The organism is Sphingopyxis sp. H050 (assembly GCF_001468265.1).
GTDB lineage: Bacteria > Pseudomonadota > Alphaproteobacteria > Sphingomonadales > Sphingomonadaceae > Sphingopyxis.
The window spans coordinates 221,748-334,316 of the sequence record NZ_LNRZ01000004.1; the positions used below are offsets into that span (position 1 = coordinate 221,748).

Below are 112,569 nucleotides of genomic sequence, written 5' to 3' on the forward strand. Positions count from 1 at the left end.
GCGAGGACCGCCGGTGCACACAACATCCTCTGCATATCGAAATCCCACCCTTGTCGCTGCCGGAACGGCCAGCTGCGCGACCCCTCTAAGGTCCATTCATGCCACTCGCTGTGATTTTCATCAACAACGCTGCATAATCTCGGCCAGATAGGTTGAATTAGGACTGAATATGTAACACTAACCGGATCATGCTGTCGCAAAAGACCCGCTACACGATCCGTGCCTTTCAGCATCTTGCCGATCATTGGGGCAAGGGGCAGGTCCAGCTCGCGGATATTGCCGATGCGCAGAATATTCCGCCCAAGTTCCTGACGGTCATCCTCTCGGAAATGGCGCGCGAAGGCCTGCTGATCTCGCAGCGCGGCCGCGATGGCGGATACCAGCTGGCGCTGCCGCCGATCGACATCAGCTATGGCGACCTCGTCCGCCTGACTCGCGGATCGCTGGCGCTGGTGCCTTGCGCCGCGCGCAACGCACATGAGCATTGCAAGAATTGCCTGCCCGAGGCCGAATGCCGGCTGCGCAGCCTGATGCTGAAGGTCCGCGACGAGACCGCGTCGATCCTCGACCGCATCACCCTCGCCGACCCGATCGAGCTGGAACCCCTGTTCGAGAAGGACGAGGCGGCCGAATAGCCGGTCGCCATCGGCGCAACAAAAAAAGGCCCGCTTTCGCGGGCCTTTTTTTTGCAAATGGTGGAGCCTAGCGGGATCGAACCGCTGACCTCTACAATGCCATTGTAGCGCTCTCCCAGCTGAGCTAAGGCCCCGTGCCATTTTGCGGGTCGCCCTGGGTGGTGCGACCGGGACGCCGCCTTTACCAGCGCACGTCCGTTATGCAAGGGGCCAAATGCATCGGGCGATGCTTTTTTGGGCCCCGACCAGAATAATCAGACTTCGTCTTCGTTGTCGTCGCCGGTGTCGACGCCCAGATCGTCGTCGCCGCCGAGATCGACGTCGTTATCGGGCGAATCGCTGTCCTCGTCGACATCGACGTCCAGATCCAGATCCTCGTCGACGCCTTCTTCCTTGACGACCTTGCCAGGCTTCTCGACCTGCTCGAACGGCATCGGCTGCTTCGACTTCAGCACCGATTCCGGAATCCAGCTATAGCCGCAATTGATGCAGCTGACCGGATCATCCTTGGTCAAATCATAGAATCGGGTCGCACATTTTGGGCAGCTACGCTTCGTGCCCCATTCAGCCTTGATCATATTGCCTCGTAACCTTCTGGAAACAGGATAGAAATATCGGAAAAGCGACGGCACCTGAATAGCTACCCGTCAAATCGGCGTGCGCCTTGCCAGATTGTCGGGCCGCTGTCAAAAGCCGCACGCCATGACCGACCAGACCGCAACACCGCGCAGCTTTGCCGCCTCCGCTCCGCTTAAAGGTAGGATCGCGATTCCGGGTGACAAGAGCATCTCGCACCGATCGCTGATGCTGTCGGCGCTCGCGGTCGGAACGAGCCGCGTGACCGGGCTGCTCGAAGGGCATGACGTCCTCGCCACCGCCGCCGCCCTGCACGCCATGGGCGTGCAAATCGAGAAAAGGCCCGCCGCCGATGGCGGCGGTGGGCGCGCGATGGGCGCAACCATCGAACATATGGACAGTGGCGAGTGGGTCATCGACGGTGTCGGCGTCGGCGGGCTGCTTCAGCCGCGCGAGGCGCTCGACATGGGCAACAGCGGCACCTCGACGCGCCTGCTCATGGGCCTTGTCGCGAGCCACCCGATCACCGCGACGTTCGTGGGCGACGCCAGCCTGTCGGGGCGTCCGATGGGCCGCGTGATCGATCCGCTGTCGCAGATGGGCGCCGACATCAACGCGTCGCCGGGAGGCCGCCTGCCGCTGATGGTGCGCGGCCTCGCTCCGGCCATTCCCCTTTCCTATCGCCTGCCGATGGCCTCGGCGCAGGTGAAGAGCGCGGTGCTGCTTGCGGGCCTTAATACGCCCGGCATCACCGAAGTCATCGAGCCTGTCCCGACGCGCGACCATAGCGAACGCATGCTCAAGGGTTTCGGCGCAGACCTCACCGTCGAGACCGATAGCGAAGGCACGCGCCATATCCGCATCCGCGGCGAGGTCGAGCTGAAGCCGCAAACCATCGTCATTCCCGGCGATCCGTCGTCCGCCGCCTTCTTCATCGTCGCTGCGCTGATCGTGCCCGGCAGTGATGTCACCATCGCCAACGTAGGCCTCAACCCGACGCGCGCCGGCCTTATCGAGGTCCTCAGGCAGATGGGCGGCGACATCGAACTGATTGACCCCCGCGAGGTCGGCGGCGAGCCGGTGGCCGACCTCCGCGTCCGTCACAGCGCGCTGAAAGGCATCGACGTCGATCCCGCGGTCGCGCCGAGCATGATCGACGAATTCCCGATCCTCTTTGTCGCCGCGGCGCTCGCCGAGGGCCGCACGACGACGACGGGCCTCGACGAACTGCGCGTCAAGGAGAGCGACCGTCTGTCGGTGATGGCGACCGGACTCAAGGCGATCGGCGCGCGCGTCGAGGAAGGCGGGGACGGCCTGATCATCGACGGCACCGGCGGCGACGCGCTGCCCGGCGGCGCGACGATCGCGGGCCACCTAGATCACCGCATCTGCATGAGCTTTGCGGTTGCCGGCCTCGTCAGCACGGCGCCGGTGACGGTGGACGATATCGCGCCCGTTGCGACGAGCTTTCCCAATTTCGAGGCGCTGCTCACGGGCCTGCAAGAATGATCGTCGCTGTCGATGGCCCCACGGCATCGGGCAAGGGCACCATCGCCCGCGCCATCGCCGCGCATTTCGGGCTGCCCGTACTCGACACCGGCTTGCTCTATCGCGCGGTCGGCTATCAGACGCAGCTCAATCATGGCGATGCCGACGATGCCAACGATGCGCTCGCGGCGTGCGACTTTCCGAAGGCCCTGCTGGACGATCCTGCGCTTCGCTACGAAAGCACGGGCGGCCTCGCGAGCCGCGTGTCGGTCCATCCCGCCGTCCGCAGGGCCCTCTTCCAGCGCCAGGTCGATTTCGCGAACCAGCCTGGCGGCGCGGTGCTCGACGGGCGCGACATCGGCACCGTCATTGCGCCGCACGCTAACGCCAAGCTGTTCGTGACCGCCTCGCCCGAGGAGCGCGCGCGACGCCGCCACGTCGAGATGCTCTCACGCGGCGTCGCCGTCACCTATGACGCGGTGCTCGCCGACATTCACGCACGCGATGCGCGCGATACCGGCCGCGCCGACGCACCGCTGCGGCAGGCGGACGACGCGCTTCTGCTCGACAACAGCGCGATGGATGCAAAGGAAGCGATTGCCGCGGCGATCGCCTTCGTCGAAACGAAGATCAGGCGACCCAGCTGATCTCGGGCAGCGTCCGGCGCTTGGGCGCCGGGCCGGCGTGATAGACGCAGGTCTCACCCACGCCCTTCAGCATCTCGGTATGTGGCGGGCCGAAGGCGGCGCGATCCTTCGCGCGGAGCCAGGTGCTCTCCGAAATGGCCATGCCGTTGACCGGCGCTGTGCTTTCGAGGCGCGCCGCCATGTTCACCGTCTCGCCCCAATAATCATAGGCCATGCGCGTCGCCCCGATCACGCCGCCGACCACCGGGCCGCTGTGGATGCCGACACGAAGGCCGACGTCGGTGCCCGCGACTGCCCGTAACTCCGCGACGCCTGCGAGAACGTCGCGCGCGAAGGCGATCGCGGCGTCCGCGCTGTTGCCGCTTGTCACATTGCCGCCTGCAATGGCGAGATAGGCATCGCCGATGGTCTTGACCTTCTCGACCCCATGCTTCGCCGCGCAGGCGTCCGCATGGTTGAAGAAGGCGTTGAGCACCTCGACCAGATGCCCCGGCGACACCCGCTTGGTCAGCCCCGTGAAGCCGACCATGTCGATGAAGATGACGCTCGCGTCGGCATAGGCGTCGGCAACCACCCGCCCGTCGCGGATGCGCTCGACCGCCGCTTGGGGCAGCATATTGTAAACCAGCGCCTCATTCTTCGCACGCTCGGCCTCGAGGGCCTCGGCGAGCGCAAAGGCGCCGCGGCTTGACCGGTCGATCGCGACGTTGATCGCGACCATGATCACCGCCCCGCTCAAATAGCTGAGCAAGGCGTATGACAGTCCCGCGCTGTGGCTCTGCACCGGCATCACCGTCGCCAGGAAAACAGTGAAGTCGAGGGCCAGCCAGAGCAGGAAAAGCCGCGGCCGGCCGGCGAGCGCAACCGCCGCGAAGGCGCTGACCGACAGGCGGTTGATGACGCCGACGGCATGCATTTTTTCCTGCATGTCGATCAGCTCGTCGAACAGGATCAGGTTGATATGCCCGACGAGGAAGACGATGCCCAGCAACGCCGCGAAATCGATGGCAGGCTGCTCGACATAGCGCGGCCAGAAGGTCGAGCCGATGTAGGTGCCCGCGAGCAGCAGCGTACAGCCGAGCAGCAGCGCGAGCCGCGCCGTATCGTGCGGATGGACAAAGATCGGGTTCGCGATCGTGTAGGCCAGCGCGACGAGCATGAAGAGCACGCCATAGATGCGCACGAAGGGCAGCCGCAGCGTGCGCGCCGTTTCCTGGAAACGCGCCTCGACCGCCGGGTCGGCGAACCTGCCGTGCGACACCATCTGCATAGGAGACCCCTCTCGATTGGGCGAATCTACAAGCCCAGGTCTTACGATGGCGTTTACCGGCCTTTCGCCTTGCTTTTCGGGACATTCCGCCATATAGGCCCGCTCGTCCGACGGGCTTTCAGCCGGTCGAGGCAGGACAAGCCGCCGCTCAATATAAGAGCGTCGGGCGTGACGGGGCTTCCCTGCCGCGCCCTTTTTGCTTTGCCCCTGCCCCGACCCAAGCAGGCCCCGACGACGTTCTGCATCGCATCCGGCGGGCAGGACAGATCGGCCAAAAGACCAGCGGAACCAACCGCTTGGCCGGAACAAATGAAGTAAGGAAACCCAATATGGCCTCTACGGCTTTTCCGTCGCGCGACGATTTCGCCGCGATGCTCGACGAATCGCTAGGTGGTGCTGATGGCGGCTTTGAAGGCCGCGTCGTCAAGGGCACCGTGACCGCGATCGAAAACGACCTGGCAGTGATCGACATCGGCCTGAAGAGCGAAGGCCGCGTGCCGCTTCGCGAATTCGCCATGCCGGGCCAGAAGGCCGACATCAATGTCGGTGACGAAGTCGAAGTCTATGTCGACCGCGTCGAAAACGCCAATGGCGAAACCATGCTGTCGCGCGACCGTGCTCGCCGCGAAGCCGCCTGGGACCGCCTGGAAGAAGAATTCAACAAGGAAGCCCGCGTCGAAGGTGTCATCTTCGGCCGCGTCAAGGGCGGCTTCACCGTCGACCTCGGCGGCGCCGTGGCGTTCCTTCCGGGTTCGCAGGTCGACATCCGCCCCGTGCGCGACGTCGGCCCGCTCATGGACCTGCCGCAGCCCTTCCAGATCCTCAAGATGGATCGCCGCCGCGGCAACATCGTCGTGTCGCGCCGCGCCATCCTCGAGGAAACGCGCGCCGAACAGCGTTCGGGCCTGATCCAGAACCTGGAAGAAGGTCAGATCATCGAAGGCGCGGTCAAGAACATCACCGATTATGGTGCGTTCGTCGACCTCGGCGGCATCGACGGCCTGCTCCATGTCACCGACATGAGCTACAAGCGCGTCAACCACCCGAGCGAAGTCATCAACATCGGTGACACCGTCCGCGTCCAGATCATCCGCATCAACCGCGACACGCAGCGCATCAGCCTGGGCATGAAGCAGCTCGAAAGCGATCCGTGGGAAGGCGTCGCCGCCAAGTACCCCGTGGGCGCGAAGCTGTCGGGCACGGTCACGAACATCACCGATTATGGTGCGTTCGTCGAACTGGAAGCCGGCATCGAAGGCCTGGTCCACGTCAGCGAGATGTCGTGGGTCAAGAAGAACGTCCACCCCGGCAAGATCGTCTCGACCAGCCAGGAAGTCGACGTCATCGTCCTCGAAGTCGACAGCGACAAGCGCCGCATCTCGCTCGGCCTCAAGCAGGCCCAGTCGAACCCCTGGGGCGCTTTTGCCGAAGCTCACCCGGTCGGCTCGGTCGTCGAAGGCGAAGTCAAGAACGCGACCGAGTTCGGCCTGTTCATCGGCCTTCCCGGCGACGTCGACGGCATGGTTCACATGTCGGACATCGCATGGGGCATCTCGGGCGAAGAAGCACTGCACCTCCACCGCAAGGGCGAGGCCGTGCAGGTCGTCGTTCTCGACGTCGACGTCGAGAAGGAACGCATCAGCCTTGGCATCAAGCAGCTTGAAAAGGGTGCTCCGGCCGTCGGCGGCGGCGCCGCAGCTGTCGGCTCCGGTTCGCTGAAGAAGAACGACGTGGTCACCGTGTCGGTCCTCGAAGTCCGCGACAACGGCCTCGAAGTCCAGGCGGGCGAAGATGGCGCCACCGGCTTCATCAAGCGCGCCGACCTTGGCCGCGACCGCGACGAACAGCGCGCCGAACGCTATCAGGTCGGCCAGAAGTTCGACGCGATGGTCATCGGTTTCGACCGTTCGAAGAAGCCCAGCTTCTCGGTCAAGGCGATGCAGATCGCCGAAGAAAAGGAAGCCGTCGCGCAGTACGGTTCGTCGGATTCGGGTGCGTCGCTCGGCGACATCCTCGGCGAAGCGCTGAAGGCCGGCAAGAAGGACTGATAATTTCAGCCTTCCGCCGTCAGGCAAAAGAAAAGGCCCGCAGAGTGTCTCTCTGCGGGCCTTTTTATTTCAGTGATATATTTTGACCGAACAGTGATTCATGATAATCTGCGGTACGCGTTGGGAGGGGTCCTCACGCAAATCGCAACCGGCAACGACCGGATGGAAGCATCCGTTGGATGCGCGTGACTATAATAGGGGAAGCCCATGATCCGGTCGGAACTGGTGCAGAAAATCGCAAGCGAAAACAGTGATTTGCGCCTCGAAGAGGTGGAACGAATTGTCGACGCCTTCTTCGATTCGATCGTGGACCAGCTCGCCTCCGGCGGGCGTGTCGAATTGCGCGGATTCGGAGCCTTCTCCACCCGCAGCCGCGAGTCGCGCACCGGCCGCAATCCGCGCACCGGCGACCCGGTCGCGGTGAACGCCAAGAACGTTCCCTATTTCAAGCCGGGTAAGGAAATGCGCGAGCGACTGAACGGTTGATCCGCACTGCCCCTTGTCCCTGAAGCGGGGAACGACCCCGCTTCGCCATAACCTGGATCAAGAACCCGTCAGTTTTTGAGCCGGTAGCCCGTGCGGAACATCCAGAAGATCACCGCCAGGCACAGCGCCAGAAACAGCGCCACCGCGCCCATGCTGACGCCGATGCCGACATCGCCCTGTCCGAAGAAGGTCCAGCGAAAGCCGCTGATCAGATAGACGACGGGGTTGAACAGCGTCAGCGTGCGCCACGCCGCAGGCAGCATGTCGAGCGAATAAAAGGCGCCGCCGAGGAAGGTCAGCGGATAGACGACGAGCAGCGGGATAACCTGCAACTGCTCGAAGCTTTGCGCCCAGATGCCGATAATGAAGCCGAACAGGCAGAAGGTTACCGCCATCAGAATCATGAAGGCGACCATCAGCAAGGGATGCGCGACCTGCACATCGACGAACAGGTGCGCGGTCGCAAAGATGATGGCGCCGATGATCACCGACTTCGTCGCGGCGGCGCCTACATAGGCGATGAGCAATTCCAGCGGCGACATCGGCGACGACAGCATCTCGTAGATCGTCCCCGTCCATTTCGGCATGTAGATGCCGAAGCTCGCGTTGCTGATGCTTTCGGTGAACATCGTCAGCATCATCAGCCCCGGCACGATGAAGGCGCCATAGGGCACCGTGCTGACGTCGCTCATCCGGCTGCCGATCGCTGATCCGAAGACGACGAAATAAAGCGTTGTCGTGATCACGGGCAGCATCAGGCTGGTCCAGAAGGTGCGCCCGAAGCGCGCCATTTCGAAGAGGTAGATCGAGCGGATACCGCGGACATTCTGGATCATGCGGGTTGCCCCAATTCTTGTTCGCCGGCCTTGGTTTGGTGCACCAGCCCGACGAAAATATCCTCCAGCGAGCTTTGCCGGGTGTTGAGATCCTTGAATGCGATCCCGATGTCGCTCATCCGCCGCAGCAGCGATGGGACGCCCGTCGCTTCGGCCTGGCTGTCGAATTCATAGACGAGCTCGTGGCCCTCGTCTGCCAGCTGAAGATTCCACTGCGCCAGTTCCGCGGGCACCACCTCCAGCGGCTCGGCGAGGTTCAGCGTCAGCGTCTTGCGCCCCAGCTTCTTGATCAGCTCGTCCTTCTCCTCGACCAGGATCAGCTTGCCCTTGCTGATCACGCCAACGCGGTCGGCCATTTCCTCGGCCTCCTCGATATAGTGGGTGGTCAGGATGATCGTGACCCCGCGCTCGCGCAGGCCGCGGACCATGTTCCACATGTCGCGGCGCAGCTCGACATCGACGCCCGCGGTCGGCTCGTCGAGGAAGAGAATCTCGGGCTCGTGGCTGAGCGCCTTCGCGATCATCACGCGGCGCTTCATACCGCCCGACAGCTCCATGATCTTTGCGTTACGCTTGTCCCAGAGCGACAGATCCTTGAGCAACTGCTCGATGAAGCGCGGATCCTTGGGCTTGCCGAACAGCCCGCGCGAAAAGGTGACCGTCGTGATCACCTTCTCGAACGCGTCGGTATGCAGTTCCTGCGGCACCAGCCCGATCATCGAGCGCGCGGCGCGATAGTCGCGGGCATGGTCGTGGCCGCCGACGGTCACCGTCCCGGCGCTCGCCGTCACGATGCCGCAGACGATACTGATCATCGTCGTCTTACCCGCGCCATTGGGCCCGAGCAGCGCGAAGATTTCGCCCTTGTTGATGGTCAGGTCGACGCCCGAAAGCGCTTGATGCCCGCTTTTGTAAGTCTTTCCGAGGCCGGAAATTTCGAGGACTGGAGTCATGCGCTGCGGTCTAGCCGAGCGATCCGCCGGGGAGAAGCGCCAAACATCACTTGACCTCCTCCCGGCCATCGGCTTGACCGGGCACCCGTGCGGACGTGGCGAAATCGGTAGACGCAGCAGACTTAAAATCTGCCGGCCTAGTGTCATGCGGGTTCAAGTCCCGCCGTCCGCACCATCATTCCGCCTTGGTGCGATAATCGCCGAACTTGCCGTCGCGATCGCTGAGCGCCGTCGTCAACCGGCCCTCCCGGACCGATGCGTAAAAGGCGCGCGCGCTGTCGGTCATCGCGCTCATCGCCTGCAGTTCGGTGCCCGCGCGGATGCCGGCGCGAATGCCCATCGCCTCCATCTGGCGATGCACCGCGCGTTTGTTGATCTGCTGCACGTCGGTCGGCACCATCGCGACGCGCGCCGCCATGTCGAGCACCGTCGCCTCCAGATCCCCGAGTGGGACCGCGCGGTTGGCAAAGCCATAGTTCGCCGCCTCGATCCCGCTGATCGTGTCGCCGGTCAGCATCATCTCCATCGCGCGGCGCATGCCGATGAACCAGGGATAGAATTGATTGTCCGGCGGGCTGATCGAGCGCACGACCGGATAGCCGATCATCGCATCCTCGGCGACATAGAGCAGATCGCAGGCCGCGGCGAGCTCGGTGCCACCGGCGAGGCAATAGCCATGGACCTGCCCGATCACGGGCTTTGCCATGTCCCAGATGCGGAAGCAGCCGTCGGTCACATGGCGTGGCCAGTTGCCAATGCCGCCCGCAGTGTACCAAGGCTGCTCTTCACCGACCTCCGACGACAGGTCGTAGCCAGCGCTGAAACAACTTCCCGCGCCGCGCAGCACGATCACCGATATGTCGGGGTCGCGATCTGCCACCTCCAGCGCCGCGAACAGCTGCGTCCGCAACGCGTTCGACATGGCGTTGCGCTTGTCCGGCCGATTGAGCGTCAGCCTTGCGACACGCTCTCGGGGCCGATCGACCAGCATGAGCGCGGGTAGCGTAGTGTCCATGACCGCCATCTCCTCTCCCGCCGTGGCTAAAGCAAAAGCCGCCCGGCGCGCCACTATCCAAAGCGCCCGCGGCGGATAAGGCATGGCCATGCCCGCGCCGCCGTCCTAAGGGTGCTTCGCAATGCCGCCCGTTCGCGCCTTCGCAGCCTTCACCTTCACCGCCACCCTTGCGCTCGCGCTGACCGGCTGCGGCCTGTTCAGCGTGCGCGGCCCGGTGAAGATCGCCGCGGTCGGTCCACTCAACGCAGCCGCGACCCCGCTTTCGGGCGAGCTTTCGGCCGCCAACGCCGCGCTGCTCGATACGACATCGCAGGGTCTCGTCAGCTTCGACGGCGAAGGCCAAATCGAACCGGGGCTCGCCGAGCGCTGGACGGTCACCGCCGACGGGCGCAGCTATATCTTCCGCCTGCGCGAGGCAAAGTGGACGAACGGCCGCAAGGTCACGGCGAACGATGTCGCCGCGGTGCTGCGCACCTATCTGGCGCCGGCGAGCCGCCATATACTCCGCGACGATTTTCCCGAGGTCGAGACGATCAAGGCGATGACCGACAGCGTCATCGAGATCCGCCTGTCCGTGCCGCAGCCGGGAATGCTCGAATTGCTCGCACAGCCATCGATGGCGGTCGTCAACAAGGGGATGCGCTGGGGCCCGATGCGCGCCAAGAAGATCGGCCGGGCGATGTTGTTGTCCCCCGTTCCCGACCCGCTTGCAGAGGATCAGGAGGCGGCCGAGGCGGCAGCGGCCGACCCTGCCGCCTCGGTCGAACTGGTAGGCACGTCCCCCCAAGGGGCCCTCGCCCGGTTCAAGAATGGCTATGCTGACGGCGTGATCGGCGGGCGCTTTTCCACCCTGCCCTATTTCGCGGCATCGAACATCGGCCGCCCGCTGCTGGTCGTCGATCCGGCGCCGGGGCTGTTCGGCCTGTCCTTCACCCACGCAGACGGCTTTCTCGCCACCGACATCAATCGCGATGCGTTGTCGCGCGCGATCCGCCGGGAGCGGCTGGTCGATGCGTTCGGCCTCACCGAGTGGCAGCCGCAGGTTGCGCTGCGCCCGACCGTCTATCGCCGCGATGCCGGCCCTCAGCCGCTGCTCCCCCCGTGGGCCGACTATGACGACGATTCGCGCCTGGTGCAGGCGAAGCGCGTCGTCGATGCGTGGCGCGCGGCGGGGCGCGAGATCGGGCCGCTGCGCATCGCGGTTCCGGACTCGCCCGGCGGCCGGATCCTGTTCGCCTACGTCGCTGCCGATTTCGCGCGGCTGGGGATCGAAAGCCGGCGCGTGAACATGGGCTCAACAGCCGACCTTCGCCTGATCGACGAGGTCGCGCCGAACGACGATCCGCTGTGGGCGCTTCGCCGCCTGTCGTGCCAGCGCGACACGCTGTGCAACCGCGAAGCGCAGGAATTGATCGAGCGGACGATGATGAATATCGACCTCGGCCAGCGCCTTGTCCAAGTGGGCGAGACCGAGGCGGTCCTCGCGCGCTACACGCCGTTCATCTCCTTGGCATCGCCGCTCCGCTGGTCCGTGGCCTCGCAGCGGCTGACGGGACTGCGCCCGAACGCCCGGGCGGCCCACCCATTGAATCGCCTGATCGCTTTACCTAAGTAATACAGTGGCGCCGATTATGGTGCCGCTTGAAAGGACCCCGATGGCCCCTTCGTCCCCGAATCCCGATGCGATCTTCGAAGCCCTGATTCCGAACCCCCGCGATCCCGCGGCGCTCCGCAAGCGCGTCGAGACGCTGGAGCTGCTGCTCGAACGCAGTTTCGTCATTCCCGGCATCAACCGCCCGATCGGTCTCGATGCCATTGTGGGGCTGGTGCCGGTGGTCGGCGACGTGATCACCGCGACGATGGGCGCCTATATCATCTGGGAGGCGCGCAATCTGGGCATGTCGAAATGGCACATCTGGCGCATGGTCGGAAATCTTGGCGTCGATACCGCGCTGGGCGCAATCCCGCTCGTCGGCGACGCGTTCGACTTCCTGTTCCGATCGAACACGCGCAATCTGAAGATCATCAAAAAGCACCTCGACAAGCATCATCCGGGGACGATCATCATCGAGCAATAGGGCCGCCGCCCCCTTCCCTTGCGGTGTCTGATGGTGCTAGCACAGCGCCTCCACACCCCAGGGAGATGTCCGAATGATCCGCGCCAGCCTTGCCGCGTTAGCCCTTACCTGTTCGATCGCCGCCGTTGCGGCGGCCGCACAGGACGCCAAGGACCCGTACCTCTGGCTCGAAGATATCGAAGGCGGGAAGGCGCTCGAATGGGTCAAAACGGAAAATGCCGCGACCGACAAACTGATCGTCGGCCGCCCCGGTTTCGAGCGCGACCGCCAGCGCGCCAAGGCGATCCTCGACGACGACCGCCAGATCGCCGAGCCCGGCGAAGTGATGGGCGATATCATCACCAACCTGTGGCGCGATGCGAAAAACCCGCGCGGCGTATGGCGGCAGAGCCCGCTCGACGCCTATCTGGCAGGCAAGCCCGAATGGACGGTGCTGATCGACGTCGACGCGCTGGGCAAGGCGGAGAAGCAGAGCTGGGTATGGCACGGCGCCGATTGCCTCGCGCCCGAATACAAGCGCTGCCTCGTCTCGCTGAGCCCCGGTGGCACCGATGCCGACATCGTTCGCGAATGGGACCGCACGACGAAGAGCTTCGTCGATGGCGGTTTCACTTTGCCGCAGGCGAAGAGCAGCGTCACATGGGAAAATGCCGACACGCTGCTGGTCGCAACGGACTATGGCAAGGACAGCATGACCGCATCGGGCTATCCGCGCATCGTCAAGCGCTGGAAGCGCGGCACGCCGCTGACTTCCGCCGAGACGGTCGCCGAGGGTGAGCCTGAAGATGTCGGAATGAACGTTTTCGCGCTGGTTGACGGCGACAAGCGCTGGCCGATGATCAGCCGCGGCAAGACTTTCTACACTACCGACTATCTGCTGCCGAACAGTGATGCGTCGCGCTACATCTCGACGACCATCCCCGATACCGCCAGCGTTCGCGACGTCATCGACGGACAGGCGATCATCTTCCTCAACAAGGAATGGGCCGGCGTCCCCGCGGGCTCGCTCGTGTCGCTGTCGCTCGCCGATATGTCCGCCGCCCGCCAAGTGCCGATCGTCACGGCGATGACGCCGACGCAGGCGCAGGCGATCGAGAATGTCGCCGCCACCGAGAATATCCTGTGGGTGAAGGCACTCGACGATGTCGAGGGCAAGCTGTTCGCGCTGCGCCGCGATGCCAAGAGCGGCAAGTGGAGCCAGAAAGAAGTGCCGCTCGCCGACAATGCCACGGTCACCATCGCAGGCACGATCGGCAAGCGCGATGCCATCTTTGTGACCGCCGAAACGATGCTGATGCCGCCGACGCTCTATGCGGTGTCCGAGCGGAAGGCGCCGCAGACCGTCCAGAGCCTGCCCGCCACCTTTGATGCCAAAGACATGAGCGTCGAGAAGCGTTTCGCGACATCCAAGGACGGAACCAAAGTCCCTTATTTCCTCGTCCGCAAGAAGGGCGCGACCGGCCCCGTCCCCGCGCTCGTCCACGCTTATGGCGGGTTTCGCTCGGCACAGACGCCGGGCTATCTGACCGGCCAACCCTATCGCGCCGGACCGCTCGGCCTGTTCTGGGTCGAGGACGGCAACGCCTATGTTCTCGCCAATATTCGCGGCGGCGGCGAATATGGACCAGCCTGGCATCAGGCGGCGCTGCGCGAGAAACGCCAAAACAGCTTCGACGACCTGCACGCCGTCGCCGAGGATTTGGTGAAAACCGGCGTCAGCGCGAAAGGCAAGATCGCGATCTCCGGCCGCTCGAACGGCGGCGTCCTTGTCGGTGCTGCGATGACGCAGCGGCCGGACCTCTATGGCGCGGTCATCTCAGGTTCGCCGATCAAGGATATGTGGCGCTATGACAAGATGCTCGCCGGCGCGTCATGGGTCGCCGAATATGGCGATCCCGACGTGCCCGAGGACTGGGCCTTCCTGTCGAAATACTCGCCCTACCAGAATGTGAAGAAAGGCGTGAAATATCCGCCGATTTTCCTCTATCTCTCGACCAAGGACGACCGTGTCCACCCCGGCCACGCCCGCAAATATGCGGCGCGGCTGCAGGAATATGGCAACGACGTCTATTATCACGAATATCTGGAGGGCGGCCATTCGGTCGGCGCCGATCATGCCGAAGACGCGGTGCGCGCGGCGATGCTGCACGCCTTCCTGCTGCGCGAACTCGTCGAGAAGAAATAGCGGCGCGGCGGCCGTACGCTACGGCTGGGTCAACCGAGGCAGCGTCCGGCGAACGCCCAGAACAGCGCTTTCTCCGCAGATTCGCTTTTGAGGTCAGCGCTGCCCTGATGCCCGCTGTCCATGTCGGTGCGCACGCCCGAGACGAGCTTCGTCATCCCGCCACTCCGCGCGGTGTGGCGCCAGCAGATCCGCCTGATGGAGGCGCTGTCGCTGGTCGCCGCGGGCGCGTCGATCACAGGTGACCTATGACGTCGGCTACGACAGCCCCAGCGGCTTCGCGGCGATGTTCCGCCGCGCCTTCGGCGTGCCGCCGAGTATCTGAAACCCTGACCGCTGCCCCGGCAGCGGCGCTAGAAATCGACCCGCGCGCCGACGGTGACGTAGCGGCCGACGACGTCGTACAAAGTGCTGTTTACGGTGATCAGCGGCGGATCGCGGTCGAACACATTGTTCACGTTGCCGAACAGCACGAAGCGATCGTCTACTTTGAAGCGCACGCCGAGGTCGACATAGGTTCGCGACGAGATTCTGTTGTTGATCAACGTCGTGCGCGTCCGGTCGAAATTGCCGCCGTCGATATAGCGCGCGCGGATGTCGAAGCCGACATTGGCGTCGTCGTAGGTCGCACTGAGCGTCCCGCGCCATTTCGGCGTCGCACGCAGCACCGAATCGCCGACATCGCCCGCGGTCTCGACGCGGGTGAGGCCAGTATCGAACACCAGCTTGTCGACATAGGTCGCCAGCGCGCGGAGCCGGATGCTGCCCCCCGCCGCCAGCCTGGCGACATAAGATGCCTCCATGTCGAGGCCGCTCGTTTCGAAGCTGGCTATGTTCTGCTGGTTTGCGGCGACCTGAATGACCGTCCCCGTCGAATCGCGGGTAATGCGGTCGCAGGCCGCGGTGCTGCCGCGGAAGCAGGCAAGGGTCAGGCTCGTTCCGTTCAGCGCGGTGATCGCGCCGCTGATCTTGATCCTGTAATAATCGACCGATGCGCTGAACCCGCGGAGATAGGACGGCGAATAAGTCGCACCGATCGAGGTCGTGTAGCTCACCTCGGGCACCAGGTCGGGGTTGCCGCCGGTGAAGGTCGTGACCGTTGACGGCGTCGGGTTATAGGCGGCGTTGGCTGCCTTGCGCGCCACCGGATTGTCCTGGTCGTTGAGCGGACCGATGTTGATCGAGCGGACGGCGAACAATTCGCCGATGCCCGGCGACCGGATATCGCGCGACCGGGTTGCGCGTAGCAGCAGGTCGTTGAACAGGCGGGCGGTGCCGCCGGCCTTCCACGTCCAGATACCGCCGCTGGTGCTGTAATCCGAATAGCGCGCCGCCCCGCTCAGGTCGATCTCGACCGCATTTTCAAGCTTGAGCAGCGGCAACAGCACTTCGCCGAAGGCTTCCTTGACGTTGAATCCGCCCGACGTCGGCGTCGAAAAGACGAGGATCCCGAAGTTGCTGGCGTTCGCGATCGTGAAAGCATCGCGCGACGATATTTGCTCTTCCCAGCGCGCTTCCGCGCCGAGCGCGACGGTCACCGGCCCGGCCCACAGGGAGAAGAGATCGCCTTGGATTTCGGCGCCCGCCGAATCGAGTTTAGAAGTGCTGAACGCACGCTGGGTTCCGGTGACATAGGCGCGCGCTTCGGCCGATGCATTCAGGGCGCCGAACGGATTCAAGGGCCGGCAAGCAGGATCGTCATTGGCGGGGTTTGCGTCGGCGTTGATGCCGCAGACGATCTGTCCGCCGCTCGACACCGCGTTGATCGCATTGTTGAACTGCCGAACGAGGCGTGAGTTGCTCATCGCCTGGTCGCTTTCGACCTCGCCATGGCTGTACCAGGCCTTGTAGCGGAAGCCGTTGCCGAACGTGCCATCGACGCCGATCGCGCCTTCCTTGCTGGTCCGCTCGCCGCGGAATTGCAGTTGCAGAATGTCGTTGAAATAGCGGCCGAGGGTAAAGCTCGTCTCGCCGGCGGCGGCCAGACGATCACGGACCGCGGTCGACAGATAAGGGTTGGTCGCCTGGATCGTGAGATAAGGCAGGCCCAGCGCTCCGCCGACCGTATAGTCGCCGAAGAAGGGCGCGTTCGACAGCGAGCGAGCATAGCTGCCCTCGACCCAGAAGGTCGCGTCGCCGACCTCATAGCTCAGCCGGGCAAAGGTGCTCAGCCGCTCGAACGGCGAGGAAACGGGGATCGTGTCGTACAGATTGATGCCGTCGGCGCCGCCGACCATTCGCAGCGGGAAGGCGCCGGCCCCGACGTTCGTACCGCGCGCGAAAGGCCGCAGCGTGCCGTCGGAGTTGAAGGTCTGTCCGGCGAGCACCCCGCTGGTGATCAGGCCGCCGAGCGTCACATTGCCGAAATTCACATCGCGGACGAGCTCGGACCCCGTGCCCGAGGGAATGAAATCGGGACTGTTGAGCTGTGGGCGGGTGCTCCGCTGGATCACGCCGTCGTCTTTTACATATTCGCCGCCGATGATGAAATGGCCGCGCCCGTCGGCGAAGCCGGTGCCGAATTTCGCGTTGAAGCCATAGCGGAAGCCATCGCCGCGCGACGAAGTGCCGACATTGCCGCCGATCGACACGCCCTCATAATCCTTGTCGAGCAGGATGTTCACGACGCCGGCGACTGCCCCCGAGCCCCACGCGGCCGAGGCGCCGCCGGTTACAACCTCAACCCGCTCGACCAGGTTCGTCGGAATGAAATTCAGATTGCCCTCGCCGACGAAACGGCGGCCGTCGAGCAGCACGAGCGTGCGGTTCGAACCAAGGCCGCGCATGTCGACGGGCGCGGTGCCGGTCGATGTGTTGCCGTTGGATACGGTCGGCGTTGTCGTCGGGCGTATTTGCGGAAGATCGTTCAGCACCTGCTGGATGTTCGGCCGCGCACCGAGGCGCAAATCCTCTTCGCCGACCACCGTCGTAGGCGTGGGCTGATCGAAGCCGGCGCGCGCGATGCGCGATCCTGTTACGAGAATCTCCTCATCGCCTGCGATGTCCGTGCCGGACGCAGTTTCTGTATCGGGCGCGGTCTGGGCCGCGGCCGGCACCGCGAGCAATAATCCAGCGGCCAAGGCGGCAATGCTGCTGCCGCGCGCGATCCGATCGAGTTTCCCGCTATCCTGACGCATATCTTTGCCCCCTTTTGTGCTGCGCCGCTCGATGGCGGCCTTTTTGCTTCCTCATCCATCAAGCTGCCATAATGTCCTGTTTCGGACAATATATTTCTTTTAAGAGAAATTTGACCCGTAATTGACATCGGGTATGGGTTCAGGTCTGTTGCGTCAGGGGTCGAATCGGTCCCGGAGCCTGGGAAGACGACTTTGCCGATTTTGCGCTTTTGCTCGCCACCGACTGGATCATCGGAGACACGATTTTCCGCGCGCGCTATCGCGATGGCTTCGACAAGTCCGCGATGATGCGCCCAGGCGACGTGTACATGATCAAGCCATCGCCGATCGCTGCGAGCATCCGCTTCGGCGCCGGCCATCGCATCCGCATCGAGGTCACGTCGTCGAACTTTCCGAAATTCGTCCGCAACCTCAACACCGGCGGCCCGAACGAGCGCGAAAGCAAGGGCGTCGTCGCGACCAACATGATCCATCACGCGCCGGGGCAGCTCTCCTATGTCGAGCTGCCGATGGTGCGGTAAAGGCCGTCAGCGCCAGGGACTCGAAACTACGGATTGACCACGCCCTACTGGGATAATAATGTCCTGATTAGAAAATTATTGGATGGGGATGACGATGCTATTTTCTCGACGCCAAGCGATCTGCGCCGCGGGCGCGGCGCTCGCTGCTCCTCTCGCCGCGCCCTATGTGGCGCGCGCCAATGTCCAGATCAGCCCGTTCACCAACCGCGCCTATTCGAAGCGCGCGATCGAGCTGGTCCAGCGCGCGGTGGTCGTCGACATGCTCGCCCCGATCAAGATCGACTTCGAGCCGAGCTATTATGCCAAAGCGCTCAGCGAAAAGGAAACCGCGGACTTCCGCGCCAGCGGCATCAACGCCATCCATCATGCGGTCGGCATCGGCGGCCCAACGGCGAAGGAACAAGCGCTCAGCTTCTTCGCGATCTGGGGTAATTTCGTCGCGCGCAACAGCCATGTGTTCACCGGCGTCGACAAATTCGCCGACATCCTGCGCGCCAAGCAGGACGGCAAGGTCGCGGTGATCATGGGCTTGCAGAACGCCGACCATTTCCTGCGTCCGGCCGACGTCAAGACCTTCTACGAGATCGGCCAGCGCTGCGCGCAGCTGACCTATAATTCGCAGAACCGCATCGGATCGGGATCGACCGACCGCGTCGACGGCGGCATCAGCGATTTTGGCGTCGAGATCATCAAGGCGATGAACGAGGTCGGGATGCTCGTTGACGTGTCGCACTCCGGCGACCGCACGATGCTGGACGCCATCGAGATTTCGCCGAAACCGATCGCGATCACGCACAGCAATTGCCGCGCGCTGATCGACCACCCGCGCGTGAAGACCGACGAAGCGATCAAGGCGCTCGCCGCCAAGGGCGGGGTGATGGGCATCACCGGGGTGCGCAATTTCGTCAGCAAGACCGACCCGACGACGATCGTGAACTATGTCGATCATATCGACCATGTCGTGAAGCTGGTCGGGATCGACCATGTCGGCGTCGGCACCGATTCCGACCTCTATGGCTATGACGACACTTCGCCCGAGATGAACAAGATGCTGCGCGGCGCCTATAAGGACAGCTACGCCTTTCGCGAGAAAATCGACATCGACGGGTTCGACCATCCGCGGAAGATGTTCGACCTGACCGAAGAATTGCTGCGCCGCAATTATTCCGATGCAAACATCCTCGCGATACTCGGCGGCAATTTCCAGCGGCTGCTGACCGCGACCTGGGGCGGCTGATGAACGCCCTCGCCGATCGCCTCTCCGGCGCGCTGGGGCTGCCGCAACCTTATGTGCTGTTCCTCGGCGACACCACGATCGCGGGTTATGCGAAAACCGCCTTTGGGCTGAAGGACTGGGCGCCCGAGAAGTGCGTCGGGGAGTTGCGGCTGCCCGGCGCCACGGTGACCACCGGGCTCGACGCGCTCACCGCCGCCGAGGCGCATGCGCGCGGTGCACGGGCGCTGGTGATCGGCGTCGCCAATGCGGGCGGCGTGATCCCGGCCAGCTGGCGCGCGTCGCTGGTCGAAGCGCTGGAGGCTGGGCTCGACCTGATCGCCGGCATGCATATGCGCCTGGCCGACATCCCCGAACTCGCCGAAGCTGCGCGCCGGCTCGGTCGCCAGTTGATCGACGTGCGCGTACCGCCGCCGCAGATCCCGATCGGCACAGGCCGCAAGCGCAGCGGCAAGCGGCTGCTGACTGTCGGCACCGATTGCGCGCTCGGCAAAAAATATACCGCGCTGGCGCTCGCCCGCGCGTTCGAGCAGCGCGGCATCGACGCCGATTTCCGCGCGAGCGGCCAGACCGGCATCATGATCGCTGGCGGCGGCATCGCTATGGACGCGGTCGTCTCGGATTTCGAGGCCGGCGCGGCCGAACTCCTCTCGCCCGACGCGCCAGCCGATCACTGGGACGTGATCGAGGGCCAAGGCGCGCTGACGCACCCCGCCTATGCCGCGGTGTCGCTGGGACTGCTCCATGGCAGCCAGCCCGACGTTTTCGTCGTCTGCCACGAGCCCGGCCGCACCGAGATGCTAGGCACCGCGGGCTATAAGCTGACCAGCGTCGAGGAAATCGTCGAGCTCACCCTGTTGCTCGGCCGGCGGACCAATCCCGCGATCCGTTGCGGCGGCTTTGCCTTCAACACTTCGTCGCTCGATGAAGCGACGGCGCACGAGCTGATGGTGCGCGAGAGCGCCCGCCTCGGCTTGCCGGTCGCCGATCCGATCCGCGGCGGGCCCGCATTCGACGCGCTCGTCGACAGTTGCCTCGCATGAACCCCCTGGCTTTCGGAGACCTTGCATGACCCGACTCCCGGCCCTGCGCCGCACCGCCTTCGCCGCCGCGCTGCTGGCCTCGATCGCCCTGTCCTCCGTCGCCACCGCGCAGTCCGCCGCCGAACCCAGCTATAGCATCCCGGCGGACCGGATCGGCGGGCTTGCCGATTTCGTCGACGGCGTGATGGCGCAGCAGATCGCGACGCGCGAGGTCGCGGGCGCGCTCGTCACCGTCGTCTACCGCGACAAAGTGCTTTTCTCGCGCGGCTACGGCTTTGCCGATATCGACAAGGGCATCGAGGTCGACGGCCAGCAGACCCTGTTCCGGCCGGGCTCGGTGTCGAAGATGTTCACCTGGAGCGCGCTGCTGCAACAGGTCGAGGCGGGGCGCGTCGACCTCGACGCCGACGTGAATACATATCTCGATTTCAAAATTCCTGAATTCGAGGGCAAGCCGATCCGCGTGCGCGACCTCTTGTCACACACCCCGGGAATGAGCGACGTCGGCGGCCTGACCGCGCCGACGCCCGACAAGATCACCCCCTATGTCGAGTGGACGAAGACGCATATTCCGGTGCGCCACTGGGCCCCGGCAACCGAAACCTCCTATTCCAACTATGGCTCGGTGCTTGCGGGCTATATCGTCGAGCGCGTGTCGGGCGAGGCGTTTCCCGACTATGTCGAAAAGCATATCTTCACGCCGCTCGGCATGACCTCCACCACCTTTCGCGAACCGCTGCCCGCCGCGCTCGCGCCGCGCATGGCGTCGGGTTATCAGGTCAAGGACGGGCGGCTGGTCGCCGAGCCGTTCGAACTGTTCAGCCCGGTGATGCCCGCGGGATCGGGAACGAGCAGCGGCCCCGACATGGCGCGCTTCATGATGGCGATGATGAACGGAGGCGCGCTGGGCAAGGCGCGCATCCTGAAACCCGCGACGGTCAAGCTGCTGATGACCGACTCGGTCGCGAACGCGCCCGGCCTGCCCGGCATGGCGCACGGCTTCTTCGTCGTCCGCGAAAAAGGCCCGCGCATGGTCGGCCACGGCGGCAACACCGGCGATTTCCATTCGAACATGATCCTCGCGCCCGAGGCCGGGCTCGGCTTCTTCGTTTCGGAAACCGGCGGCCAAGGCAGCTATGGCGGACGCACCGAACTGACCGAGGCGCTGATCGGCCGGCTCTTCCCGGTCGCCCCGGCCCCACGCGTCGCCGCGCCTGCCGGCGAGACACTGCCGCTCGGCGCCTATCGCGTAAACCGGCGCGACTATACGCGCGCCGCCAATCCCGAGCGCGACCTGAAGATCGCAGCGGCGGGCCCGAACGCGGTCACCGTCACCACCGACGGCAAAACCACCTACTGGGAACGCGTCGGCCCGATGCGCTTCGAACAGGCCACCGGCGCCCGCGCCGGCGGCCCTTATGAGCAATTGCTGTTCCACGGCGCCGAGGGCCGCTGGCGCCTGTCCTTCACGTCGCAGCCGCATGTGCTTTATCATTTCGTCCAGCCCTGAGGAGAAGCCATCATGAAGCTGTTGATCGCCCTCGCGCTCTCCTGCGCGCCCGTCGCCGCCCTTGCGCAGACCGTCCCGGCCGACACGCCCGGCACCCTCGCCAGCGGCGTGCAATATGTGCAGCCGAAGGACTGGACCGCATCGAAGCAAGGCCCCGCGCTCGTCTTCACCTCGCCCGAGGGGGATCTGCGTATCGTCGTCGCCGAAATCGGCACCGCCACCGATGCCGCCGACGCCGCCGCCAAGGCGTGGGCGATCATTCGCCCGGGCGCCGTACCGACCCAGCGCACCAGCACCGCCGCGCCGCCCGCCGACGGCTGGGACGAGCGCGTGAGCTTCGCCTATGAAACGCTGCCAACCGAGCGCGCCGCGCGCTCGGCAAGCGCGCTGCGCAAAGGCACCGCCTGGACCGTGCTGATCGTCGACGGTTCGGCGGGGACCGCCGCCAAACGCTCGGCCGCGATGTCGGTCGTCGCACAGGGACTCCGCCCCGCCGGCTTCCAGAAGGAAAGCTTCGCGGGCAAGACCGCGCACGAACTCACCCCCGAACGCATCAAGCTGCTCACCGATTTCGTCGAGCAAAGCCGTCAGGAACTCGAGGTTCCTGGCGTCGGCTTCGCGCTGATCGACGATGGCAAGATCTTGTGGCAGGGCGGCTTCGGCGTCCGCGCGCTCGGCTCGCCTGAAAAGGTCGACGAGCATACCAAATTCATGATCGCGTCGAATACCAAGGGGATGACGACGCTGCTGCTCTCAAAGCTTGCCGACGAGGGCAAACTGCGCTGGGACGAAAAGGTCGTCGATCTTTATCCCGAGTTCCGGCTCGGCAATGACGAAGTCACCAACTCGGTGCTCGTCAAACATCTGATCTGCGCCTGTACCGGCCTGCCGCGCAAGGATTTCGGTTTCATCCTCGCCGACAAGGGACAGCCCGCGGCGGACACCTTCAAACAGCTTGCCGCGACGATGCCGACCAGCAAGTTCGGCGAGCTGTTCCAGTATAACAACCAGCTCGCCTCGGCCGCCGGCTATGTCGGCGGGCATATCCTCTATCCGAAGATGGAATTCGGGGCCGCCTATGACCGGGCGATGGAAGAGAAGGTCTTCGGTCCGCTCGGCATGAAGGACAGCACCTTCGATTATGCCGAGGGCATGGCCGGCAATTGGGCGGCGCCGCACGGGCTCGACATCAACGGCAAGGTGACCTTGATGTCGAACGACTTCAACTGGTCGCCCTATCCCTATCGTCCCGCGGGCGCCGCCTTCTCCAGCACCGCCGACATGGTGCGCTACGTGCAGCTCGAACTCGGCAAGGGCATGCTCGACGGCAAGCGCATCGTGAGCGAAAAGAACCTGCTCGCGCGGCGTGAGAAGGGCGTGCAGGTCGGGCCCGATAGCTGGTATGGCATGGGCCTGTTCCAACGCGACGCCTCGGGCGTGCAGGTCGTCACCCATGGCGGCACCTTGGTCGGCTATCACAGCACCTGGTTTGCGCTTCCGGAATCGGGCGTCGGCATGGTGATCCTGACCAACAGCGATCCGGGCGCCTCGATGCTGGCGCCAACGCTCCGCCGCCTGCTCGAAATATTATACGACGGCCAGCCCGAGGCGGCGCGCGATGTCACCGCGGCCGCCACGCGGATCAAGGAGCAGGCCGCTGCCAAGCGCGAGCGGCTGACCTATCCGGGCGACCCCGCGACACTCGCCAATCTCGCCGGTCATTACCGCGACCCGACGGTCGGACAGATCACGATCAGCGAGAAGAACGGCCAGAAATGGATCAAGGCCGGCTTCGTCGAGGGGCCGATCGCCACCCGCAAGAATGCCGATGGTAGCGTCTCGATCGTCTCGGTCGGCCCGGGCAGCATCGGCGTCGACGCGCTGGTCGGCACCAAGGGCGGCAAGCGGACGCTTGCGATCAGCGACGGGCAGCAGACGCAATATCTGTACGTCGAGGACTGACCATCAGGGAGATTTCCGTATGACCCGGCCGTTCGCGCTTGCCTTTGCCTCGGTGCTGCTGGTCGGCGCCGCCGCGCCGCCACCCGCCGCCTATGACATCGTCATTCGCGGCGGTCGCGTGCTCGACGGCGCAGGCAATCCGTGGGTCGCCGCCGACGTCGCGATCAAGGACGGCCGTATCGCGCGCGTCGGCGTGATCGAGGCCAAGGGCAAGCAGGAGATCGACGCCAGCGGTCGCTATGTCTCGCCCGGCTTCATCGACATGCTCGACCAGTCGGGGCGCGTGCTGCCGCGCGACGGATCGGCCGCGAACAAGCTGCGCATGGGCGTCACCACGCTGATCGCCGGCGAAGGCGGCACCGCGGTCCCCGCGGGCGAACTTGCGGGCTATTTCAATATGCTCGAGACGCAGGGCATCGCGGTCAATTTCGGCACCTATTATGGCGCGATCCAGGCGCGCGTGAAGGTGATGGGCGACGGCGCGGGCGCCCCGAGCGAAGAGCAATTTCGCGCGATGGAAGACGAGGTGCGCACCGCGATGAAGGCGGGCGCGTTCGGCATTTCATCGGCGCTGATCTATTCGCCCGCCAGCTTTCAGGCGACGGACGATCTGGCCCGCCTCGCGGCGATCCCCGGCAAGTGCGGCGGCTTTTATGCAACCCATATGCGCGACGAGAGCGACAAATTGCTTGCGGCGATCGACGAGGCGGTGGCGATCGGCGAGCGCAGCGGCGCGAAGGTCGAGGTATTCCACATCAAGGCCGCCTATGCGCCGCTGTGGGGCAAGCTGATGCCGCAGGCGATCGCGCGGATCGAGGCGGCGCGGACGCGCGGTGTCGACATCGGCGCGAACATCTATCCCTATCGCGCCGGCGGCACCGGGCTCGACGTGACGATACCGACGCATGTCTTCGCCAAGGGCCGCGAGGCCGCGCATGCTGCGCTGCGCGACCCAGCCGTCCGCCAACAGCTCAAGCAGGAGCTTGCCGCCGGACCGCAGGCGGACTGGTCGAACCTCGTCCACGCGTCAGGCGGCTGGAAGAATGTCGTGCTCGCGAACGGCCAGGCCGAACAATATAAGCGCTTCAACGGCCGGAATTTCGCCGACATCGGCAAGGCGCTGGGCAAGGATCCTGCCGATGCCGCGTGGGACATCTGGCTCGCTGCGCTGCCCGCGCGCGCATCGGCGCTCTATTTCATGATGGACGACAAGGACATCGACCTCGCGATGAAACAGCCGTGGGTCAGCGTCGGCACCGACGCCTCGGCAACTGACAGCACGGCGGACCCCGAAAGTGCGGGGCGGCCGCATCCGCGCTCCTATGGCACCTTTCCGCGCATCATCGCCGAATATGTCCAGGCACGCCCGGTGCTGACCCTGCCCGACGCAATCCGCAAGATGACCGGCTGGCCCGCGCAGCGGCTGGGCCTCGCCGATCGCGGGCTGCTGCGCGAAGGCATGCGCGCCGACATCGTCGTCTTCGATCTGGCGACGATCAAGGACCGCGCGACCTATGAGGCCCCCACCGCCGCGCCGGAAGGCATCGGTGACTTGATCGTCAACGGCGTGGTCGCGCTGGCCAAGGGACAGCCGACAGGGTCGCGGAGCGGTATGGTTCTGCGTCACGCATGCACGACGGCCTGACCCGTCCGCTCGGCGATTTGGACATTTCCGCTATTCGGCTAGGGAAGCGCAGCGACAAATCCTTTCGACCTTATGGAGCCCGTTCGCCGTGCCGATCGACATTGATCCCTTTCACGCCATCGCCATCAGCCGTCTCGCGCATCGGATGCGCGCCGAGGGGCGTTCGGTGATCCATATGGAATTCGGCCAGCCCTCGACCGGTGCCCCCGCGGCGGCGATCGAGGCCGCGCACCGCATCCTTGATGCCGACGGCATGGGTTATTGGGAAAGTCCGGGTCTCAAGGCGCGCATCGCCGCGCATTATGGCGAAACCTATGGCGTCGCGGTCGATCCGGAACAGATCATCCTCACCTGCGGCGCCTCGCCCGCCTTTGTGCTTGCCCTCTCGTGCCTCTTTTCCCCCGGGGACAGGGTCGCTCTCGCGCGGCCCGGCTATGTTGCCTATCGCAATACGCTGAAGGCGCTCCATCTCGTGCCCGTCGAGCTCGCCTGCGGCGAAGCCGAACGGTTCCAGATCACCGCGGAAGCGGTCGCGCGCCTCGATCCCGCGCCCGATGGGCTGATCATCGCGAGCCCGGCGAACCCCACCGGCACGATCATCCCGCCCGAAGAGCTCCGGGCGCTGGCGGAGGTGTGCCAGCGGCGCGGCATTGCCCTCATCTCGGACGAAATCTATCACGGGCTCAGCTATACGCTGCCCGCCGACACGATGTTGCAGCACGCGCCGGATGCGCTCGTCGTCAACAGCTTCTCCAAATATTTCAGCATGGCGGGCTGGCGCCTTGGATGGCTTGTCGTGCCAGAGACGCTGATCGACGCTGCGCGCGCCCGGATGGGCAATCTGTTTCTGACGCCGCCCTCGCTCGCGCAGCACGCCGGACTGGTCGCGTTCGACTGCCGCGACGAACTCGAGGGTCATATCCGGACCTATGCGCGCAATCGCGAACTGCTGCTCGACGCGCTTCCGCAAATGGGCCTTCGCCGGATCGCCCCGCCCGATGGCGCCTTTTACATCTACGCCGATGTCGGCCATCTCACCAATGACAGCCTTTCGTTCTGCGAAGCGCTGCTCCGCGAGACCGGCGTCGCCGTGGCGCCCGGACTGGATTTCGACCCGGTCGACGGCAACAGCTTCATACGCCTGAGCTTTGCGGTCTCCACCGATCTGGTCGAAGAGGCGATACGCCGCCTTGAGCCATGGATAAGGGCCCGAGGGATCGCTACCGCCGCATCGTCACAATCGGTTGCTCTCCATTGACGCAAAGGCTGCTGGCCGCCTTCGCTCGCTATCGATGCAATTGAGAACTGGATTCCGGGACAGGCATCGGTAAGCGCCGCCAGCGTTCGGAAACCTCGACGGTTTCCCACAGTCCCGGACCAATCAGCAAAAGCGCGCTGCCTGCGCTGCCGCAGAGGAAGGTGGCCGCAGAGAGGGCGAGCGTCAGGGGAGCAGCTTCGCGGACCGGCGCGCCGAGCGCCATGTGGTGAAGCCTCATGGCAACCGCCCAGCCGAAGCCGAGCAAGAGCATGCCGCCGGCGCGCAACCCGACATTCGCAGCTAGAGTTTGATGCCAGTTTTTCATGGAGCGCCTCCGCAGAAGGCCTCCCATCTACGCAGCGCCGCGTAGGAATTCGAGATCGCGAAACCCGGCCGCGCGTTGAAATGTCATATGATCGGGTCTCCGCCGCCCCAGGTCACGAAGACCATATGGCGATCAGCCTGCGCCGCCGTCAGCGGGCAAGCTGTCGACGCCGAGCCGCAGACGATAACCGATCCCCAGTTCGTTGCTGATGATCCGCGGCTGCTGGGGGTCCGTCTCCAGCTTATGGCGCAAGGTCCGGATCAGGACGCGCAGATACTCGACATGATGCTCATGCTCGTGCGGCCAGACCTCGTTCATGATCTGCTTGTGCGTGATGACCCGGCCGGGGAAACGCGCAAGCTGTTCCAGCACGGCATATTCCTTGGGCGTCAGATGCACTTCCCTGCCGCCCTTGGTCACGGTGCGCGCAATCAGGTCGATCGTGACATCGCCGACCGAGAGGCTGAGGTTGCCTCCGTCGCGCGTCAGCCGGTTGCGGAGCGCGACGCGGACGCGCGCGAGCAACTCGTCGGTATCGAAAGGCTTGGTGAGATAATCGTCGGCGCCGAGATCGAGGGCTGCAACCTTTTCCTCGGTCGCATCGCGCGCCGAAACAACGATCAGGGTCGTATCCGATTGCTGCTTGAACAACGGAACAAGCTCAAGGCCGTCACGATCGGGCAGTCCGAGATCGAGCAGGACGATGTCGGGCCGCTCCTCGCGGAGGCGCTCTACCGCCTCGCGCGCATTGGCGGCTTCGACGATCGCATAGTCGGCGCGTTCGAGCGCGGCGCGGATGAGCCGGCGGATGTGGAGTTCGTCATCGATGACCAATATCTTGTGACGCACCTTCATGGATTATCCTCGCCGGTGGGGTGGGTGATGATCAGCGCCTGGGGAATGCAGATCGTGAAGCGCGCGCCGTGCGGATCGCTGGCGTTTGCCGCCTCGACGGTCAGCCCCATCGCCTCGGCAAAGCCCTTCACGATCGCCAGGCCGAGCCCGGTGCCATGCTTGGCGCGGTCGCTGCCCTCCAGCCGGGTGAAGGTTTCGAAGACGCGTTTTTCATTGCCCGGCGCGATACCGGGTCCTTGGTCGATGACCGACAGCAGGATCGCGTCGGCGGTGCGGTTGGCGCGAATGGTGATCGGCGTATCGGGGTCGGCGTAGCGCCCGGCATTGTCGAGCAGGTTGATGAGGCAGTGATGAAGCAGCACCGGATCGACACGCACGAGGGGGATGCTCGAATTGATGTCGATACGGACGTCATGCCCGGCGAGCGAGGCACGGGTATCGTGCGCCGCGCTCGCTGCGGCGTCGAACAGCTCGGTCGCCTCCACCTTCATCGGCAGCGCGCCGGCCTCCACGCGCACCATATCGAGGAGGTTCGACACGAAGCGGTTCAGCCGCCGCGCCTCGGTCTCGATCGTCTCGGCCATCTCGGCGAAGGGATGGCGCTGCATTTCCTGCGCTGCCGACAAGATCGTCGTGAGGGGGGTCCGAAGGTCATGGCTGACCGAAGAGAGCAAAGCCGAACGCAACCGGTCGCGCTCGTCCACCTGCCGCGCGCGCAGCGATTGCTCCTCCAGTTCCATGCGATCGAGCGCGATCGACGCCTGGTCGAGCAGGCTCATCAACAGCGGCACCTGGTCCGATCGCACCGGCTCGCGCGCGTCATCGCGCGTCATCCCCAGCACGCCCAGCACCCCGCGCGTCGTGCGCAAGGGATGGAACAGCCAGTCCGACGCGGTAAGCGTCGACGAACCGCGCCCGGCGGGCTGCTCATTGTCCATCGCCCACTGCGCCGCGGCGCGCTCGATCTGTTCGAGCCGGTCTTCGGGCGGCACCGCCGCACGAAGCGTCGGCCCGTCGGTCGAGGGGAGCAGCAACACGGTGCGGACATCGAGCAGGCGGCCGACCTCGGCGCAGATCGCCTGCATGAGCGCATCCTGATCGGGCGCGGCGGTGAGCTGGCGCGAAAAGCTGGCGAGCGCCGCATTCTGCCGCGCGCTCGACTGCGCCAGATCGGCCTGCGCACGCACGCGCGCCGCGAACTGGCTGGTGACGATCGCGACGCCGAGCAGCACGAGGATGCTGATGACATTCTCAGGATTGCTGACGGTCAGCGTGCCCGTCGGCGGCAGGAAAAAGAAATTATAGGCGAGGCTCGACGCGAGCCCAGCGAAAAGCCCGGCACGGAGGCCGAAGGTCGCGGCGGCGAACATGACGGGCACGAGATAGAGGAGCGAGATATTGCCGAGATCGATGACCTCGATGAGCAGGCGCCCGAGCGCGGTCATCACGACGACCATGGCGAGCGACCAGAGATAATCCGCTGGTTTGCCCCAGCGGCCGGGGATGGCGAGCGCCGGTCGGGGGGCCGCCTTCGCATCGGGCTCGCCGGGCAGGACATGAACCGCGACATCGTCGATCGTCCGCACGAGCTGGTCGACGACCGAGCCGTGGCGCATCTCGAACCACCAGGGACGCGCCGATTTGCCGATGACGACCTGCGTTGCGCGCGCATCGCGGGCGAAGGCCTGCAGCCCTTCGACGACGCTGGCTGCCGGCACGGTCGCGGTCGACGCGCCGAGCCGCGAGGCGAGCGCCAACGTGTCGGCGAGTTGCTTGCGGTCAGCATCGGTGAGCGACTGGCTGCGCCGCGTCTCGATATAGACCGCGCTCCACGGCGCCTTCAGCGCGTCGGCGAGCCGTTTGCCCGCGCGCACCAGCTCGGCCGCGACCGGCAACTCGCTGACCGCGACGACGATCCGCTCGCCGACCGCAAAGCTGCCCGCGAGCGCGTGGCTGCGCACATGGTCGAGCATCTGCGCATCGACCGCCTGCGCCGCGCGGCGCAGCGCCAGTTCGCGCAGCGCGGTGAGATTCGATTTGGAAAAGAAATGGGCGAGTGCGCGCGTCGCTTCCTGCGGGATATACACCTTGCCGTCGCGCAGCCGCTCGATCAGCTCGTCGGGCGGGATGTCCACGACCTCGATCTCGGCATTTTCGAGAATGCTGTCCGGCACCGTCTCGCGCACGCGGACGCGGGTGAAGGACGCCACCACATCGTTGAGGCTTTCGACATGCTGGATATTGATCGTCGAATAGACGTCGATTCCCGCATCCAGCAGTTCCTCGACGTCCTGATACCGCTTCGGGTGCCGGCTGCCCGGCGCGTTGCTGTGGGCAAGCTCGTCGACGAGCACCAGCTGCGGCCGGCGTTCGAGTATCGCGTCGATGTCCATTTCGCCAAGGCTGTGCCCCTGATGGTCAACCTGACGCCGCGCGACAATCTCATGCCCCTCGACCAGCGCCTCGGTCTCGCGCCGACCATGCGTTTCGACGACCCCGATCACGACATCGACCCCGGCCTCGCGCCGTTGCCGCCCGTCGGTGAGCATCTCCCACGTCTTGCCGACTCCGGGCGCAGCGCCGAGAAATACTTTCAGACGGCCGCGGCCTTCCTGCGCCGCTTGGCGCAGAAAGGCCTCGGGGGATGGTCGATCATTTCCTGTCACGCGCCGGGTTTAGCCCCAAAAGCATCGAGCCGTCGATTGAGCTTGAACACATCGACGCGCGGTTCGCCAAGAAAGCCGAGGGTGGGCCTATCGATGCTCTGTTCGACAAGCCTGCGGACGGCCGCCGGATCGATCCCGCGGACCCGCGCGACGCGCGCGACCTGAAACAAGGCCGCCTCGGGGCTGATATGGGGATCGAGCCCCGAGGCGGAAGTCGTCACCAGGTCGGATGGAACGGGGTGGCCCGGTGATGTTTCGGAAAGCCGGGCGATATCATTTTTTACGCGGTCGGCGAGCGCCTGCGACGTCGGTCCGAGGTTCGAGCCCGACGAGGCGAGCCCGTCATAACCGTCGCCCGCCGCAGACGGCCGCGTGTTGAAATAGCGTTCGCTGGTGAAGGCCTGCCCGACGACGGCCGAGCCGATGATTTTGCCATTCTCGCGAACGAGGCTGCCGTTCGCCTGGACCGGGAAGAGCGCCTGCCCGACGCCGGTGAGTGCAAGCGGGTACGCAATCCCGAGGAGCAACGCGAAAAGCAGCGTCATGACGAGCGCTGGGCGCAGCGAGCTGATGATATCCTTGTTCATGTTCTTATCCTCAGACCAGACCCAGGCCGCCAACGGTAAGGTCGATGAGCTTGATGCCTGCGAAGGGCGCGATCAGGCCGCCAAGGCCATAGACGGCGAGATTGCGCGCCAGCAGCGGCCCCGCGCCCATCGGACGATAGGTTACGCCCTTCAGCGCGAACGGCACGAGCAGCGGGATGATCAGCGCGTTGAAGATGATCGCCGACAGGATCGCGCTTTCCGGGCTGGTCAGCCCCATGACGTTGAGCACGCCGAGCCCCGGATAGAGCGCGATGAACATCGCAGGAATGATCGCGAAATATTTGGCGACATCGTTGGCGACCGAAAAAGTCGTGAGCGCCCCGCGCGTCATCAGCAGTTGCTTGCCGAGCCCGACGACTTCGATCAGCTTGGTCGGATCGCTGTCGAGATCGACCATATTGCCCGCCTCGCGCGCCGCCTGCGTCCCCGTGTTCATCGCGACCCCGACGTCGGCCTGTGCAAGCGCCGGCGCGTCGTTCGTGCCGTCGCCGCACATCGCGACAAGGCGGCCGCCCTGCTGCTCGTTGCGGATCAGCTCGAGCTTGTCTTCGGGCGTCGCCTGCGCGAGGAAGTCGTCGACCCCGGCCTCGGCCGCGATCGCGGCGGCGGTAAGCGGGTTGTCGCCGGTGATCATCACGGTGCGGATGCCCATCGCGCGCAGCTCGCCGAAGCGTTCGCGGATGCCCGCCTTAACGATATCCTTGAGGAAGATCGCGCCGAGCAATTGTCCGTCCTTCGCCACCGCCAGCGGGGTGCCGCCGGCGCGTGCGATCTCGTCGGTGATACGGCGCAGTTCGGTGGCGGCGGCGGTCGCGCCCGCCCCGGGGTTGGCCTTGAGCACCGAATCGACCGCGCCCTTCTGGATCACGCTATCACCCAGCTTGATGCCCGAAATACGCGTCTGCGCGGTGAAGGGGATGATCTCGGCGCCCGCAGGCAATGCGGTCAGCGTCTGGCCGAATTTATCGCGCGCCAGCGCGACGATCGAACGGCCTTCCGGGGTTTCGTCGGCGAGGCTGGCGAGCAGCGCCGCTTCCGAGAGGACGGCCATCGACTGGCCGCCGACCGGGCGGAATTCGGTGGCCTGCCGGTCGCCGACGGTGATCGTGCCGGTCTTGTCGAGCAACAGGACGTCGATGTCGCCCGCGGCCTCGACCGCGCGGCCCGATTTCGCGAGCACATTGAAGCGCACGAGACGGTCCATGCCGGCAATACCGATGGCGGAGAGCAAAGCCGCGATCGTCGTCGGAATGAGGGTGATGAGCAGCGCCGCGAGGATCGCGACCGGGATGCTGCCCCCCGCATAGGAAGCGAAGCTCGGGATCGTGCCGACCGCGATCAGGAAGATGATCGTCAGCCCGACGAGCAACAAAGTCAGCGCGATCTCGTTCGGCGTCTTCTGCCGCTCGGCGCCCTCGACGAGCGCGATCATGCGGTCGAGGAAGCCCTGCCCCGGATTGACCGTCACCTGGACACGGATTTCTTCAGAAATGATGCGCGTGCCCGCAGTCACCGCCGAACGGTCGCCGCCCGCCTCGCGGATCACCGGCGCGCTTTCGCCGGTGATCGCCGCTTCGTTGACCGACGCGACACCCGCGACGACTTCACCGTCCGAGGGGATCAGATCGCCCGTCTGGACAAGCACCACGTCACCGACCCGAAGCGCGCTGGCGGGGACGCTTTCATAGGCATTCCCCTCGCCCTTCAGCTTCTTGGCCATGAGTTCGGCCTTGGTGGCGCGCAGCGAAGCCGCCTGCGCCTTGCCGCGCCCTTCGGCGAGCGCCTCGGCGAAAGTGCCAAAGAGCACCGTCAGCCAGAGCCAGATCACGAGTTGCAGCTTGAAGCTGGTCGCGAGCCCGTCTTGGCCGACGACGAGAAGCAGCGTCAGCAAGGTTGCGACGACCGCAGTGGTGAACATCACCGGGTTGCGGATCAGTTCGTTCGGGTTGAGTTTGCGGAAGGCGTCGCCGATCGCCGGAACGATCAGGTCAGCCGTGAACAGGGACTTGGTTTCAGGCCGAGCCATTTGGATATCCTTAGAAAAGCTGGCCGCCCATCATCGCGAGATGATCGGCGATCGGACCGAGCGCGAGGCTGGGCAGAAAGGTCAGGCCGCCGACGATCAACACAATTCCGACGAGCAGGCCCGTCCACAGCACCCCGGTGGTCGGGAAGCTGCCCGCAGTCTCCGGCGTATATTTCTTCGCCGCGAGGCCGCCCGCGATCGCCAGCATCGGAATGATGATGAAGAAGCGGCCGACCCACATCGCGACGCCGAGCAAGCCGTTGTAGAAGGGGGTGTTGGCGGTGAGGCCCGCAAAGGCCGACCCGTTGTTCCCGACCGCGCTGGTGAAGGCGTAGAGGATTTCGGAGAAGCCGTGCGGCCCCTTGTTGAGCGGTCCGGCGAGCCCCGCCTCGGTCACCGAGGCAATGGCGGTCAGGCCGAGGATCATCAGCGGCAGCACCGCGATCGCGAGCACCGCGAGCTTGACCTCGCGCGCCTCGATCTTCTTGCCGACATATTCGGGGGTGCGCCCGACCATGAGGCCCGCGACGAACACCGCGAGGATCGCGAAGAGCAGGAAGCCATAGATACCCGCGCCGACGCCGCCGACGACGACCTCACCGAGCTGGATGTTGAGCAGCGGGATCATGCCGCCGAGTGCGGTGAAGCTGTCGTGCATCGCGTTGACCGCGCCGCACGATGCCGCGGTGGTAACGACCGAGAAGAGCGCCGAGGCGGCGATGCCGAAGCGGACCTCCTTGCCCTCCATATTGCCGCCGCCCGCGCCAAGCTGGTGAAGGATTGGGTTGCCTGCGGCTTCCTGCCAATAGGTGACCGTCACGCCCGCGAGGAAGATCGTCAGCATCGCGGCGAGGATCGCCCAGCCCTGGCGCGGATTGCCGACGGCCTTGCCGAAGGTCCAGGTCAGGCCGAAACTGATCGTGAAGATCGAGAGCATCTGGACGAAATTGGTCAGCGTGTTCGGATTTTCGAACGGGTGCGCCGAGTTGGCGTTGAAGAAGCCGCCGCCGTTGGTGCCGAGCATCTTGATCGCTTCTTGGCTCGCGACGGGGCCGAGCGCGAGCGTCTGCTTGACGCCTTCGAGCGTCGACACATCGACCGAACCGGCAAGGGTCTGCGGCACGCCGTTGGCGATCAGAAAAACCGCATAGATCATGCAAAGTGGGAAGAGCAGGTAGAGGGTGACGCGCGTCATATCGGCCCAGAAATTGCCGATCGTCTTCGTCTCGCGCCGGGCGAAACCGCGGAACAGCGCGAAAGCGAGCGCGATGCCGGTCGCCGCCGACAGGAAGTTGTGAATGGTCAGGCCAAGCATCTGGCTGAGGTTCGACAGCGTCGATTCGCCGGCATAGCTTTGCCAGTTGGTGTTGGTGGTGAAGCTGACCGCGGTGTTGAACGCGAGGTCCGCGCTGGTGCCGTCAAAGCCGAGCGGATTGAGCGGCAGCACGCCCTGCAGGCGCAGCACGCCATAGGTGAAGAGCAGCAGCACGACGTTGAAGATGAGCATATGCACGGCGTAGCGGCGCCAGCCCTGTTCCTCGTTTGGGTCGATGCCCGACAGGCGGTAGAAGCCCGTCTCGACGGGACCGAGCAGGCGGTGCAGCGGCGTGGAGCGGCCTTCGTAAAGCGCGAAGAGCCATTGCCCCATCGGCTTGGTGAGCAAGAGCAGGATGCCGACGAACGCAGCAATCAAAAGCCATCCCTGAAAGGTCATGGCGAGCCTCCTTAAAAGCGTTCGGGCCGTGCCAGCACGGCGACGAGGTAGAGAAGAAGGCCGAATGCGGTGAGGCCCGCGAGCCAGAGATCGAGAGTCATGGCGATCAGTCCCTATGCGTCGTCGCAAAGGCGAGCGTAGCCAAGGCTCGCAGCGACCAGGCCGAGGAGAAGGCCGATCCAAAGAAGATCTTGCATTGTTTTTGCTCCAGCAGAGCGTTGGCCGCCGAGCGCGGCGCGGGTGGTCTGCGGAGCATCAGATAGTCGAGGCGCGCATTTGAATTCGAGAGACCGAAAACTATCCCCGCATAGTATTTGCGTATGATTTTACCGATTTCGCTTTGAGCACGCGGGAAAGGGCGATGCCGCTGCGCGGACATCGCCCGCTTGGCGCTACAAATCGTCCCGGTGCCGGGCGATTACGAACGCCACGGCCAGAACAAGGATTCCCGCAGCGGTCAGGCCGACGATGAGGGCGGCATTTGCCATCGCCCGAGTTTGAGCGGGATGCCGTCCCAAGTCAAAGGTCGACCCGTGGGCCGCCCCTCGCGCTGCCGGCCGATCATGCTTGCGCGGCGACCTTTGGGCGGACTATGCGCTTGCCCATCGTCCGCGTTTGAACGGGATCATGTCATGGCCGATAAACGCGTCGTCATCGTCTCCCCCGAATTCACGAGCTTCGTCGGGCGCGGCGCGTGCGACGCCTCTGCCCTGCCCCCCGAGGCGATCCTGCTGGGCTTCGGCGACATTGGCGAACCCGCGGTCAGCGTCCTGACGCGCGAGGATCTTCGCGAGCGCGCCAACGATGATCTCGTCGTTTTTGCGGTCGGCCGCGCCGCATGCATCCGGCTGTTCGACCTGACCCCGAACCCGCAGGGAAGCTGGTATTTGCCCGCCGATCTGCGCGCTATCGGCCGCAAAGTGGTGGCGGTCGAGGGCGATGGCGAGGCCGCCGACATGCTGCGCGCGGCCCGCAGCATCGAGCTGCTCCACCGCCTCTTCACCGCTTTCACCGAGGAGCGGATGGTCGAGGTTTGCGGCGCGACCACGCTCAGCGAACAGGATGTCGCGCTGGTCGCGGCCGCGCACCAGATCGTCAACGAGCATTGGCAGGAGCGGCTGACGGTGGGCAGCGTCGCGCGGCGATGCGGGCTCAACAAGAGCAAGCTGACGCGCGGCTTTCGCGAACTCTACCGATGCACTGTGGCCGAGGCGGTCAGCGAGCACCGGCTCAGCCACGCGCGCCAGCTCGTATCAGCCAGCGATCTTCCGATCTCGAGCGTCGGCTATCGCTGCGGCTACACCAGCAACGCCAGCTTCACGCGCGCCTTCGCACGCCGCTTCGGGATGACCCCGACGGAGCTGCGCCAGCAGGAAGGCCGGCCCCCGTCGGCGCCGGCCCCATAGCTCAGCGCCGCTTTGCCGCGATATAACGGTCGACCTGCTCCTCCAGGATGCTGAGCGGCAGCGCGCCCTCGCTCAGGACCGCTTCGTGGAATTCACGAATGTCGAAGCGCGGTCCCAGCTCGCGTTCGGCGCGCTCGCGCAATTCCTTGATCTTGAGCTGTCCGACCATGTAGCTCGTCGCCTGTCCCGGCCAGTTGAAATAGCGATCGACCTCGCGCGCAATGTCGGTGTCCGACACCGAGCTGTTCGCGCGAAAATAGGCGATCGCCTGCTCGCGCGTCCAGCGCTTCGAATGAATGCCGGTGTCGAGCACCAGCCGGATCGCGCGCCAGACCTGCAGCGACAGCATTCCGAAGCGATCATAGGGTGTCTTGTAGACGCCCATCTCGTTCGCGAGCCGCTCGGAATAGAGCCCCCAGCCCTCGATGTAGGCGCCATATCCGCCGAACTTGCGGAACTTCGGAATCCCGGCCAGCTCCTGCTGCCGCGCGATCTGGAAATGATGTCCGGGTGCGCCCTCGTGCGCTGCGATGCCCGCGACCTGCACCTTCTGCGTCTGCGTCATGTCGACCAGGTTGACGTAATAGATTCCAGGCCGCGACCCGTCGGCCGACGGCGGGTTGTAGAAGGCGGTCGAAGCGGTGCCTTCGCGCCATTTCTCGACCGCGCGCACTTCGAGGCCGGCCTTCGGCAGCACGCTGAAATAGCGCGGCGCCGTCGCCATGGCGGAGGCGATGATCGCGCGCGCGTCGCTCAGATATTGATCTCGCCCCGCATCGTCGTTCGAATATTTGAACTGCGGATCGGTGCGGATGTGATCGAAGAATTGCTCGAGCGTCCCTTTGAAGCCCACCTCCTGCTTGATCTTCTCCATTTCCCCGCGGATCGCCGCGACCTGTTTCAATCCCAGCTCGTTGATCTGGTCGGCGGTGAGGTCGGTTGTGGTCGAACCCTTTAGGCGGTCGGCATAATAGGCCGCCCCGTCGGGAAGGTTCCAGACGCCGAAATTTCCTTTCGACTGCGGCTCGATCTCGTCTATCGCGGCAATGAGCGTGTCATAGCCGTCGCGAAACGGCCCACTCAGCGCCGCCGCGGCATCGGCGAGCAGCTTTTCCTTCACCGCAGCTGGCGCATCCAGCGCGCCGACCTTTTTGCGGAAATCCGCCATCAGCGTCGAATCCGCGCCGCCATCGAACGGCGCCCCAACCAGGATCTTGCGCGCATCGGCGCGTGCGGGCGCGAAGTTCACCTTGTTCGGGACGACCCCCGCCGCCGCCTGCGTGCGCATCACCGCGGCCACCTCGGTCATCACGCGGTTCGTGTCCTTCAGGCGCGCGATATAGGCCTCCGCATCGGCGACGGTATCGATGCGGTGGTTGTTGATCAGCAGGACCGGGATCGCGCCCGCCGGGCTGCCGTTGGTGGTCACCGGAAAGCGCAACTTTTCGAAGCGCAGCGATTCGCGTCCGCGCTCGACCTCATATTCGAACAAGCGATAGCTGACCCGCGCGCGCTCGCCCAACTGCGCGGGCCGGAAACGCGCCCGCATGTCCTTCAGTTGGCGCTCGGCCAGCTCCTGCTCGCGCACGTCGGCCGCGTCGGTATAGTCGTCGAGCCGGTCGTAGTTGGTCTTCAGCCCCAGATGCGTCTGGCTCTCCGGCGACAGCGCCGTGCGTTCATCGAATGCAGCATCAAGGAATTGCAGCAGCGCCGCATCCGCTGTCGCCGTCGACGCGGCGGCCGCGGGCGCCTCCACCGGTTCGTAGGCATGGGCGGCGAACGGCAAGGAGGACGTCAATAGAAGGGCGAGAGCAAGGCGCATGGGATTCTCCTGTTGGGGGGCGGCCTGTTTACCCGAGCATCCGCCCGGTGCAATCGCTCGCCGCTTTCCGCTTGTTGAGCGCAGGCAAAACATGATTAGAAAGAGCGATGGGCGCGACGGAACGGGATGACGGCAACGAATTCGGCGATCTGACCGACAAGCAGGGCACCGTCCTCGCGCTGCTCGCCAATGGCCGGACGTCGAAGGAGATTGCGAGCGCGCTCGATCTCTCCGAGTCCGCGGTTAACCGGCGCATCGAATTGCTGCGCATCCGGTTCGGCGGCATCACCCGTCTCGAACTCGCGCGACGCTATCGTGACTGGATGACCGGCTTAGCAACCGAAAACGGCGCGTCGATCCATGGTGTAGAAATTGACAGGCAAAGGTTACGTCTCGCGCTGCCCCCCCCTGCCCGACGATAAATCGGTCGAGGACAAGGACGGCGCGTCTTTGCTTTTCCGGGACTCGCTCGAGATGTCGATCAACCCGCCATGGAAGAGCCAAAGCGAGCCACAAATTGTCCCCAGGGTTCTCGACGGTAAGGACGCCGTGCTGACCCGTGGTGCAGCTATCGCGGTTATCCTGGTGGGGATTATCGCCAGCCTCGTTCTCGGCCTTGCCGCGGCGGGCGCACTTACGGCGACGCTCGGCCGCTAACCGCCCTGATCGACGACGATAGGACCGGCTGCGAGTGCCGGTCTGCGGGGGCAATGCCATGACGACCGCCGTTCCTGCTTTCATGATCCGTATCCGCAACCAGATCCGAGCCGCCGAAGAGAAAGCCGATGAAAGTCTGCTCGCAAAGCTCGACGTGATGAGCGCCATCCTGCGTGCCCGACAAGTCGAGGAAGCGCCGGCGCCGCATATCGCACAGGACGCCATCGTCCGGCTCGGTCGCGCGATTCAGTCAGACATCAGTTCGACAAACGACGTCTTCCGATCGCATAACGCGTTGGTCGAAGCGAAAGCCCGGATAACCGGCGGCCCCAATCATGACGATGACACGCCGCTTTTCGAGACCGAGCGCGCTGGGCACGACGTCGCAGCCTGACGATTGACCTTCCCGTCGCGCGAGGCCAACCTCGCGCCCGTGAGTTGGACCTGGGCCTTCAATATTGCCACGATGGCGATGCTGTTCGCAGCCGCGCTTCGATGGGGCGCCGGGCCCGAGCGCTTTTGCGCGACGGTGGTCGTTTTCATGAATGTCGGCGATCGGCTCTATCATGCCGCGGTGGCCCGCGACACGATCTACGCCTCCGTCGACATCGGCCATCTCCTCCTCGACCTGACCAGCGCGGCTCTTTTTATCAGCGTGGCGTTACGGGCGAACCGGATCTATCCTCTATGGCTTTCCGCCTTCCAACTGGTCTCGGTCGTTTCCCATTTCGTACGCGAAGTGGATGGAAAAGTCGGGAATCTGACATATGCGGTCCTGAACTACGCACCGTACAATTTCATCCTGTTGATTCTGGCGGGAGGAATCTGGGCGCACGCGAGGCGCGTGAAGCGCTTCGGGCCCTACCGATCGTGGCGAACCTCCTCGAACCCTTCGCGGGAGGCCTTGCCGAAGTCGCCGCCGATCGGCTGATCCGACACTTCGGCGGTCTGGGCCGAGCGCTTGCCGTAACGCCCGAACAACTGCTCGGCGCGCTCGCGGGCGACCGGCGTCTCGCCGAAGCGATCGTCGCCGCGCGCACTCTGTTCGAGGCAGGACTGCGCGAACGGATTTCGCATGCGCCGGTATCGATCGGCGATCCCGCCTTTCACGAATATCTGCGTTTCATCATCGGCAAGTCTTCTACCGAATGCCTGCATGCGACCTTTGTGACGTGCAACTGGGGCTACCTCGCGGACGAACAGATCGCGAGCGGCACCACAGCCCAGGTCGAGACCAATATGCGCCGCTTATTGGGCCGCGCCTTCGACGTCGGAGCGCATGGGATCATCCTTGCCCACAATCATCCTTCGCTTTCGGCCGAACCGAGCGTCGAAGATATCGAGCTGACGCGAACAATCGCACAGCTCACCAAATCGGTCGGGATTCGACTTCTCGATCATCTGATCGTCGGCGGTCAGGAGATCGTGAGTATGAGACAAAGGGGTCTTTTGTAATGGGACATCATAATTCTCAGCAAATGTCCGAAGCATTCGAGACGAGAGCGATCACCTTCGCGCCAGCTCCTTCGATAACCGAAGGCGCCGACCCCGAAGCGAGCCATCTGGCGATGATCGCCGAGCGCGAATATGCCAATCGTCGCCGCCGCGACGCGTCCTTCGCGCCCGGAATCTTCGCGGAGCCGGCCTGGGACATGTTGCTCGACCTCTATGTCCAACAGCATCAAAAGCGTTCGGTAAGCATCCATAGCCTGTGCATCGCCGCGGCAGTCCCTCCGACGACGGCGCTGCGCTGGATCGGGCGCTTGGTCGACGCGGGGCTTATGAAGCGCGAGCCGTCGCTGCAGGACAATCGGGTCGTCTACGTCGCGCTGACCGACGAAGGGCGGAGCGCGATGGAGAAATATCTTCGCGGCCGCCTCTGATCCGCACACAAACGCCAGTCGCGTCGCCCTGTGATATTTGCTGCTTGCCGGTCCGCCCGGCGCCGTTCATGGCGCTGGCATCCATCGTTTGAAATGGGGATCGAAGCCGCATGCCCGAACAGTCGCATCCCGAAATTCGTGAATCGGTACGCCGGCTTTGTGCAGAATTTCCCGGCAGCTATTGGCAGGCACTCGATCGCGATCGCATCTATCCCACCGAATTCGTAAGGACGCTGACCGAGGCGGGGTTTCTGTCGGTGCTTGTGCCGGAGGGGTTCGGCGGCGCGGGGCTCGGCCTGTCGGCGGCGACCGCGATCCTCGAGGAAATCCATCGTTCGGGCTGCAACGGCGGCGCCTGCCATGCGCAGATGTACACCATGGGGACGATCCTGAAGCACGGATCGGCCGAGCAAAAGGCGCGCTACCTGCCTGGCATCGCCAGCGGCGACCTTCGGTTGCAAGCCTTCGGCGTCACCGAGCCGACGAGCGGCACGGACACGACGCGGATCAAGACCTTTGCGCGCCGCGATGGCGACGATTATGTCGTCAGCGGCCAGAAAATCTGGATCAGCCGCGCCGAGCACAGCGACCTGATGGTCCTGCTCGTCCGTACCACCCCGCGCGATCAGGTCGCCAAGTCGTCGGACGGGATGAGCGTACTGCTGGTGGACATGCGCGACGCGGTCGGCAACGGCCTGACGATCCGCCCCGTCCGCACGATGCTCAACCATGCGACGACCGAGCTGTTCTTCGACGATCTTCGCGTCCCCGCGGCCAATCTGATCGGCGAAGAGGGCAAGGGCTTCAAATATATCCTCGACGGAATGAACGCCGAGCGCATCCTGATCGCCAGCGAATGCATAGGCGACGGGCGCTTCTTCATCGACCGGGCGTCGGCCTATGCGGCGGAACGCGAGGTATTCGGGCGGCCGATCGGTGAAAATCAGGGCATCCAGTTCCCGATCGCCCGCGCCTATGTCCAGCTATCGGCCGCAGCCGCGGTGGTCGATCAGGCGGCGGCGATGTTCGAGGCAGGCGAGCCGTGCGGCACCGAGGCCAATATGGCGAAGATGCTCGCGTCCGAAGCGAGCTGGTACGCCGCCGACATGTGCGTCCAGACGCACGGCGGCTTCGGCTTTGCCGAGGAATATGACATCGAACGCAAGTTTCGCGAAACGCGGCTCTATCAGGTCGCCCCGATCAGCACGAACCTGATATTGAGCCACGTCGCGACGCACGTCCTGAAGCTCCCGAAAAGCTTCTGACGCTCTTAGTGCCGCGCGAGTTCGTCGCGGCCGACGACCATGTAATGAACCTCGTCGGGACCATCGGCGAAGCGTAGGTGGCGCACGTCGGCGTAGAGCTCCGCCAGCGGCGTCCAGTGCGAGATGCCAGTGGCACCGTGGATCTGGATCGCCTGATCGATGATCTGGCACACCTTCTCTGGGATCATCGCCTTCGCCATGCTGACCCAGACGCGCGCCTCGCGATTGCCGAGCAGGTCCATCGCCTTCGCGGCCTTCAGCACGATCAGGCGCATCGCCTCGATATCGCAGCGCGCCCGCGCAATGACCTCCAGATTCTTGCCGAGCTGCGACAGCGGACGCCCGAAGGCGGTGCGCGAATTGCCGCGCTTCACCATCAGGTCGAGTGCGACCTCGGCCTTGCCGATCGTGCGCATGCAGTGATGGATGCGCCCCGGCCCGAGCCGCATCTGCGAAATCTCGAACCCCCTACCCTCGCCGAGCAGGATATTCTCGCGCGGGACGCGGACATTCTCGAATCGCATATGCATATGGCCCTGCGGCGCATGATCGGCGCCAAAGACCCGCATCGGGCCGAGCACCTTCACGCCCGGCGTGTCCATCGGCACCAGGATTTGCGAATGCTGGCCCTTCCGCGATGCTTCCGGGTTGGTCTTGAGCATGCAGATCAGGATCTTGCAGCGCGGATCGCCGGCGCCGCTGATGAAATATTTCTCGCCATTGATGACCCATTCGTCGCCTTCGAGATGCGCGCTCGTTTCCAGATTGCTGGCATCCGAAGAGGCGACGCCGGGTTCGGTCATCACATAGGCCGAGCGAATTTCGCCGTTCAGCAGCGGCTTCAGCCAGCGCTCCTTCTGCTCGGGCGTGCCGACCATTTCGAGCACTTCCATATTGCCCGTGTCGGGCGCCGAGCAGTTCAGCGATTCCGATGCGAGCGGCGACTTGCCGAGTTCGGCGGCGATATAGGCATAGTCGAGATTGCTGAGCGGCGTCCCCGTGTCGCCGTGGGGCAGGAAGAAATTCCACAGGCCCGCGGCCTTCGCCTTGTTCTTCGCGCCTTCGAGCAGTTCGAGCTGGCCGGGGACCCAGCTCCAGCGGTCGGCGCGGTTCTCGCCGAGCCGGAAGAATTCCTCGGTGATCGGGTCGACATTCTCGGCGATGTGCTGCTTCACCGCGTCAAAAAGCGGTTGCGCTTCCTTCGACATGCGCAGGTCGTTGAGTTCGGCTTGAAGTTCGATTTCGGTCATGAACGGCTCTCCGCTGTAGTTTGGCGCGAAGCTAGCCCCTGCCTGTCATCGACGATAATGATACAGTGTAATATGCGATATTCGCAGAACGAATGATCAGTCCGGTCTGGCCATGTCGTCAATGATGATCGTCCTCAACCATTCGAGCGCGGGATCGGCCTGCGCCGCCTGATGCCAGTAGAGGTAGGTTCCGCCGCGATCGACCGGCAGCGGCAGATCGAGAAGTTGCATCGGCCACACCGCCTCGAGCACCTCGGCATGCGAGCGCGGCAGCGCATAGAGCATGTCGGATTCGGCGATGATCTGCCACGCGGTAATCGCATGTTGGCAGCGCACGGCCACCCGGCGGCCGAGCCCCATCCGCTCCAGCGCCATGTCCTCGATCCCCGGTCCGTGCGGACGCGCCGTCGCGACGACATGATCGAGCGCCAGATAGGTTTCGAGGTCGATCGCGCCGTCGACACGCGGATGGCCCTTGCGCGCGACGACGACGAGCGGCTCGGTGCCGAGATAATGGCGGCAAAGCCGCTCATCGGTCGGCAGCGCGACGTCGAGCGCCAGGTCGATATCGCCGTTCGCGAGGGCCATCACCAGATCGCGGCGGCGAAACGTCACGCTGGCGAGCGCGACATGCGGCGCCTCGCGCCGGACGCGGCCGACAAGCGACGAGAAGCGGGGCATTTCACCCGACAAGCGCACGCCGATGCGGAACTCGCGCGTCGATTGCGCCGGATCGAAGGATGCCGCCGCATCCAGCGCGGCGTCGAGCCCGCGCAGGGCCTCGCGCACCGGCCCGGCAATCGCGCGCGCCGCCGGGGTGGGCACCAGCTTGTTGCCCTGCCGGACGAACAGCGGGTCGTCGAACGCATCACGCAGCCTGGCGAGCGCATGGCTGATCGCGGGCTGCGAGAGGTTGAGGTGCCGCGCCGCCGCCGAGACGCCGCCTTTCGCATGGATCGCGTCGAACACCTGGAGCAAATTGAGATCGAAGCGGGCGAGCCTGCGCATTATTTGACCTGCCGTTTCTCGAGCTTCCGCGCGAGCGTGCGGCGATGCATGCCCAGCCGGCGCGCGGCCTCCGAGATGTTGAAATTCGTCTCGACCAGCGTCTGGTGGATATGCTCCCATTCGACGGTCTTGATCGACGAGGGACGCGCGTCGAGCGGCGCATCGACATTGCCTTCGGCGCGCTCGAATGCCGCCTCGATATCGTCGGTGTTCGACGGCTTGGCGAGATAGTAGGAGGCGCCGAGCTTCACCGCCTCCACCGCGGTTGCGATGCTCGCAAAGCCGGTGAGCACGACGATCCGCATCGCCGCGTGGGCGTCGCGCAAGGTCTGGACGCAGGCGAGCCCCGACGCATTGCCCAGCTTCAGGTCAACCACCGCATAGCCCGGCCGCCAATCGGCAAGCAGCGCCTCGACCTCTTCGGGGTTGGTCGCGACACGCACGTCATAGTCGCGCCGCTCGAACGAGCGTTTCAGCGTTCGCGCGAAGGCATCATCATCCTCGACGATCAGCAATTGCCGCCGTTCGCTCATGCCGCCGCACCCTCGGCCGCTACCGCAGCGAGCGGCAGCGTGATGCGCACCAGCGCGCCGCCGACAGCGCGATTGGCGACGCTCGCGCTGCCGCCCAGCTTGCGCAGAACATTGACGAGCAGGAACAGGCCGAGCCCGCCGCCAGGGCGTCCCTTGGTCGAGCTGTAGGGCTGGCCGAAGCGCGCGATCATTTCGTCGCTGAACCCCGGGCCACGGTCCGAAATCTCGATCACCGCCATTCCCCCGTCGCGCGATGCGGTGACGCCGATCCAGTCGGGCGACACTTCGGACGCATTGTCCATGACGTTGCCGATCACCTGACGCAGCGCCGGGTCCGAGACGATCTCGACGTCGGGGCCGAAGCGATCGTTGAACTCGACCGTTCCCGGCATCCGGCCCGCCCGCGCTTCATCGACGAGCGCGGTCAGGAAGACGCGCATGGTCGTGAGTTGCGGCGCCTCGCCGCGCGCTTCCCCTGCCGACATCAGGATACCGCTGACGATCGCCTTGCAGCGCCGGACGGCGGCATCCATGTCGGCCAGGTCCTCCTGCAGTTCGGCCTGGTTCGCCAGCGCAGGCGCACCCTTCCAGTCGCCGATCAGCACGGAAAGCGTCGAAAGCGGCGTCCCCAGCTCGTGCGCTGCGCCCGACGCGAGCAGGCCCATGCGAACGATATGATCCTCCTCGGCGGCGCGCTGGCGGCTCGCGGCCAGCGCGGCGTCGCGTTCGCGCAAATTGCGGCTGATCCGCGTCACGAATGCCACGAGCAACACCGCTATGAGCAGAAAGCAGACGAGGCTGCCCTGAAGATAAAGCCCCATCGGATCGTCGGCGTAGGCGGGCGGCAACACCAGCGGCGTCGGGTTGATCGTCAGCACAGCGACCGCCAGCAGCGCCGCGCCGACGATTGCCCATGACGACCGCGACGTCAGCAGGATCGCGCCGATCACCACCTGCAGCAGAAAAAGCGAGGCGAAGGGGTTCGCAAGGCCGCCGCTATGATGCAGCTGCCAGCAGAGCACCGCGACGTCGCAGAGCAGCTCCGCGGTCAGTTCCGCATTGGTCACGGCGCGGTCGCGGCGGAGCAGCGCGAGGCTGGCGAAATTGATCACGATGAGCACCGCCACCGCCGCGATCAGCGGGGCGAGCGGCAGGGGTATGTCCATCAGCCCGGTGACGACGCCGATCGTCGCGAGCTGGCCCCCGACCGCAAGCCAGCGCAACTGGATCAGCAGCGCCATGTTGCGGCGGCCGGCATCGGCCTCTGGCAGGATTTGGGGCGCGGTCATCAATCCCGAATACGCCACAGCCGCCGCGCAAAAAAGAGGCTGAGCGCACACAGCGCGAACCAGGTCAGCGCATAGACCATATGATTGTCGTTGAACCGGACGATGGTCAGCCCGCCGACGGGGTAGCCGCCGGGGTTGGGCGCCGCGTCGGCATCGACGAAATAGGGCGCGGCGCGGCCCAATCCCTTCGCCTTCGCGATCGCCGCGACATCGCGCGAATACCAGCGGTTGGCGGTCGGATCGTTCGATCGGAGGAAGGCGCCGCCGGGCTCGGTGATGCGGAGCAGGCCCGTTATCTTCACCGTTCCGGCGATATTGCCCTCGACGCGCGTCCTCGAATCGCTTTTGTCCTTTGGTACGAAGCCGCGATTGACGAGCAGGGTAAAGCCCGGCGTCTCGAGCGGCGTCAGCACCCAATAGCCCGCACCGCGCTCGGTCACCGCCTGCACCAGCGTCTCGCGGTCGTGGCGAAAGCGGCCGGTTGCGCCGACACGGCGATAGGCATCGGCCTTCGCATTGATCGCCGCCCAGCGATCGGGCCCCGGCGCGGCGACGGGCTCCGCATGCGTGCGCGTCTCAACCGCCGCGATCAGCTCATGCTTCCAGACGCGCCGTTCGAGCTGCCAGATGCCGAGCGCCGCGGTCGTTATCGCTACGATCAGCGCGGCAAGGACCGCCGCGGCGCGGCGGCGGCGCGTCACGGCAGCTGGCTCGTATCGTGGACCTGCGGCATCATGTTGGTGTTGAGGTGATGCATGACCCACAGCGAGCCGGCGAGCATGATGACGACGACGATCACCGTGAAGACGAGCGAGGTCAGCGACCACCCATCCTCGGCCTTCGGCGTCATGTGCAGGAAATAGACCATGTGGACGACGATCTGCGCCGCGGCGAGGATCATAATGATCGCCGCGGTCGCCCCGGTCGACAGCGGCCTTTCCATCACCAGCCAGAAGGGGATGGCGGTCAGGATCACCGACAGGACAAAGCCGACCAGATAGTCGCGCATCGACGCGTGGGGCATCTCGATTTCGCCGTGCACTTGGCCATGCGCGGCGTGCGGGTCGGCGCTCATCGCAGCACTCCCATCAAATAAACAATGGTGAAGACGCCGATCCAGATGACGTCCAGAAAATGCCAGAACATGCTGAGGCACATCACGCGGCGCTTGTTCGCGGCGATCAGCCCATGCTTGCCCAGCTGGATCATCAGCACGACTAGCCAGATCACGCCGAAGGTGACGTGCAGCCCGTGGGTGCCGACCAGCGTGAAAAAGCTCGACAGAAAGGCGCTGCGCTGCGGCGTCGCGCCGATCTCGATCAGATGATAGAATTCATAGAGCTCGATCCCGAGGAAGCCGAGCCCGAACAGCCCGGTGACTGCGAGCCAGAGCTGCGTACCGCGGACCTTGCCCATCTGCATCTGCAGCACGGCGAAGCCATAGGTAATCGATGAGAACAGCAGCATCGCGGTATTGAGCGCGATCAGCTTGAGGTCGAACAGGTCCTTCGGCGCAGGCCCTGCGGCATAGTTGGCGCCGAGGACGCCGAAGCACGCGAACAGGATCGCGAAGATCAGGCAGTCGCTCATCAGATAGATCCAGAAGCCCAGCATCGTGCTGTGTCCCTCGGGATGCGCATGCTCGTCGAGGTCGTAGAACTGGACAGGTTCTTCCGCGGTGATCGTTTTGCTGCTCATCGCATCAGGCTCCGGCCGCCAGTTGGCGGGTGCGCGCGCTTTCGACCTCGATCACCGTCGCGGCGGGGATGTGGAAATCGCGCTTGTAGTTGAAGGTGTGCCAGATCGCGCCGAAGATCGCCGCCGCGAACGACAGCGCGGCAAGCCACCAGATATGCCAGACGAGCGCGAAGCCCATCACCAGGCAGAACCCCGACAGGATGATCCCCGTGCCGGTGTTGCTCGGCATATGGATATCGCGAAAGCCCGCGACCGGGCGGTCGTGGTTGCGCTTCTTCATGTCGTACCACGCGTCGAGATCGTGGATCACCGGCGTGAAGGCGAAGTTGTAATCGGGCGGCGGCGAGCTGGTCGCCCATTCGAGCGTGCGGCCGTTCCACGGATCGCCGCTTTCGTCGATCAGCTCCTTGCGCTTCCAGATGCTGACCGCGAATTGGACGAGCATCGCGCCGATGCCGGCGGCGATCACGAGCGCGCCAAGGGCGGCGATCGCGAACCATATTTGCAGGCTCGGATCGTCGAACACGCGCATGCGGCGGGTGACGCCCATCAAGCCGAGGACATAGAGCGGCATGAAGGCGAGCCAGAAGCCGACGACCCAGCACCAGAAGCTGATCTTGCCCCAGAAGACGTCGAGCTTGAACCCGAACGCCTTCGGCCACCAATAGTTGATCGCGGCAAACAGGCCAAACAGCACGCCGCCGATGATCACATTGTGGAAGTGCGCGATCAGGAACAGCGAATTGTGCAGCACGAAGTCGGCGGGCGGCACCGCGAGCAGCACGCCGGTCATGCCGCCGACGACGAAGGTCAGCATGAAGGCAATCGTCCACATCATCGGCAGCTCGAAACGGATGCGGCCGCGGTACATGGTGAAGAGCCAGTTGAACAGCTTGGCCCCGGTCGGGATCGAGATCACCATGGTGGTGATCCCGAAGAAGCTGTTGACGCTGGCGCCCGACCCCATGGTGAAGAAATGGTGCAGCCAGACGAGATACGACAGGATCGTGATGCACACCGTCGCATAGACCATCGACGTGTAGCCGAAGAGCTTCTTGCCCGAAAAGGTCGAGGTGACTTCGCTGAACACGCCGAACAGCGGCAGGATCAGGATATAGACCTCAGGGTGCCCCCAGATCCAGATCAGGTTCACATACATCATCGGCGAGCCGCCGAAGTCGTTGGTGAAGAAGTTCGTTCCGACATACCGGTCGAGCGCGAGCAAGGTCAGCGTCGCGGTCAGGATCGGGAAGCTCGCGACGATCAGGATGTTCGAGCAGAGGCTGGTCCAGGTGAAGACCGGCATCTTCATCAGGCCCATGCCCGGCGCGCGCAACTTCAGGATCGTCACGATCAGGTTGATGCCCGACAAGGTCGTGCCGACCCCGGCTATCTGGAGTCCCCAGATATAATAATCGACCCCGACGCTTGGACTGTAGGCGATGCCGGATAGCGGCGGATAGGCGAGCCAGCCGGTCTGCGCATATTCGCCGACGAACAGCGAGATCATCGTCAGCGCGGCGCCCGCGGCCGTCATCCAGAAGCTGAAATTGTTAAGGAAGGGAAAGCTGACGTCGCGCGCGCCGATCTGAAGCGGTACGATATAGTTCATCAGGCCGGTGATGAACGGCATCGCGACGAAGAAGATCATGATCACGCCGTGCGCGGTGAAGATCTGGTCGTAGTGATGCGCGTTCAGATAGCCTTCGGACCCGTTGAAGGCCCACACCTGCTGCAAACGCATCATGATCGCATCGGCAAAACCGCGCAGGAACATGATCAGGCCGAGGATCATATACATGATCCCGATCCGCTTGTGGTCGACGGTCGTGAACCAGTCGTTCCACAAATAACCCCACAAGCGGAATTTGGTGATAGCGCCGACGACGCCGATCGCGCCGAGCACGACGACGGCGAAGGTGACGATCAGGATCGGCTCGTGAAACGGCAGCGCGTCGAACGACAGCTTGCCGAGGAAGGGGCCGGCTTCGGGTGCGGGGTGCGGGGTCATGCTGGTCTCGCCTGCGATCAGGACATCGGACGGGGGGTGATGGCGTTCAGCGCGGTACGCGCAGGCGCCTGGTTCGGATACGGCAACCCCTCGCCCTTCAGCGGCGCGGGGTTGACGCGCTTGGCGTCGGGGCGGTCGTTCGACATGACCGGTGAACTGCACAGCGCCGCGACATAGCGGATACTCCACTTCGCCATATCGGCGCTGCCGCGCGCGGCATATTTGTCATAGGCGATCGCACGGACATTGCCGATGCCGGCGATGCCCGCCCCGCCCTTGGTGTCGATCGACATCATGTCGTGCATGCACATCTTGCCGGGCTCGACGCACATGTTGACGACCGCGTCGAACAACTGCGGATCGACCGCGGCGAACCGGCGCACGGGCTCCTTTTCGCTCGGCTTTTCGAGTTTCAGATAGGCCATGCGGTCGAGGTCGCCCCCCGCCGAAGCCTTCGCCTCGGCAACCCATGTGTCGAATTCGCCCGCGGGGAGGCTCTTTACCTTGAAGCGCATGTTCGAAAAGCCCGCGCCCGAATAATTGGCCGAAAAGCCCTGATAGGTGCCGGTCCGGTCGAACACGCCGTGAAGCTTCGTCTCCATGCCCGGCATCGCATAGATCTGGCCGGCGAGCGCCGGCACATAGAAGCTGTTCATGACCGAAGCGGACGAGATGCGAAAACGCAGCGGACGGTTCACCGGTACGGCCAGTTCGTTGACCGTCGCAACGCCCTGCTCGGGATAGATGAACAGCCATTTCCAATCGAGCGCGACGACATTGACCTCGAGCGGCTGGACGTCGGCGGCGATCGTCTGCCCCGGCCCGGTGCGCGCGAGCGGGCGGTAGGGATCGAGCAGATGCGTCGCGACCCAGGTCAGCGCACCCAGGCAGATGATGATCAGCAGCGGCGCCGACCAGATGACGAGTTCGAGCTGCGTCGAATGGTCCCAGTCGGGCTTGTAGGTCGCTTCCTTGTTGGCGGCGCGATAGCGCCATGCGAAAAAGATCGTCAACGCCATGACCGGCACGATGATCAGCAGCATCAGCACGGTTGAAATCACGATCAGGTCGCCCTGCTGGCGCGCGACATCGCCCGCCGGATCGAGCACGACCAGGTCGCAACCGGCGAGCAGCGGCAGCGCGCCCAGCACCGGCATCCACCGGACTCGGGCCATTAAAGGGGAGAGCTTCGTTGGCATGGTGCGCGCCTAGGCCTCCTTTGTTGCAGTGCACATAGGACATTTTGTCCAATCCACTTGGCGCCCCCGATCGCGCAGGGGCATTTTCATAAAGGGCGGTTTTGCCCTATGATCGACTCGCGCCGCAGATGCCGGCGTCAGAAGCAGGACTCGCACCATGTCTGCCGAAACCGCGCCGAACAACGAGGCTGAACGCGCCGAACGCGACGCCCGCGCCTTGCACGACGACGGCCATCCGATCGCGCCTGCCGAAATCGCAATCGGCGTAATTATAGGGCGAACGTCCGAATTTTTCGACTTTTTCGTATACGCGATCGCGTCGGTGCTGGTGTTCCCCAAACTGGTGTTCCCGCATCTCGATCCACTGCAGGGAACCCTCTGGTCCTTTGCCATTTTCGCCCTCGCCTTCGCCGCCCGGCCGGTCGGCACGCTGATCTTTTCCTCCGTCGACCGTGCCTATGGCCGGGGCGCGAAGCTGACGGTCGCCCTCTTCCTGCTCGGCGGATCGACCGCGGCGATCGCCTTCCTGCCGAGCTATGAGTCGGCCGGCATCGGCGCGGCGCTGCTGCTCGCGCTCTTCCGCATGGGCCAGGGCGTCGCGCTCGGCGGTTCTTGGGACGGGCTCGCCTCGCTGCTTGCGATCAACGCGCCCGAGGGCAAGCGCGGCTGGTATGCGATGATCCCGCAATTGGGCGCGCCGCTCGGCCTGATAGTCGCCAGCCTGCTCTTCATGTTCCTGATTGCCGCGCTGCCCGCGCAGGATTTCCTCGACTGGGGCTGGCGCTACCCCTTCTTCGTCGCCTTCGCGATCAACGTCGTCGCGCTGTTCGCGCGCCTGCGCATCGTGGTGACGCCCGAATATGCCGAATTGTTCGAGAACCGCGCGCTTGAACCGGCACCGCTGACCGAGACGCTGCGCCTCGAATGGCGCGTGATCATCATGGGCGCCTTCGCGCCGCTCGCCAGCTTCGCGATGTTCCATATGGTGACCGTTTTCCCGCTGTCGTGGGTGTTCCTGTTCACCGAGGAGACGCCGGTGCGCTTCCTGATGATCGAAGCGGTCGCCGCGATGGTCGGAGTCGTCGCGATCATCGCCTCGGGCTATCTCGCCGACCGTATCGGCCGCCGAACCCTGCTGGGAGCGACCGCCGCCGCAATCGCCGCGTTCAGCGGCTTTGCGCCGCAGCTCCTGGCTGCGGGCCAGACGGGCGAAGCGGTGTTCATGATCCTCGGCTTCATCATCCTGGGGCTGTCGTTCGGCCAGTCGTCGGGGGCGCTGTCGTCGAATTTCTCGCCGCGCCATCGTTATACCGGATCGGCCCTCACCACCGACCTTGCCTGGCTGTTCGGTGCGGGCTTTGCGCCGATGGTCGCGTTGTGGCTGTCGAGCGAATTCGGCCTGCTCGCGGCGGGCGGCTATCTGCTGTCTGGCGCCGTCGGCACGCTGATTGCGTTGTGGTTGAACCGCGAACTGGCGCGCACGATCGACTGATGATCACCGGGGTCGTGCTCGCCGGCGGGCTGTCGCAGCGTTTCGGCGCCGACAAGGCGGAGGCGCTGTATCGCGGCCGGCCCCTCATCGACTGGTCGATCGACGCGCTGACCCCCTATTGCGAGACAATTTTCGTCTCCGGGCGCCGGCATCGGGATCATGCGTCTGTTCTTGATCGTCCGCATTCCGGCTTCGGGCCGCTGGGCGGTATCGCCGGCGCCCTGTTCGCGGCGCGCGAGTTCGGATGCCGGCATCTGCTGTCGATACCCTGCGATACGCCCGAAGTGCCCGCCAGCCTGCTACGCCAGTTCGTCGAATCGGAAAAGCCTGTCTACGCGGCCGCCTGCCCCGTCATCGGCCTGTGGCCGGTTGCGCTCGCCGAAGCGCTGGAACAGCATCTTGCTGAGGAAGGCCCGCGCGCGGTGCGCCACTGGGCGGCGATCGCCGGCATCGACGCAGTCGAAAGCCCGCCGATCCTGAACGTCAACACGATGGCCGATCTACAACAGCTTGGCGGAGGCGATATCCCGGCTTTGGGTCAGGGCGCTAGCTGAAAGTCACCTGGCTGCCGCCCGCGCATCATCACAGCGATGGCGGCGGCTATACCAGCCTGTTCGACACCATCCGCGACGCCGAACTCGCGATGCGCTGGGCCGAGATGGCGGCGTTCACATCGATGATGCGCACGCACGAGGGCAACCGGTCGCGGCAGAATGTGCAATATGACGACGATCCGGATTTGCTCGCGCATTTTGCCAGGATGACGCGGATCTACGCGCATCTGGCGCCCTATCGGCGGCGGCTGTCGCAGGCGGCTTCGGAGACGCGGTTACCCGTGCAGCGACCCTTGTTCCTGCATTTCGAGGACGATCCGAAAACCTATGCGATCGAGACGTCGTATCTGCGCGGGCCGGACCTGCTCGTCGCGCCGGTCATCGCGGCGGGTCAAGATGAGTGGACGACCTACCTGCCCGCGGGTGCCGACTGGGTGCATGTGTGGTCGGGGCAAAGCCACGCCGGGGGTGCGGACGTGACCGTCGCGGCGCCGTTCGGGCAGCCGCCCGTCTTCTACCGCGCCGGATCGGCCGACGCGGCGCTGTTCGACGGGATTGTCGCCGTCTGAATCGCCGCTTAGGGTTGCGGCGAGGAGATCGCCCGTTGAGTACCGCCAGCATCGCCCTGCCCCGCATCCTGCGCATCGGCGGCGGGGCGTCGAAAGAGTTGCCCGAGGTGCTGGCGACGCTCGGGCTGGCGCGGCCGCTGATCGTGACGGACGGATATCTGGTGAACAGCCGGCGCGTCGCCGAGCTGGTCGATGGATTGACGGCGGCAGGGATCGCGGCGCGGGTGTTCGCCGAGACGGTGCCCGACCCCACGGTGGCGTCGGTCGATGCGGGCGTGGCGTATCTGCTGGAAGGCGACCACGACTGCGTCGTCGGCTTTGGCGGCGGCAGCCCGCTCGACAGCGCGAAGGCGATTGCGCTGCTCGGTCGGTTCGGCGGCGCAATGGCCGATTACAAGGCGCCCCATGTGCAGGACGCGCCGGGGCTGCCGGTGATCGCGATCCCGACCACCGCGGGCACGGGGTCGGAGGCGACGCGCTTCACGATCATCACCGACGAGACGACCGACGAGAAGATGCTGTGCCCGGGGCTCGCCTATCTGCCCGTCGCGGCGCTCGTCGATTACGAACTGACCTTCACCAAGCCCAAGCGGCTGACCGCCGACACCGGGATCGACTCGCTGGTCCATGCGATCGAGGCCTATGTGTCGAAGCGCGCGAACCCGTTCAGCGACGGCATGGCCTTGCTCGCGATGCGCGCACTGGCGCCGAATCTGCGCCGCGTGTGCAGCGACCCGACGGACGCCGCGGCGCGCGAGGCGATGATGCTGGGCGCGACGCAGGCGGGAATCGCCTTCTCCAACAGCTCGGTCGCGCTGGTGCACGGGATGAGCCGGCCGATCGGGGCGCATTTCCATGTCCCGCACGGGCTGTCGAACGCGATGCTGCTGCCCGCGGTGACCGCCTGGTCAGCGCCCGCGGCGCTGCATCGATATGGCGATTGCGCAAGGGCGATGGGCGTGGCGGACGAGGCCGAGGGCGACCAGGCGGCGGTCGCGCGGTTGCTCGATGAGCTGGCGGCATTGAACCGCGAGCTTGAGGTGCCGGGACCGGCGGCATGGGGCATCGACGCGACGCGCTGGGAGGCGCTGGTCCCGACGATGTGCGCGCAGGCGGCGGCGTCGGGGTCGCCCGCGAACAACCCGCGGGTGCCGGATGCGGAGGAGATGGCGATGCTTTATGCGCAGGTCTGGGCGGGTTGAGGCGAAAACGTCAAATCCTGTGGGAAGTGATCGCTAAAGTTTTGCGACGAAGCGCTTGACTACTTCGCCCGATTCCGCCGCGAAGTTACGACACTCGTCATCGGAAGCGTTTTGCATCTTCAGAACATCGGCATCGTAGAGATCGCCGATCATCGCATCAACCTGCAGCTCGAAATAGCCCATTCTTGCACCCAATCTTATTGCCGTCGATCGGTATGTTCCGAACAACTGCGAGATTTGCTGCTTATAGGATTCGTCGGTTGTCATTTCTTGCTACGCTCAGAAGGCAGCGCGGCGTGTAGTTTCTTTTGCTTCCTCGAAGGAAGGCGCGGGCTCCGCCGTACTGTCGTCGTCAAGTTGTTTTCGTCTCCAGAACATTTACCGTCTCCCTGAGGTCAGTCGGCAAACGATCCTGTTCTCCTAGACTTACAACCGAGTGTTGTTCACCGACGGGCAAGCTGCAGGCTGCTTAATCTCGCTCGCCCCGCCTCCCTCTCCTACGTCTAACGTAGAGGCGGGGAATCCATTCAGATCAAAGCACCAGCGGCTCGTGCATCATCTTCGGCAGCACGTGGCGCGCGAAGAGGTCGGCTTCGGCGGCGTGGGAATAGCCCGACAAGATGAACGCTGCGATGCCCATGTCCTGATTGCGGTTCAGCTTCGCGAACACTTGGTCGGAGTCGCCGACGATAGCGGCGCCCCAGCCCGAGCGGGCGCGGCCGATGCCGGTCCAGGCTAGAAAAATTGCTATTCTTCTATCGGAAAAGAATGCGGTCGATGTTGGAAATTTGGCCAATGGCAGCGGAGGAGGGACTCGAACCCCCGACACGCGGATTGTGATGTCGCAGAGTACCTTCACGCCTCGCGGCGAAAACGGGAGATTTGCGCCGTTCAAAGCGGATTACCTCAGTGTTCTACTGAAATCAATCACTTCAAAACTCGCGACTGGAAGCTCTTTCACGCTTGGGAACGCTTGCGTCACTTCGAAAAAGCGCGCCGTTGGCCGCATCCCACAGCGATAGCGATCATTCGCAAATATCGACTCCCGCCCGCTGGACGCACCCATTATGTATTCATTTTTTCAATCAGTCACGCATTTCACTGAAAATTCTGCGCAAAAATGGCAGATTCGCGGCACCGTGAGGTTGACACCCCAAAAAAGTGTATCCAGTGTGTTTGACAGAGCGCAAATCTGGTTCTAGGCATTCTTTCTGAAACACTAGCATGCAACCAGCGAGTCGCATGCAGGGGACGGGAGGGTACAATGGCACTTGGTGGTCGAATTCTTTGTCTTTCGACAAGCGTGTTCGCCTTAGCGACACCGGCGGCGCTAGCAGCGCAGGAGGCCGATACTGAGGCCAGTAGCGGGATCGCCGAAATCATCGTCACCGCGCAAAAACGCGACGAGAACCTGCAGCGTACTCCAGCGGCGGTGACCGCAGTGAGCGGCGATCTGCTCGTGGCGTCAGGCATCAAGGATCTGAGCTCGGCGCAGGAAATCGTTCCCGGCGCGCGCTTCCACCAGGAAGGCAACACGACGCAGGTGTTCCTGCGCGGCATCGGCTCGAACCTCGACTTCGCCAACGTCGAGCCGTCGGTCTCGTTCAACTTCAACGGCGTGAACATCCCGCGCGAAGCGACGAGCGTACCGCTGTTCGATATCGAACGGTTCGAGGTGCTGCCGGGACCGCAGGGCACGCTGTACGGCCGCAGCGCGATCGGCGGCACGGTCAACGTCGCCTTCAAGCGGCCCGAGTTCGAAAATAGCGGCCAGATCACTGTCGAGGGCGGCAATTACGACCTGATCCACGGCACTGTCATCGGCAATGCCAAGCTGTCGGACCAGCTCGCGCTGCGTATCGGGCTCGATTACGCCAACCGCGACGGCTATATGGAAACCGGGTCGGACTCGCAGGACGATTTCTCGGCGCGTGTCGGCCTTCTCTACGAACCCAATGACGGCTTCAGCCTCTATTGGTGGGGCTATACGACTCAGAAGAACGGCAACACGTCGAACCTGGTGAACAAGGGCTCGCGACTCGTCGTCGACGCCAGCGGCAATCCGGTCCGCGACGTGAACGGCAATTTGCAGTTCGTCTATGACGAGAAGGCCTTCCTGCGCAAACGCCCGTGGGACGACCTCCGTCCCGGCGTGCTCGCAGAGACTGCACCCTTCGGCCAGCCGACACCGTCGACGCAGAATTACGAAAATTATGCGACGGGATTGCAGATCGACGCCGACCTCAGCGACACCGTGTCGCTGACCAACATCACCGGCTATGTCTATCTCGACGCCGAGACCGAGATCTACTGGCTCGGCGTGCTGCCCGCCTACAAGCTCGACAAATACCGCATGCTCAGCAACGAACTGCGGCTGACCGGCGACACCGACCGCCTCAAATGGCTCGTCGGCCTCTTCGCCTATCGCAACAAGGGCATCGGCCAAGGCATCGTTGGCACCGCCAACGGACCGAACGGCCCCGCCATCCCGGGCACGCCCTTCCCCTTCTTCTCGTCGAACGTGCAGAGCAACGTGATGAAGGGCGGCGCGATCTTCGGTCAGGCGACCTACAGCGTCACCGACCGCTTCCGCGTCACGCTCGGCGGCCGCTACGGCATCGACAACAAGAAGGCGCGCGGGATCGCGCTCGACGATCAGGTCTCGCACTACACGTTTGACAAGACCTTCCGCCGCTTCGACTACAAGGCCGGGATCGAATATGACGCGGCCGACCGGGTGATGCTCTATGCGACCTATCAGACGGGCTATCAGCCGGGCACCTTCAACGAAGTCGTCGACCTGCCCGGCCGCAACAACCTGGTCAAGACGGGCAAGATGAAAGGCATTTCGGGCGGCTTCAAGGCGCGCTTCCTCGATAACCGGCTGCAGATCAACAACGAGGCCTTCTTCTACGTCTACACCGATCTCGCGATCCAGGCCTATGACGCAAGCAAGCTCTACAACGAGATATTCAACGCCGGAAAGGTCGAGATTCCGGGCAACCAGCTCGACATCCTGTTCCAGCCGCATCCGGATACGAAGCTCAACCTGTCGGTGAGCTACGTCCATGCGCGGAACAAGGATTTCATCACGCCCTCCGGGCAGAATTACAACGGTCTCGCGGGCCCTTATGCCGCCGACTGGACGATCGGCGGCGGCTTCAGCCAGGATTTCCATTTCGGCGGCGGCTATCTGCGCGCAGCCGCCGATGCCCGCTACGAAAGCGAGTGGTTCGCCGACTTCATCCACAATCCGGGCGTCCGCCAGTCGCCCTATGCCAAGGTCAACGCCTCGCTGACCTGGTACAGCGAGGATGAGCGCTGGCACATCGGCATCTGGGGCAAGAACCTCACCAACAAGGCGGTGATCGCGGCGACCGCGGCGGCGGGGATTCCCGGCCCGGCAACCGCCTATATGTCGCCGCCGCGTACCTATGGTCTGCGCGCGGGGTTCAATTTCTGACCATGACCCGGCCGCTCGAGGGAAAGACCATCATCGTTACGGGCGCCGCCGGGGGGATCGGCCATGACGCAAGCCTCGTGCTCGCGCTGGCCGGGGCCCGGCTCGTCCTGACCGACGTCGCCGCCGAAGGGGGCGAAGCGGCGGCGGCGGCGGTGCGCGGCGAAGGTGGCGATGCCATCTTCGTCGCCGCCGACCTCGCAAGCGAGGCCGAGATCGAAGCGCTCGTCGACAAGGCGGTCGCGCATTACGGCCGCCTCGACGGCGCCTTCAACAATGCCGGCGTCGAACAGAAGAACAAGCCGCTGGGCGAGCTGACCCTCGACGAATGGAACCGCGCGATCGCGATCGACCTGACCGCAGTGTTCCTGTGCATCAAATATCAGGTGCGCGCGATGCTGGCGTCGGGCGGCGGCTCGATCGTCAACACCGCCTCGTCGCTCGGTCAGGTCGCGATACCGGGCGCATCCGAATATGTCGCCGCCAAGCATGGCGTCGTCGGGCTGACGCGCGCTGCGGGCGCCGACTATGCAGCGAAAGGCGTGCGCGTGAACGCTGTGCTGCCGGGGATCGTCGAGACGCCGATGATTTCGCGCCTGTCCGGCGACCCGGCCTTTTCGGACATGTTCGACCGCATCCGCGCGCGCCACCCGATCGGCCGTTTCGGCCAGCCGTCGGAAATCGGCGAAGCCGTCGCCTGGCTGCTCTCCGACGCCGCATCGTTCATGAACGGGGCCGCGGTCGCGGTCGACGGCGGTTATCTCTCGATCTGAAAGGACTCCCCCATGTACGCCCTCTCTCACGCCATTCCGGTCAATCCGCCCGGCGCCGAACCGGCGCTGACCCGCGAGCAGGTGTGGCGCGGCCTCGAGCTCAAGGCCGAAAACGCCATGCCTTTCGTCGACGGCATGACCCAGTGCGACGTGGACGAGCGCAGCGGCAACACGCTGACCCGCACGATCACCTTTCGCGGCACGCAGCACCGCGAGAAGATCACTCTGTTCGCCCCGGTGAAGGTGCAGTTCGAGCGGCTCGACGGCACCGGCTGGATCGACAATGTCATCATCGAGAGCGCCGATGGGCTGCTCCTGACCTTCACCTTCGGCATCACCTTTCCGGGCATCGCCGAGGGCACGGCCGAGGAACAGGCACAGGGCGACAATATGCGCGGCGCATACACCGGCGCCGTCGCCGCGACGCTCAATCGCGTGCGGCAGATGGTGCGCGACGGAGAGCTTGCATGACGGGACCCGCGCGTAGCCATGACGACTGGGCGGGCGCCTTCTTCCGCGACGCCGACCGGCTCGATCTGCCGCTGTTGATGAGCTGGTTCGGGCCCGACATCGACCTTCGCCTTGCCAATGTCCCGCCGATCGCGGGGCGCGAAGCGGTCGAGGCGACCTTCGCCGAATTCTGGTCGGGGATCAAAGGCATGCGCCACGTCCGCGAGCAGCTCGTCGTCGATGGCGATACGGCGTTTCAGGGTAGCCAGGTCACGTACACCCGCCCCGACGGCGGCGAGGTGACAATGCCGGTCGCGAGCCATCTGCGCCGCGACGCAGGCGGCACGCTCGACCGCCTGTGGATCTACATCGACCTGGGGCCGCTCTATGCCGGCTGAGAATCCGATCGCCACGCGCCTCAAGGGCAAGGCCTGCATCGTCACCGGCGCGGGCGGCAGCATCGGGCGCGCCGCGTGCCTCCGCCTCGCCGCCGAGGGCGCGCATGTCGTCGGCACCGACCTGATCGCCGCAAGCGCCGAAGAGACGCTGGCGCAGGTGCAGGCGGCGGGCGGAACGATGATCTCGGTCCATCCCGCGAACCTCACCGACCGCGCCCAATGCGACCGCGTCGTCGCGGCGACGGTCGAGGCGTTCGGCGGCGTCGACATGCTCTTCAACAACGGTGCGATGGCCTATTTCGCGTGGATCGAGGACATGGACGCCGCGACCTGGAGCAAAACGCTCAACGAAGAACTCGATATCGTCTTCCACATGACGCAGGCGGCGTGGGAGGAACTCAAGAAGCGTCAGGGCAATATCGTCAACACCGCCTCGCTGTCGGCGTGGGCGGGGATCGAGCGGCTTCCGGGCCTCGCGCATGCGGCGGCGAAGGGCGGCGTCCTCGCGATGACGCGCCACCTCGCGATGGAGGGCCGCCTGCACGGCGTCCGCGCGAACAGCGTGTCGCCGGGCACGATCGAGACCAACCAGACGCGCTTCATCCTCGAAGACCCCGAATGGTGCCGCGTCCAGCTCGGCCGCGCGATGATGAACCGCATGGGCCAGCCCGAGGAGGTCGCGAACGTCGTCGCCTTCCTCGCGAGCGACGACGCCTCTTACGTCACCGGCGCCGACATCGCGGTCGATGGCGGCGTGCGGGCCTGGTGAGGGAGGAACGACGATGAAGAACGCCTGGGTGCTGGACCGCTTTGCCGCCGTCGACCGCAAGGACATCGGCGGCTTCATCGACATGCTGAGCGAGGATCACCGCTTCATCTTCGGCGCCCGCCCGCCGGTGATCGGCAAGGCCGACGCCAGGACGATCGTCAACCATTTCTGGACGATGATCGGGCGGCTGCGCCACAATATCTGGCGCGTCCGCGAGGCTGGCGACATCGTCTATGTCGAGGCGCTGATCGAATATGAGCGGCTCGACGGCAGGGTCGTGCTCGTCCCCTGCTGCGACATCGTGCGACACAACGGCCGCGAGCTGGTCGAGCAGCGCGCCTATCTCGACCAGACCGCGATCTTCGCCGACCTGTCGTCGGGCGAGCACCTCCACAAGGATCGGTGGATCGACGACATCCCCGCCGCGCGCGCCGCGCTCGGCCTCGCCCCCGAACCGGAGCTGCTGTGATGGACCTCGAAAGGGAAATGCACCGCCTGCTCGACGAGGAAGCGGTGAAGAAGGTCATCCTGCGCTTCGGCCGCTCGCTCGATCTCGGCGACTGGCCCGGTTATCGCAGCTGCTTCACCGACAGGCTGCTCGTCGATTTCGAGCGGCTGACCGGGTCGCCCCGCATCCTCGTCGACGCCGACGAATGGACGCGCTTCGCCGACCTGATCCTGACCCCGGTGCGGCGCCACCACAGCTATTTCAACTTTCACGTCGACGTCGACGGCGATGCCGCCTCGGCGGTTTGGTATTTCACCGCGCGCCACTGGAAGGCGACCGACATGGGGTCGTCCATCTATAACCAGCATGGCTGGTACGACGGCGGCTTTGTCCGCCAGGACAGCGTTTGGAAGATGCGCTACGTCAAGCACGACTTCCAGTGGGTCGAGGGCAACAACGCCCTGTTCGACATGGCCGAGCCCGAGCTGGCGGCGCAAATGGCGCGCGTCTTCACCCCCGAACATGTCGCTGCGGGCGCAGCGGAGCGCGTCTGATGCCGATCATCAACGCCTCGATCCTCGCCGGCCGCACGCGCGAGCAGAAGCGCGCGCTGATCCGCGAGCTCGCCGAGGGCGCGCAGCGCGCGCTGGGCGTGCGCGAGGACCAGGTGCGCGTGATCATCACCGAAGTCGCGCCCGACCATTGGGGCGTCGGCACTATCAGCAAGGCCGATCTGGAAGGACAAACATGACGAGCCTCTACCGCCTCGCCGTTATCCGTACCGCCGACGGGCCGCTCGCCGTCGCCGAACAGGGCGGCCGCATGGCGCCGCTGCATGCGCTGCTCGGCGAGACCGAAGCGCGCACCGATCTGAGTCCGCTTCTCGCGGATTGGCCGGCGACGTCGGCACGGATCGACGCGGCGGTCGATGCGGGCGGTGCGGCTTTCGCGGGCGGGATCGACGCCGCGGGCGCGACCTTCGCCCTGCCCTTCGCCAGCCCCGGCGCGCTGATGTGCATCGGTGCCAATTATCACGACCATGTCGCCGAAATGCCGGTGCCGATGACGCCTGAATATCCCTATGCCTTCGTCAAGCCGACGCACAACACCATCTGCGCCAGCGGCGACAGTGTCGAAGCGCCGAAGGGCGTCGCGATGATGGACTGGGAAGCCGAACTCGCGGCGGTGATCGGTATCCCCACCAAGCATGCGAGCGAAGACGGCGCGCTGTCGCACGTCGCCGGCTATATCAATTTCAACGACCTGTCGGCGCGCGATTGGCTCGCATCGCGGCCCCCGATCGGTGTCGATTGGGTTCGCCACAAGGCGCACGACGGCTTCGCGCCGATCGGCCCCTATTTCGTCCCCGCGCGTTTCATCGCCGATCCGCAAGACCTGCCGATCCGCCTGACCGTCAACGGGACGGTCAAGCAGGACAGCAACACGGGCCGGATGATCTATGGCCTCAAAGCCATCATCCGCCATCTGTCGTCGATCATGACGCTGCAGCCCGGCGACATCATCGCGACGGGCACCCCCGCCGGCGTCGGCCATGGCCGCAAGCCGCCCGAATATTTGAAGCCCGGCGACGAAATCCGCATGGAGATCGGCCCGCTTGGCGAACTTGTCACGCCTATCATATGATGGGGGCATCCCGTCGCCGCCGAGGAACGTCATGACGCAAACGCTTGCCGAGATACTGAAACCCATCGATCGCGAAGCCGACGGCGCGGGCCGTCGCACCGCGATCGATGTGTACGACGTGCTGCAATCCTATATCCTCGACGGCACGCTGAAGCCGGGGACGATCATATCGCAGGTCGCGATCGCCGACGCGCTGCAGGTGAGCCGCACCCCGGTGCGCGAAGCGATGCGGATGCTGCAGGAAGGCGGACTGCTCACCGGCGAGCCCAATTACCGCAGCCGGGTCGTTGAGTTCGACCCTGTCGACATCGATGCGCTCTACGCCAAACGGATCGTGCTCGAAGCCTTGGGCGTTGCGATGACCGTCAAGCGGCTCGACAAGGAAGGCCTGCGAAGTCTCGAAACGGTGGTGAAATCGCTCGAAAGCCCGATGGCACATGAGGACTTTGCCGAATGGCAGCGCCTGCACCGCCAGTTCCACCGCAGCATCGTCGCCGAGGCAGGATCGACGATGATCGCCGACCTCGAACAGCTGGAAAAGCGCAGCGAACGCTATCAGTCGGCGTACAAGGGCGCGCACCTGCCCGGCTGGTGGCAGCGTGGCGAAGCCGAGCATCGCGAGCTGTTTCAGGCGATCGCGAACGGCGATGCCGCGCAGGCGGGAGAACTCGCGGCGCGCCACCTTGCACGCACCGCGCTCGAACTGCTCGCAGCTCTGGCGCCCGAATATGACTCGAGCCGCGTCCGCGACAGCCTCCGTTTCGCCGGCGCCGGCGCGAAGGGCGTCTGATGAGCGAAGCGGCGACCTCCGAACGGATCGGCGAAACCGGGCCGACGATACGCCACCTGCGCAATTTTGTCGGCAACAGCTTTGTCGAGGGTGGTCGCCCCTTCCCTGTCGTCGATCCCGCGACGGGTCGTCAGCATGCGACGGCTTACGAGGCCGACGCGGCGATCGTCGACGCGGCGGTCGCGGCGGCGCGCGCCGCGCTCGAAGGACCGTGGGGATCGCTGACGCTGGCGAAACGCCGCTCGCTGCTGATGAAGGTCGCCGACGGCATCGAGGCCCGCTTCGACGACTTCCTCGCCGCCGAGATCGCCGACACCGGCAAGCCGCACAGCCTTGCCTCCCACCTTGACATCCCGCGCGGCGCGGCAAACTTCCGCGTCTTCGCCGATGTGATCGCGGCGCTGCCGACCGAGAGTTTCGAATTCGACACCCCCGACGGCGGAAAGGCGATCAACTATGCCGTCCGCCGCCCGCTCGGCGTCGTCGGGGTCATCAGCCCGTGGAACCTGCCGTTGCTGCTGATGACATGGAAGGTCGCGCCCGCGCTCGCCTGCGGGAATGCCGTGATCGTCAAGCCGTCCGAGGAAACGCCGTCGACGGCCACCCTGCTCGGCGAAGTGATGGCCGAGGCCGGGGTGCCCGAGGGCGTCTATAATGCCGTTCACGGCTTCGGGCCGAATTCAGCGGGCGAGCTGCTCGTATCGCACCCCGGCGTCCGCGCGATCACCTTCACCGGCGAGACGCGGACCGGTGCCGCGATCATGAAGAGCGCCGCGCCGCATGTGAAGGCGCTGTCGTTCGAACTCGGCGGCAAGAATGCCGCGATCGTCTTCGCCGACGCCGATATCGACGCCGCGGTCGCGGGCCTGTCGCGCGCGGTTTTCCTCAACACCGGCCAAGTCTGCCTCGCGCCCGAGCGCATCTATGTCGAACGCCCTGTTCTGGACGCCTTCGTCGCGGGCATGAAGGCGAAGGCGGAAGCGTTGAAACCCGGCCTGCCGAACGACCTTGGGGTCGATTTCGGCCCGCTGATCTCGGCCGAACATCAGGGCAAAGTGCTCGATTATTACCACCTCGCCGAACAGGAGGGCGCGACCGTCGTCACCGGCGGCGGCGTGCCCGCGCTCGATGGCGAGGCCGCGAACGGCTTCTTCGTCGAACCGACGCTCTGGACCGGCCTGTCCCACGACGCGCGCGTCTGCCGCGAGGAAATCTTCGGCCCCTGCGCCGCGATCATTCCCTTCGACAACGAGGAAGAAGCGATCCGTCTTGCCAATGACTCGCCCTATGGCCTCGCCGCATCGACCTGGACCCGCGACCTGTCGCGCGGCCACCGCGTCGCCGCGGCGATGGAGGTCGGCATTTCGTGGGTGAACAGCTGGTTCCTGCGCGACCTGCGGACCCCGTTCGGCGGCGCCAAACTGTCGGGAATCGGCCGCGAGGGCGGTGCGCATTCGATCAACTTCTATTCGGAACCGACGAATATCTGCATCAAATTATAGGCGAGGAGAGGCACAATGGCCGAGGCAGCAACGGAAGCAAAAGCGGCGGGCAAAGGCGCGCTCAAGACGCGCTTCTATTCGCACGCGACGCTCGAATGTTTCGACATCGCGAAGACGCGCGCCTTTTTCGAGGAGTTCCTCGGCTTCGACACGGTGCAGATGGCCGACGTCTCCTTCTGGGCGCGCATGGGCGGCGATCAGGTGATTGTCGTCGTGAAGAGCCCGACCGGCAAGAAGGCCGACATGCCCTTCCTCAACCACAACGGCCTCGACGTCGCGACCGACGCCGAAGTCGATGCCGCGTGGGAGATCGTCAAACGCGATCAGGAGAAATGGGGCATTCAGAAGGTGACCAAGCCGATGGTCCAGCACGGCACCTATTGCTTCTACCTGACCGATCTCGACGGCAATATCTGGGAAATCCTCTCGAACCCCGAGGGCGGATACAGCTGGGGTTTCGAGCGCGGCGACCAGACCGGCAAGGGTCATATGGCGCGCGACTATGCGCGGCCGACGACGGGCTGACGAACGATGGGCGCCGACCTTCACGATATCCGCTACGTCCGCATCGGCTGCGAGGATCTCGACACGAGCATTGCGTTCGCGACTGACATCCTGGGCCTCGAACTGATGGAGCGCGACGCCAATTCGGCCTACCTCCGCGGCGACGATCGCGACCATAATATCTGCTATACGCGCGGCCGCGAGAGCGGTCAGGCGACGGGCTGGGAGGTCGCGAGCATGGACGCGCTCGATGCCGCCGCCGCCGCGCTCGAGGCCGAGAGCGTCCGCCTCCGCGCGGGCACCAGCGTCGAACGCGACCAGCGCCGCGTGCGCGGGCTCGTGATCGTCACCGACCCGACGGGCAACACGATCGAACTCGTCGCGCGGCCCAACGCCTGCGGCCGCCGCTATTACGGGACGCGCGATGCCGGCATCAACGCGTTTAGCCATGTCGGCCTTCGCACTACCAACGCCCCCGCCGACGAGGCGTTCTGGACCGGCCATATGGGCGCGAAGGTCAGCGACTGGATCGGCGACGCGGCGCTGATCCGCATCAACGAAGTCCATCACAATGTCGCGCTCTTCCCGTCGAGCTATGCCGGGATCCAGCACGTCAATTTCCAGGTCGACGAGGTCGACGACATCATGCGCAGCTTCTATTTCCTGCAAGCGCGCAACGTCCGCATCGTCTTCGGCCCCGGCCGCCACCCGACCTCGGGCGCGCGCTTCCTCTATTTCCAGGGGCCCGACGACATCATCTACGAATATAGCTGCGGAGTCCGTTCGATCACGGCGGAGGATGAAAAGACTTACGTCCCGCGCTCCTTTCCGTTCGAACCGTCGAGCTTCTGCATGTGGGGATCGAAGCCCGACATTCCCGAATTCGATACGACGCGTGGCTGATCCGGCGCTGCAAGTGCGGCTTGCGGCGCGCGCGATGGCGCGGCACGGGCTCGCGCATGCCTATGGCCATGTCTCGACGCGGCTGTCGGCGACGCATTTCCTCGTCAGCGCTGCGCAGCCGCTCGGCACGCTCGCGCGCGGGCAGGCGGGGGTCGAGGTTTCGCTCGACGGCGATCTGCCGCCCGGCGCATTGCCCGAGGTTCGCATCCACCGCGAAATCTACCGAAACCGACCCGAGGTCGGTGGCATCTGCCGCTTTCAGTCGCCCGCGGTGATCGCGCTGTCGGCGCTCGGCGAGACGCCGCGCGTCCGCCACGGCCTTGGCGCCTATTTCGCGCCGCAACCGCCGCTCTGGCCCGGCGTCGCACTCGTCCGCGACGACGACCGCGCGCGCGCGGTCGCGGCGTTGATGGGCGATGCCGCGGCGATCGTCCTTTCGGGCAACGGCGCCGTCACCGCCGGCCCGACGATCGAGGACGCCGCCGCGCTCGCCTTCTTTCTCGAGGACGCGGCGCGGATCGAACTCGCGCTGCTTCCCGCGATCGCGGCGGGCCGGACGGCGCGCGCATATACGCCCGAAGAGGTCGCTGCGCGCGCCGTCCGCGCGGGCGGACTCTTCGAACGCATGTGGCACTATCTCTGCCACGGCGACCCCGAATTTGACGGAGACTGACGCATGAATATCGCCGCCATCGCCGAACAGCTCGACACCGCGATGCGCGACGCGCGCGCTGTCCCGCAGCTCAGCGAGCCGCTCAGCCTTGATCAGGCCTATCAGGTGCAGGCCGCCTCGCTCGCGCGGCGCTACGCGCGCGGCGAACGCCGCGTTGGCGTCAAGATGGGCTTCACCAGCCTTGCCAAGATGGAGCAGATGGGGATCAGCGAGGTGATCTGGGGCCGGCTCACCGACGCGATGCAGCTTGCGGACGGCGGCGCGGTGCCGTTCGACCGCTTCGTCCATCCGCGCATCGAGCCCGAAATCGCCTTTCTGCTCGCCGCCGACCTGCCGGGCGAGATCAGCGAGACCGAGGCGCATGCCGCGCTCGCGGGTATCGCGCCCGCCCTCGAACTGATCGACAGCCGTTACGAGAATTTCCGCTTTTCGCTCTCCGACGTCGTCGCCGACAACAGCAGTTCGTCGGCCTTCGTCGTCGGACCGTGGCAGACGCCCTTCGCCGACCTTGCCGATCTCGGCTTCACTATGGCGATCGACGGGGAAGCGAAGCAGACCGGATCGAGTGCTGCGATTCTCGGCGATCCGATCCGTTCGCTCGTCCGCGCCGCGCGGCTGGCAGCGGCGGCAGGCGAACCGCTGAAGGCAGGCGATATCGTGATGGCGGGCGGCGCGACCGCGGCCGAGGCGCTTGGCCCGGGCAATTGGGTGACGCTCGACGTCGACCGGCTCGGCAGCGTGTCGGTGACGATCGCCTAGACCGACAGCAACCAGCCGCGCGCCTCTTCGATATCGGCGAACGCCGCCAGGCCTGCCTTTGCGTCCAGCCGGCGCATCTGCATCGTCAGCAATGTAGATTCAGCGACGATCGCGATACGGTCGTCGGCCCCGTAGATTGTGCCGGCAGCCTCGCGCAGCCGGTCGAAAATTTCCTGCGACTGCACGCTGCTTACCCGGAGGATAGCCTTCACCACCATGGCCCGGTTTAGGCAGTTTACGCAATCGCGACGCAACCTAAGCCGACACGAAGTTGTCGATATAAATCGGAAGCTCGTCCAAGGTGCTGAGCGCTTGGTGTTCTCAAATCACGAGCGGGAGTGGGTGCCCGACTTCATCGCGAAGAACCGAAATTATCGTATCGAGATCAGCCAGACCGCCCACTTCAATGATCGAAATAACTCACTTCTGGACAGGCATATATCACGATGGGAACGACCTCAATGAATGGCAGAAAACTGCCGGAAATTCGAGGTTTGAACGTGATTCGCGATGGTAGCGGAGGAGGGATTCACACGAAAAACATAAGATACTGATTTATAACAACGTTCTTGATCGTCGTGCCGATAATTCCGCTCAATCCACCCCCAATTTTACCCCTTCGCGACAGGCCGTGCCGAAATATCGACAGGCCGACATGCGCGATCCCTGCTACGCCCGAGAACGCGGCTGTTTACAGTGTGATCGCAGAAAGGACCGCAGACTATCGACAAACACCACGGTTGCACGGCCGACCTTGGCTGCCTCGATGTCGCCGGAAGCGATGAGCTGGTAGATCTTGGATTTGCTGAGCCCCGTCATCCGTACTGCGTCGGGAATGCGAACGCTTATCGGCCCAATCGGGGGCGCGTCGTCGCCATTCGTTGCAGGCTGCCGGGCCGACATCGGACTATTTCTTACGTGCCCGGCTGAACGAGCGGTCGCTCGCCAGGAAGCCGCTAAGCATGAATGGAATGAGGTCCGGTACGGACTCGCGTCGGCCGTAGGCCGCCTCATAGGCCTCGGCGTAGTCGTTCAGCGCTTCGATGAGATCCGGCATGACGTTGATCGTGATCTTAGCCGGCGTCCGATCGGGCAGCCTTGGCAGCTTCAAATCAGCCATGACGGCCTCCCCAGGGTCCGGGCAATATGATGTCTTTGTGCACGACCACCCGTAGCGGCCAGCCGGGACGCACGCGCAAGGTCGGCTGGATATTGAGATTGCGCGTGACGAGCTGATCGCCGGCGCGCGCGCCGCTCTGCTGCGCTGACTCGCGGATCGCCCGGACAAGGTCGCTTTCGGTGCTGCCGAAGCTCAATTCAGTGCCGACGCCCAGCAGTGTCGACAGGGCGACGCCCTTCAGAAGTTGCCAAGTATGCCGGTCGATCCGGTCGGACAGACCCGCATAGCCCTGCGTATCGGTCGCCGGCACATTGTCGATACGAATCGACGAGCCGTCGGGCAGGATAATCCGCTGCCAGACGACCAGCGCACGGCTCTGCCCAAACGCTACAACGCTGTCGTAGCTGCCGATCAGCCGCGATCCTTGCGGAATGAGCAGACCGCGCCCGGTCACACTGTCATAGACGTTCTCCGTGATCTGCGCGGTGACGAGCCCGGGAAGATCCGAGTTGAGCCCGGTTATGAGGCTCGCGGCAATGATGCTGCCGGCCTGCAAGGTCCAAGGCGATACGGACTGCGCCAGCGCGTGCGGATTGATGTCGTCGTCGCGATTGGCGTGGCCGACCAATTCGTTCTTGCGCCCCTGGGCGTTAGGATCTCGGTCAGGGTCGAGGAGCGGCTTGGCAGTCTCGGCCGATGCTGGCGGAACACTTGCATCGGTAGTCACCGGTGCAGGGGCGGCGGCGCGACCGCCGCCCGCCAATTGCAGCATGACGCCAGACTCGCGTGCGGCCTTCTGCTCAGCGGCGATGCGCTGGCGCTCGGCTTCGGCTTCCTGCGCGGCCCGGCTCACCGCATCGGCAGCGGGGTCAGGGGGAACCATCCCGCCAAGCTGCCGCTGGCGCTCGAGGATCGGCCGCCCGAGATCACCGGGAAGCGGTAGCCCGAGCTTCGGCACGTCGCCATAGCTCGTCGGCGCGCCCGCGAGCGCATCAGGCGGCGCCTTCGCGCCAACCAGCTTTTCATCGCTTCGTGCGATCAGGCTCAGGGTCGCGGGCTTGAGCGCCAGCCAGGCGACGCCGATGATCGCGGTCGAGCCGGCGGCAGCGATGGCGACGATCGCACCGCGGCGAAAACGGGTGACGCGGCCCGGCGCCGCGCGCAGAACGAGCGTTTCGGGGTCGGCTTTGGGCGCCGCGATCGGCGCGGAAGAAGCGGTTGGATCGGTCACGCGCCCCTCCCGGCCTTGCGCTGCCGGCTCTTCGGCTGGGCGGCGGTGATACGGACAATCTGCTGTTTCTTGCCGCCAAGGCGCAGCTCGGCGACACCGAACAGGCGGTCGACCACATAATAGCGGCCGGCGACGCGATAGTTGACGAGCTGGGCCTCGCCATCCTCGCCAATCACGAACAGCGGGGGCGCCTCACCCACGGCGATCGCAGGCGAGAACTCGATGTAGGTCTGCCGCCCATCGTCGAACGCGCGCAGCGGCCGCCAGGCCGGCTTGTCGCCCGAGATCGCATAGTTGAAGTTGAGGCTTTCGACCGAGAGGCCCGACGCGATCGGCGTCGCCGCCACGGCTGCATCGCGCTGACGCCGGAGCGCGATCAGCTCGTCATGTGGATAGGTCCAGGAGATCGCCGCCATCGCGGTCGCGGGCGTGCTTTCGAGCTGGAGATGGTAGGTCCGGCGATCGGTAGCAATGACAAGGTTTGTGCGTAGGCCCGCCGAAAACGGCTTGACGAGGATGTGCACGCGCTTGCTTTCGCCGATGCCGCTGGTGGTATCGCCGACAGTCCAGCGCACGGTGTCGCCGGCGGCGACGGACACAATCGTTTCGCCCGGCTGCAAGGCAATGTCGGTGATGCGCTCGGGCGCGGCATAGAGCCGGTAGAGCACGCCTTCCGCCCAGGGATAGACCTGGACGGCATATATATATCCCGCGCTCGACGGCTCGCGCAGTGCCGCCCGGTTGGCGGCAGTGACGCGCGCGGTGGGTGACGCGGGTTCGCGGCTCTGCGCAGCGACGCCCATGGCAAGCGCCATCGCGCTCGCCGCCAGGATGAGGGCACGGATCATTGGTCGGTCCTTTCGGGGGATGGTGCGGCTGCGGGTTGAGCAAGGGTCGGATCGAGCGGCGAGCCCAGCGGAATGTCGGTGGGCGGCGCGACCGGGAGTGATTGTGCGGGATCGGGCACGGCCGATGGTTGCGGCGAAGGCGGCCGGTCCTGAGGCGTTTCCAGTTCGCGGCTCCAGTCGATCGCGTCAACATAGAGACCGAGCGGGTTTTTTCGGAGCACATCGGCCAAGCGCGGCGGCTTGATCTTCACCGTGAGCATCGCCGTCCAGCGTGACGTGCTGGCGAGGCTTCCCCGCTCATATTGCTGCTCGGTCCATTTGACCTGGAAGCTCGTATCCGACGCGCGGACGACGCTCGTCACCTGCACCGAAACCGTCTTGCGCCCGACATCGGCGAACGGATTGGAGGTGCGGGCATATTCGCCGAGGAACAGTGACGCACGTTCGGTCGCGAAATCATAGGCTGATAGCCAGTTTTCACGCATCAATACCGGATCGAGCGAGCGCGCTCGAACGCCGGTGATGAACCGGCCGAGGAACCATGCGATCTGCGGATCGGTCGGCCGATAGTCCTTGGCGGCAGGCGCGACGGCCTGTGCTTGCCCGAGTGCATCGACCTCGACCACATAGGGCACGACGCGGCTTTGCATCGATTGCCAGACCAGCGCGCCCGACAGACCAGTGGTCAGGAACAGGCCGCCGAAGGCCATCAGCCGCCAGTTCTTCGCCTGTGCGCGAGCCGAGCCGATACGCTCATCCCAAAGCTGGCCCGCTCGTTGGTAGGGTGTCTCGGGTTCGGGCGTTCGCCCATAGCGCTGCAATGCGCGTCGAAATTTCATCGCTCAGTCCCTTTCCTTGATGTCTGGAGTGGCGCCAGCGCCGCCGCGGTCGCCGCCCTGGATTGCGTGGATCGCCATCTGGCGGCGGTGGCGAGCATTCTGGCTGGCATGAAGCTTCTGCGCCCAGGCGGGTGTTCCTTCAGCTGCGCCTATCGGCGCGGCTGCGGGGGCGGCGCCGCCGGCACGGGTGCTTCCTGCTTCCCATGCGGCGCGCTGCCCACGATCGGCGGCAGCGCTAACGCCGAGACCGCCGCTCATCCGGTTGGCAGCCGCGCCGCGCATGGCGGTCGCAACGCCGCCGAGGCCCGCGCCGACGCTGGTCGAGCCCGAGGTTTCCTGCCCGAGCTTGTAGGCAGTGGATGCGGCAGACCCCATCGATGTACCGGCGCGGATCGCGCCGAGACCGGCCCCCGCGAGACCGCGTGCCGCGCCGACGGCGCCAGCGCCTGCCATCGCAAGACCTCCGCCGGCAAGCACGGTAGTGGCGATCACCGATCCGGCGCCGAGCTGCGGCGCGCCGGCGACGAGGCCGGATGCGATTCCCGGGCCGAAGATGGAGAGGCCAAAGATCGCGAGGCTCGCGAGCATCAGCGACACGGCCTGTTCGATCGACACCTCGTCGCCGGTGATCGCACTGGTGAAGTCGGCGAAATAGTTAGAGCCGATGCCGACGATGACCGCGAGCACCATGACCTTGATGCCCGAACTGACGACGTTCCCGAGCACCCGTTCGGCGAGGAACGACGTGCGGTTCCACAGCGCAAAGGGCACGAGCACGAAGCCGGCGAGCGAAGTAAGCTTGAATTCGAGGATTGTGATGAAAAGCTGGATCGCGAGGATGAAAAAGGCGGCGATGACGACGACCCAGGCGATCACCAGCACGGCGATCTCGATGAAATTGTCGAAGAAGGCGATCGGGCCAACCAACTCCTTCGCCTGCTCGAGGAGCGGCCATGCTGCCTCGAAGCCGGTCCCGGCCAGCTTGCCGGGTCGCAATAAATCGTCAGCCGTAATCGCGCTGCCCCCTGCGGTGAGGCCGAGGCCGGCGAAGCTGCGAAAGATGATATCGGACAGTGTCGAGAAGCTGTTGAGGATCAGGGCGAAGACGCCGACATAGAGGATCTTTTTGAGGAACTTGGCGATGACGTCGTCTTCGCCGCCGAGCGCCCAGAACAGCCCGGCGAGCGTGATGTCGATGCCGATCAGGATCGTGGTCAGGAAACCGACGTCACCGCCCAACAGGCCGAACCCGCTGTCGATGTAGGAGGCGAAGGCCTCCATGAACTGATCGATGACATTCAGGTCATCCATATGGGCGGGTTCCTGCTTGAAGTTGAAAGGTGTCGCGGGGACCGGCGGCCATGAGAGGGGCAAGCCCTACGGCCCCCGCGACGAGACAGGTTCGGACCCGGGGGGAGCTGGGGGCGCGGTCCTCGCCTGCCTCAGCTCATTGGCGTGGCGTGTAAGCCTTGCCGTCGCCGAGGAAGCGGCGCGTCGACTCGCGTGCCTCGCGCGCGATCTGGCCCCGCTGCGCCTGCTCGACCGATTCCGCCCGGAACTGCGCCGCCATCATTTGCTGAAGCTGGAGCTGCTGCTTGGCGGTGAGCGCGAGAAGCTGGTTCGTGGCCTGCTGCGCCTGAAGCGAGCCTTCCGCGCCCTGGCTGCGCGCGACGATGTCGGCGAGCGCCTGCGTGTCGCTCCGTACGTTGTCGACGATGCGGTTCTGGACCCCCATCGTCTGGCGAAACGCGGACATCGCGGTATCGAGTTGATCGCGTGCGCGAGCCACACGCTGATCGCGGCGGAACACCTGATCGAACTCCTGCGGGTAGAGCTGGCGGAAGCGCTCGTCGAGCTGATCGATGCGGAAGTCGACGCCCTGCGCCTGGCCCATGAGCTGGTCGATCTGCTGGAGGCGCTGGCGAAGCTCCTGAAGTTGCGGGAAATCGATCCGGGACAGGTTCTTGCCCTGGTTGATCAGCATCTGCGCTTCGTTCTGGAGACTCTGGATCTGGTTGTTGATCTGGGCAAGCGTGCGCGCGGCGGTGAGCAGGTTTTGCGAATAGTTCGATGGATCGAACACACTGAGCTGGGCCGCGACGGGCGTCGAGGTCAACGCGATGCCGATACCGAGCGAGCCGACGGCGCCGAGCGCGAGAGCGGAGAGGCACGCATATTTGCGGATAGGGATACGGGGCACGGGAAATTACTCCTTGTCTTCTGGGGGGCGGGCGGCAGGGTGACGCCCAAGCAGGTCGGCCGCCCAATCGAGGCCGGCTTGGGAGAGAAAGGTCGCGGCGAAGTCGGCCTGGCCCTTTTCGGCCAGCACCGCGTCTATGCGCTTCTGGCTGTCGGGATCGGACGCGCCGCACAACGCCAGCGCGATCGGGCCTAGCCCAAGCTCGAACAGCCGGTTGCCGCGCGCTGATTGCAGATAATATTGCCGCTTGGGCGTCGCGCGGCTGACCAGTTCGATCTGGCGCGCGTTGAGACCGAAGCGGACGTAGACCGTCTGGCCCTGCGGCTCGATCGCCCGATCATTGGGCAGCAAGATGCGCTGCGGACAGCTTTCGATGATGGCCGGCGCGATCGTGCTGTCGGCGATATCGGCTAGGCTCTGTGTCGCGAACACGACGCTGACGTTCTTCTTGCGCAGCACCTTCAGCCACTCACGGATGCGCGCGGCGAACAGCGGGTGGTCGAGGAACACCCAGGCTTCATCCAGTACGAGAAGCGTCGGCCGCCCGGTGAAGCGCTCCTCGAGACGATGGAACAGGTAGGTCAGCACGGGCGCAACGACGCCCGCCTGCCCCATCAGCGCTTCAGTCTCGAAGCACTGCACGTCGGCGATCGCTAGATCGTCTTCGGCGGCGTCGAGCAGGCGGCCGAACGATCCTTCGAGCGTATAGGGCGCGAGCGCCGATCGCAGCGGTGCCGATTGCAGCAGCAGCGACAGGCCGGTGAGCGTGCGTTCCTCGATCGGGGCGGTCGCGAGATTGGTGAGCGCCGACCAGACGGCCTCCTTGATCTCGGGTGTGACCAGTACTTTCTCATGGGCGAGCAGCGCGCCGATCCATTCGGTCGCCCAGGCGCGTGCGTTGGAGCGATCGATGTGGCGCAGCGGCTGGAAGGCGATCGTTCGCCCGCCCACGTCATCGGCATGACCGCTCTCACCGCCAAGCCCGAGCGCGTGATGCGCGCCGCCCATCGCCAGCACGGCCGCGCGCGCCGAAAATCCCTTGTCGAAGACATAGACCTGGGAGTCTGGATATCGCCGGAACTGAAGCGCGAGCATTGCGAGCAGCACCGACTTTCCGGCCCCGGTGGGTCCGACGATCAGCATATGACCGACGTCGCCGACATGCGTGCTGAGACGGAACGGCGTCGAGCCGCTGGTTTCCGCATAAAGCAGCGGCGGACCGTCGAGGTGCGGATTACGCGCCGGTCCTGCCCATACCGAGGACAGCGGCATGAGATGCGCGAGATTCAGGGTGTGGACGATCGGTTGCCGGACGTTCGCATAGACATGGCCCGGCAGGCTCGACAGCCACGCCTCGACCACATTCATGCCCTCGCGGATGCAGGTGAAGCCGAGCCCGTTGACGATGCGCTCGACCGCGCGGACCTTTTCCTCGACGCGGGCGCGGTCGATATCGGCAACGGTGATCGTCGTCGTCAGATAGCCGAACGCGACATGATCGCCGCCGAGCGCCTGCAAGGCGAGGTCGGCATCGACCACCTTGTTGTCGGCATCGCTGTCGAGAAGCTGGACCGGCTGGTTGTAGATGACTTCGCGCAGCAGCGCGGTGATCGACTTGCGCTTGTTGAACCACTGCCGCCGCAGGCGAGTGAGCGCTTTGGTTGCGTCGGTCTTGTCGAGCGCAATGAAGCGCGTCACCCAGCGATAGCCAAAATCCTCATGGTTGAGTCCGTCGAGGATGCCGGGACGGCTCGCGTTCGGAAATCCGAGGATGGTGAGCGTCCGCAGATGCTCGTCGCCGAGCATCGGTTCGAGCCCGCCGGTCAGCGGCGTGTCGGCGAGCAGCCCGTCCAGATAGATGGGCGTTTCGGGCACGGCGACGACATGGCGGCGCGCGGAGATCGCACCGTGGAGAAAGGTCAGCATTTCGCTGTCGCCGAGCGCGCGCACCTCGGGCATGAAGCCTCTGAACAGGTCAAGCGCACGATCCGTCTCGGCGATGAAGCCGGCAAGCGCTTGTCGCCAGTCGCGGCCCTTCGCGTCGTCGCTGCGCTCGATCAGCGCTCGGCCCGCCGTGTCCGCCTGATCGGGCGGAGGCAGGAGGGTGAGCGTCAGATAATAGCGGCTCTCGAAATGCGCGCCCGCGCTTTCGAACGCCGCGCGCCGTTCCTCATCGACCAGCCACGACGCCGCATCGGGAAAGCTGCTGTCGGGATAACCCAGCGCTTCGCGCCGCTCGGCCTCGAAATGGAGTGCCCAGCCCGAGCCGAAGCGCTTCAGGACATTGTTCGCCCGCGCGCAGGCGGCGACAAGCTCGGCTTCGGTGGCGGATTCTAGATCGGGGCCGCGGAACCTGAGGACGCGCAAAAAGCTGCCGTCCTTGTTGAGCACCACGCCGGGCGCGACAAGCGCCGCCCATGGAAGATGATCGGCGAGCCGGTCGGCCTTCTGACGGTATTCGCGCAGATTCAGCATGACAGATGCCCCTTCTGGCGAAGGTGGCGGACAAGGACCGGGGCGAAGTCGGGATCGCGCTTGGCGGCGAACACCGCGAGAGTGTGCCCGAACGCCCACATGGCCAGCCCGGCGATCCACTGCTGGAGACCGAGTCCGAGCGCGGCCGCGATCGTACCATTGACGATCGCGATCGCTCGCGGCGCCCCGCCAAGCAGGATCGGCTCGGCAAGCGCGCGGTGCATCGGCGCCTCGAACCCCTCGATATGGCTGGCGCCATAGGAATTTGGCGCGTTCACGAGATGAGCGCCCCGCCGCCGAAGCTGAAGAAGCTGAGGAAGAAGCTCGACGCCGCAAACGCGATCGACAGGCCGAAGATGATCTGGATGAGGCGCCGGAACCCGCCTGCCGTCTCGCCGAACGCGAGCGTCAAACCGGTGACGATGATGATGATCACCGCGACGATCTTGGCGACAGGACCCTGGACCGATTCGAGGACCTGCTGAAGCGGTTCCTCCCACGGCATGCCCGAGCCGGCGGCCTGCGCGGTGGCGGCGAGCGCAAGCCCGAGGCCGATGGCGGCGCCGGTGAGGAAGATGCTCCGACGATCGGGAATACGGGCAGGAATACGGGACAAGCGCATGGTCATTCTCCTTGGGGTTCGAGGGCGTGGTCGGGAGTAAGGTCGAGGACGGCGTAGCCGCCGTCGGGATCGAGGCCGGCGACGCGCGCGATCGTGTCGACGCGGCGCGCGAGGCCGCGCCCGGCGATGAACACGATCATGTCGATGGCGTCGGCGATCAGCCGGCGCGGAACGGTGACGACGCTTTCCTGCACGAGCTGCTCGAGCCGGTAGAGCGCCGACACTGCCGAATTGGCGTGGACGGTTGCGATGCCGCCCGGATGCCCGGTGTTCCAGGCTTTGAGCATGTCGAGCGCTTCGCGCCCGCGCACCTCGCCAACGACGATGCGATCGGGGCGGAGCCGCAATGTCGAGCGGACAAGATCAGCCATCGTGACGCCGCCGGCTCCGGCAGTGCCAATCGTACGCGTGCGCAGCCCCACCACGTCGGGCGCGGCGCATTGCAACTCACGCGTGTCTTCAATGATGATGACGCGTTCGTCGAGGTGCGCCATCTCGGCGAGCAGCGCGTTGGCAAGCGTCGTCTTGCCCGAACTGGTGCCACCCGCGACCAGGATGTTCTTGCGCTCGACCACGGCCATCGACAGCAGTCGCGCCGTGTCGGCGGGCATGATGCCGTCCCGCACATAGTCGAGCAAAGTGTAGATGCGCGCCGCGGGCTTGCGGATCGAGAAGCACGGCGCGAGGCTGACCGGCGGCAGGATACCCTCGAACCGCTCGCCCGCGCCTTCGCCGTGCGGTGGCAGCTCGGCTGACACGATCGGCGCATTGCCATGAACCTCTGTCCGTGCGTGGCTGGCAACCAGGCGGATGATCCGCTCGACCTGCGCGGGCTCATATTTGGTGCCGGTATCGATCCGGCCTTCGCCGAGTCGATCAAGGCGCAACACGCCGTCCGGGTTCACCATGATCTCGATGACCACCGGATCGGCCAGCGCTGCGGCGATGGTCGGCCCCATCGCGGTGCGCAGCATCGCGCGCCGACGCCCTGCGGAATTATCGGAGCCGAAAAGCGTGTCGCTCATCGCCCACCTCCATTGTCTTTCGCGGAGGCAGCAAGCGTGCGCTGGCCGCTGGCGAGCGCTTCGCCGACGCGGGCAATGAACGCCTCGAAGCGGTCTCGGCCGATCGCACGCGCCGCTTCGTCGGCTTCGGCCAAAGGGGCCTGCACCATCAGTTCATAGCGGATGAACAGCGCCAGGCTCTCGAGCAGCACATGCCCGTCACGCTCGACACGCCCCAGCGCGAGCGACATGCGATCGAGCCGCTGGCTGAACTTGTTCTCCAGCTCGCTCGCCGCCTGCCGGTTGAGCCAGGCGGTGAGCGCGTCGGTGAGGATCGCCGATTTGGACGCGCCGGGCTGGCTCGCCAGCGCCTCGAAGCGGTGGCTCAGATCTTCGGGCAGGAAGAGCTGGTAGCGGACGCGGTTGGGTTTGATCGCGGCCATTGTCAGAAGTCCGGCAGCATGTCGGCGCTGCGACCCTGATTGATCGCGTGAGCGCGGATCAGCGTGCCGGTGGCGCCGGCGCGGTCCATCGCGTGCTTGTCGGCGATCGTGTCGGTGTCGTCGCTGTCCAGGCCGAGCAGGTCGAGCTGCTTTGGCGGCTCGGGTTTTTTGGCGGGTTCTTCGCCGAGGCCGGGGTGGCGCTGCTGTTGCAAGCCGCCGTCCTCATCCGCCTTCGCATCGTCATCGGGCTTGCCGAGCCGGGTATCGGGCGCGCGGACCAGTCCGCTCCAGTCGTTGGGGCGTGCCTGCGGCCGGTCGGGATAGTCTCCGGGCGCGGGCTGCGGCGGCGGTGCGATCCGCTCGCGGAAATTGCGGTCCTCGTAATAGCGCAGCTTCCTCGCGCGGATCGGGGCCATGCCGGAGACAAGGACAAGCTCATCCTTGGGCGGGAGCTGCATCACCTCGCCGGTGGTCAGGAGTGGCCGGGCGGTCTCCTGCCGGCTGACCATGACGTGCGCCAGCCAGGGCGCGAGCCGGTGGCCGGCATAGTTGCGCATCGCGCGCTGTTCGGTGGCGATGCCGAGCGCGTCCGAAATCCGCCGCGCCGTGCGCTCGTCGTTGGTCGCAAACGCGACGCGGACATGGCAGTTGTCGAGGATCGAGTTGTGCTCGCCATAAGCCTTCTCGATCTGGTTCAAGGACTGCGCGATCAGGAAGGCGCGCACTCCATAGCCCGCGAGAAAGGCAAGACTGGTCTCGAAGAAGTCGAGCCGCCCCAATGCCGGGAACTCGTCGAGCATCATCAGGAGCTTGTGCTTGCCCGCCCTGGCGGGATCGGCATCGAGCTTTTCGGTGAGGCGGCGGCCGATCTGGTTGAGCACCAACCGCACCAGCGGCTTGGTGCGGCTGATGTCCGATGGCGGGATGACAAGGTAGAGCGAGACCGGATGGCCGGCCTCGACGAGATCGGCGATCCGCCAGTCGCAGCGCGATGTCACCGCGGCGACGGTCGGGTCGCGATAGAGCCCGAGAAACGACATTGCGGTGGAGAGGACGCCGCTGCGCTCGTTCTCGCTCTTGTTGAGCACCTCGCGCGCCGCCGAGGCGACGACGGGATGGATCTGCGGCGCATCCTTCGTGCCGAGGTGATTGGTGGTCATCATCCGCCGGAGCGTGGCGGTGAACGGCCGCTGCGGGTCCGACAGGAATGTGGCTACCCGTGCGAGCGTCTTTTCTTCCTCCGCATAAAGGACGTGGAGGATCGCGCCGACCAGGAGCGAATGGGAGGTTTTCTCCCAGTGGTTGCGCCGTTCGAGCGCGCCTTCGGGATCGACCAGGATGTCGGCGATGTTCTGGACGTCGCGGACCTCATGCTCGCCGCGCCGGACCTCCAGCAGCGGGTTGTATTTGGCGGAAGCGGGATCGGTCGGATTGAACAGCAGGACGTGGGAGAAGCGCGCGCGCCAGCCGGCGGTGAGCTGCCAGTTCTCGCCCTTGATGTCGTGAACCACGGCGCTGCCGGTCCAGCCAAGCAGTGTCGGTATGACCAGCCCGACGCCCTTGCCCGAACGGGTTGGCGCGAACGCCATGATATGTTCGGGGCCGTCATGCCGGAGATAGCGGCCGCGCGAGCGGCCCAGGAATACGCCGGCATCACCGTAAAGGCCGGCCCGCTCGATCTCGTTCGGCCTGGCCCAGCGCGCCGAACCATAGGTGGTGACGTGACGCGACTGCCGCGCGCGCCAGAGCGAGCCTGCGATCGCCGCGCCGCAGCCGATGAAACCGCTCGCGCCGGCGAGCGCGCCGGCCTTGTCGAAAACATGCGGCGCATAGGCATCGTAGTGATACCACCAGGGGAAGAGCGCCCAGGGACGATAGACCGGCGTGCTTCCAGCCATGAACCAGGCCGGACCAAGTTCGGGCTGGTAGGCGAGCATCGCCGCCGCCCATTGGGTCGCCGCCCAGAGGCCCGCGATCACGATTGCGAACACGACAAGGATCTGGCCGATGAGCAATTTGGTCGGGGTCACGTTGAAGCTCCCGCCCATACCGCCGGATGCGGTCGGGGCGCGGCTTCAAGACTCGGCTATGGGCCGCCCGAAATGAACGGAGCCGCTGGGGGCTGGTGGGTGACCGAAGGAGATCACTCGTCGGCGACTGACTCAATATTCCAGCTCTGTTCTTTTGATCGAGCTATGACCCGAGTTGATGATTCTGCCCTGTCGTTGTCCCTCGAGGTGGCACTGACCACCACACCGCACCGCCGATGACCCGCTACACCCTGCAAAAATCCGAGCTGCAAATTCGGGCTTGCGTGTCGGATTATCAGACATTATATCGCATTTAATGTAGTGAAATCGTGCGAGGCATGCATGGCGACAATCGCTCCTCCGCAGCCCGCGGCAACCGCGTTTCCCAAAGCCGACGCCATTAGGGCGTTGGTCGACGAACTGCTGCAAGTGGCCAGGGCTGAGGCACAGGTGCGCGGAATTGCCCTGCCTCCGGAAAACCCGAAGATCATCCAGGCGCCCGTGCCACTCGACTCCTTGTCCGTGGTCGACACGCTTTGCGCGGTGGAGCAGGTCCTCGACATCGAGCTTCGCGACAGCATCGTCCGCACCGGCGGCTACAATTCGATCGAGAAGGCGATTGACGACCTCCTCCCTAAGATCGAACGCGTCTGGGTTAAGAAGAAAGGGTCGAAGCCATGACCAATCTCGCACTCCGCCAGGAAGGCGACGAGCAGGAGCGGCGGCGCTTGGGCGACCGTCTGCGCGAAGCACGGAAATATCTCGGCCTCAAGCAGGAAGAAGTTGCTGCCTATCTCAAGATTCCCCGGACCGCGCTTACCGATATCGAGAATGGCCAGCGCCGCGTTGAAGCGATCGAACTGACGCGGCTTGCCCGTCTTTACCGCCAGTCGGTGGCCTATTTTACCGGCGAAGACGAGGCCTCCGCGAGCCTTCCCGCCGATGTCGCCCATCTGGCGCGACGCGTTGCGGCCTTGTCGACTGAGGACCGGGCCGAGCTGAGCCGGTTTGCCGAATATCTCCGCTCGCGGTCTGGCGGCGAACGGAGCTGATCGATGGCGTCGGATTATGCGAGCGCGGTTCGCGCTGGTACGATGGCAGCGGGCCGCCTGCATCGCGAACTCGATACGCGCGCACTGATCGAGACCCAAGGCGGCAGCGTCGATGTCTTCGGCGCGATCCATGCCGTGGGTCTACCCTTGCTGCTTCGTCCTCTGAAAGGCCTGCTCGGCGCCTATCTCAGCGCACCTGCTCCTGGCGTTCTCGTCACGACGGAACGACCGATGAGCATCCAGCGCTTCACGGCCGCGCACGAACTCGGGCATTTTTCGATGCGACACGAGCCGAGCCTCGACGATGAGAGCATCCTGCGCCGGATGCCGATGTCGCCCGAACCGGGAAACAACTTCGAGGAAACCGAAGCCGACGCCTTTGCGATCGCCTTCATGATGCCGAAATGGCTGGTGCTCGCGCACAGCGCGCGACAAGGATGGCAGATCGATCATTTCCGGCGCCCCAATGTCGTCTATCAGCTCTCGCTGCGGATCGGCGCCAGCTATGAGGCGACGTGCCGCACCCTGGTTCGCTACAATCTGATTTCGCCATCGGTGATGACCGACCTGCTCCGGACGCAGCCGCGCAGCCTGAAGGTCGATCTCCTCAAGGACTATCGGCCCGACAACTATCGCGGCGACGTCTGGCTGCTGACCGAGCGCGATGCCGGCTCGCGGATCGATGGCAGTCGCAATGATCTTTTCGTGCTGCAGCTCGAAGAACATAGCGGCGGTGGGTATCTCTGGGATCTCGACCAACTGATCGCCAGCGGCTTCGCCGTCGTTCGAGACGAGCGTGAGGCAATCGACGGCGATGGCATCGGTGGTCCCGTTGTCCGCCGTGTCACCGCGGCGCCCGATGCGCCGCGGCGCGGCCGCATGTCGCTCGACGAGCGGCGGCCGTGGCAGCCTGCGCCGGCCCTCACCAGCCTGACGCTCGATTTCGACCTCACCGGCCCGGAACAGACGGGCCTGTCGCGCGCCGAACGGCGGCACCTGCTCGAGGCCGCCTGACGCCCCATGATCGATATCGTCCGTGACCTTCGGCCGCTGTTCGGGCCTGCGCGCGATCAAGGCGCGCGGCCGACATGCCTCGCATTCGCCGCGAGCGACACCCACGCCGGGCTTCGCGACGGCTGGGCACCGCTGTCGTGTGAATTCGCCTTTTATGCCGCGCAGAAACGGGCGGGCAGACCGCCGACGAGCGGCGCACTGCTATCCACAATGCTGGACGCGCTACGGCTCGATGGCCAACCCGACGAGAAAGGCTGGCCGTATCTGGCAGCGGTTCCAGCCGATCATCGACTGTGGACGCCGCCGGCGACCGTTGGCCCGCTCTATGGCCGCAACGGACAGAGGGATGGAACCGACCTGTCATCCATCCTTGCCGCGCTGGATCGTGACACGCCGGTGCTCATGCTGACGATGCTGTCACGGTCTTTCTTCCAGCCGCGCGGTGATGGCGTCGTCGATCCGGCGAACGACGAACTCCCCGAGCCAGCGCAACGGCACGCGGTCGTCGCGGTCGGGCATGGAACCGTGGACGGCACCCCGGCCATTCTCATCCGCAACAGCTGGGGACCAGGTTGGGGCTTGGAAGGCCACGCCTGGCTTACTGAGCGCTTTCTAGCGCCGCGCCTTTTCGCCACGGCAAATTTGACGGAGGAAGTCGATGTATCTTCCCATACCGCCGCAGCCTGACTGCGTTGCTGGCTGGCGCGAGGCGGTCCGGCTCGTCGACCTCGCCACCGGACACCAGGCGCAGAATGTCGTCATCTCCGTGGCCGAGCCGACTGCGCGCGCAACACTCGCCGATCCCGTCGTGGCGGAAGTCGATGCCTTCCTTTCGGGCCATGGCAAGAAGCCCATCGAGACGGTCGCCAACACGATTTTTCCGGCAGCGCTGTACAGGCGCTACGGCGCGCCGCAATTCTTCGACCGGTTTCGCGACAACGTGCTGCCGAAGGTCCGGAGGTCGGGCGCTTGGTCGGGCTATTATTTCGAACGGATGATGGAATTGCCCCGCGCCGACGGCCAGCCAATCAATCAAATCTGGGGCATCGTCGAGCGCCTGCGCAACCCGAACGTCCGAGCGCTCAACAAATTCGAACTGCTGATCTTCGACCCCGCCCGCGACGTGAATGACTCGCCCTACGGCGGTCAGTGCCTGAGCTTTGCCAGTCTCAAGCTGATCGGCAAGGGCGACGATCGTCGCCTCGGCATGACCGCGCTCTACCGCAATCACTACTATATCGAAAAACTGCTCGGCAATCTGATCGGCCTCGGCCGTCTGCTCGAATTCATCGCCAAGGAAGGCGGGGTCGCGCTGGGTCCGCTCACGATCGTCTCGACCAACGCCACGGTCGACACCGCCAACTGGAACCGCGGCGATCTTAAGCAACTCTTTGAACGCTGCGATCAGGCGAGCGCACATCTCCGTGCTGCGGCGTGAGGCGCGCCCAACGGCAGTTCTAGCGGCTCATCGTTGTCATCCGCGACACCGTACAGGCTGAACATGCCCTCGATGAACTCGCGCTGCCCGCCGTAGCTCGGATGGCGGACCGCGGTGGTCGGAATGTCGAGACCGTCCAGCGCCAGGTGAGCGTCGCGCCCGATCGCGACGATCTGGCGGGGCCGGATCATTGACACGAGGGCTTGCAATATCGGCCAGGTCGCCTCGCGCTCGCTTCGCGTGTGGCATCGGTTCGACATCGGATCATCCGCTTCATGGGGATGGAACGGGAAAACGTTCCAGAGCATGACAGGCTGACCGATCCGCTCTAGCACACGCCAGACGATCGCCGCGGTGCGCTCCGCCACGGCGGGTCCCTGCGTCGCACGTTCAAATGCGATGCCGCCCATCAGCGTGCCGGCATGTCCGAGGTGAATTTCGTCGGTCAGCGGTACGCCCGTACGCCGCCCCCCGCGATAGCCGAGATCACGCGCGATCCAGATCGTTTCGACGCGATGATCAAGCGCCGCGGTGAGCAGCATTTCGAGATTGTCGCGGCGCCGGGCGGCGGCGTCGCTGCGGTCATGGACCGTGCAGCGATCGCGCCAGGGATTGAACACTGAGGGAAGTTCGGTCGCCGCCAGGGTGGACACAAAGGATTTCGGGGTCATGACGGCAATTCCTTGATACGCAGGCGGCGATTGGCGAAGTCGATCAGGACGCGGCCGCGCCGATGCTCCTGAAGGAAGCGGAAAGCCGTATAGCCCTGGAGGATCGCTTCCTCCCAAAGCCACAGCGGACAGCGTTCTGATTCGTAGCCGGCGACGAACTGGCGGACATGCTTCAGCATGTCCAGCGGAAGGCCACCGCGCTTCACGTTTTCAAAGTACCGGAGTTGCTGCGCTTGTCCGAAAATCCAGGAAGTTATGCCCTCTTCGATGAGAATCGCCCGAGCACCGTCTTCGGCGTCGTCGAGTTTCGGATCGCTCTTGCGCTTGAGACGGAGCAGCGCACGCAGCACTGGCGACCAGCCAAGCACCGCGACATAAGCGTAGTGAAAGACATCGTGGAAACGATAGTCGTCGGGTTCGAGCGCGTTGTCGGTGAGCCGGTCGCCGACATACACACCGCTTGAGCGTTGATACACGAATGTCTGCCCGCGAACGGTGCGTTCATAGACGTCGATCGCCATCCGCCGCGGCAATTGCTCTTCTGGGTCGAGCGCCGCATCGGTCGGCGCCGGATAGATGCGCTCGCGCGGCCAGCGATCGAAGATCTTGTGAAGATTCTTCACGGCGGCAGCCTCGATGGTAACACCGGATTCGTTTGCCGCCTGGATCAACCGGCGCATGACCGCGACCAGCCGGCCCGCGAGTGCTTCGCGGTCCTTCGCAAGACCGCCCGCCTGGAAATCGTTGATGAGCAGCCCAACGTCGCCTGCCAGCGCGAGCAGGCTATGCTCGAACTGCGGCATCGGTGCCTTGGCAAGCGGAATGTGCTGCGGCTGCAGCGCATGGAAACTGAGCGTTTCGTTGCCGCCCGTCTGCCATTGTCCGCCGTTTGTCGCCGCGGCGGCAGCGATGTCGCTGAGCGCCATGCGGCTGCGCCGTGCGATCGCCGCCAGATACCAAAGGACGTCACCAAGCTCTTCCGCGACGGCGTGAGCGTAACCCAGGTAGGAGGCATCGTCGCGCTGCTTTTTCTTGGCCTCACTGAGCAAGCTGCCGACTTCGCCGAAAAGGCCAAGCATCGAGAAGCCCAGTGCGCGGCCACCGCTGCGTTGATCAGTCCGCGCGGCCTGCTTCGCATAATCCGCAACAGTGAGAGCTTCGAAATCCTCGCTCATCGCCTGCCCTTCCGGCGATCCGATATCGCGTCTGCGGGGACGCTCACGCCATAGGCTTCAAGTGCCCGCAGTACGATCATCCGGATCGGCTCGCGGGAATCGAGCGACCGTTGACCGAGATCGCGTTTCGTAACGGCAGGAATCTGCACCTGAAGATGCTCGTCGCCGACATCGGTTTGCGCTGCGATATTTTTCATGAATCCATGAAAACATAATTTCATGAAAATAGAAAGCCCGAATCCTCCGGATCAGGAGACGCTCGGCCCGCTGCGCTGCCGCCCGAGTGTCCAGTTGATCCCGCCGTCGCGCATGATGCCCGAGACCGATTTACCGACATGGCGATCGAGAACAGAGCGCCACGGCACCAGCGTGAAATCGCGCGACCGTTCGATGAGCGCATGGCGACCACTCGTCATCTCGACTGCGCGCACGAGCCTGCCTTGAACAGCCTCCCCCTCTCTGGCCTCGGCGAACGGAACGCCTAACTTGTCGGAGAGCTGGCGGGCGACACGCAGCAATTCTCGCCGCTGGAGCGCGGCGAGCATCCCTCGCCGATAGACCGTCTGCCCATCCTGTTCGTCTGCAAGCTGTTCGGTGATCAGCCATTGCCGTCGCATCGCCTGCGCTGAACGAACCTCGTGCCCGAACCCAGCATCGCGCACTGGCACCGGCGCTTCGGCGACCAGCTCGCGATCGAGCCAGGTCGCGGCATCGGTTCCCGGTAATTTGTCGAGCGGGATCGCCGACAGGGTTTCAATGGCAACGGGGTGGTCGCGGAACTGCATGGCTTCGAACCTCTCGACCCTGGCGAGATGGTCCGGCGCGATGATCCAGCTTCCGTCGGGCTCGCGCTCGACGACGCCCGAGATTTTTCGCATCGCTTCAAGCCGCCGGACATGCGTTTCGGCGAAGCGTTCGCTGGCGGTCGGATCGTGCTTCAGATGGGCGTCGATCGAATAGCGCCCGCCGTTCGCCGCCGCGATCTCGTCGATCGTCCGATCGACGGCGCGAATGCCGCCCTCGCGTGGCGCGATCCGGACGATGGCATTTTCGGGGATCGTGTCGACCAGCTCGCCCTTGCCGATCTCGGCATAATGGGTGCGCCCGTCGATGCCGTCGACCAGCAGATAATGACGGTCTTCATGTTCGTCGGCGAGCCCGCGCATCACGACGCGGCCGATGATCGGCGTCGCCTCCTTCGCGACCGGGTCGTAGATGACGCGATCGACCGCAGCACGATCGAGCTTCCGCGCGGTCAGCTCGCGCTGCATGGTGCGGATGATGTCGCCGCGCTCGCCGATCTGGCGCAGTGTGTTCGCAAGGTCGGGCTCAAGCCGCCAGGTGCCGTTGCCGACATGCGAGGCGAGTCCCATGCGCCCGAGTTTCTGCAGGCGACCGACGCGAAGCGATTGCTGGAAGGGATCGCCATCGCTCGCGCTGACCAGCCGCGCGGTATCCATGTCGCGGATCAGCCGTCTGTCGATCGCGGTCAGCCGCTCGGCACCCGTATCGCTGCGAAGCCGCTCTTCGATTTCAAGGTCGGTGCGCGGCCCCAGGTCGAGGTTGACGATCTCGATCGCCCGCTGCCGGCTCCCGTGCGAGATATACTCGCGCGCGATCAGCAGATTCTCACCCCGATCGTTTACGCCGCGCACCACGATATGCGTGTGCGGATGGCCGGTATTGAAATGGTCGACCGCCACCCAATCGAGCTTTGTCCCAAGATCCTGCTCCATCTGCGTCATCAGCCGGCGCACGAACGGCTTCAAGTCGGGATACTGGTCGGCGTCCTCGGCCGACACGATGAACCGGAACTGGCGGCGGTCGCCGTCACACCGTTCGAGGAACGCCTTGCCATCGGCGACGTCGCTGTCGGGCGAGTAGAGCGCACCAGCCTCGCCCTCACGGGTCACGCCGTCGCGCTGAATATAGCGAAGGTGCGCCTTCGCACCGCCCATGCCTTTCCCGCCAAGGCCGACAGGCCGTATCTTGACGATCACGCGGCGCGACCGGAACGCGCCCAATCGGTCGCGCGATCTGAGCACCCGCGCAACACTCGCGCCGCGCCCGATCCGGCTGCCGTCGAAACGGCCGCGCCTGCCCGTTTTCATGCCGGCCCGCTTTGCCGCTTTCACGACGCGGCTCAGGTAGCGCTGCTCCTTGCCCCGGCCGCGCATCCGGCCCAGCTGCGGTTCGAACTCATCATCGCGCATAGCGGCGTCCTTCCATGCCGGAATGACGCTCCCCGCCGATAAGAATGGCGCGTCCTCGCCAGAGCGCAAGGAGTCTCGCGATTGGGATCGGAAAAGCCCAGAAAACCGCCACTCCTGGTAACCCTGTCTCGCACTCAAAGGGCGAGTCTCGCAAAAGCCTTCAAAAAACGATGTGCAGACAAACACTTACAAAATCGCGAGATTTTGCCTCTATCTTGCCATCGAGCCCGACTGCCACCTGCCGCCCCAGACGCCCGCTTTGCCTTCCCGCCTTCCCGATCAAAAAAGGGGAGCGGCGCCATGCGGCACCACTCCCGCGAACCTGCCCCTTCAACAGCGCATCGCCTTATTGCCAGCCTGCCTGTTCGGCCTGACGCAGCGCCCGATTGCACCGCTTCAGCCTCTTCTCAGCGGCCCTTAATTCGGCTTCGATCTGCCGCCGTTCTCCCGCGTCATCGCACCATGAAAGCTCCGCGCGAAGCTCCTCGATCTGTTGTTCAACCGACATCTCATCCTCCTGATACAAGCGAAAGATGAGCCATCGCCCGGCGGGGAGCGGGCGGGGTCAACCACCGCGCAGCGGCCGCGAAGCGGGCGACGGGGGAGCCGATTTTCTCGTCGCCGGAGTGGAGCGAAGCGGAACGCAGGTGGCGTGAAAATTGGGGGAACCGTCGATGGTTGAGGCGGTCCGTTCGCCGCCGGATACTCGGTGCTTGCTGAGCGGATTTCTTCCTCTCTGCAGGCCCGCAAGCGCGTTCCGGTGCAGGAAAAGGCCCACGCCAAGCCCTCAAGGCATGAGGAAAGCCCCGCGCCGGGTGACCGGCGCGGGGCCGATCCGGCTCAGTCGCCGGGGTTCCAGATAACGGCGAACGCGTCGTCGTCGTCCTGCCCGGCGGCGCGGCCGAGATTGGCGTAGAGGGTGCGGCCGCCAAGTTCGGGGGCCGACATGGCGAGGCGGACATATTCGCGCTGGCTCACCTCGCCGGTGCGGATCCAGCCGCCGCCCAGTTCGACGCCGTTCGACAGCACGCGGTAGTCGGGCTGGTCCCCGGTCTTACTGCGGTTGGGGATGATGGCGATCTCGGCATTGACCGAAAGCGTCTTCAAGGCGCCCCGGAACGAACCGTCGTTCTGGCGCTGGACATGACCGATTGAGGGCATTTCTCGTCTCCTTGCACATTCGCCCGACCCGATGCCGGGCGATGGGCGGACCGAAGGGACGGCCCTTGAGCGCGCTGCGAACCGCAGGCCGAAGCGAAGCGGAGGACCGGAAGCGCGGGGCTGATTTGGAGCGAAGCGGCCGCGAGGAGCGCCGCCAAAGCGGCGCGGGGAAATCAGTTCCGCGCGATGGTTTCGCGAGGCGCGCGGCCGTCCCAGGTCATGCGCCCAAGGAGCCGGCGACGGGTTGGTGAGACACGAAAGGACGAGATGCGCGCGCGGACAGGAAGCCCAGTCCGGCGTCTTTCCGGGAAGCCATGATTGCTTTCGCGGCCACGAGGCCGCGGCTATAGCCTCACGGCGATGAACGAAGGAACGACGATTGCGGGGCAGATCGAACGGCTGATCGTGCGGCTGGACGGCGCGGCGGTGTGCGATGCCTGCGTGACTGACCGGCTCAACCTGTCGGTTACCGCACAGGCCAATGTCGTCACCTGCGCGCTCGGCGGCACGCGCGGATTCGAGCGGCAGAAGGACGAATGCACGTTATGCGGAAGCGCCCGGACGGTGATCCGCCGCACCGCCCGGTAGGTCAGGCGGCAGGGGTTTTCGGCACGCGAGCGCGCAGTGCGGCGCGATTTGGGCTAGTTGCCGTCGCCCGCGAGCGCGCGCGACAGCGCCTCGTTGGTCGCGTCGATCTCGATGCGGTCTGCGAAAATCGCGCACCAGCCGCCACCGAACTCCCCGATGCGGGGCTTGGAACAGGTCATGGCCCATTCAAAGCCGATCGGCCCCTTGGCGAGCGTTTCGGGGCAACATCGCTGGATCACCACCGCGATGGCAGCGGCATCGAAATCGTCCATGCTGGCGAAACACACGATCCGCGCGGATGGATCGTCGGGGCAGGTTTCAGCGATGAAATCGGCTCCGATGGTGGGAAATTCGGGATCGTTGAACGCCTCGCGAAACCCGCTCCACCGCGCGTTCGCATCGTCCGGCGGAAAGGCTGCGAGCAGCGCCGCGCTCGGCGGATCGGGCGCGTCGTCATTCGCTAGCGCGTAGCCAGCGTTTGCGACTTCCTCGATCAGCGCGCACTCGGCGGCGGTGCAGCGAAAGGCGAAGCTGCCCTGAATCCAGATGTCAGCCATTGCTCGCCTCCTCCCGTTCGGGCGTGATGACAAGCGGGGGCACCGCGAAGTCGGCCGCATCGAAATGCGCGATGATCGCCGCATAGCTGCCCAATCGCTCGGCGGTGCAGCGCCCCATGAGGATATAGTCGTCCTCGTCGGCAGCGTAGCTTTGCGGTTCGCCGCTGCCGGTGAACACGGTGCGTTCCGCACCCCACTGGCAGGCATAGGCGCCCGACCAGCGCGCGAAGAAAAGCCCATGCGCGATGCAGAAGGCTTCGAGTCCCTCGAACCGCCCCCAGGCGACCTCGTGCGCCATGAGCGCCAAGGGCTCGCCCTCGGGCAGATCGCCGAGCGCGAAGGGTTCGCCGTCCCATTCGGTGGACAGCCCTTCGTTCGCGATGGCCTCGGCGAAGGCGGGAAGCTGGCTGGCGGGGAGCGTCCCGCCGATGGTGATGGATGCCGAAACACGGTCGGCCATGACAAGTCTCCTGTCTGAAATCCGCGCCGCGAGGGCCGCTTGCGGCCGAGCGGCGCGGCGATTTTATGGGGGACGGAACGGGCGGCGGGTGCGCCGCCGCCCGTCCAGTTTCATGCGGCTTCGCGCTCGGGCTGTTCCTGCGGCTCGGCCTTGGCAGGGGCCGGAAGCGCAATCACCGCGCCGGGGCCGGTCGGTTCCGGCTCGCGGTCGGGGCGCGCCGCGAGCACCTTGGCATGAGCCGCGACGGTGCCGACGCCGCCGCGCGCCGTATAGGTAGCGGGCGGGAACGCCATCCATTTCGGCACCCAACCCTCGACCTTGGGCCGCCCGTTCGCACCCTCCAGATGGTCGCGGACGATGCGCTTCAAGACCTTGCCCGGTTCCTTCGCATTGGCGGCGGCGACAGGTTCGCCCGCCACCTCGGCGACGATGCGGGTCAGCACCTCCTTGTCGCGGACACACTCGAAAAAGGCGTCGTCGGCCTGCCAGTAGCGGGCCATATCGACGCCGATCTCGCCGCCGACCGCCTCGATGGCGGCGCTGCCGCTGGCGAGCGTTTCGCCCATGACGATGACGATCACGTCCATTACGGCGCGGTCGGGCACGTCGAGCAAGCGCAGGAACACGCCGACCAGTCCGAAGTCGTCGCCGTTGCCGCCTGTGACGGTCGGTTCCTCGGGCGAGAAGCCGAGAAGGTCCAATACGGCGCGGCGCTTCGCGTCGAAGTCGGTTTCCGCGCGGCAAGTTTCGACGCTTTCGCGCACATCGTCGTTGCGCGCGGTCTGCGGCTCGGGCTTGACCGTCCACAGTGGCGACCCGACGATGACATGGGCGACCATCAAGCGCAGCGCGACCTTGGGATGACGGGTCAGCGAGGCGCGGACAGCGGCATGACGGTGCAGGTTGATATAGGTCTGCATCGTGCTCGTCACTTCGGGGCGCGGCACTTTGGGGCCGGTTTCGATTGCCTCGCCGCGTTCGAGCCGCTTGGCCTCCTTGCTCGTCACATAGCCTTCGTGGACCTCGACCTCGCCGCTTTCGCGCACATCTATATACACGCGCCCGCCCTTGCGCTTGGGTGCCTTGGCGAACTCATAGCGGTAGAAATATTCGCCGGGCGGGACGATCACCACGTCGAACCATCCGGCATCCAGATAGTCCTCCTTGCGCGCGTCGATTACGGCGTTCTGCGCGGTCCAGAACGCGTCGGCATCTGCAAAATAGCGGTCTTCGCCGAACAGATCGGCGACGATCGCAAGGCCGCTCGCATCGACGTCGAACAGGGCATGTTCGACCTTGATCGACTGCCCGCCGAACAGCCATGCCTTCAATTGCTGGCCGGTCGGGCAATAGGCGTCGTCATCGTCGTAGAGCGCCAGCCATGCCTTCTGCTGCTGCTTGCTCGCCAGCGTCAGATGCCGGACGGTCGCCGCGTTGATCTTCTCCTTGCGGTAAAGATCGCGGATGCGCGGAAGCAGGTTGCCGAGCGCTAGGATACGCTTCACGCCAAGCTCGGGAATGCCGAACGTCGCGGAGATATCCGCAATGTCGCGGCCCTCCTTGACCAGCCGTGCGAAGGTTTCCCATCGCGTCACCTCGTCGGGATCGAGCCGGGTGTTCTCGAGAAGCGATGCCTCGATGGCGTCGGCGTCGTCCCCGGCGTCGAGGATGGCGACGGGAAGCGGGCCGTGGTCGATGCCCTCGACAAGCGCGATGGCGTTCGCCGTCCAGCGCCGCCGCCCGGCGACGATTTCGTGGACGCCATTATCGTTGCCCGCCTGCGGGCGCACGATCAGCGGCACGATGACACCGCGCTTGCGGATCGAGGGCAGAATGTCGCCCACGTCCGGGGGCTTGGGTCCGTGCCGCATGTTCACCTTGGACGGAACCAGCTTGCTATGGTCGATAAAGTCGAGTTTCATTGGTCTGCTCCTTCTGGAGCGCCGGTCCCGTTTGTCTTGCTGGATGGGCGGGACCGGCACTCAATGCGGCGAAACGCGCCGCGCGTCATCCGGCCCCTCGATCATCAAGAGGCGGCGGAAGCTCGTTGCCGTTCCGGCTATCGGTGATGCGGCGAAGTTCGGCTTCGGCCAGAACGATTGCACCCATGCGCCGCGCGGTATCGGACCATAGCGAAAGCGGGGCCAGCGGCTCGAAATGCTCGTCGCGCTCGATGAACAGGCCGAAGGGCAAGCGGACGCCCGCAATCTCGGTAAGCGAGAACACGCCCATTTCCGGGCATCCGAACCCCAAGTCGGCGAGGCCGAACAGCGTGTCTCCATCGTCGTAAAGCTCGGTGGCGATCCACGTCGCCGCGCCGACCGGATTGAAGAATTTGACCACCGGGAACGGGTCGAACCGTTCGTCGCGCTGCTCGTGGAGGCGGCTGGCGCGCGCATTCGCGCGCAGCGCCGAAAGGATCGCATGGGGGAGCGTAATCATGCCGCTTCCCTCCCTTCGTCCTGCGTCTCGGCGTAGCGGGCAAGCAGCCAATCGGCGGCCTTGCTCGCCTGACTGGCCGCGCGAAAGATCGCGCGATTGTCCTCGCGCAGCACGTCGAGCCATGATGCCAGATAATCGGCGTGACGAACGGTCGGCACGATGCCGAGCGCGGCGCAAAGGAAGGCCGATCCCATCTCGGCGATCAATTCTTCGCGCGCATAGTCCTTGCTGCCGAACGCATTGCGCAGATTGCGATTGAGGCGCGACGGGTGGCCGCTGGCATGACAGAGTTCGTGCAGCGCCGTCCGGTAGAAATTGATCTGTTCGTGGAAGGCCGGTTGCGGGGGCACCTGCACATAGTCGGCGCTCGGGACATAGTAGGCCTTGTCCCCACCGATGCGGAAATCGACGCCCGATGCCGCAATGACCGCTTCGGCGATCGGCACGACTTGGCGTTCGGGAAGCGGTGCGGGGTCGGTGGCAAGGCCGGGGCGCAAGCCTTCGCACTGTGCGACGTTGAACACGGTGAAGCGTTTGAGGAACGGCACCGCGCGGGCTTCGCCGCCGGTCTGGCGCGCGCGTTCCTTCTCGGCTTCGGGGGTGAAGCGGTCGGCATAGACAACCCTTGTCCCGCGCTCGCCTTTCCTGACATTGCCGCCCGCCTCCAAGGCTTGGCGGAAGGTCAGCCACGATTGCGACGGATAGCCGTTCTCGATCACTGCTCCCCACAGGATCAGGACATTGACGCCGCTGTAATTGCGGCTGGTGAGCCCGTTGCGCGGGAGGCCGGGGGCGGCGGAGAAGCCTTGACCATTGGGGCGGCCCCAAGGCTGGACCCAAGGGAAGCGGCCCGCCTCAAGTTCGGAAACAATGCGGCCCGTCACCTCGTCGTAAAGATTGGCGCGCTCCGCCGGGGGCTGGCGTTTGCTGCCCTCTGCGCGCGCGCGTTGGCTGCCGGTCTGGTGCATGGCTATCCTCCAATGCCGCCCCAAAAACCCCAGGGCCTCCCCCGGAGCGGGGGTGGGCGGCGAATTGCGACCTGCCGGGCGCGGCCAGGAGGCGGTCCGCACCCGCAGGGCCGAAATGCAATGGAGGAGCCGGACCCGAGCGCAGTCGAAGGCCGGCTTGCGGGACGCCGGGCCGGGCCCAGAAGGGAGCGCCGCCCACCCGCGCGACGAGGGGAAGGCCCAACGAAAAATGCCGCCGCGCCGGTCAGGCGCGGCGACGACAGGCCGGAGCAAGGCTCCGGCATCCCGCCAGTCCGATCGTCACCTTTGGCCGGGACGCGCGAAGCGTGGCCCGGTGGAGCTTGGCGAACGGATGTGAGCCTAGCGGAATAGAGCGGCGGTCGCGCCGCAGGCGCGAGGCGCCTGAAAACCCGGATGCGTCAGGTCAGACCCTGCCGTCTTGAAGCACTCTCGTCGTGGTCGCCATGCGCGCGGTGACACGAGGAGCGAGCACTCGGCCCACTGGCCCCAACAGATCAACCGTGCAGCGGGGATCCGTTCGAACCGGTGCAAGCGGTCATCGCGGGCAACAGGCTCATCATGGCGGCACCGGCGATGATGATCGCGCCGACCGCCGCGGCGATGCCGGTCGCGGTCGGCCCCGCACCGCCGAGCTGCATCAGGCTGGAGACGACACTGCCGCCGGCGATCCCGGCGGGCACGGCGAAGAGAAGCGCGATCGCTCCGCGAAGCGGAACGGGCAACCGCGACGCGATGAGCATGCGTCCGATCAGCAAGACCGCGACGCCGACGACGAGGCCGAGAAGCAGACCGAGCAACGGCCCCAGTTCGCCACCCCCCGCCCACAGAAATGCGGCCGCACCGAGCCCGACCGGGAGTGCGAAGACGGCGAGCCGGAACATCGCCCAGGCGAAGAGGACGATGCCGGTGGCGGACAGGATCAGACCGAGCAACATCACGACCAACTCCATAGGCTCGGAACATAGCAGAAACACGATTCGGCATGAAGCCCCGATCGGCTCGCACTATGGGCGGTCTGGCGCGTTCTTCTCGGGCGACGTCGATCGCAGCGCGACGAACAGCGTGGCCGCACCGGCTTCGCTCCGGCCGGCAGGGGGCCGGTCGCCGATCGCGAAGAAGATGGCATTGACGGTACGCGGCGTTGCACTGGCGGCCGTGACAGCCGACCGGGAATTGACGGGCACTCCGGCGACGCTCGCGAGATAGGCGCGGGTCTCACCGGGCAGCGCGCGGCCGGTCCGCACGTGCTCGGCATAGCGTGCCGGTCCCGCGTTATAGGCTGCGAACAGTCCGGGATAACCGAAGCGGTCATACATCAGACGAAGATAGAGCGTCCCCGCCAATATGTTGTCGCGCGGGCTATGGGGATCACGTCCGAGCCCGAGCCGCGCGCGCATTTCGGACCAGGTGCCGGGCATGAGCTGCATCAGTCCCATCGCGCCGGCGTGGCTGGTAATCGGGCGCCCGTCCAGCACCGTGCGCCCGCCGCTCTCGGCGCGCATGACGCGCTCGATCCATTCTACCGGCACGCCGAAACGCGCCGAGGCTGCCTCGATATAGGGCCGCCAGTGAACGACCGACTGCGCGTCAGCCGGTGCCGCCGCCAGCAGCGCCAGGGCGGTGATGGCGACCCTCAGCCCAGCCACAGCAGTCGCACCTCGCCGATGACGTCGCCGCGCGATGTCGGTCCGAAATAACGCCCATCGAACGAATCCGGGCTGTCCATCAGCAGGAACAATGCGCCCGAACGCAACATCACGCAGCCATTCCACCACGGCATCGGACGGTCGCGGCCATCGGCTTCGCGGCGTTCGGCCACCGGGTGGCCGTTGACATAGATCTCCCGCCCGCGCGCACAGACGCGATCGCCGGGCGCGGCCGCGACGCGCTTGACCAGCGGGATATTGATCGGAATGTAGCGCCGCTCGGCGGCGAGCCGGCGCCAGCGGTCGGGCACCCGGACCAGCACCATGTCGCCCGATGCGATGTCCTGCCGTCCGCTGACGGCATAGAGACCGATCGGCGCGCTGGCCGATGCGTTCCAGACCAGCCACGGCGTTGGCGGCAGCGCGATCGTGGTCGCCAGCGCGGCCGCGCCGAGACCGATCAGCGCGGTGGGTTTAGCCGGCAGACGGGAGGGTAGCAGCCTAGCCATTGCCTCCCTCCCGCATGTTCGCGCGCGACCAGGCCTCGATATCGTCGATATGGTAGCGCCAGACGGTGCCATGCTTTCGGCACGGCGGGCCGCGCCGCTCCCGGCGCATCTTCTTGAGCGTGTCCCCCGCGAGACCGAGATGGAACGCGGCCTGCTTGGTTGTCAGAAACGGGCAATGCTCGCGTGCCCGCCGAGCGCGCTCCGCGGCCGACGACGCCGTGGCTCCACCGTCCACAGCGGATGAATCCGCCTCGATCCGTGTTCGCGCGCCGCCGCCTGCTTCGGGGTTTGGATCGTGTGTCATGAGTGCAGCGCCCGGTCCGACGAACCCGCGTTACCCGCCGATCAGGCCCGCACGCGCGGCTTCCTGTTCGGCGACATAGGCATCCAGCATGTCGGCCTGGCCGGGGAGCAGCGCGTCGATCGCAGGGAGGCCGTCGATATCGTCCCGGTGAAGCAGCACGGACGGGCACTGGCCTTCGACATTGCCGAGATTGGGGCGATGCTGGGCATAGCCGATGAGCGCGGCCAGATCGGGATCGAACGCTCGAGCGATGGCGGGCGGATAGACGAGATACTGATTCTCGAACGTCCGCAGCCATCCGAGGCAATAGGAGGTGATGACCGCGCGGCGCACATGATCGGACTGGTTAGCGCCGGCACCATGCAGGATCGATCCGAGGAACAGCAGCGCGGAGCCGGGTGGCATTTCGGCGGCGACCGGACGTGCATCGCCCGGTTGCGATGCCGCATCGTGATGGCTGCCCGGCCAGACCAGCGTCGCGCCACTCTCCAGCGTGAACGGATCGATCGGCCAGATGACGTTGATCTGATAGTGCATCCCGGTCTTGACGCCGCCCCAGAGATCCTGGTCGCGGTGCGGCACCTGCGCGAGCGCGCCGGGATGGATTTCGATCGCCTGGGTGAGGTTGAGAACGATACGATCGCACCATTCCCCGAGCACCGTTTCGGCGATACCGCGGATGATCGGGTGCAGCACAAGGCCGGCGATATGCCGTGAACGCCGCAACAACGCGCCAAAGCGCTTGGTGCGGGCTCCGTAGAATCCGCCTTCGCAAAAGGGCGTGGCGACGAAGCGCGGTGCGAGTTCGGCTTCGAGCGCGGTGATTAGCTCGGTCGGCACGGCGTTATCGACAATGACATAACCGTCGGCGAGCAGCATCGCGGCGAGGCGGGCGGGGTCGTGCATCGCCATTCCCTTCACGCGGCTCTTGCCGCCGCATCGGGAGTGATCGCACCCGGTACATAGATGCCGTTCGACGCCAGCAGCGCAGGCGTACCGGCGCAGATCTCGATGCGGAACGCTCCAAGGAACGCGCCATCGATGCGGCGCGCGGGGCCGAGCGGCGCTGCGCGCCAGCCCATCGCCAAAACCTCCTCGCGAAAAGCAGCGGTCACGACGCCGGTTAGCATGGTGATTCCGCTGCCGAGCGCATGATCGACCATCGCCGAGATGAGCCGGTTGCGGACACGCAGGCGTCCGGGGGCGCCCAATCGTTGCGGCAGGCAAAGTCGCGTAATCTCGCGAACCTGCTCCCCCCGGGGCGCATCGCACTCGCAGAGCGACGCGAAACGATCGGCGAGAAGATGTGCGCCCTCTGTCGATAGCAGCCGCATCGACCCCTGGTGAATGCAGCCATCGTCGGTGGCGATCAGATAGACCGCCTTGTCGCCGTCATAGCTGTCGATTTCATAGCGGCCGCCGACGACCGGAACATCCCAGCCCAGCAGATCGACGAACAGGGTCTTGCGGTCCTCGAACATCGAGGCGGCGCGCGCATCGGTAAGCGAGCACCCTTTGACAATATGGATCATGGCAGTAGCTCCCGTTCAAATTGAACAGTCGCGAAGGGAGCAGAGATGAAGGGCTCAAACAGTCGTCAATATTGAGGATGCGGCGATCCCGCTCAGAACCGCGGGACGATCTCCTCGATGCAGACGATTCCGCAGGCGAGCGCGATCGCCGGGAGCTGCGCGCGGGAATAGATTCCGAAATGTTCGCGCAGGTCACGCATGTAGGTGCGCACTGTCGTCGGGGCGATGTTCATCATGATCCCGATCTCGACGTCGCTCTTGCCCATCGCCGCCAAGCGAAAGCATTCGAGCCGCTTTGGGCTGAGATGGGGTAATTTCAGCGGGCGCGCCGGAAAGCCGTGCAAGCGCCGCGCCTCGGTAAACGCCTCGCTCGCCATCAGCGTCGCGATCCGGCAGATATGCGATGGCGGCAATTGCCCGTCGCGCGTTGCGAACGTACAGCATCCGGGCGGCTCGCCGGCGACGCCAATCGGAACGGTGAGGCCGTTGCGCAGGCCATGACGCGCGGCTTCGCGCACGATGCGCGCCTGTCGCCGCGTGAAGCCGCCCAGCAGTCGCTCCATTTCGTGCCAGCAGAACGCCCGGCTTGTCGAGCGCGCCGCGAGCAAGGCGGGATCGTCGCGGTAATAGCCTTCGGCGACGAAAACGTCGCCCCAGCTCTGGAAATTGTCCATGCGGAAATATCGCCCACCGGGCTGAAAGAAGGCCATGCTCTGGACGATCGCGAGCCATGGGAGGCCGAGCTGGCGTGCGGCGGCCTCGCTGCAACTGAACAGCTCGCGATCACTGTTCGCGCGCCTGGCCTGCTTAATATAGGCATCGAGGTCGCGAAACGGCACCGAGGGGCACTCCTTTCGACGCGCGCGTTGCGGGCGCGTCTATCGGGCGCGTGGTTCCAGCCCACGCGCGTGCAGCCCCCGATGATTTACTTGGTCTTGCTCGGCCGCCCCGTCGGCTTGTGCGGATGGCGCCGGAGCGTCACCGCCGGGCGCGCCAGTATCGCGCCGATTTCCAGTTCGTCGTCCGAAACGATCGAGATCGATATCCGGCCGGACAAGAGATAGACGGCATTAACGCCGAGTGCCTTCGCGAGCCGCTCCATTGCTTTCAGCGTCGGGCTCGACCGGCCATTTTCGATCGCACTCAGATAAGAGCTGCTCGTGCCCGCATCATGGGCGAGCGCTTCTTGCGTGATGCGCATCGCAAGCCGCAATTTCCTGAGATTCAAACTGAAGGACTTCGACGCATCCATAAGGGCGTAAGTTCACGCCCTGCGACCATTACTCCACACTGGATACAGGTTGGAGTTATTATCTATATTATTACGTTTTTACAAATATTTAAATGAGATTCCCGAACAACGCGCACTCAACTCTGATGCGGATTCTCAGGCGCGCCAAAAGACCGCATTCGGACGGTCGAATCGGTCGATGACCGAAGCCCTCACGCCAGGACATTGGCCGTGGACGCCGCAGTGGAAATCCCATCGGCGTCGTCACATCCGGGGCGAGCATTGATTTCAAGCGCCGAGCGAATCACGATGCGAACAACGTCCCGTGGACACGTCCGCAATCGCCGTTCCGGCGTGGCGTACAGGAATCATCGGATAGTTTGACGTGCCTGTGTGTCGTTGTCTCCTTTGATTTGAATGCAGCGCAGCGAAGCGGAGCGTCGCATTGGTTCATAGTTATGAAATCACCGTTCGTGTCGGGCCGCTGGCCGCCCACCATGCCAACCGACTACTCGCAACAGTCGGTTCTGGCGGTAATCCCGCAGCGGTCCGGTTTGCTCCAGCCCCGCCGAATTGTACTCGGATCTTCATGATGCAGCGGGATCGGTCCGGGGATCGGTAGTGACGAGCCCGAAAAACGTGGCGCCGGCATTGCCTGGAGGATATTGTCGATCTCCCGATAGACGCCTCGCGCTGCCATATGAGGATGGCGCGCCGCTTCGTCCGGATCAAGCACGGGGGCAAAGCAGGCATCGCTGCCTTCCAGCAGTGTGCGCCATTCTTCCCGTGTCCGCATGGCGAATATCTCGCTAAAACGCTGCTTGAGCTCGGGCCAGGCATCACGATCATAGCCGTCGTCAAAACTGCTATCGCCGGCCAACCCCAGCTTTTTGCAAAGCAGCGCATAGAACTTGGGCTCGAGTGATCCGACTGAGATGAAATTCCCGTCGGCGCACCGATAGGTCGAGTACCAGTGAGGGCCGTCAAGGATGCTGCAGCCGCGTATGCTGGCAACCTGGCCGGCGGCCTTCAGGCTCAGGAGCAAGTTCATCATGTGAGCGCTCCCATCGACGATCGCGGCGTCAACCACTTGCCCATTCCCGGTATCCCGCGCGTGCATTGCCGCTGCGAGGACGCCGATGGCCAAATAGAGCGCTCCACCCCCAATATCGCCTACCAGGCTTGGCGGCGCCATTGGCGGTTCACCGGGATGCCCAGCATACCAAAGGGCTCCTGACAGCGCGATATAGTTGATGTCATGGCCGGCCGCTTGGGCGAGAGGTCCCTGCTGCCCCCAACCCGTCATGCGACCGAATACAAGGCGGGGGTTACGCGCTAGGCAAACCTCGGGACCAAGGCCGAGCCTCTCCATCACCCCAGGCCGCATGCCTTCGATCAGTACATCGCCCCTTTGGACGAGATCCAGGACATGCGCGACGCCTTCGGGGGACTTCAGATCCAAGGCAATTACACGTTTCCCGCGGTTCACAATGGCGCCGCTGCCAAGATCGATATTTTCGGAGTTAGGGCTTACGCGTTCAATGACGACGACATCGGCGCCAAGGTCGGCCAACAGCATTCCGCAAAACGGCGCCGGGCCGATGCCCGCAATTTCGAGTATTTTGAGGCCTGCAAGCGGACCAGTTTTCGTCATTCAGGCATACCTGCGTCTGAGACCTTGGCGCTTTGATCCAGGCCGTTTCGCCGCTCCAGATTTCGAGACGGGTTGCAGTCGTGCTGGGCGGCAGTGTCGAAAGTAAGATTGGCAAAATGACCTTGATTCGCCTAATTCATTCTCTGGAGCAATTATTCCTGTGGGGCATGTCCATGCTCGATTCTCGCCTCAAGCATGCCGTCGCGGTTGGTCAGCTTCGTTCCTTCTCCAGGGCAGCGGATGCGGTTGGTGTCACGCAGTCGGCGGTGACCAAGAGTGTCGCTGAACTCGAACGGCATCTTGGCTATTCCCTTTTCCATCGGACCTCACGGGGCGCGATGCCGACAGAGGAGGGACGCGAATTTATTGATCGCGCAGCGCGCTTGCTTGCCGACGCAGCTGAACTACTCGGAGATACAGCCCGCCGCGCCGACGCCTATGCGGGCCCGCTTCGAATCGGACTGTTCCCAGGGTCAATCGACTGGTTGCTCACCCAACCTCTGGTTTCTTTGCTGCGGCGCCATCCGGCAGTGCGCGTCGAAGTCGTTTCGGGCAACAGCGAAAGGGGCGTGCGACTCCTGTCGCGCGGCGATATCGATGTCGCCTTTGGACTTGAAGCGGCCTTTGCACGCTGGCCGGAATTCAAGTGCGAGCGGGTCGCCTCGATCGAAATACTGCCTTTTGTGCGGAACAATCATCCCATTCTGGGGATAAACCCGACCAGCAAGGAGCCGCTGGTCCAGTTCGAATTCGTAGTGCCCTCATCTTCCGAACCCTACACATCGATCATTCAGCAGATGTACGAAAAAAGCGGTAAGCGTCCCGCTGACTGGATCCACATGACAGACTATTTTCAATTGGTTCGACGGATCGTTGCCACATCCGATGCTATCGGGATGGTTGCAAAACAGTTCACCGAGAACTCATGGTTTCGCGCCAATTTCGTGGCCTTGGAGGGAATCGGTTTATTCGATCCATTGACGCTTTGTTATGCTGTGCGTAGCCGCTGGCAGGTAAAACCGGCTGGCCGTGCGCTCGTCAGCCTTGTTCGTCAGGCATGGCGCACCGCATCATCGGATTAACGGCAAGGGGGCGGGGTGCGATCGGAAATCCGCTGCATCCGTCGCGATCAGCTAGAGCATTTCGCGCAGAAGTGGGAACCGGCTTTCCGGCAGGAAATGCTCTAGCAAATTGATCTTGGGCATTTTCCGAGTTGGCGGGTGATTCCACTCGCCTCGAAAATGGCCTAGAAGCTAATCGCCACTTCTCCGCCGATGACGCGCCCCCTGTTTAGCGGTGAAAGGCTTGCACCCGTGCCCCCGAAGGCCGCCGGCAAAGGTGTATCGCCGCCAATCGTCACCTCATTCAGGAGGTTTCGGCCATAGATGGAGAAGCGCCAGTGCTTGTTGTCGGTCGCCAATGTGAGGCTCGCATCGAGCATATCGGCGCCCTGAAGGAAGCCGACGTTGTTGTCGGTGAATGCCGCCTTGTCGCGATGCGTGAAGCTGACACGCGCCGTTGCTGTCCCCAATTCGCCAAGCTGCTGATCATAAGTCAGCCCCACGCCATAGGTCCATGGCGACAGCCTTGGCAATTTGAGCGCACGATCCACATCGTTGATGACGCCATCACCGCTGAGGTCGAACTGGACGTTGCGATACTGGCCATTCACGTAGCCGAGCTGACCCGAAATCACGAGGTTGGACAAAAGAAAAAACTGCCCCTCGGCCTCGACGCCTTTGATTGTGGCGTCGGCGGTGTTCCGTATGACCTGGCTGAGGCCAAGCGGTCCGGGCAGGTTGATCTCGCGCTGCAGGTCCTTCATGCGATTGTAGAAGGCCGCCAGGTTGATCCGGTGGCGCCCGAATTGCTTCTTGGCGCCGAGTTCGAAACTGTCCTGGGTCTCTTGATTGAATGGCCCCGGCGGCACAGCGGGATCGGTGTTGCGCAAATTATATCCGCCGCTGCGGAACCCGCGCGTGTAAAGGCCATAAATCTGCGTGTCGTCATCCGGCTTCCACTGAAGGCCGATTTTCGGCGTAAACCCTCGCCATTTTGCCGCGTCGGCGAAATTGGTTGCACAGATCAGCGTGTCTAGATTGCAACCATTTGCGCGTAAGGCCGAGACCCGAACGGCTTTGCGTTCCCAACTATACCGCGCGCCGAGATTCAAGGTCAGCGTATCGGTGAAATGCCAGTCGGTCGAAGCAAAAATGCCCCATGTTGTCTGGTCTTGCGTACCCCCACCGGAAACGATCCGAGCACCGCCCAAAAGATTCCGCAGCTCGGCGTAACGAAGATCCTGGGAAAAATAGTATAGACCGGTTGTCAATTCGACGTCACCGAACCTTCCGGCATAACGAAGTTCGTCGCTGAGTTGATCCTGGTCGATTTCGAAAAAGGCATGAAAGAAGGACTGTGGTGTTCCATCGATATCAGCGCCCGCGGAGGATCGGAATTTCCGATAGCCAGCGATGTTGGTGAAGACGCCTTCGCCCAGACCAACATCGATGTTGGTTTCCACGATCGCCTGGTCCCATTTGGCATCATAGAAACCTGGGAAATTGATCGAAAACCTGAAGCTGTCGCGGGGAAACAGCGCGTGACTCTGGACAGGGGCTCCATCGCTTTCGACATCGCCATGCTCATAGCGGAGATCCATTCGGAAGCGGTCGCCACCCTTGAGCGAAAGTGCCGGGCGAATGATAAGGTCATGTGATTTACCGAAGCTGCGATTGTCGAAGCGGTTGCGAAACCAGCCATTGTCGTCGCTGTAGTAGACGGCCAATTTGGCAGCCAAAACGTCATCGACGATAGGTCCGGTAACCGTGCCGCTTACGGTCTTTTTCAGTCCCGTTTCAATGGATAGCTTGGCTTTGGCTCCAAAATCGAAGCTGGGCCGCGTGGTCCGCACAACCACGGCACCGCCGGTAACGTTGCGACCGAAAAGCAAGCCTTGCGGTCCACGCAGAACTTCGATCCCCTCAAGGTCGAAGTTGTCCAGCACGACACCAGCGTTGATGCCGAGGTAAATACCGTCAGTGAAAACGCCTACGGTGGGGTCGATCGATGGGATCGTGCTGTTGATGCCGAGGCCCCGGATAGTGAAATTGGCATAGCCCGGTGCCGTACCCACATCCTCGAGCTGGACGTTGGGAACGTCGTAGCTCAGACTTTGAAGATTCTGGACGAACTTGGCATCCAGCTGCGCTTCACCAAAAGCCGTGACCGCCATCGGTACTTTCTGCACGCTTTCGCCATAGCCCTTTTTGGTGGCGGTAACGACAATGTCCTCAGCCAGCGCTTCCGTGGCGCTCCCGGTTTGGTCGTTCGCCCAGGGCGTTGCTTCCTGGGCAAATGCTGTTCCCGAGCACAACAACGCGGCAGAAGCCAATAGACATCCTCTCATGGCTGATCCTCTCTTCCCAGGAGATATTGTGTAGTTCATGCCGTTTGGCGGCATTTGAGGGCCGTCGTCCAATTCAATTCGCTGCAGAACTATTCCTGCTGCTCATCGATATCTGGCGGCAGCACGACGCCATCGGCAGCCCGACGGCCGCTCAAAAATATCATGGTAATTCATCGGGTTGATTACGCTCTCAGCGCCCGTTCTACCGCCTCAAGGCTGTCATTCAGCCCGAGCGGGTGCTCGGCATCCGTGAAGTCGACAATTCTACCCCAGTGCCGGGCGACATCATCGAGCGTGAACGCCCTGTCCGCTCCGAAGGCGTGCCCAAGCGCGCGCTCCCACCTAAGCTTGGCGATATAGCCGGCTCCAACTTCAAAAAGCCCTTTGGTTTCGCTGCAATTCTCGTGCGCAAGCCAACCGACCAATGGACTGATCGCTTCCGCTCTGAGATTGGCGAGAAACTCTTGTGGAAAGGCAGTCGCGGTCATACGCGATGCGGCGATTGGGGCGATCGTATTAACCTGGATGTTTCTGGACCGCCCCTCCTCCGCCAGCGCGTTCGCAAGCCCCAATATTCCGAGCTTGGCTGCGGCATAGTTGGCCTGACCGAAGTTGCCGTAGATTGCGGCTGCAGACGTGGTCATGACGATGCGGCCATAGCCCTTGTCGCGCAGTATCGGCCATGCTGCCTGCGTCACTGCCCGCGTCCCATTCAGATGGACCCGCTGAAGCAGTGTCCAGTCTTCGTCGGTCATTTTGTGGAAGCTCACATCGCGCAGGATGCCGGCATTGTTGATGACGACGTCAACGGTTCCGAAGTTGTCAACCGCGGCTTGGATGATCAGCGCGCCCTCCTCGACCGACGCATAATTTGCCACCGCCTGACCGCCCGTGGCTCGAATTTCGTCGACCACATTGTCAGCGGCTGTGGAGCAGCTGCCGCTCCCTTTCTCGTCGCCACCCAGATCATTCACCACCACCTTGGCTCCGCGCCCGCCAAACATCAGCGCGTACTGGCGCCCAAGTCCGCCTCCGGCTCCGGTCACAACCACTACCCTGCCATCGAAACGAAGCTCTTCGTCCATCGCTTGTCTGCCTCTTTTACCTGAGCGACGCATCTGCGCATTTGATCCTGTGCGAGTCAGGCACGCGGCTCCATTTCCGTCGACGCTGTCGTTTTCGTCTGAGCCTTACCGAAAGGCTTGAATGCCGGTCAGGGCGCGCGAAACAACAAGCTTTTGAATCTCCGTCGTGCCATCGGGGATGGGGCAAATGATCGCCTCACGCACCAGCCGCTCAACGATGAATTCGCGGGTGACGCCGTTGCCGCCATGGATCTGAAGCGCATCGCGCGTCGCTTCGATCGCCATTTCGGTGGCGTACCACTTGGCCATCGAGCATTCCGTCTCTGCGCGCGTGCCCGCCTGGACGAGGGATATTGCCCGGTGCGTCAACAGACGGGCTGCGTCGATCTTGGTCGCCATGATGGCGATCTTGTCGGCGATCAGCTGATGGCCGGCGATCTTCTTGCCATGCTGCGCGCGATCGCGAGCGTACGCGATCGCCTCATCCATTGCTCGCCGTGCGATGCCGATACTCCACATCGCCATATGGCAGCGGGCAATCTCGAACACTTGCAACGTATTGCGCAATCCATCGCCGACCCGGCCGATCGTGTTTGCCACCGGTACGCGGCAATCGGACAGGAATATCTGTGCAGTCGATTGGCCGTTGAGCGCCATCTTCTGGATATCGCGCACCTCATACTCACTCTCGTCACGATCGACCAGGATGTGAGTGACTTCATTTTCGCCAGTCTTGCACGTACAGATGAAGATGTCCGAGTAGGCTCCGTTGGTGATCCAGGTCTTTTCGCCATTGATGACCCAGAAATCGCCGTCTCGTACGGCGCGTGTCTTGATGGCGGCGACGTCCGAGCCGACATCGGGCTCCGAGATGCCGAGCGAAACGAACTTCTCGGCCGCGACGAGGTCGGCAAGATAGCGTTGCTTGATCGTCTCCGGGGCGAAGCGGCGGATGAGTTCTGCGCCAACCGCGTTGATGAAGCCGGGTATGGCCACATCGAGCGAGGAATAGGCGATCTCCTCGAAAATGAGCAGATGAGTGAGCCATCCCATATCAAGCCCGCCCCATTGCTCCTGATGCGGTGCGGTAATATGGCCATAGCCGGTCAGTGCTTGAGTCCATTCCTTCATGAGCGGTTTGGGGATGAATCGCTCCCCATGCCGGCGGATTTCCGGCTCAAGCTTGTTGTCGAGAAAGCGGCGGACGGTTTCCACCGCCATGCGTTGTTCATCGGACAGCTCAAAGTTCATATCGTGACCCCGTGTTTCCCTAGGCGCGCTCTGACAACTACCGGCCCAGGATCGTGACGGCGACCACCGCCTCTTCCACCCCGATGACACCTCCGCCGTTCTGCGCGATCGCGAACCGGGCATTCGGAACCTGTCGATCTTCCGCCTCGCCGCGCAATTGCAGCGCAAGCTCGTAGATTTGGCCGAGCCCGGTGGCGCCGATCGGATGTCCCTTGCATTCAAGCCCGCCCGACGTGTTTACCGGAATACGCCCACCCAGCGCCGTCTCACCGCGCTCTGCCGCGAGTCCGCCCTCGCCAGGCGGCGTCAGGCCGAGCGCCTCGATTTCAATGATCTCGCCAACCGCCGTGGCGTCATGCACCTCCGCGACGCCAATATCTTCTGGCCCCACGCCGGCCATCGCATAGGCCCGGTTCGCCGCAAGGCGGCTGACATGGTGGTCATAATCAAAGGGATCGCGCGCGGCGCCGGTTTGCAGCACAGACGCCAGGATTCTTAGCGCCCTGTCCGGGGCTGCCGACAGTTTGCGCCGACCGGCTTCGCTGCAGATGATCGCAGCGGCGGCGCCGTCGCTGATCGGGGAGCACATCGGCAGTGTGAACGGGTAAACGATCGGAGGCGCAGCGAGTACACTTTCGACGGTATATGGGAGGCGATACTGGGCAAGCAGATTGCGCGTCGAATGCATGTGATTTTTCGCCGAGACGGCCGCGATTTGCGCTTGCGTCGAGCCGTAGGTCTTCATGTGCGCGCGTGCCATCGCGGCGTATACATCCATGAAAACGCTGTAAGGCTGACTCGATGTCGTTCCTTCCGGAACATCGACGCCATTGCCCATGGCCAGCAGCTGCGCGCGGCCCGACTCGGTTTCATGCACGTCCCAAGCGCCATCGAATGCACTGAACATGAGCGCCTTGTCGGGCGAGTACATCTTCTCCGCGCCGAGCGCGAGTACGACATCCGCTGCCCCCGATCGAACATAGGCGGCGGCCATGTGCAAGGCCGTGGAAGCCGTCGCACATGCGTTTTCGACATTCACCACGGGAACGCTTGAGATGCCCATCGCTCGCGCCACGATTTCGCCGCGGATCATGTCCTGGCCCTCCATATGCCCCTGGACGCAATTGCCGAAGAAGATGGCTTCGACATCGCCGGCGGTGCATCCTGCGTCGGAAAAGGCCTGCGACGAAGCTTCGGCGCAGAGCATTTTCAGGCTCTTGTCGAACTGTTTTCCGAACGGGGTCATCCCAACCCCCATGACGAATATGTCGGTCATTCGTTGATCCATTCTTCCAATGTGTTCCGCATCCGATCAGGTCTCACCGGTCGGAAAAATCGGGCTTCCGCTTCTCCCGGAATGCCGCCAGTCCTTCGACAATGTCGTTGGACAAGGCGTAAGCAGCCATGGTTTCGAGTTCCTGACGCAGCCCGACTTCGAGCGAGCTATCCTGCGCAGCGCGGACTAGCTGCTTCATGTAGGCGAGCCCTGGCCGGCTCTTTTCTGCAAGAGATTCTACCAGCGCTTGCGCTGCCGCAATGAGATCCTCGGGAGCAACCAGTTGGGTCACGAGTCCGGCTTCCTTCATCTCGGCAGCCGAGATGGTCCCGCCGGTCATCATCAGATGTTTCGCACGCGCTTCGCCGATCTTCCTAGGGAGTCGAACCGACCCTCCACCGCCGGGCAACAGGCCGTAATTTGCATGGGCGTCGCCAAATCTGGCCGGGTGCGCGGCAATGACGAGATCACAGCACAACACCAGTTCCAAGCCGCCGGCGAGCGTAAGGCCGTTGACCGCCGCAATTATCGGAAGGCGCGACGTCTCGATCCTGTTAAAAGCCTGACCGAGCGGCGGCAGAAACAGATTTAAGCGTTCGGCGAGAGTTTGTCCGCCTGTTCCATCGCCAATTGCGAGCAGATCCGCGCCAGCGCAAAACGCCCGTCCGGCGCCGGTAAGAATGCAAGCGCGCACCGTCGCATCTGCTTCCGCTGCCTCGATCGCTGCGGCGAGTTCCTCGGCCAAAGCCAACGACAGACTGTTCAACGCTGCCGGCCGGTTGAGGGTCACCCAAAGCGCTGGGCCGCGTTGCTCAACCAGGATGTATTCATAGTCCATTGCAGTCTCCCGCGCGCCGGCAGGCGGTCACCGGAATAGAGGATGTGGCTAGGATGGCTGCGTCGGTCATGCCCCCGAAATGCGCCGGTCCTGGCCCGCCCAATAGGGCTCTCGAAGCTTTGAACGAAGCACCTTTCCGACATTGCTCAACGGCAGTGGCTCGGCGGTAAAAACGACCTTGCTTGGCTTTTTTGCGGAGCCCAGACGCTGGCGCACCAAATCTATTATCTCGGTCTCCGTGATTTGTGCTCCGGGCTTGACACGCACCATTGCAAGCGGCGTTTCACCCCATTTTTCATGGGGCACGCCAAAGACCGCGACCTCGAGTACACCGGGATGGTCGGCAATTACGTTTTCGATTTCGGTGGGATAGATATTGAAGCCGCCTGACACGATCATGTCGTTGTTGCGATCGAGCAGATACAAAAATCCGTTTGTGTCGATCATGCCGACATCGCCGGTTTTGACCCAGCCATCTTCCATGCGCCGGGCGGTTTCCTCCGGATCGTTCCAGAATTCCTCCATCTGGCCATTTTCGAACCGTGCGACGATCTCGCCGGGCTCGTTTGGTCCCAGCACCTTTCCGTCCTCGTTACGGATTTCGATATCGGCGCCACTCATGGGACGTCCGACCGCCCGAATTGGGGCAGAACCTTCAAATTCGCCGAACCACTCGTTGGGCCCCATAGACGCGATGGGCAGGATTTCGGTCTGTCCATAGCCCGAATGAAGAACATGATTCCCGAATATCTGGCACGACTTGCGAAGCGTCGGCTCGGAGATCGGCGCTGAAGCACTCAGCAGAAACTTCAAATTCGGAAAGTGGCGGCCATATGCCCCGTCGTGATGCACTATGGCATTGAGCATGGTGGGGGCTACAAAGGCATGGCTGATCCGTTCCTGCTCGAGAGTGTCAAGAAAGGACGCTGGATCGAAGCCGTCCATCATCACGTTGCGGGCGCCGCAATACCAGGCCGGCACGAACAGGAAGCCCGATGCATGGGACAACGGGCCGACATGCAGAATGGCATCCCCTGGGGCCACTTGGGGGCCGATGCTGAAAAATGCGGCGGAGATCGTCATCCATGAACGGTGCCGATAGGCAACGCCCTTGGGTTTGCCCGTCGTGCCGCCGGTGTGGCGGATGACACAATAGTCCTCCGGCGCGACGACGGGATCAGGATCCCGGTCCGAGGCTGTCGCCAACCAATTCTCATAGTTGTGATCGCGGATAATGATCCGCTCAAGCGTCGGAGCTTGGGCATCCAGCCCCGCCAACTCCGAAGCCAATGCCTCATCGACCAGCGCCAACCGAGATCCGGTACTCGCGATCATATGGGCGTGCGCTTCACATCGGTTGCGCGCATAGAGAGGAACACGCGTATAGTTTCCAATGGCAGCCGCCAGTATGATGTCGGCGGCCTCGATGGAGTTCTTCTCCAGCGTAGCAATCCGGTCACCCGGTTGAAGGCCGCACTCCGCAAGAGCATTTGCGAGCTTCACGCCACGCAACCAGGCTTCCGAGAAAGTCAACCGCCTGTGGCCGTGAACGAGAGCCTCTTGCTGGGCGAAATAACGTGCGGCGCGACGTATTTGCGTACGGACGTCCATCAGCCGCGCTCCTCTAAGGCGCTCGCCCACAATGGCGCAGTCGACACATAATAAACTGACATGCGATAGGCCTCTCCGGACTTCTTTTCGTAAGCATCTGTGTCTGCAGCATTGATCCAATCGTCCAATTCAATATTCTGCGATGCTATTCTTGCTGCTCATATTATCGTGCCGGATCATGTCGGCGGCTTTCTCGCCGATCATGATGCAGGTTGCATTGGTGTTGCCGTTGACGACTGATGGCATGATCGAGGCATCGGCCACGCGGATATTTGCGAGGCCGTGAACGCGCAGGCGGTTGTCGACCACCGCCATCTCGTCGGTGCCCATCTTGCATGTTCCCACCGGATGATAAGCATGATTGGCTTCTGCCCGGATATAGGCGTCGATCTCTTCATCAGTTTCAAGGTAGCGGTCAGGATAGAGAGGCCGTTTCATCATCGCCTTCATGCGATCCGAATGCAGGATCTCCTGCACGACACGGAAGGCATTGCGCAACGTCTTGAGGTCGTCGGGATGACTCAAGAGATTGAGGTCCATCTTGGGATCGGATTCGGGGTTTGAGTCATGTAAGGCAACCCAGCCGCGGCTCTTTGGGCGCCCAATATTGAGAATGATCGTATAGCCCCATTTCGTCATCAGCTTGTAGTCGCGCGCATGGTCGCGATAGGCGAGCGGCACGACATGGACCTGGCAGTCCGCCCGGTTCTGCCCCGGCGCGGATCGCAAGAAACCGCCTGCAGCCGTGGGCGGCGATGCCAGCCAGCTTTTCCTTTGCGTGAGATACTGGAATAGGTCTCGCACGGTCTTGAGCGCGCCAACGACATTGAGTGCGATCCCGAGCCGCTTCTTCGACTGGTAGATCAGCATCAGGTCAGGATGGTCGTGAAGATTCTGGCCGACACCGGGAATATCATGAATCACTTCGATTCCATGCTTCTCCAACTCATCACGCGGTCCGATACCGGAAAGCATCAACAGTTGGGGCGAATTATAGGCGCCGCCGCTGACAATGACTTCCTTTTCGCACGGGATCGTCTTCAACTGCCCGTCCTGGGAATACTCGACTGCCACCGCGCGGTTGCCCTCAAACCTGATACGATGGACGCGGGCATGTACTTCGACGCGGAGGTTGCCGCGCCTGCCCATCACCGGATCAAGGTAACACGCCTTCACGCTGGCGCGCTTCCCGTCCTTCACGGTAAACTGATAGATGCCGACACCTTCCTGGCTGGCACCATTGAAGTCCGGATTGGCTTGATGGTCCAGTCCAGTCGCCGCCTCGATGAAAGCATCATAGACATCGAATTCGCGCTTGCCGTTGGATACGTGAAGCGGTCCCGACGAGCCGTGAAACTCATCCTCACCGCGCTCATTATTCTCAGCCTTGCGGAAATAGGGCAGGACATCGTTGTAACCCCAGCCGTCGTTGCCGAGTTCGGCCCAGTGGTCGAAATCCGACCGGTCGCCGCGGATATAGACCATCCCGTTCATACCGCTCGATCCACCCAGCATCTTCCCGCGCGGATTGTAGAGGCGGCGGTCGTTGAGCGCCTTTGAAGGGTCGGTGTTGAACCGCCAGTTGAGCGTATTGATCCGATAGTCTTGGATCAGCGCCCCAAAAGCGCCGGGCGTGGACACAAGCGGCGAGGTGCCTGGGCCGCCTGCCTCGAGCAGGCAAACGGTGACATCGGGGTCCTCGGACAACCGGCTGGCGATAACGCCGCCCGACGACCCACCTCCAATAATTACATAGTCAGCCATTTGCTTCCCTTGTCATTCGACCCATGCTGGCGACCCGGCGTCATGCAACATGCCAGCATCAACCGCCGCAGCCACGTCAGAGGATCTTTTCGAAGATGTTGAGTAGTCCTTCGGTCTTGCTCGAATAGGGTGGCAGAAGTTGACCAAGCAGGCTGAGTTTCGGCTGAGAGAACACCGGCTTGTAATGAGTGAAGCGCTCGAAACTGGCGACGCCGGTATAGGCACCGATGCCGCTCTGTCCGATGCCACCGAAAGGCA

At 64.3% G+C, this 112,569-nt stretch carries 117 protein-coding genes, 2 tRNA genes and 1 pseudogene (2 of these 120 running past the window's edge); 51 read left to right on the plus strand and 69 right to left on the minus strand.

The window, feature by feature from the left end; genetic code table 11:
* Positions 1-35, minus strand: partial view of a hypothetical protein gene (locus tag ATE67_RS10215; RefSeq protein ID WP_058816605.1) — the 5' portion only. The gene continues 523 nt to the left of window position 1, outside the view; only the first 35 of its 558 coding nucleotides appear in the window; its start codon is at positions 33-35; the stop codon falls past the left edge of the window.
* Positions 36-188: 153 nt separating this feature from the next.
* Here ATE67_RS10215 and ATE67_RS10220 point away from each other — a divergent pair, with 153 nt between their 5' ends.
* Complete coding sequence (locus ATE67_RS10220; RefSeq protein WP_058816606.1) at positions 189-635, plus strand: RrF2 family transcriptional regulator; 447 nt, start codon at positions 189-191, stop codon at positions 633-635.
* Positions 636-693: 58 nt separating this feature from the next.
* Here the strand turns inward: ATE67_RS10220 and ATE67_RS10225 are convergent.
* A tRNA-Ala gene (locus ATE67_RS10225) sits at positions 694-769 on the minus strand.
* Positions 770-889: 120 nt separating this feature from the next.
* Positions 890-1,213: a TIGR02300 family protein gene (locus ATE67_RS10230; protein ID WP_058816607.1), complete on the minus strand. Its 324-nt coding sequence runs from the start codon at positions 1,211-1,213 to the stop codon at positions 890-892.
* Positions 1,214-1,337: 124 nt separating this feature from the next.
* On the opposite strand from ATE67_RS10230, the gene aroA reads away from it, so the two are divergent.
* Both aroA and ATE67_RS10240 read left to right on the plus strand, forming a co-directional pair.
* Positions 1,338-2,720 (plus strand): 3-phosphoshikimate 1-carboxyvinyltransferase, encoded by a 1,383-nt coding sequence (gene aroA / locus ATE67_RS10235; RefSeq protein ID WP_058816608.1) that lies wholly within the window; start codon positions 1,338-1,340, stop codon positions 2,718-2,720.
* Positions 2,717-3,346: a (d)CMP kinase gene (locus ATE67_RS10240; protein ID WP_058816609.1), complete on the plus strand. Its 630-nt coding sequence runs from the start codon at positions 2,717-2,719 to the stop codon at positions 3,344-3,346. Before aroA ends, ATE67_RS10240 begins: the two co-directional genes overlap by 4 nt.
* On the opposite strand, the gene ATE67_RS10245 is transcribed toward ATE67_RS10240, so the two are convergent.
* Positions 3,330-4,616, minus strand: a complete 1,287-nt coding sequence (locus ATE67_RS10245; protein ID WP_058816610.1) for an adenylate/guanylate cyclase domain-containing protein — start codon at positions 4,614-4,616, stop codon at positions 3,330-3,332. The genes ATE67_RS10240 and ATE67_RS10245 overlap by 17 nt on opposite strands.
* 329 nt (positions 4,617-4,945) lie before the next feature.
* Here ATE67_RS10245 and rpsA point away from each other — a divergent pair, with 329 nt between their 5' ends.
* Positions 4,946-6,664 (plus strand): 30S ribosomal protein S1, encoded by a 1,719-nt coding sequence (rpsA, locus tag ATE67_RS10250; protein ID WP_058816611.1) that lies wholly within the window; start codon positions 4,946-4,948, stop codon positions 6,662-6,664.
* Between the two features lie 207 nt (positions 6,665-6,871).
* Positions 6,872-7,150 (plus strand): integration host factor subunit beta, encoded by a 279-nt coding sequence (locus tag ATE67_RS10255; RefSeq protein ID WP_058816612.1) that lies wholly within the window; start codon positions 6,872-6,874, stop codon positions 7,148-7,150.
* A gap of 68 nt (positions 7,151-7,218) precedes the next feature.
* Here ATE67_RS10255 and ATE67_RS10260 read toward each other — a convergent pair whose 3' ends face one another.
* Entirely contained in the window at positions 7,219-7,986 is a 768-nt protein-coding gene (locus tag ATE67_RS10260; RefSeq protein ID WP_058816613.1) for an ABC transporter permease, read from the minus strand.
* Entirely contained in the window at positions 7,983-8,939 is a 957-nt protein-coding gene (locus tag ATE67_RS10265) for an ABC transporter ATP-binding protein (protein WP_058816614.1), read from the minus strand. The genes ATE67_RS10260 and ATE67_RS10265 overlap by 4 nt, the downstream gene beginning before the upstream one ends.
* Before the next feature lie 89 nt (positions 8,940-9,028).
* On the opposite strand from ATE67_RS10265, the gene ATE67_RS10270 reads away from it, so the two are divergent.
* A tRNA-Leu gene (locus ATE67_RS10270) sits at positions 9,029-9,114 on the plus strand.
* Here ATE67_RS10270 and ATE67_RS10275 read toward each other — a convergent pair.
* Complete coding sequence (locus ATE67_RS10275; protein WP_231728111.1) at positions 9,115-9,954, minus strand: enoyl-CoA hydratase-related protein; 840 nt, start codon at positions 9,952-9,954, stop codon at positions 9,115-9,117. It abuts the tRNA gene before it with no gap.
* Positions 9,955-10,075: 121 nt separating this feature from the next.
* On the opposite strand from ATE67_RS10275, the gene ATE67_RS10280 reads away from it, so the two are divergent.
* The 4 genes from ATE67_RS10280 (at position 10,076) to ATE67_RS22005 (ending at position 14,466) form a co-directional block, all read left to right on the plus strand.
* Positions 10,076-11,569, plus strand: coding sequence for an ABC transporter substrate-binding protein (locus ATE67_RS10280; protein ID WP_058816615.1), 1,494 nt, complete (start codon positions 10,076-10,078; stop codon positions 11,567-11,569).
* Positions 11,570-11,609: 40 nt separating this feature from the next.
* Positions 11,610-12,032: a DUF4112 domain-containing protein gene (locus ATE67_RS10285; RefSeq protein ID WP_058816616.1), complete on the plus strand. Its 423-nt coding sequence runs from the start codon at positions 11,610-11,612 to the stop codon at positions 12,030-12,032.
* A 73-nt stretch (positions 12,033-12,105) separates the two neighbouring features.
* Positions 12,106-14,217, plus strand: a complete 2,112-nt coding sequence (locus ATE67_RS10290; RefSeq protein ID WP_058816617.1) for a prolyl oligopeptidase family serine peptidase — start codon at positions 12,106-12,108, stop codon at positions 14,215-14,217.
* 120 nt (positions 14,218-14,337) lie between these two features.
* Positions 14,338-14,466: a hypothetical protein gene (locus ATE67_RS22005; RefSeq protein ID WP_269433447.1), complete on the plus strand. Its 129-nt coding sequence runs from the start codon at positions 14,338-14,340 to the stop codon at positions 14,464-14,466.
* Between the two features lie 101 nt (positions 14,467-14,567).
* On the opposite strand, the gene ATE67_RS10300 is transcribed toward ATE67_RS22005, so the two are convergent.
* Entirely contained in the window at positions 14,568-17,351 is a 2,784-nt protein-coding gene (locus ATE67_RS10300; protein WP_058816619.1) for a TonB-dependent receptor plug domain-containing protein, read from the minus strand.
* A 209-nt stretch (positions 17,352-17,560) separates the two neighbouring features.
* On the opposite strand from ATE67_RS10300, the gene ATE67_RS10305 reads away from it, so the two are divergent.
* From ATE67_RS10305 to ATE67_RS10335, 7 genes are all read left to right on the plus strand, one after another.
* Complete coding sequence (locus ATE67_RS10305) at positions 17,561-17,872, plus strand: CocE/NonD family hydrolase C-terminal non-catalytic domain-containing protein (RefSeq protein WP_058816620.1); 312 nt, start codon at positions 17,561-17,563, stop codon at positions 17,870-17,872.
* Positions 17,873-17,966: 94 nt separating this feature from the next.
* The gene (locus ATE67_RS10310) at positions 17,967-19,109 is read left to right on the plus strand and encodes a dipeptidase (protein ID WP_231728112.1); all 1,143 of its coding nucleotides are present in this window, start codon (positions 17,967-17,969) and stop codon (positions 19,107-19,109) included.
* Positions 19,109-20,149, plus strand: a complete 1,041-nt coding sequence (locus ATE67_RS10315) for a DUF1611 domain-containing protein (protein WP_058816622.1) — start codon at positions 19,109-19,111, stop codon at positions 20,147-20,149. Before ATE67_RS10310 ends, ATE67_RS10315 begins: the two co-directional genes overlap by 1 nt.
* Positions 20,150-20,174: 25 nt before the next feature.
* Positions 20,175-21,659, plus strand: a complete 1,485-nt coding sequence (locus ATE67_RS10320; protein WP_058816623.1) for a serine hydrolase domain-containing protein — start codon at positions 20,175-20,177, stop codon at positions 21,657-21,659.
* Between the two features lie 12 nt (positions 21,660-21,671).
* Positions 21,672-23,621 (plus strand): serine hydrolase domain-containing protein, encoded by a 1,950-nt coding sequence (locus tag ATE67_RS10325; protein ID WP_058816624.1) that lies wholly within the window; start codon positions 21,672-21,674, stop codon positions 23,619-23,621.
* A gap of 19 nt (positions 23,622-23,640) precedes the next feature.
* Positions 23,641-25,266 carry an N-acyl-D-amino-acid deacylase family protein gene (locus ATE67_RS10330; RefSeq protein ID WP_058816625.1) on the plus strand — a complete coding sequence of 542 codons (1,626 nt, stop codon included), beginning with the start codon at positions 23,641-23,643 and terminating at the stop codon, positions 25,264-25,266.
* A gap of 145 nt (positions 25,267-25,411) precedes the next feature.
* Positions 25,412-26,524 (plus strand): aminotransferase class I/II-fold pyridoxal phosphate-dependent enzyme, encoded by a 1,113-nt coding sequence (locus tag ATE67_RS10335; protein WP_058816746.1) that lies wholly within the window; start codon positions 25,412-25,414, stop codon positions 26,522-26,524.
* Between the two features lie 28 nt (positions 26,525-26,552).
* On the opposite strand, the gene ATE67_RS10340 is transcribed toward ATE67_RS10335, so the two are convergent.
* From ATE67_RS10340 to ATE67_RS10370, 7 genes are all read right to left on the minus strand, one after another.
* Positions 26,553-26,849 (minus strand): hypothetical protein, encoded by a 297-nt coding sequence (locus ATE67_RS10340; protein ID WP_156416979.1) that lies wholly within the window; start codon positions 26,847-26,849, stop codon positions 26,553-26,555.
* 132 nt (positions 26,850-26,981) lie between these two features.
* On the minus strand, positions 26,982-27,704 hold the full coding sequence (locus ATE67_RS10345) for a response regulator (protein ID WP_058816627.1): 723 nt from the start codon (positions 27,702-27,704) through the stop codon (positions 26,982-26,984).
* A complete protein-coding gene (locus ATE67_RS10350; RefSeq protein ID WP_058816628.1) occupies positions 27,701-30,370 on the minus strand; it encodes a sensor histidine kinase in 2,670 nt (889 codons plus the stop codon). The genes ATE67_RS10345 and ATE67_RS10350 overlap by 4 nt, the downstream gene beginning before the upstream one ends.
* Positions 30,367-30,957 (minus strand): potassium-transporting ATPase subunit KdpC, encoded by a 591-nt coding sequence (gene kdpC / locus ATE67_RS10355; protein WP_058816629.1) that lies wholly within the window; start codon positions 30,955-30,957, stop codon positions 30,367-30,369. Before kdpC ends, ATE67_RS10350 begins: the two co-directional genes overlap by 4 nt.
* 10 nt (positions 30,958-30,967) lie before the next feature.
* The gene (kdpB, locus tag ATE67_RS10360; RefSeq protein ID WP_058816630.1) at positions 30,968-33,004 is read right to left on the minus strand and encodes a potassium-transporting ATPase subunit KdpB; all 2,037 of its coding nucleotides are present in this window, start codon (positions 33,002-33,004) and stop codon (positions 30,968-30,970) included.
* Between the two features lie 10 nt (positions 33,005-33,014).
* Entirely contained in the window at positions 33,015-34,718 is a 1,704-nt protein-coding gene (kdpA, locus tag ATE67_RS10365) for a potassium-transporting ATPase subunit KdpA (protein WP_058816631.1), read from the minus strand.
* 11 nt (positions 34,719-34,729) lie between these two features.
* Entirely contained in the window at positions 34,730-34,819 is a 90-nt protein-coding gene (locus ATE67_RS10370) for a potassium-transporting ATPase subunit F (RefSeq protein WP_058816632.1), read from the minus strand.
* A 531-nt stretch (positions 34,820-35,350) separates the two neighbouring features.
* On the opposite strand from ATE67_RS10370, the gene ATE67_RS10375 reads away from it, so the two are divergent.
* Positions 35,351-36,124 (plus strand): helix-turn-helix transcriptional regulator, encoded by a 774-nt coding sequence (locus ATE67_RS10375; protein WP_058816633.1) that lies wholly within the window; start codon positions 35,351-35,353, stop codon positions 36,122-36,124.
* Between the two features lies 1 nt (position 36,125).
* Here ATE67_RS10375 and ATE67_RS10380 read toward each other — a convergent pair whose 3' ends face one another.
* Complete coding sequence (locus tag ATE67_RS10380; protein ID WP_058816634.1) at positions 36,126-37,946, minus strand: DUF885 domain-containing protein; 1,821 nt, start codon at positions 37,944-37,946, stop codon at positions 36,126-36,128.
* A 107-nt stretch (positions 37,947-38,053) separates the two neighbouring features.
* Here ATE67_RS10380 and ATE67_RS10385 point away from each other — a divergent pair, with 107 nt between their 5' ends.
* The 7 genes from ATE67_RS10385 (at position 38,054) to ATE67_RS10415 (ending at position 41,751) form a co-directional block, all read left to right on the plus strand.
* Positions 38,054-38,368, plus strand: coding sequence for a LuxR C-terminal-related transcriptional regulator (locus ATE67_RS10385; RefSeq protein ID WP_058816635.1), 315 nt, complete (start codon positions 38,054-38,056; stop codon positions 38,366-38,368).
* Between the two features lie 52 nt (positions 38,369-38,420).
* A complete protein-coding gene (locus ATE67_RS10390) occupies positions 38,421-38,603 on the plus strand; it encodes a hypothetical protein (protein ID WP_156416980.1) in 183 nt (60 codons plus the stop codon).
* Between the two features lie 58 nt (positions 38,604-38,661).
* Positions 38,662-38,997 (plus strand): hypothetical protein, encoded by a 336-nt coding sequence (locus ATE67_RS10395; RefSeq protein WP_058816637.1) that lies wholly within the window; start codon positions 38,662-38,664, stop codon positions 38,995-38,997.
* Positions 38,998-39,036: 39 nt separating this feature from the next.
* Complete coding sequence (locus ATE67_RS21685) at positions 39,037-39,534, plus strand: hypothetical protein (protein WP_197411922.1); 498 nt, start codon at positions 39,037-39,039, stop codon at positions 39,532-39,534.
* Positions 39,474-40,058 carry a JAB domain-containing protein gene (locus tag ATE67_RS21690; protein ID WP_058816639.1) on the plus strand — a complete coding sequence of 195 codons (585 nt, stop codon included), beginning with the start codon at positions 39,474-39,476 and terminating at the stop codon, positions 40,056-40,058. The genes ATE67_RS21685 and ATE67_RS21690 overlap by 61 nt, the downstream gene beginning before the upstream one ends.
* A 23-nt stretch (positions 40,059-40,081) precedes the next feature.
* Positions 40,082-40,486, plus strand: a complete 405-nt coding sequence (locus tag ATE67_RS10410; RefSeq protein WP_156416981.1) for a winged helix DNA-binding protein — start codon at positions 40,082-40,084, stop codon at positions 40,484-40,486.
* A gap of 110 nt (positions 40,487-40,596) precedes the next feature.
* A complete protein-coding gene (locus ATE67_RS10415; protein ID WP_058816641.1) occupies positions 40,597-41,751 on the plus strand; it encodes an acyl-CoA dehydrogenase family protein in 1,155 nt (384 codons plus the stop codon).
* Positions 41,752-41,756: 5 nt separating this feature from the next.
* On the opposite strand, the gene ATE67_RS10420 is transcribed toward ATE67_RS10415, so the two are convergent.
* The 9 genes from ATE67_RS10420 to cyoA form a co-directional block, all read right to left on the minus strand.
* Positions 41,757-43,001, minus strand: coding sequence for an acyl-CoA dehydrogenase family protein (locus ATE67_RS10420; RefSeq protein WP_058816642.1), 1,245 nt, complete (start codon positions 42,999-43,001; stop codon positions 41,757-41,759).
* 96 nt (positions 43,002-43,097) lie between these two features.
* Positions 43,098-44,009: a LysR family transcriptional regulator gene (locus ATE67_RS10425; protein ID WP_058816643.1), complete on the minus strand. Its 912-nt coding sequence runs from the start codon at positions 44,007-44,009 to the stop codon at positions 43,098-43,100.
* On the minus strand, positions 44,009-44,542 hold the full coding sequence (locus ATE67_RS10430) for a response regulator transcription factor (protein ID WP_058816644.1): 534 nt from the start codon (positions 44,540-44,542) through the stop codon (positions 44,009-44,011). The genes ATE67_RS10425 and ATE67_RS10430 overlap by 1 nt, the downstream gene beginning before the upstream one ends.
* Positions 44,539-45,831, minus strand: a complete 1,293-nt coding sequence (locus ATE67_RS10435) for an ATP-binding protein (protein ID WP_058816645.1) — start codon at positions 45,829-45,831, stop codon at positions 44,539-44,541. Before ATE67_RS10435 ends, ATE67_RS10430 begins: the two co-directional genes overlap by 4 nt.
* Positions 45,831-46,532 carry an SURF1 family protein gene (locus ATE67_RS10440; RefSeq protein WP_058816646.1) on the minus strand — a complete coding sequence of 234 codons (702 nt, stop codon included), beginning with the start codon at positions 46,530-46,532 and terminating at the stop codon, positions 45,831-45,833. Before ATE67_RS10440 ends, ATE67_RS10435 begins: the two co-directional genes overlap by 1 nt.
* A complete protein-coding gene (cyoD, locus tag ATE67_RS10445) occupies positions 46,529-46,906 on the minus strand; it encodes a cytochrome o ubiquinol oxidase subunit IV (RefSeq protein ID WP_058816647.1) in 378 nt (125 codons plus the stop codon). The genes ATE67_RS10440 and cyoD overlap by 4 nt, the downstream gene beginning before the upstream one ends.
* Positions 46,903-47,529 (minus strand): cytochrome o ubiquinol oxidase subunit III, encoded by a 627-nt coding sequence (cyoC, locus tag ATE67_RS10450; protein ID WP_058816648.1) that lies wholly within the window; start codon positions 47,527-47,529, stop codon positions 46,903-46,905. Before cyoC ends, cyoD begins: the two co-directional genes overlap by 4 nt.
* Before the next feature lie 4 nt (positions 47,530-47,533).
* Positions 47,534-49,540: a cytochrome o ubiquinol oxidase subunit I gene (gene cyoB, locus ATE67_RS10455; protein WP_058816649.1), complete on the minus strand. Its 2,007-nt coding sequence runs from the start codon at positions 49,538-49,540 to the stop codon at positions 47,534-47,536.
* Between the two features lie 17 nt (positions 49,541-49,557).
* A complete protein-coding gene (cyoA, locus tag ATE67_RS10460; RefSeq protein WP_197411923.1) occupies positions 49,558-50,697 on the minus strand; it encodes a ubiquinol oxidase subunit II in 1,140 nt (379 codons plus the stop codon).
* 199 nt (positions 50,698-50,896) lie between these two features.
* Here cyoA and ATE67_RS10465 point away from each other — a divergent pair, with 199 nt between their 5' ends.
* From ATE67_RS10465 to ATE67_RS10480, 4 genes are read left to right on the plus strand one after another with little or no spacing between them, the layout of a single operon-like run.
* Positions 50,897-52,231 (plus strand): MFS transporter, encoded by a 1,335-nt coding sequence (locus tag ATE67_RS10465; protein WP_058816651.1) that lies wholly within the window; start codon positions 50,897-50,899, stop codon positions 52,229-52,231.
* A gap of 14 nt (positions 52,232-52,245) precedes the next feature.
* Entirely contained in the window at positions 52,246-52,785 is a 540-nt protein-coding gene (gene mobA, locus ATE67_RS10470) for a molybdenum cofactor guanylyltransferase (RefSeq protein ID WP_197411924.1), read from the plus strand.
* Positions 52,786-52,796: 11 nt separating this feature from the next.
* Positions 52,797-53,354, plus strand: a complete 558-nt coding sequence (locus ATE67_RS10475) for a TIM-barrel domain-containing protein (RefSeq protein ID WP_269433451.1) — start codon at positions 52,797-52,799, stop codon at positions 53,352-53,354.
* Positions 53,355-53,389: 35 nt separating this feature from the next.
* Entirely contained in the window at positions 53,390-54,556 is a 1,167-nt protein-coding gene (locus ATE67_RS10480) for an iron-containing alcohol dehydrogenase (RefSeq protein ID WP_058816654.1), read from the plus strand.
* 33 nt (positions 54,557-54,589) lie between these two features.
* On the opposite strand, the gene ATE67_RS21395 is transcribed toward ATE67_RS10480, so the two are convergent.
* Both ATE67_RS21395 and ATE67_RS21025 read right to left on the minus strand, forming a co-directional pair.
* Positions 54,590-54,823: a hypothetical protein gene (locus ATE67_RS21395; protein ID WP_156416984.1), complete on the minus strand. Its 234-nt coding sequence runs from the start codon at positions 54,821-54,823 to the stop codon at positions 54,590-54,592.
* Between the two features lie 265 nt (positions 54,824-55,088).
* Positions 55,089-55,289: pseudogene (locus tag ATE67_RS21025) on the minus strand (LLM class flavin-dependent oxidoreductase); the annotation flags it as partial.
* 570 nt (positions 55,290-55,859) lie between these two features.
* Between ATE67_RS21025 and ATE67_RS10485 the strand changes: the two are divergent.
* From ATE67_RS10485 to ATE67_RS10555, 15 genes are read left to right on the plus strand one after another with little or no spacing between them, the layout of a single operon-like run.
* Complete coding sequence (locus tag ATE67_RS10485) at positions 55,860-58,019, plus strand: TonB-dependent receptor (RefSeq protein WP_058816655.1); 2,160 nt, start codon at positions 55,860-55,862, stop codon at positions 58,017-58,019.
* Positions 58,020-58,021: 2 nt separating this feature from the next.
* Positions 58,022-58,789, plus strand: coding sequence for an SDR family NAD(P)-dependent oxidoreductase (locus ATE67_RS10490; RefSeq protein WP_058816656.1), 768 nt, complete (start codon positions 58,022-58,024; stop codon positions 58,787-58,789).
* Between the two features lie 12 nt (positions 58,790-58,801).
* Positions 58,802-59,260 carry an SRPBCC family protein gene (locus ATE67_RS10495; protein ID WP_058816657.1) on the plus strand — a complete coding sequence of 153 codons (459 nt, stop codon included), beginning with the start codon at positions 58,802-58,804 and terminating at the stop codon, positions 59,258-59,260.
* The gene (locus tag ATE67_RS10500; protein ID WP_058816658.1) at positions 59,257-59,637 is read left to right on the plus strand and encodes a nuclear transport factor 2 family protein; all 381 of its coding nucleotides are present in this window, start codon (positions 59,257-59,259) and stop codon (positions 59,635-59,637) included. The genes ATE67_RS10495 and ATE67_RS10500 overlap by 4 nt, the downstream gene beginning before the upstream one ends.
* A complete protein-coding gene (locus ATE67_RS10505) occupies positions 59,627-60,406 on the plus strand; it encodes an SDR family NAD(P)-dependent oxidoreductase (protein WP_058816659.1) in 780 nt (259 codons plus the stop codon). The genes ATE67_RS10500 and ATE67_RS10505 overlap by 11 nt, the downstream gene beginning before the upstream one ends.
* Positions 60,407-60,419: 13 nt before the next feature.
* On the plus strand, positions 60,420-60,875 hold the full coding sequence (locus ATE67_RS10510; protein ID WP_058816660.1) for a nuclear transport factor 2 family protein: 456 nt from the start codon (positions 60,420-60,422) through the stop codon (positions 60,873-60,875).
* Entirely contained in the window at positions 60,875-61,408 is a 534-nt protein-coding gene (locus tag ATE67_RS10515) for a nuclear transport factor 2 family protein (protein ID WP_058816661.1), read from the plus strand. Before ATE67_RS10510 ends, ATE67_RS10515 begins: the two co-directional genes overlap by 1 nt.
* A complete protein-coding gene (locus tag ATE67_RS10520) occupies positions 61,408-61,605 on the plus strand; it encodes a tautomerase family protein (protein WP_058816662.1) in 198 nt (65 codons plus the stop codon). The genes ATE67_RS10515 and ATE67_RS10520 overlap by 1 nt, the downstream gene beginning before the upstream one ends.
* Entirely contained in the window at positions 61,602-62,498 is an 897-nt protein-coding gene (locus ATE67_RS10525; RefSeq protein ID WP_058816663.1) for a fumarylacetoacetate hydrolase family protein, read from the plus strand. Before ATE67_RS10520 ends, ATE67_RS10525 begins: the two co-directional genes overlap by 4 nt.
* Before the next feature lie 31 nt (positions 62,499-62,529).
* Positions 62,530-63,288 carry a GntR family transcriptional regulator gene (locus tag ATE67_RS10530; protein WP_058816664.1) on the plus strand — a complete coding sequence of 253 codons (759 nt, stop codon included), beginning with the start codon at positions 62,530-62,532 and terminating at the stop codon, positions 63,286-63,288.
* Positions 63,288-64,790 (plus strand): 2-hydroxymuconic semialdehyde dehydrogenase, encoded by a 1,503-nt coding sequence (locus ATE67_RS10535; protein WP_156416985.1) that lies wholly within the window; start codon positions 63,288-63,290, stop codon positions 64,788-64,790. Before ATE67_RS10530 ends, ATE67_RS10535 begins: the two co-directional genes overlap by 1 nt.
* Positions 64,791-64,805: 15 nt before the next feature.
* A complete protein-coding gene (locus ATE67_RS10540) occupies positions 64,806-65,315 on the plus strand; it encodes a VOC family protein (protein ID WP_058816665.1) in 510 nt (169 codons plus the stop codon).
* 6 nt (positions 65,316-65,321) lie between these two features.
* Positions 65,322-66,197 (plus strand): VOC family protein, encoded by an 876-nt coding sequence (locus ATE67_RS10545; RefSeq protein ID WP_058816666.1) that lies wholly within the window; start codon positions 65,322-65,324, stop codon positions 66,195-66,197.
* A complete protein-coding gene (locus tag ATE67_RS10550) occupies positions 66,190-66,870 on the plus strand; it encodes a class II aldolase/adducin family protein (protein ID WP_197411925.1) in 681 nt (226 codons plus the stop codon). Before ATE67_RS10545 ends, ATE67_RS10550 begins: the two co-directional genes overlap by 8 nt.
* Before the next feature lie 3 nt (positions 66,871-66,873).
* On the plus strand, positions 66,874-67,629 hold the full coding sequence (locus ATE67_RS10555) for a 2-keto-4-pentenoate hydratase (RefSeq protein WP_058816667.1): 756 nt from the start codon (positions 66,874-66,876) through the stop codon (positions 67,627-67,629).
* On the opposite strand, the gene ATE67_RS10560 is transcribed toward ATE67_RS10555, so the two are convergent.
* The 14 genes from ATE67_RS10560 to ATE67_RS10620 form a co-directional block, all read right to left on the minus strand.
* Complete coding sequence (locus tag ATE67_RS10560) at positions 67,626-67,847, minus strand: hypothetical protein (protein WP_058816668.1); 222 nt, start codon at positions 67,845-67,847, stop codon at positions 67,626-67,628. The genes ATE67_RS10555 and ATE67_RS10560 overlap by 4 nt on opposite strands.
* 451 nt (positions 67,848-68,298) lie before the next feature.
* On the minus strand, positions 68,299-68,532 hold the full coding sequence (locus tag ATE67_RS22010) for a helix-turn-helix domain-containing protein (RefSeq protein WP_051035681.1): 234 nt from the start codon (positions 68,530-68,532) through the stop codon (positions 68,299-68,301).
* Between the two features lie 4 nt (positions 68,533-68,536).
* Positions 68,537-68,749, minus strand: a complete 213-nt coding sequence (locus ATE67_RS10565) for a DUF2274 domain-containing protein (protein ID WP_017499928.1) — start codon at positions 68,747-68,749, stop codon at positions 68,537-68,539.
* Positions 68,742-69,980 (minus strand): TrbI/VirB10 family protein, encoded by a 1,239-nt coding sequence (locus tag ATE67_RS10570; protein ID WP_017499929.1) that lies wholly within the window; start codon positions 69,978-69,980, stop codon positions 68,742-68,744. Before ATE67_RS10570 ends, ATE67_RS10565 begins: the two co-directional genes overlap by 8 nt.
* Positions 69,977-70,828, minus strand: coding sequence for a P-type conjugative transfer protein TrbG (trbG, locus tag ATE67_RS10575; RefSeq protein WP_006635655.1), 852 nt, complete (start codon positions 70,826-70,828; stop codon positions 69,977-69,979). The genes ATE67_RS10570 and trbG overlap by 4 nt, the downstream gene beginning before the upstream one ends.
* Positions 70,825-71,667, minus strand: coding sequence for a conjugal transfer protein TrbF (gene trbF, locus ATE67_RS10580; protein WP_026108910.1), 843 nt, complete (start codon positions 71,665-71,667; stop codon positions 70,825-70,827). The genes trbG and trbF overlap by 4 nt, the downstream gene beginning before the upstream one ends.
* A 3-nt stretch (positions 71,668-71,670) precedes the next feature.
* Positions 71,671-72,978, minus strand: coding sequence for a P-type conjugative transfer protein TrbL (gene trbL / locus ATE67_RS10585; protein WP_017499931.1), 1,308 nt, complete (start codon positions 72,976-72,978; stop codon positions 71,671-71,673).
* A 136-nt stretch (positions 72,979-73,114) separates the two neighbouring features.
* Complete coding sequence (trbJ, locus tag ATE67_RS10590; RefSeq protein ID WP_017499932.1) at positions 73,115-73,867, minus strand: P-type conjugative transfer protein TrbJ; 753 nt, start codon at positions 73,865-73,867, stop codon at positions 73,115-73,117.
* 6 nt (positions 73,868-73,873) lie between these two features.
* A complete protein-coding gene (gene trbE, locus ATE67_RS10595) occupies positions 73,874-76,342 on the minus strand; it encodes a conjugal transfer protein TrbE (RefSeq protein WP_017499933.1) in 2,469 nt (822 codons plus the stop codon).
* Positions 76,336-76,566, minus strand: a complete 231-nt coding sequence (locus ATE67_RS10600; protein WP_051035683.1) for a VirB3 family type IV secretion system protein — start codon at positions 76,564-76,566, stop codon at positions 76,336-76,338. The genes trbE and ATE67_RS10600 overlap by 7 nt, the downstream gene beginning before the upstream one ends.
* A gap of 50 nt (positions 76,567-76,616) precedes the next feature.
* Complete coding sequence (locus ATE67_RS10605) at positions 76,617-76,970, minus strand: TrbC/VirB2 family protein (protein ID WP_017499935.1); 354 nt, start codon at positions 76,968-76,970, stop codon at positions 76,617-76,619.
* Positions 76,967-77,989 (minus strand): P-type conjugative transfer ATPase TrbB, encoded by a 1,023-nt coding sequence (gene trbB, locus ATE67_RS10610; RefSeq protein WP_017499936.1) that lies wholly within the window; start codon positions 77,987-77,989, stop codon positions 76,967-76,969. Before trbB ends, ATE67_RS10605 begins: the two co-directional genes overlap by 4 nt.
* Entirely contained in the window at positions 77,986-78,411 is a 426-nt protein-coding gene (locus tag ATE67_RS10615; RefSeq protein WP_017499937.1) for a hypothetical protein, read from the minus strand. The genes trbB and ATE67_RS10615 overlap by 4 nt, the downstream gene beginning before the upstream one ends.
* Positions 78,412-78,413: 2 nt before the next feature.
* A complete protein-coding gene (locus ATE67_RS10620) occupies positions 78,414-80,441 on the minus strand; it encodes a conjugal transfer protein TraG (protein WP_038292469.1) in 2,028 nt (675 codons plus the stop codon).
* Positions 80,442-80,783: 342 nt separating this feature from the next.
* Between ATE67_RS10620 and ATE67_RS10625 the strand changes: the two genes are divergently transcribed.
* From ATE67_RS10625 to ATE67_RS10645, 5 genes are read left to right on the plus strand one after another with little or no spacing between them, the layout of a single operon-like run.
* Positions 80,784-81,122, plus strand: a complete 339-nt coding sequence (locus ATE67_RS10625) for a hypothetical protein (protein ID WP_017499939.1) — start codon at positions 80,784-80,786, stop codon at positions 81,120-81,122.
* Positions 81,119-81,493 carry a helix-turn-helix domain-containing protein gene (locus ATE67_RS10630; RefSeq protein ID WP_017499940.1) on the plus strand — a complete coding sequence of 125 codons (375 nt, stop codon included), beginning with the start codon at positions 81,119-81,121 and terminating at the stop codon, positions 81,491-81,493. The genes ATE67_RS10625 and ATE67_RS10630 overlap by 4 nt, the downstream gene beginning before the upstream one ends.
* A 3-nt stretch (positions 81,494-81,496) precedes the next feature.
* Positions 81,497-82,507, plus strand: a complete 1,011-nt coding sequence (locus tag ATE67_RS10635) for an ImmA/IrrE family metallo-endopeptidase (protein ID WP_017499941.1) — start codon at positions 81,497-81,499, stop codon at positions 82,505-82,507.
* Positions 82,508-82,513: 6 nt separating this feature from the next.
* Positions 82,514-83,194 (plus strand): C1 family peptidase, encoded by a 681-nt coding sequence (locus ATE67_RS10640; RefSeq protein WP_017499942.1) that lies wholly within the window; start codon positions 82,514-82,516, stop codon positions 83,192-83,194.
* Positions 83,166-83,945, plus strand: coding sequence for a hypothetical protein (locus ATE67_RS10645; RefSeq protein ID WP_017499943.1), 780 nt, complete (start codon positions 83,166-83,168; stop codon positions 83,943-83,945). Before ATE67_RS10640 ends, ATE67_RS10645 begins: the two co-directional genes overlap by 29 nt.
* Here ATE67_RS10645 and ATE67_RS10650 read toward each other — a convergent pair.
* The 6 genes from ATE67_RS10650 to ATE67_RS10675 all read right to left on the minus strand — a co-directional run bounded on the left by ATE67_RS10650 (position 83,912) and on the right by ATE67_RS10675 (position 89,165).
* Positions 83,912-84,616: a uracil-DNA glycosylase gene (locus ATE67_RS10650; RefSeq protein ID WP_017499944.1), complete on the minus strand. Its 705-nt coding sequence runs from the start codon at positions 84,614-84,616 to the stop codon at positions 83,912-83,914. The genes ATE67_RS10645 and ATE67_RS10650 overlap by 34 nt on opposite strands.
* The gene (locus ATE67_RS10655) at positions 84,613-85,791 is read right to left on the minus strand and encodes a nucleoside triphosphate pyrophosphohydrolase family protein (RefSeq protein ID WP_017499945.1); all 1,179 of its coding nucleotides are present in this window, start codon (positions 85,789-85,791) and stop codon (positions 84,613-84,615) included. Before ATE67_RS10655 ends, ATE67_RS10650 begins: the two co-directional genes overlap by 4 nt.
* Positions 85,788-85,988 (minus strand): hypothetical protein, encoded by a 201-nt coding sequence (locus ATE67_RS10660; RefSeq protein ID WP_017499946.1) that lies wholly within the window; start codon positions 85,986-85,988, stop codon positions 85,788-85,790. Before ATE67_RS10660 ends, ATE67_RS10655 begins: the two co-directional genes overlap by 4 nt.
* Positions 85,989-86,039: 51 nt before the next feature.
* A complete protein-coding gene (gene rlxS, locus ATE67_RS10665) occupies positions 86,040-88,004 on the minus strand; it encodes a relaxase/mobilization nuclease RlxS (RefSeq protein WP_017499947.1) in 1,965 nt (654 codons plus the stop codon).
* Positions 88,005-88,350: 346 nt separating this feature from the next.
* A complete protein-coding gene (locus ATE67_RS21695; protein WP_168196079.1) occupies positions 88,351-88,512 on the minus strand; it encodes a hypothetical protein in 162 nt (53 codons plus the stop codon).
* 332 nt (positions 88,513-88,844) lie between these two features.
* On the minus strand, positions 88,845-89,165 hold the full coding sequence (locus ATE67_RS10675) for a DUF736 domain-containing protein (RefSeq protein WP_017499949.1): 321 nt from the start codon (positions 89,163-89,165) through the stop codon (positions 88,845-88,847).
* Between the two features lie 360 nt (positions 89,166-89,525).
* Here ATE67_RS10675 and ATE67_RS10680 point away from each other — a divergent pair, with 360 nt between their 5' ends.
* Positions 89,526-89,753: a hypothetical protein gene (locus ATE67_RS10680; RefSeq protein ID WP_017499950.1), complete on the plus strand. Its 228-nt coding sequence runs from the start codon at positions 89,526-89,528 to the stop codon at positions 89,751-89,753.
* Positions 89,754-89,806: 53 nt separating this feature from the next.
* Here ATE67_RS10680 and ATE67_RS10685 read toward each other — a convergent pair whose 3' ends face one another.
* From ATE67_RS10685 to ATE67_RS10750, 14 genes are all read right to left on the minus strand, one after another.
* Positions 89,807-90,310 carry a hypothetical protein gene (locus tag ATE67_RS10685; RefSeq protein WP_017499951.1) on the minus strand — a complete coding sequence of 168 codons (504 nt, stop codon included), beginning with the start codon at positions 90,308-90,310 and terminating at the stop codon, positions 89,807-89,809.
* On the minus strand, positions 90,303-90,770 hold the full coding sequence (locus ATE67_RS10690; RefSeq protein ID WP_017499952.1) for a hypothetical protein: 468 nt from the start codon (positions 90,768-90,770) through the stop codon (positions 90,303-90,305). The genes ATE67_RS10685 and ATE67_RS10690 overlap by 8 nt, the downstream gene beginning before the upstream one ends.
* A 110-nt stretch (positions 90,771-90,880) precedes the next feature.
* Positions 90,881-92,692: a ParB/RepB/Spo0J family partition protein gene (locus tag ATE67_RS10695; protein WP_017499953.1), complete on the minus strand. Its 1,812-nt coding sequence runs from the start codon at positions 92,690-92,692 to the stop codon at positions 90,881-90,883.
* Positions 92,693-92,777: 85 nt separating this feature from the next.
* Complete coding sequence (locus ATE67_RS10700; RefSeq protein ID WP_017499954.1) at positions 92,778-93,212, minus strand: DUF2958 domain-containing protein; 435 nt, start codon at positions 93,210-93,212, stop codon at positions 92,778-92,780.
* Positions 93,209-94,180 carry an ArdC family protein gene (locus ATE67_RS10705; RefSeq protein ID WP_017499955.1) on the minus strand — a complete coding sequence of 324 codons (972 nt, stop codon included), beginning with the start codon at positions 94,178-94,180 and terminating at the stop codon, positions 93,209-93,211. Before ATE67_RS10705 ends, ATE67_RS10700 begins: the two co-directional genes overlap by 4 nt.
* Positions 94,181-94,695: 515 nt before the next feature.
* On the minus strand, positions 94,696-95,139 hold the full coding sequence (locus ATE67_RS10710) for a hypothetical protein (RefSeq protein WP_136175471.1): 444 nt from the start codon (positions 95,137-95,139) through the stop codon (positions 94,696-94,698).
* 66 nt (positions 95,140-95,205) lie between these two features.
* A complete protein-coding gene (locus tag ATE67_RS10715; protein WP_017499957.1) occupies positions 95,206-95,847 on the minus strand; it encodes a lytic transglycosylase domain-containing protein in 642 nt (213 codons plus the stop codon).
* Positions 95,835-96,356, minus strand: coding sequence for a S26 family signal peptidase (locus ATE67_RS10720; RefSeq protein ID WP_017499958.1), 522 nt, complete (start codon positions 96,354-96,356; stop codon positions 95,835-95,837). Before ATE67_RS10720 ends, ATE67_RS10715 begins: the two co-directional genes overlap by 13 nt.
* Positions 96,349-96,660 carry a helix-turn-helix domain-containing protein gene (locus tag ATE67_RS10725; RefSeq protein ID WP_081095412.1) on the minus strand — a complete coding sequence of 104 codons (312 nt, stop codon included), beginning with the start codon at positions 96,658-96,660 and terminating at the stop codon, positions 96,349-96,351. The genes ATE67_RS10720 and ATE67_RS10725 overlap by 8 nt, the downstream gene beginning before the upstream one ends.
* A 30-nt stretch (positions 96,661-96,690) precedes the next feature.
* On the minus strand, positions 96,691-97,572 hold the full coding sequence (locus ATE67_RS10730; protein WP_017499960.1) for a phytanoyl-CoA dioxygenase family protein: 882 nt from the start codon (positions 97,570-97,572) through the stop codon (positions 96,691-96,693).
* A gap of 5 nt (positions 97,573-97,577) precedes the next feature.
* The gene (locus ATE67_RS10735) at positions 97,578-98,192 is read right to left on the minus strand and encodes an acyl-homoserine-lactone synthase (RefSeq protein ID WP_017499961.1); all 615 of its coding nucleotides are present in this window, start codon (positions 98,190-98,192) and stop codon (positions 97,578-97,580) included.
* Between the two features lie 92 nt (positions 98,193-98,284).
* The gene (locus ATE67_RS10740) at positions 98,285-99,031 is read right to left on the minus strand and encodes a LuxR family transcriptional regulator (RefSeq protein WP_017499962.1); all 747 of its coding nucleotides are present in this window, start codon (positions 99,029-99,031) and stop codon (positions 98,285-98,287) included.
* Between the two features lie 86 nt (positions 99,032-99,117).
* Positions 99,118-99,444 (minus strand): helix-turn-helix domain-containing protein, encoded by a 327-nt coding sequence (locus ATE67_RS21035; RefSeq protein WP_017499963.1) that lies wholly within the window; start codon positions 99,442-99,444, stop codon positions 99,118-99,120.
* 487 nt (positions 99,445-99,931) lie between these two features.
* Entirely contained in the window at positions 99,932-101,077 is a 1,146-nt protein-coding gene (locus ATE67_RS10750; protein ID WP_026108913.1) for a CaiB/BaiF CoA transferase family protein, read from the minus strand.
* An 80-nt stretch (positions 101,078-101,157) separates the two neighbouring features.
* On the opposite strand from ATE67_RS10750, the gene ATE67_RS10755 reads away from it, so the two are divergent.
* Positions 101,158-102,159: a LysR family transcriptional regulator gene (locus ATE67_RS10755; RefSeq protein WP_017499965.1), complete on the plus strand. Its 1,002-nt coding sequence runs from the start codon at positions 101,158-101,160 to the stop codon at positions 102,157-102,159.
* A gap of 164 nt (positions 102,160-102,323) precedes the next feature.
* Here ATE67_RS10755 and ATE67_RS10760 read toward each other — a convergent pair whose 3' ends face one another.
* From ATE67_RS10760 to ATE67_RS10795, 8 genes are all read right to left on the minus strand, one after another.
* Positions 102,324-104,471 carry a TonB-dependent receptor gene (locus tag ATE67_RS10760; protein ID WP_231728113.1) on the minus strand — a complete coding sequence of 716 codons (2,148 nt, stop codon included), beginning with the start codon at positions 104,469-104,471 and terminating at the stop codon, positions 102,324-102,326.
* Positions 104,472-104,668: 197 nt separating this feature from the next.
* Positions 104,669-105,571, minus strand: a complete 903-nt coding sequence (locus ATE67_RS10765; RefSeq protein WP_011415065.1) for an SDR family oxidoreductase — start codon at positions 105,569-105,571, stop codon at positions 104,669-104,671.
* A 105-nt stretch (positions 105,572-105,676) separates the two neighbouring features.
* On the minus strand, positions 105,677-106,822 hold the full coding sequence (locus tag ATE67_RS10770) for an acyl-CoA dehydrogenase family protein (RefSeq protein WP_017499968.1): 1,146 nt from the start codon (positions 106,820-106,822) through the stop codon (positions 105,677-105,679).
* 37 nt (positions 106,823-106,859) lie between these two features.
* Positions 106,860-108,110, minus strand: coding sequence for a thiolase family protein (locus ATE67_RS10775; RefSeq protein ID WP_443018679.1), 1,251 nt, complete (start codon positions 108,108-108,110; stop codon positions 106,860-106,862).
* Positions 108,111-108,141: 31 nt separating this feature from the next.
* Positions 108,142-108,936, minus strand: coding sequence for an enoyl-CoA hydratase/isomerase family protein (locus tag ATE67_RS10780; protein WP_011415062.1), 795 nt, complete (start codon positions 108,934-108,936; stop codon positions 108,142-108,144).
* 66 nt (positions 108,937-109,002) lie between these two features.
* The gene (locus ATE67_RS10785) at positions 109,003-110,547 is read right to left on the minus strand and encodes a class I adenylate-forming enzyme family protein (RefSeq protein WP_026108915.1); all 1,545 of its coding nucleotides are present in this window, start codon (positions 110,545-110,547) and stop codon (positions 109,003-109,005) included.
* Between the two features lie 129 nt (positions 110,548-110,676).
* The gene (locus ATE67_RS10790; protein WP_082660312.1) at positions 110,677-112,311 is read right to left on the minus strand and encodes a GMC family oxidoreductase; all 1,635 of its coding nucleotides are present in this window, start codon (positions 112,309-112,311) and stop codon (positions 110,677-110,679) included.
* A 76-nt stretch (positions 112,312-112,387) separates the two neighbouring features.
* Positions 112,388-112,569: the 3' portion of an aldehyde dehydrogenase family protein gene (locus tag ATE67_RS10795; RefSeq protein ID WP_157228455.1), read on the minus strand. The gene runs 1,243 nt beyond the window's last position; the window shows 182 of its 1,425 coding nt (coding positions 1,244-1,425); its start codon lies off the right edge, out of view; its stop codon occupies positions 112,388-112,390.

Coding starts and splice junctions, on each gene's coding strand:
- ATE67_RS21695 (WP_168196079.1), bottom strand. CDS start 88,512: ATGTCGGTTGAACAACAGATCGAGGAGCTTCGCGCGGAGCTTTCATGG.
- ATE67_RS10505 (WP_058816659.1), top strand. CDS start 59,627: ATGCCGGCTGAGAATCCGATCGCCACGCGCCTCAAGGGCAAGGCCTGC.
- aroA (WP_058816608.1), top strand. CDS start 1,338: ATGACCGACCAGACCGCAACACCGCGCAGCTTTGCCGCCTCCGCTCCG.
- cyoD (WP_058816647.1), bottom strand. CDS start 46,906: ATGAGCGCCGACCCGCACGCCGCGCATGGCCAAGTGCACGGCGAAATC.
- ATE67_RS10380 (WP_058816634.1), bottom strand. CDS start 37,946: ATGCGCCTTGCTCTCGCCCTTCTATTGACGTCCTCCTTGCCGTTCGCC.
- ATE67_RS10255 (WP_058816612.1), top strand. CDS start 6,872: ATGATCCGGTCGGAACTGGTGCAGAAAATCGCAAGCGAAAACAGTGAT.
- ATE67_RS10555 (WP_058816667.1), top strand. CDS start 66,874: ATGAATATCGCCGCCATCGCCGAACAGCTCGACACCGCGATGCGCGAC.
- ATE67_RS10425 (WP_058816643.1), bottom strand. CDS start 44,009: ATGCGCAGGCTCGCCCGCTTCGATCTCAATTTGCTCCAGGTGTTCGAC.
- ATE67_RS10290 (WP_058816617.1), top strand. CDS start 12,106: ATGATCCGCGCCAGCCTTGCCGCGTTAGCCCTTACCTGTTCGATCGCC.
- ATE67_RS10385 (WP_058816635.1), top strand. CDS start 38,054: ATGGGCGCGACGGAACGGGATGACGGCAACGAATTCGGCGATCTGACC.
- ATE67_RS10790 (WP_082660312.1), bottom strand. CDS start 112,311: ATGGCTGACTATGTAATTATTGGAGGTGGGTCGTCGGGCGGCGTTATC.
- ATE67_RS10535 (WP_156416985.1), top strand. CDS start 63,288: ATGAGCGAAGCGGCGACCTCCGAACGGATCGGCGAAACCGGGCCGACG.
- ATE67_RS10335 (WP_058816746.1), top strand. CDS start 25,412: ATGCGCGCCGAGGGGCGTTCGGTGATCCATATGGAATTCGGCCAGCCC.
- ATE67_RS10220 (WP_058816606.1), top strand. CDS start 189: ATGCTGTCGCAAAAGACCCGCTACACGATCCGTGCCTTTCAGCATCTT.
- ATE67_RS10750 (WP_026108913.1), bottom strand. CDS start 101,077: ATGACGAAAACTGGTCCGCTTGCAGGCCTCAAAATACTCGAAATTGCG.
- trbL (WP_017499931.1), bottom strand. CDS start 72,978: ATGGATGACCTGAATGTCATCGATCAGTTCATGGAGGCCTTCGCCTCC.
- ATE67_RS10395 (WP_058816637.1), top strand. CDS start 38,662: ATGACGACCGCCGTTCCTGCTTTCATGATCCGTATCCGCAACCAGATC.
- ATE67_RS10325 (WP_058816624.1), top strand. CDS start 21,672: ATGAAGCTGTTGATCGCCCTCGCGCTCTCCTGCGCGCCCGTCGCCGCC.
- cyoA (WP_197411923.1), bottom strand. CDS start 50,697: ATGCCGGTGCTGGGCGCGCTGCCGCTGCTCGCCGGTTGCGACCTGGTC.
- ATE67_RS10320 (WP_058816623.1), top strand. CDS start 20,175: ATGACCCGACTCCCGGCCCTGCGCCGCACCGCCTTCGCCGCCGCGCTG.
- trbG (WP_006635655.1), bottom strand. CDS start 70,828: ATGATCCGTGCCCTCATCCTGGCGGCGAGCGCGATGGCGCTTGCCATG.
- ATE67_RS10430 (WP_058816644.1), bottom strand. CDS start 44,542: ATGAGCGAACGGCGGCAATTGCTGATCGTCGAGGATGATGATGCCTTC.
- kdpA (WP_058816631.1), bottom strand. CDS start 34,718: ATGACCTTTCAGGGATGGCTTTTGATTGCTGCGTTCGTCGGCATCCTG.
- ATE67_RS10635 (WP_017499941.1), top strand. CDS start 81,497: ATGGCGTCGGATTATGCGAGCGCGGTTCGCGCTGGTACGATGGCAGCG.
- ATE67_RS10725 (WP_081095412.1), bottom strand. CDS start 96,660: ATGACACACGATCCAAACCCCGAAGCAGGCGGCGGCGCGCGAACACGG.
- ATE67_RS10735 (WP_017499961.1), bottom strand. CDS start 98,192: ATGATCCATATTGTCAAAGGGTGCTCGCTTACCGATGCGCGCGCCGCC.
- ATE67_RS10630 (WP_017499940.1), top strand. CDS start 81,119: ATGACCAATCTCGCACTCCGCCAGGAAGGCGACGAGCAGGAGCGGCGG.
- ATE67_RS10340 (WP_156416979.1), bottom strand. CDS start 26,849: ATGAAAAACTGGCATCAAACTCTAGCTGCGAATGTCGGGTTGCGCGCC.
- ATE67_RS10700 (WP_017499954.1), bottom strand. CDS start 93,212: ATGATTACGCTCCCCCATGCGATCCTTTCGGCGCTGCGCGCGAATGCG.
- ATE67_RS10660 (WP_017499946.1), bottom strand. CDS start 85,988: ATGAAAAATATCGCAGCGCAAACCGATGTCGGCGACGAGCATCTTCAG.
- ATE67_RS10515 (WP_058816661.1), top strand. CDS start 60,875: ATGGACCTCGAAAGGGAAATGCACCGCCTGCTCGACGAGGAAGCGGTG.
- ATE67_RS10705 (WP_017499955.1), bottom strand. CDS start 94,180: ATGCACCAGACCGGCAGCCAACGCGCGCGCGCAGAGGGCAGCAAACGC.
- ATE67_RS10770 (WP_017499968.1), bottom strand. CDS start 106,822: ATGAACTTTGAGCTGTCCGATGAACAACGCATGGCGGTGGAAACCGTC.
- ATE67_RS10785 (WP_026108915.1), bottom strand. CDS start 110,547: ATGGACGTCCGTACGCAAATACGTCGCGCCGCACGTTATTTCGCCCAG.
- rpsA (WP_058816611.1), top strand. CDS start 4,946: ATGGCCTCTACGGCTTTTCCGTCGCGCGACGATTTCGCCGCGATGCTC.
- ATE67_RS10280 (WP_058816615.1), top strand. CDS start 10,076: ATGCCGCCCGTTCGCGCCTTCGCAGCCTTCACCTTCACCGCCACCCTT.
- ATE67_RS10645 (WP_017499943.1), top strand. CDS start 83,166: ATGTATCTTCCCATACCGCCGCAGCCTGACTGCGTTGCTGGCTGGCGC.
- ATE67_RS10275 (WP_231728111.1), bottom strand. CDS start 9,954: ATGGACACTACGCTACCCGCGCTCATGCTGGTCGATCGGCCCCGAGAG.
- ATE67_RS10675 (WP_017499949.1), bottom strand. CDS start 89,165: ATGCCCTCAATCGGTCATGTCCAGCGCCAGAACGACGGTTCGTTCCGG.
- ATE67_RS10565 (WP_017499928.1), bottom strand. CDS start 68,749: ATGGCTGATTTGAAGCTGCCAAGGCTGCCCGATCGGACGCCGGCTAAG.
- ATE67_RS10690 (WP_017499952.1), bottom strand. CDS start 90,770: ATGGCCGACCGTGTTTCGGCATCCATCACCATCGGCGGGACGCTCCCC.
- ATE67_RS10685 (WP_017499951.1), bottom strand. CDS start 90,310: ATGGCTGACATCTGGATTCAGGGCAGCTTCGCCTTTCGCTGCACCGCC.
- ATE67_RS10615 (WP_017499937.1), bottom strand. CDS start 78,411: ATGGCCGCGATCAAACCCAACCGCGTCCGCTACCAGCTCTTCCTGCCC.
- ATE67_RS10510 (WP_058816660.1), top strand. CDS start 60,420: ATGAAGAACGCCTGGGTGCTGGACCGCTTTGCCGCCGTCGACCGCAAG.
- kdpC (WP_058816629.1), bottom strand. CDS start 30,957: ATGAACAAGGATATCATCAGCTCGCTGCGCCCAGCGCTCGTCATGACG.
- ATE67_RS10260 (WP_058816613.1), bottom strand. CDS start 7,986: ATGATCCAGAATGTCCGCGGTATCCGCTCGATCTACCTCTTCGAAATG.
- ATE67_RS10720 (WP_017499958.1), bottom strand. CDS start 96,356: ATGGCTAGGCTGCTACCCTCCCGTCTGCCGGCTAAACCCACCGCGCTG.
- ATE67_RS10245 (WP_058816610.1), bottom strand. CDS start 4,616: ATGCAGATGGTGTCGCACGGCAGGTTCGCCGACCCGGCGGTCGAGGCG.
- ATE67_RS10625 (WP_017499939.1), top strand. CDS start 80,784: ATGGCGACAATCGCTCCTCCGCAGCCCGCGGCAACCGCGTTTCCCAAA.
- ATE67_RS21395 (WP_156416984.1), bottom strand. CDS start 54,823: ATGACAACCGACGAATCCTATAAGCAGCAAATCTCGCAGTTGTTCGGA.
- ATE67_RS10415 (WP_058816641.1), top strand. CDS start 40,597: ATGCCCGAACAGTCGCATCCCGAAATTCGTGAATCGGTACGCCGGCTT.
- ATE67_RS22010 (WP_051035681.1), bottom strand. CDS start 68,532: ATGTCGGCCCGGCAGCCTGCAACGAATGGCGACGACGCGCCCCCGATT.
- ATE67_RS10520 (WP_058816662.1), top strand. CDS start 61,408: ATGCCGATCATCAACGCCTCGATCCTCGCCGGCCGCACGCGCGAGCAG.
- ATE67_RS10640 (WP_017499942.1), top strand. CDS start 82,514: ATGATCGATATCGTCCGTGACCTTCGGCCGCTGTTCGGGCCTGCGCGC.
- cyoB (WP_058816649.1), bottom strand. CDS start 49,540: ATGACCCCGCACCCCGCACCCGAAGCCGGCCCCTTCCTCGGCAAGCTG.
- rlxS (WP_017499947.1), bottom strand. CDS start 88,004: ATGCGCGATGATGAGTTCGAACCGCAGCTGGGCCGGATGCGCGGCCGG.
- ATE67_RS10495 (WP_058816657.1), top strand. CDS start 58,802: ATGTACGCCCTCTCTCACGCCATTCCGGTCAATCCGCCCGGCGCCGAA.
- ATE67_RS10240 (WP_058816609.1), top strand. CDS start 2,717: ATGATCGTCGCTGTCGATGGCCCCACGGCATCGGGCAAGGGCACCATC.
- ATE67_RS10530 (WP_058816664.1), top strand. CDS start 62,530: ATGACGCAAACGCTTGCCGAGATACTGAAACCCATCGATCGCGAAGCC.
- ATE67_RS10600 (WP_051035683.1), bottom strand. CDS start 76,566: ATGCACCGCGCGCTTGCCGAGCCGATCCTGCTTGGCGGGGCGCCGCGA.
- ATE67_RS10500 (WP_058816658.1), top strand. CDS start 59,257: ATGACGGGACCCGCGCGTAGCCATGACGACTGGGCGGGCGCCTTCTTC.
- ATE67_RS10730 (WP_017499960.1), bottom strand. CDS start 97,572: ATGGCGATGCACGACCCCGCCCGCCTCGCCGCGATGCTGCTCGCCGAC.
- ATE67_RS10465 (WP_058816651.1), top strand. CDS start 50,897: ATGTCTGCCGAAACCGCGCCGAACAACGAGGCTGAACGCGCCGAACGC.
- ATE67_RS10370 (WP_058816632.1), bottom strand. CDS start 34,819: ATGACTCTCGATCTCTGGCTCGCGGGCCTCACCGCATTCGGCCTTCTT.
- ATE67_RS10230 (WP_058816607.1), bottom strand. CDS start 1,213: ATGATCAAGGCTGAATGGGGCACGAAGCGTAGCTGCCCAAAATGTGCG.
- ATE67_RS10285 (WP_058816616.1), top strand. CDS start 11,610: ATGGCCCCTTCGTCCCCGAATCCCGATGCGATCTTCGAAGCCCTGATT.
- ATE67_RS10330 (WP_058816625.1), top strand. CDS start 23,641: ATGACCCGGCCGTTCGCGCTTGCCTTTGCCTCGGTGCTGCTGGTCGGC.
- ATE67_RS10775 (WP_443018679.1), bottom strand. CDS start 108,110: ATGGATCAACGAATGACCGACATATTCGTCATGGGGGTTGGGATGACC.
- ATE67_RS10545 (WP_058816666.1), top strand. CDS start 65,322: ATGGGCGCCGACCTTCACGATATCCGCTACGTCCGCATCGGCTGCGAG.
- kdpB (WP_058816630.1), bottom strand. CDS start 33,004: ATGGCTCGGCCTGAAACCAAGTCCCTGTTCACGGCTGACCTGATCGTT.
- ATE67_RS22005 (WP_269433447.1), top strand. CDS start 14,338: ATGTCGGTGCGCACGCCCGAGACGAGCTTCGTCATCCCGCCACTCCGC.
- ATE67_RS10315 (WP_058816622.1), top strand. CDS start 19,109: ATGAACGCCCTCGCCGATCGCCTCTCCGGCGCGCTGGGGCTGCCGCAA.
- ATE67_RS10375 (WP_058816633.1), top strand. CDS start 35,351: ATGGCCGATAAACGCGTCGTCATCGTCTCCCCCGAATTCACGAGCTTC.
- ATE67_RS10345 (WP_058816627.1), bottom strand. CDS start 27,704: ATGAAGGTGCGTCACAAGATATTGGTCATCGATGACGAACTCCACATC.
- trbE (WP_017499933.1), bottom strand. CDS start 76,342: ATGCTGAATCTGCGCGAATACCGTCAGAAGGCCGACCGGCTCGCCGAT.
- trbF (WP_026108910.1), bottom strand. CDS start 71,667: ATGAAATTTCGACGCGCATTGCAGCGCTATGGGCGAACGCCCGAACCC.
- ATE67_RS21035 (WP_017499963.1), bottom strand. CDS start 99,444: ATGGATGCGTCGAAGTCCTTCAGTTTGAATCTCAGGAAATTGCGGCTT.
- ATE67_RS10420 (WP_058816642.1), bottom strand. CDS start 43,001: ATGACCGAAATCGAACTTCAAGCCGAACTCAACGACCTGCGCATGTCG.
- ATE67_RS10780 (WP_011415062.1), bottom strand. CDS start 108,936: ATGGACTATGAATACATCCTGGTTGAGCAACGCGGCCCAGCGCTTTGG.
- ATE67_RS10390 (WP_156416980.1), top strand. CDS start 38,421: ATGTCGATCAACCCGCCATGGAAGAGCCAAAGCGAGCCACAAATTGTC.
- ATE67_RS10490 (WP_058816656.1), top strand. CDS start 58,022: ATGACCCGGCCGCTCGAGGGAAAGACCATCATCGTTACGGGCGCCGCC.
- ATE67_RS10525 (WP_058816663.1), top strand. CDS start 61,602: ATGACGAGCCTCTACCGCCTCGCCGTTATCCGTACCGCCGACGGGCCG.
- ATE67_RS10410 (WP_156416981.1), top strand. CDS start 40,082: ATGTCCGAAGCATTCGAGACGAGAGCGATCACCTTCGCGCCAGCTCCT.
- ATE67_RS10300 (WP_058816619.1), bottom strand. CDS start 17,351: ATGCGTCAGGATAGCGGGAAACTCGATCGGATCGCGCGCGGCAGCAGC.
- ATE67_RS10680 (WP_017499950.1), top strand. CDS start 89,526: ATGAACGAAGGAACGACGATTGCGGGGCAGATCGAACGGCTGATCGTG.
- ATE67_RS10765 (WP_011415065.1), bottom strand. CDS start 105,571: ATGGACGAAGAGCTTCGTTTCGATGGCAGGGTAGTGGTTGTGACCGGA.
- ATE67_RS10265 (WP_058816614.1), bottom strand. CDS start 8,939: ATGACTCCAGTCCTCGAAATTTCCGGCCTCGGAAAGACTTACAAAAGC.
- ATE67_RS10655 (WP_017499945.1), bottom strand. CDS start 85,791: ATGAGCGAGGATTTCGAAGCTCTCACTGTTGCGGATTATGCGAAGCAG.
- ATE67_RS10605 (WP_017499935.1), bottom strand. CDS start 76,970: ATGACCATGCGCTTGTCCCGTATTCCTGCCCGTATTCCCGATCGTCGG.
- ATE67_RS10435 (WP_058816645.1), bottom strand. CDS start 45,831: ATGACCGCGCCCCAAATCCTGCCAGAGGCCGATGCCGGCCGCCGCAAC.
- ATE67_RS10310 (WP_231728112.1), top strand. CDS start 17,967: ATGCTATTTTCTCGACGCCAAGCGATCTGCGCCGCGGGCGCGGCGCTC.
- ATE67_RS10540 (WP_058816665.1), top strand. CDS start 64,806: ATGGCCGAGGCAGCAACGGAAGCAAAAGCGGCGGGCAAAGGCGCGCTC.
- cyoC (WP_058816648.1), bottom strand. CDS start 47,529: ATGAGCAGCAAAACGATCACCGCGGAAGAACCTGTCCAGTTCTACGAC.
- ATE67_RS10560 (WP_058816668.1), bottom strand. CDS start 67,847: ATGGTGGTGAAGGCTATCCTCCGGGTAAGCAGCGTGCAGTCGCAGGAA.
- ATE67_RS10650 (WP_017499944.1), bottom strand. CDS start 84,616: ATGACCCCGAAATCCTTTGTGTCCACCCTGGCGGCGACCGAACTTCCC.
- trbB (WP_017499936.1), bottom strand. CDS start 77,989: ATGAGCGACACGCTTTTCGGCTCCGATAATTCCGCAGGGCGTCGGCGC.
- ATE67_RS10695 (WP_017499953.1), bottom strand. CDS start 92,692: ATGAAACTCGACTTTATCGACCATAGCAAGCTGGTTCCGTCCAAGGTG.